102 protein-coding genes, 1 tRNA gene and 3 pseudogenes (1 of these 106 running past the window's edge) are annotated in these 115343 nt (G+C 68.0%); 57 read left to right on the forward strand and 49 right to left on the reverse strand.

Annotated elements, in window-relative coordinates; translation table 11 throughout:
• Nucleotides 1-183 precede the first annotated feature (183 nt).
• The 3 genes from Q0938_RS00005 to Q0938_RS00010 all read right to left on the reverse strand — a co-directional run bounded on the left by Q0938_RS00005 (nt 184) and on the right by Q0938_RS00010 (nt 4337).
• Nucleotides 184-2112, reverse strand: a complete 1929-nt coding sequence (locus Q0938_RS00005; protein ID WP_299357844.1) for an AMP-binding protein — start codon at nt 2110-2112, stop codon at nt 184-186.
• 578 nt (nt 2113-2690) lie between these two features.
• On the reverse strand, nt 2691-2870 hold the full coding sequence (locus Q0938_RS19340) for an HGGxSTG domain-containing protein (RefSeq protein WP_366942722.1): 180 nt from the start codon (nt 2868-2870) through the stop codon (nt 2691-2693).
• Nucleotides 2871-3182: 312 nt separating this feature from the next.
• The gene (locus Q0938_RS00010) at nt 3183-4337 is read right to left on the reverse strand and encodes a PHB depolymerase family esterase (protein ID WP_299357846.1); all 1155 of its coding nucleotides are present in this window, start codon (nt 4335-4337) and stop codon (nt 3183-3185) included.
• A 444-nt stretch (nt 4338-4781) separates the two neighbouring features.
• On the opposite strand from Q0938_RS00010, the gene Q0938_RS00015 reads away from it, so the two are divergent.
• Complete coding sequence (locus tag Q0938_RS00015) at nt 4782-5594, forward strand: DMT family transporter (RefSeq protein ID WP_299357849.1); 813 nt, start codon at nt 4782-4784, stop codon at nt 5592-5594.
• A gap of 4 nt (nt 5595-5598) precedes the next feature.
• Nucleotides 5599-5751: a hypothetical protein gene (locus Q0938_RS00020; protein WP_299357852.1), complete on the forward strand. Its 153-nt coding sequence runs from the start codon at nt 5599-5601 to the stop codon at nt 5749-5751.
• Here Q0938_RS00020 and mutS read toward each other — a convergent pair.
• A complete protein-coding gene (gene mutS / locus Q0938_RS00025) occupies nt 5712-8339 on the reverse strand; it encodes a DNA mismatch repair protein MutS (protein ID WP_299357855.1) in 2628 nt (875 codons plus the stop codon). The two genes, Q0938_RS00020 and mutS, sit on opposite strands and share 40 nt — an antisense overlap.
• 164 nt (nt 8340-8503) lie before the next feature.
• On the opposite strand from mutS, the gene Q0938_RS00030 reads away from it, so the two are divergent.
• Nucleotides 8504-9340 (forward strand): fumarylacetoacetate hydrolase family protein, encoded by an 837-nt coding sequence (locus tag Q0938_RS00030; RefSeq protein WP_299357857.1) that lies wholly within the window; start codon nt 8504-8506, stop codon nt 9338-9340.
• Between the two features lie 78 nt (nt 9341-9418).
• Nucleotides 9419-11710 (forward strand): NADP-dependent malic enzyme, encoded by a 2292-nt coding sequence (locus Q0938_RS00035; RefSeq protein ID WP_299357860.1) that lies wholly within the window; start codon nt 9419-9421, stop codon nt 11708-11710.
• A 22-nt stretch (nt 11711-11732) separates the two neighbouring features.
• Here the strand turns inward: Q0938_RS00035 and Q0938_RS00040 are convergent, their stop codons facing one another.
• Entirely contained in the window at nt 11733-12638 is a 906-nt protein-coding gene (locus Q0938_RS00040; protein ID WP_299357863.1) for a rhodanese-related sulfurtransferase, read from the reverse strand.
• Between the two features lie 83 nt (nt 12639-12721).
• Here Q0938_RS00040 and pncA point away from each other — a divergent pair, with 83 nt between their 5' ends.
• Together pncA and pncB are read left to right on the forward strand one after the other, a co-directional pair.
• Complete coding sequence (gene pncA / locus Q0938_RS00045) at nt 12722-13315, forward strand: bifunctional nicotinamidase/pyrazinamidase (protein WP_299357866.1); 594 nt, start codon at nt 12722-12724, stop codon at nt 13313-13315.
• 11 nt (nt 13316-13326) lie between these two features.
• The gene (gene pncB, locus Q0938_RS00050) at nt 13327-14634 is read left to right on the forward strand and encodes a nicotinate phosphoribosyltransferase (RefSeq protein WP_299358665.1); all 1308 of its coding nucleotides are present in this window, start codon (nt 13327-13329) and stop codon (nt 14632-14634) included.
• Between the two features lie 52 nt (nt 14635-14686).
• On the opposite strand, the gene Q0938_RS00055 is transcribed toward pncB, so the two are convergent.
• Nucleotides 14687-16393: an NAD+ synthase gene (locus tag Q0938_RS00055; protein WP_299357868.1), complete on the reverse strand. Its 1707-nt coding sequence runs from the start codon at nt 16391-16393 to the stop codon at nt 14687-14689.
• A gap of 217 nt (nt 16394-16610) precedes the next feature.
• Here Q0938_RS00055 and Q0938_RS00060 point away from each other — a divergent pair, with 217 nt between their 5' ends.
• From Q0938_RS00060 to uvrC, 8 genes and pseudogenes are all read left to right on the forward strand, one after another.
• Nucleotides 16611-18185: a 2-isopropylmalate synthase gene (locus Q0938_RS00060; RefSeq protein ID WP_299358667.1), complete on the forward strand. Its 1575-nt coding sequence runs from the start codon at nt 16611-16613 to the stop codon at nt 18183-18185.
• A gap of 224 nt (nt 18186-18409) precedes the next feature.
• Nucleotides 18410-19000 (forward strand): ubiquinol-cytochrome c reductase iron-sulfur subunit, encoded by a 591-nt coding sequence (petA, locus tag Q0938_RS00065; RefSeq protein ID WP_299358669.1) that lies wholly within the window; start codon nt 18410-18412, stop codon nt 18998-19000.
• Nucleotides 19001-19012: 12 nt separating this feature from the next.
• The gene (gene petB, locus Q0938_RS00070; protein ID WP_299357871.1) at nt 19013-20335 is read left to right on the forward strand and encodes a cytochrome b; all 1323 of its coding nucleotides are present in this window, start codon (nt 19013-19015) and stop codon (nt 20333-20335) included.
• 1134 nt (nt 20336-21469) lie between these two features.
• Nucleotides 21470-22192, forward strand: a pseudogene (locus tag Q0938_RS00075) (cytochrome c1); the annotation flags it as partial.
• Between the two features lie 66 nt (nt 22193-22258).
• The gene (locus tag Q0938_RS00080) at nt 22259-23134 is read left to right on the forward strand and encodes a ribokinase (RefSeq protein WP_299357874.1); all 876 of its coding nucleotides are present in this window, start codon (nt 22259-22261) and stop codon (nt 23132-23134) included.
• A gap of 50 nt (nt 23135-23184) precedes the next feature.
• Nucleotides 23185-23991, forward strand: coding sequence for a S49 family peptidase (locus Q0938_RS00085; protein WP_299358671.1), 807 nt, complete (start codon nt 23185-23187; stop codon nt 23989-23991).
• Nucleotides 23992-24087: 96 nt separating this feature from the next.
• A complete protein-coding gene (locus tag Q0938_RS00090; RefSeq protein ID WP_299357877.1) occupies nt 24088-24873 on the forward strand; it encodes an SDR family oxidoreductase in 786 nt (261 codons plus the stop codon).
• A gap of 296 nt (nt 24874-25169) precedes the next feature.
• Nucleotides 25170-27062, forward strand: a complete 1893-nt coding sequence (uvrC, locus tag Q0938_RS00095) for an excinuclease ABC subunit UvrC (protein WP_299357880.1) — start codon at nt 25170-25172, stop codon at nt 27060-27062.
• Nucleotides 27063-27086: 24 nt separating this feature from the next.
• Here uvrC and radC read toward each other — a convergent pair whose 3' ends face one another.
• The 3 genes from radC to dnaK all read right to left on the reverse strand — a co-directional run bounded on the left by radC (nt 27087) and on the right by dnaK (nt 31098).
• On the reverse strand, nt 27087-27899 hold the full coding sequence (gene radC, locus Q0938_RS00100) for a DNA repair protein RadC (RefSeq protein WP_299357882.1): 813 nt from the start codon (nt 27897-27899) through the stop codon (nt 27087-27089).
• A gap of 58 nt (nt 27900-27957) precedes the next feature.
• Nucleotides 27958-29109 carry a molecular chaperone DnaJ gene (gene dnaJ, locus Q0938_RS00105; protein WP_299357885.1) on the reverse strand — a complete coding sequence of 384 codons (1152 nt, stop codon included), beginning with the start codon at nt 29107-29109 and terminating at the stop codon, nt 27958-27960.
• Between the two features lie 75 nt (nt 29110-29184).
• On the reverse strand, nt 29185-31098 hold the full coding sequence (dnaK, locus tag Q0938_RS00110) for a molecular chaperone DnaK (protein ID WP_299357887.1): 1914 nt from the start codon (nt 31096-31098) through the stop codon (nt 29185-29187).
• A 154-nt stretch (nt 31099-31252) separates the two neighbouring features.
• On the opposite strand from dnaK, the gene Q0938_RS00115 reads away from it, so the two are divergent.
• Nucleotides 31253-31933 (forward strand): alpha-ketoglutarate-dependent dioxygenase AlkB, encoded by a 681-nt coding sequence (locus tag Q0938_RS00115; RefSeq protein WP_299357889.1) that lies wholly within the window; start codon nt 31253-31255, stop codon nt 31931-31933.
• Here the strand turns inward: Q0938_RS00115 and Q0938_RS00120 are convergent.
• On the reverse strand, nt 31914-32732 hold the full coding sequence (locus Q0938_RS00120) for an ABC transporter (RefSeq protein ID WP_299357891.1): 819 nt from the start codon (nt 32730-32732) through the stop codon (nt 31914-31916). The two genes, Q0938_RS00115 and Q0938_RS00120, sit on opposite strands and share 20 nt — an antisense overlap.
• A 168-nt stretch (nt 32733-32900) precedes the next feature.
• Between Q0938_RS00120 and cysQ the strand changes: the two genes are divergently transcribed.
• From cysQ to Q0938_RS00155, 7 genes are all read left to right on the forward strand, one after another.
• Nucleotides 32901-33701, forward strand: coding sequence for a 3'(2'),5'-bisphosphate nucleotidase CysQ (gene cysQ, locus Q0938_RS00125; protein ID WP_299357892.1), 801 nt, complete (start codon nt 32901-32903; stop codon nt 33699-33701).
• Nucleotides 33701-34501 carry a manno-octulosonate cytidylyltransferase gene (locus Q0938_RS00130; protein ID WP_299357893.1) on the forward strand — a complete coding sequence of 267 codons (801 nt, stop codon included), beginning with the start codon at nt 33701-33703 and terminating at the stop codon, nt 34499-34501. Before cysQ ends, Q0938_RS00130 begins: the two co-directional genes overlap by 1 nt.
• On the forward strand, nt 34498-35730 hold the full coding sequence (locus tag Q0938_RS00135) for a glycosyltransferase family 2 protein (protein WP_299357894.1): 1233 nt from the start codon (nt 34498-34500) through the stop codon (nt 35728-35730). The genes Q0938_RS00130 and Q0938_RS00135 overlap by 4 nt, the downstream gene beginning before the upstream one ends.
• Nucleotides 35731-35851: 121 nt before the next feature.
• The gene (gene galU, locus Q0938_RS00140; RefSeq protein ID WP_299357896.1) at nt 35852-36742 is read left to right on the forward strand and encodes a UTP--glucose-1-phosphate uridylyltransferase GalU; all 891 of its coding nucleotides are present in this window, start codon (nt 35852-35854) and stop codon (nt 36740-36742) included.
• Between the two features lie 5 nt (nt 36743-36747).
• Nucleotides 36748-37761, forward strand: coding sequence for a UDP-glucose 4-epimerase GalE (gene galE / locus Q0938_RS00145; protein WP_299357897.1), 1014 nt, complete (start codon nt 36748-36750; stop codon nt 37759-37761).
• Nucleotides 37721-38998, forward strand: a complete 1278-nt coding sequence (locus tag Q0938_RS00150) for a glycosyltransferase family 1 protein (RefSeq protein WP_299357898.1) — start codon at nt 37721-37723, stop codon at nt 38996-38998. The genes galE and Q0938_RS00150 overlap by 41 nt, the downstream gene beginning before the upstream one ends.
• Before the next feature lie 19 nt (nt 38999-39017).
• Nucleotides 39018-39140 carry a hypothetical protein gene (locus tag Q0938_RS00155; protein ID WP_299357899.1) on the forward strand — a complete coding sequence of 41 codons (123 nt, stop codon included), beginning with the start codon at nt 39018-39020 and terminating at the stop codon, nt 39138-39140.
• A gap of 22 nt (nt 39141-39162) precedes the next feature.
• Here Q0938_RS00155 and Q0938_RS00160 read toward each other — a convergent pair whose 3' ends face one another.
• The 11 genes from Q0938_RS00160 to Q0938_RS00210 all read right to left on the reverse strand — a co-directional run bounded on the left by Q0938_RS00160 (nt 39163) and on the right by Q0938_RS00210 (nt 53159).
• On the reverse strand, nt 39163-40107 hold the full coding sequence (locus Q0938_RS00160) for a DMT family transporter (RefSeq protein WP_299357900.1): 945 nt from the start codon (nt 40105-40107) through the stop codon (nt 39163-39165).
• The gene (gene queG, locus Q0938_RS00165) at nt 40104-41171 is read right to left on the reverse strand and encodes a tRNA epoxyqueuosine(34) reductase QueG (RefSeq protein WP_299357902.1); all 1068 of its coding nucleotides are present in this window, start codon (nt 41169-41171) and stop codon (nt 40104-40106) included. Before queG ends, Q0938_RS00160 begins: the two co-directional genes overlap by 4 nt.
• Nucleotides 41152-41838 carry a glutathione S-transferase family protein gene (locus Q0938_RS00170; protein ID WP_299357904.1) on the reverse strand — a complete coding sequence of 229 codons (687 nt, stop codon included), beginning with the start codon at nt 41836-41838 and terminating at the stop codon, nt 41152-41154. The genes queG and Q0938_RS00170 overlap by 20 nt, the downstream gene beginning before the upstream one ends.
• Nucleotides 41839-41964: 126 nt before the next feature.
• Nucleotides 41965-42561: a monofunctional biosynthetic peptidoglycan transglycosylase gene (gene mtgA / locus Q0938_RS00175; protein ID WP_299358673.1), complete on the reverse strand. Its 597-nt coding sequence runs from the start codon at nt 42559-42561 to the stop codon at nt 41965-41967.
• A 271-nt stretch (nt 42562-42832) separates the two neighbouring features.
• Nucleotides 42833-43495: a DUF1269 domain-containing protein gene (locus tag Q0938_RS00180; RefSeq protein WP_299357906.1), complete on the reverse strand. Its 663-nt coding sequence runs from the start codon at nt 43493-43495 to the stop codon at nt 42833-42835.
• A gap of 258 nt (nt 43496-43753) precedes the next feature.
• Nucleotides 43754-48301, reverse strand: coding sequence for a glutamate synthase large subunit (gene gltB, locus Q0938_RS00185; RefSeq protein ID WP_299357908.1), 4548 nt, complete (start codon nt 48299-48301; stop codon nt 43754-43756).
• Nucleotides 48301-48735, reverse strand: coding sequence for a GFA family protein (locus Q0938_RS00190; protein ID WP_299357910.1), 435 nt, complete (start codon nt 48733-48735; stop codon nt 48301-48303). The genes gltB and Q0938_RS00190 overlap by 1 nt, the downstream gene beginning before the upstream one ends.
• Nucleotides 48725-49444 carry a hypothetical protein gene (locus tag Q0938_RS00195; RefSeq protein WP_299357912.1) on the reverse strand — a complete coding sequence of 240 codons (720 nt, stop codon included), beginning with the start codon at nt 49442-49444 and terminating at the stop codon, nt 48725-48727. The genes Q0938_RS00190 and Q0938_RS00195 overlap by 11 nt, the downstream gene beginning before the upstream one ends.
• A gap of 175 nt (nt 49445-49619) precedes the next feature.
• On the reverse strand, nt 49620-51221 hold the full coding sequence (locus Q0938_RS00200; protein WP_299357914.1) for an NAD(P)-dependent oxidoreductase: 1602 nt from the start codon (nt 51219-51221) through the stop codon (nt 49620-49622).
• A gap of 139 nt (nt 51222-51360) precedes the next feature.
• Nucleotides 51361-52164, reverse strand: a complete 804-nt coding sequence (locus tag Q0938_RS00205) for an undecaprenyl-diphosphate phosphatase (protein ID WP_299357916.1) — start codon at nt 52162-52164, stop codon at nt 51361-51363.
• Complete coding sequence (locus Q0938_RS00210; protein ID WP_299357918.1) at nt 52164-53159, reverse strand: complex I NDUFA9 subunit family protein; 996 nt, start codon at nt 53157-53159, stop codon at nt 52164-52166. The genes Q0938_RS00205 and Q0938_RS00210 overlap by 1 nt, the downstream gene beginning before the upstream one ends.
• Before the next feature lie 180 nt (nt 53160-53339).
• Here Q0938_RS00210 and Q0938_RS00215 point away from each other — a divergent pair.
• Nucleotides 53340-53424: transfer RNA gene (locus Q0938_RS00215), tRNA-Leu, on the forward strand.
• A gap of 326 nt (nt 53425-53750) precedes the next feature.
• Here Q0938_RS00215 and Q0938_RS00220 read toward each other — a convergent pair.
• A complete protein-coding gene (locus Q0938_RS00220) occupies nt 53751-54788 on the reverse strand; it encodes a LacI family DNA-binding transcriptional regulator (protein WP_299357920.1) in 1038 nt (345 codons plus the stop codon).
• Nucleotides 54789-54905: 117 nt separating this feature from the next.
• Between Q0938_RS00220 and Q0938_RS00225 the strand changes: the two genes are divergently transcribed.
• The 7 genes and pseudogenes from Q0938_RS00225 to Q0938_RS00255 all read left to right on the forward strand — a co-directional run bounded on the left by Q0938_RS00225 (nt 54906) and on the right by Q0938_RS00255 (nt 61277).
• The gene (locus tag Q0938_RS00225; protein ID WP_299357922.1) at nt 54906-55100 is read left to right on the forward strand and encodes a hypothetical protein; all 195 of its coding nucleotides are present in this window, start codon (nt 54906-54908) and stop codon (nt 55098-55100) included.
• Between the two features lie 24 nt (nt 55101-55124).
• Entirely contained in the window at nt 55125-56279 is a 1155-nt protein-coding gene (locus tag Q0938_RS00230; RefSeq protein ID WP_299357924.1) for a TRAP transporter substrate-binding protein, read from the forward strand.
• Between the two features lie 90 nt (nt 56280-56369).
• Nucleotides 56370-56876 (forward strand): TRAP transporter small permease, encoded by a 507-nt coding sequence (locus tag Q0938_RS00235; RefSeq protein ID WP_299357926.1) that lies wholly within the window; start codon nt 56370-56372, stop codon nt 56874-56876.
• Between the two features lie 9 nt (nt 56877-56885).
• Nucleotides 56886-58216: pseudogene (locus Q0938_RS00240) on the forward strand (TRAP transporter large permease).
• A 9-nt stretch (nt 58217-58225) separates the two neighbouring features.
• A complete protein-coding gene (hisD, locus tag Q0938_RS00245) occupies nt 58226-59542 on the forward strand; it encodes a histidinol dehydrogenase (protein ID WP_299357928.1) in 1317 nt (438 codons plus the stop codon).
• On the forward strand, nt 59539-60276 hold the full coding sequence (locus Q0938_RS00250) for an SDR family oxidoreductase (protein ID WP_299357930.1): 738 nt from the start codon (nt 59539-59541) through the stop codon (nt 60274-60276). Before hisD ends, Q0938_RS00250 begins: the two co-directional genes overlap by 4 nt.
• The gene (locus Q0938_RS00255) at nt 60273-61277 is read left to right on the forward strand and encodes an alcohol dehydrogenase catalytic domain-containing protein (protein WP_299357932.1); all 1005 of its coding nucleotides are present in this window, start codon (nt 60273-60275) and stop codon (nt 61275-61277) included. Before Q0938_RS00250 ends, Q0938_RS00255 begins: the two co-directional genes overlap by 4 nt.
• Here Q0938_RS00255 and Q0938_RS00260 read toward each other — a convergent pair.
• On the reverse strand, nt 61264-61965 hold the full coding sequence (locus Q0938_RS00260; protein WP_299357933.1) for a GntR family transcriptional regulator: 702 nt from the start codon (nt 61963-61965) through the stop codon (nt 61264-61266). The genes Q0938_RS00255 and Q0938_RS00260 overlap by 14 nt on opposite strands.
• A 146-nt stretch (nt 61966-62111) precedes the next feature.
• Between Q0938_RS00260 and Q0938_RS00265 the strand changes: the two genes are divergently transcribed.
• From Q0938_RS00265 to Q0938_RS00295, 7 genes are all read left to right on the forward strand, one after another.
• Entirely contained in the window at nt 62112-62399 is a 288-nt protein-coding gene (locus Q0938_RS00265; protein ID WP_299357935.1) for a UxaA family hydrolase, read from the forward strand.
• A gap of 3 nt (nt 62400-62402) precedes the next feature.
• Nucleotides 62403-63584, forward strand: a complete 1182-nt coding sequence (locus Q0938_RS00270; protein WP_299357937.1) for a UxaA family hydrolase — start codon at nt 62403-62405, stop codon at nt 63582-63584.
• Between the two features lie 157 nt (nt 63585-63741).
• Nucleotides 63742-64644 (forward strand): tripartite tricarboxylate transporter substrate binding protein, encoded by a 903-nt coding sequence (locus tag Q0938_RS00275; RefSeq protein ID WP_299357939.1) that lies wholly within the window; start codon nt 63742-63744, stop codon nt 64642-64644.
• Nucleotides 64645-64719: 75 nt separating this feature from the next.
• Nucleotides 64720-66711 carry a tripartite tricarboxylate transporter permease gene (locus tag Q0938_RS00280; protein WP_299357941.1) on the forward strand — a complete coding sequence of 664 codons (1992 nt, stop codon included), beginning with the start codon at nt 64720-64722 and terminating at the stop codon, nt 66709-66711.
• A 22-nt stretch (nt 66712-66733) separates the two neighbouring features.
• Nucleotides 66734-67666: a hydroxyacid dehydrogenase gene (locus Q0938_RS00285; protein WP_299357943.1), complete on the forward strand. Its 933-nt coding sequence runs from the start codon at nt 66734-66736 to the stop codon at nt 67664-67666.
• A 3-nt stretch (nt 67667-67669) separates the two neighbouring features.
• The gene (locus Q0938_RS00290) at nt 67670-68752 is read left to right on the forward strand and encodes an Ldh family oxidoreductase (protein ID WP_299357945.1); all 1083 of its coding nucleotides are present in this window, start codon (nt 67670-67672) and stop codon (nt 68750-68752) included.
• A 72-nt stretch (nt 68753-68824) separates the two neighbouring features.
• Nucleotides 68825-69811 carry a putative sulfate exporter family transporter gene (locus Q0938_RS00295; protein WP_299358675.1) on the forward strand — a complete coding sequence of 329 codons (987 nt, stop codon included), beginning with the start codon at nt 68825-68827 and terminating at the stop codon, nt 69809-69811.
• A 255-nt stretch (nt 69812-70066) separates the two neighbouring features.
• On the opposite strand, the gene Q0938_RS00300 is transcribed toward Q0938_RS00295, so the two are convergent.
• The 3 genes from Q0938_RS00300 to Q0938_RS00310 all read right to left on the reverse strand — a co-directional run bounded on the left by Q0938_RS00300 (nt 70067) and on the right by Q0938_RS00310 (nt 73443).
• Nucleotides 70067-70717 carry a hypothetical protein gene (locus Q0938_RS00300; protein ID WP_299357947.1) on the reverse strand — a complete coding sequence of 217 codons (651 nt, stop codon included), beginning with the start codon at nt 70715-70717 and terminating at the stop codon, nt 70067-70069.
• A gap of 420 nt (nt 70718-71137) precedes the next feature.
• Nucleotides 71138-72277, reverse strand: coding sequence for a CaiB/BaiF CoA-transferase family protein (locus tag Q0938_RS00305; protein ID WP_299357949.1), 1140 nt, complete (start codon nt 72275-72277; stop codon nt 71138-71140).
• Nucleotides 72277-73443 (reverse strand): acyl-CoA dehydrogenase family protein, encoded by a 1167-nt coding sequence (locus Q0938_RS00310; protein ID WP_299358677.1) that lies wholly within the window; start codon nt 73441-73443, stop codon nt 72277-72279. Before Q0938_RS00310 ends, Q0938_RS00305 begins: the two co-directional genes overlap by 1 nt.
• 281 nt (nt 73444-73724) lie before the next feature.
• On the opposite strand from Q0938_RS00310, the gene Q0938_RS00315 reads away from it, so the two are divergent.
• From Q0938_RS00315 to Q0938_RS00340, 6 genes are all read left to right on the forward strand, one after another.
• Nucleotides 73725-74876: a thiolase domain-containing protein gene (locus Q0938_RS00315; protein ID WP_299357951.1), complete on the forward strand. Its 1152-nt coding sequence runs from the start codon at nt 73725-73727 to the stop codon at nt 74874-74876.
• Nucleotides 74873-76396, forward strand: a complete 1524-nt coding sequence (locus Q0938_RS00320) for an AMP-binding protein (protein WP_299357953.1) — start codon at nt 74873-74875, stop codon at nt 76394-76396. Before Q0938_RS00315 ends, Q0938_RS00320 begins: the two co-directional genes overlap by 4 nt.
• A gap of 386 nt (nt 76397-76782) precedes the next feature.
• Entirely contained in the window at nt 76783-78165 is a 1383-nt protein-coding gene (locus Q0938_RS00325; RefSeq protein WP_299357955.1) for a GntP family permease, read from the forward strand.
• A 3-nt stretch (nt 78166-78168) separates the two neighbouring features.
• Entirely contained in the window at nt 78169-80103 is a 1935-nt protein-coding gene (locus Q0938_RS00330) for an acyl CoA:acetate/3-ketoacid CoA transferase (protein ID WP_299357957.1), read from the forward strand.
• Between the two features lie 126 nt (nt 80104-80229).
• Entirely contained in the window at nt 80230-80937 is a 708-nt protein-coding gene (locus tag Q0938_RS00335) for a tryptophan-rich sensory protein (RefSeq protein ID WP_299357959.1), read from the forward strand.
• On the forward strand, nt 80934-81479 hold the full coding sequence (locus Q0938_RS00340; protein WP_299357961.1) for a glutathione peroxidase: 546 nt from the start codon (nt 80934-80936) through the stop codon (nt 81477-81479). The genes Q0938_RS00335 and Q0938_RS00340 overlap by 4 nt, the downstream gene beginning before the upstream one ends.
• Nucleotides 81480-81498: 19 nt before the next feature.
• Here Q0938_RS00340 and Q0938_RS00345 read toward each other — a convergent pair whose 3' ends face one another.
• The gene (locus Q0938_RS00345; RefSeq protein ID WP_299357963.1) at nt 81499-82194 is read right to left on the reverse strand and encodes an SDR family NAD(P)-dependent oxidoreductase; all 696 of its coding nucleotides are present in this window, start codon (nt 82192-82194) and stop codon (nt 81499-81501) included.
• 224 nt (nt 82195-82418) lie between these two features.
• A complete protein-coding gene (wrbA, locus tag Q0938_RS00350) occupies nt 82419-83018 on the reverse strand; it encodes an NAD(P)H:quinone oxidoreductase (RefSeq protein ID WP_299357965.1) in 600 nt (199 codons plus the stop codon).
• A 190-nt stretch (nt 83019-83208) separates the two neighbouring features.
• Between wrbA and aroQ the strand changes: the two genes are divergently transcribed.
• Complete coding sequence (gene aroQ / locus Q0938_RS00355) at nt 83209-83652, forward strand: type II 3-dehydroquinate dehydratase (protein WP_299357967.1); 444 nt, start codon at nt 83209-83211, stop codon at nt 83650-83652.
• On the opposite strand, the gene rlmN is transcribed toward aroQ, so the two are convergent.
• Nucleotides 83649-84887 (reverse strand): 23S rRNA (adenine(2503)-C(2))-methyltransferase RlmN, encoded by a 1239-nt coding sequence (rlmN, locus tag Q0938_RS00360; protein ID WP_299358679.1) that lies wholly within the window; start codon nt 84885-84887, stop codon nt 83649-83651. The genes aroQ and rlmN overlap by 4 nt on opposite strands.
• 135 nt (nt 84888-85022) lie before the next feature.
• Nucleotides 85023-85541 carry an invasion associated locus B family protein gene (locus Q0938_RS00365; RefSeq protein WP_299357969.1) on the reverse strand — a complete coding sequence of 173 codons (519 nt, stop codon included), beginning with the start codon at nt 85539-85541 and terminating at the stop codon, nt 85023-85025.
• 142 nt (nt 85542-85683) lie between these two features.
• On the opposite strand from Q0938_RS00365, the gene Q0938_RS00370 reads away from it, so the two are divergent.
• Nucleotides 85684-86682, forward strand: a complete 999-nt coding sequence (locus Q0938_RS00370) for an asparaginase (RefSeq protein WP_299357971.1) — start codon at nt 85684-85686, stop codon at nt 86680-86682.
• A 27-nt stretch (nt 86683-86709) separates the two neighbouring features.
• Here Q0938_RS00370 and Q0938_RS00375 read toward each other — a convergent pair whose 3' ends face one another.
• The 6 genes from Q0938_RS00375 to Q0938_RS00400 form a co-directional block, all read right to left on the reverse strand.
• Nucleotides 86710-87468, reverse strand: coding sequence for a TSUP family transporter (locus Q0938_RS00375; protein ID WP_299357973.1), 759 nt, complete (start codon nt 87466-87468; stop codon nt 86710-86712).
• Nucleotides 87469-87490: 22 nt separating this feature from the next.
• Nucleotides 87491-87808: a heat shock protein HspQ gene (gene hspQ / locus Q0938_RS00380; protein WP_299357974.1), complete on the reverse strand. Its 318-nt coding sequence runs from the start codon at nt 87806-87808 to the stop codon at nt 87491-87493.
• Between the two features lie 95 nt (nt 87809-87903).
• Entirely contained in the window at nt 87904-88371 is a 468-nt protein-coding gene (locus Q0938_RS00385) for a CreA family protein (RefSeq protein WP_299357976.1), read from the reverse strand.
• 83 nt (nt 88372-88454) lie between these two features.
• A complete protein-coding gene (locus Q0938_RS00390) occupies nt 88455-89183 on the reverse strand; it encodes a metallophosphoesterase (protein WP_299357978.1) in 729 nt (242 codons plus the stop codon).
• Nucleotides 89184-89256: 73 nt separating this feature from the next.
• A complete protein-coding gene (gene serA, locus Q0938_RS00395) occupies nt 89257-90849 on the reverse strand; it encodes a phosphoglycerate dehydrogenase (RefSeq protein WP_299357980.1) in 1593 nt (530 codons plus the stop codon).
• A gap of 96 nt (nt 90850-90945) precedes the next feature.
• Complete coding sequence (locus tag Q0938_RS00400) at nt 90946-92094, reverse strand: phosphoserine transaminase (protein ID WP_299357983.1); 1149 nt, start codon at nt 92092-92094, stop codon at nt 90946-90948.
• 133 nt (nt 92095-92227) lie between these two features.
• On the opposite strand from Q0938_RS00400, the gene serB reads away from it, so the two are divergent.
• Nucleotides 92228-93106, forward strand: a complete 879-nt coding sequence (serB, locus tag Q0938_RS00405; RefSeq protein ID WP_299357985.1) for a phosphoserine phosphatase SerB — start codon at nt 92228-92230, stop codon at nt 93104-93106.
• 20 nt (nt 93107-93126) lie between these two features.
• Here serB and Q0938_RS00410 read toward each other — a convergent pair whose 3' ends face one another.
• From Q0938_RS00410 to Q0938_RS00420, 3 genes are all read right to left on the reverse strand, one after another.
• Nucleotides 93127-94161, reverse strand: a complete 1035-nt coding sequence (locus tag Q0938_RS00410; protein ID WP_299357987.1) for a nitronate monooxygenase — start codon at nt 94159-94161, stop codon at nt 93127-93129.
• A gap of 127 nt (nt 94162-94288) precedes the next feature.
• Entirely contained in the window at nt 94289-94780 is a 492-nt protein-coding gene (locus Q0938_RS00415) for an ATP-binding protein (RefSeq protein WP_299357989.1), read from the reverse strand.
• Entirely contained in the window at nt 94777-95229 is a 453-nt protein-coding gene (locus tag Q0938_RS00420; protein WP_366942716.1) for an STAS domain-containing protein, read from the reverse strand. Before Q0938_RS00420 ends, Q0938_RS00415 begins: the two co-directional genes overlap by 4 nt.
• Nucleotides 95230-95324: 95 nt before the next feature.
• Between Q0938_RS00420 and Q0938_RS00425 the strand changes: the two genes are divergently transcribed.
• Entirely contained in the window at nt 95325-96491 is a 1167-nt protein-coding gene (locus Q0938_RS00425) for an acetyl-CoA C-acyltransferase (RefSeq protein ID WP_299357992.1), read from the forward strand.
• 73 nt (nt 96492-96564) lie between these two features.
• A pseudogene (locus tag Q0938_RS00430) lies at nt 96565-96873 on the forward strand (peptidase); the annotation flags it as partial.
• Between the two features lie 63 nt (nt 96874-96936).
• On the opposite strand, the gene Q0938_RS00435 reads toward Q0938_RS00430, so the two are convergent.
• A complete protein-coding gene (locus Q0938_RS00435; RefSeq protein ID WP_299357994.1) occupies nt 96937-98409 on the reverse strand; it encodes an NAD-dependent succinate-semialdehyde dehydrogenase in 1473 nt (490 codons plus the stop codon).
• A 185-nt stretch (nt 98410-98594) separates the two neighbouring features.
• Here Q0938_RS00435 and Q0938_RS00440 point away from each other — a divergent pair, with 185 nt between their 5' ends.
• The gene (locus Q0938_RS00440; protein WP_299357996.1) at nt 98595-99260 is read left to right on the forward strand and encodes a DUF1236 domain-containing protein; all 666 of its coding nucleotides are present in this window, start codon (nt 98595-98597) and stop codon (nt 99258-99260) included.
• A gap of 102 nt (nt 99261-99362) precedes the next feature.
• On the opposite strand, the gene Q0938_RS00445 is transcribed toward Q0938_RS00440, so the two are convergent.
• Together Q0938_RS00445 and Q0938_RS00450 are read right to left on the reverse strand one after the other, a co-directional pair.
• On the reverse strand, nt 99363-99896 hold the full coding sequence (locus Q0938_RS00445; protein ID WP_299357998.1) for a dihydrofolate reductase family protein: 534 nt from the start codon (nt 99894-99896) through the stop codon (nt 99363-99365).
• A 98-nt stretch (nt 99897-99994) separates the two neighbouring features.
• The gene (locus tag Q0938_RS00450) at nt 99995-100972 is read right to left on the reverse strand and encodes a P1 family peptidase (RefSeq protein ID WP_299358000.1); all 978 of its coding nucleotides are present in this window, start codon (nt 100970-100972) and stop codon (nt 99995-99997) included.
• A 194-nt stretch (nt 100973-101166) separates the two neighbouring features.
• Here Q0938_RS00450 and Q0938_RS00455 point away from each other — a divergent pair, with 194 nt between their 5' ends.
• The 3 genes from Q0938_RS00455 (at nt 101167) to Q0938_RS00465 (ending at nt 103734) form a co-directional block, all read left to right on the forward strand.
• A complete protein-coding gene (locus Q0938_RS00455) occupies nt 101167-102048 on the forward strand; it encodes a manganese catalase family protein (protein WP_299358002.1) in 882 nt (293 codons plus the stop codon).
• Between the two features lie 148 nt (nt 102049-102196).
• On the forward strand, nt 102197-102862 hold the full coding sequence (msrA, locus tag Q0938_RS00460) for a peptide-methionine (S)-S-oxide reductase MsrA (protein ID WP_299358004.1): 666 nt from the start codon (nt 102197-102199) through the stop codon (nt 102860-102862).
• On the forward strand, nt 102862-103734 hold the full coding sequence (locus tag Q0938_RS00465; RefSeq protein ID WP_299358006.1) for a 50S ribosomal protein L11 methyltransferase: 873 nt from the start codon (nt 102862-102864) through the stop codon (nt 103732-103734). The genes msrA and Q0938_RS00465 overlap by 1 nt, the downstream gene beginning before the upstream one ends.
• Before the next feature lie 55 nt (nt 103735-103789).
• Here the strand turns inward: Q0938_RS00465 and Q0938_RS00470 are convergent, their stop codons facing one another.
• The 3 genes from Q0938_RS00470 to ubiA all read right to left on the reverse strand — a co-directional run bounded on the left by Q0938_RS00470 (nt 103790) and on the right by ubiA (nt 107372).
• Nucleotides 103790-104119, reverse strand: a complete 330-nt coding sequence (locus tag Q0938_RS00470; protein WP_299358008.1) for a hypothetical protein — start codon at nt 104117-104119, stop codon at nt 103790-103792.
• Nucleotides 104120-104131: 12 nt separating this feature from the next.
• Nucleotides 104132-106336, reverse strand: a complete 2205-nt coding sequence (locus Q0938_RS00475; RefSeq protein ID WP_299358010.1) for an OmpA family protein — start codon at nt 106334-106336, stop codon at nt 104132-104134.
• A gap of 61 nt (nt 106337-106397) precedes the next feature.
• On the reverse strand, nt 106398-107372 hold the full coding sequence (gene ubiA / locus Q0938_RS00480; protein ID WP_299358012.1) for a 4-hydroxybenzoate octaprenyltransferase: 975 nt from the start codon (nt 107370-107372) through the stop codon (nt 106398-106400).
• 14 nt (nt 107373-107386) lie between these two features.
• Here ubiA and Q0938_RS00485 point away from each other — a divergent pair, with 14 nt between their 5' ends.
• Nucleotides 107387-108148, forward strand: coding sequence for a 16S rRNA (uracil(1498)-N(3))-methyltransferase (locus Q0938_RS00485; RefSeq protein ID WP_299358015.1), 762 nt, complete (start codon nt 107387-107389; stop codon nt 108146-108148).
• A 137-nt stretch (nt 108149-108285) separates the two neighbouring features.
• Nucleotides 108286-108480 (forward strand): DUF1127 domain-containing protein, encoded by a 195-nt coding sequence (locus Q0938_RS00490; RefSeq protein ID WP_299358017.1) that lies wholly within the window; start codon nt 108286-108288, stop codon nt 108478-108480.
• A 93-nt stretch (nt 108481-108573) separates the two neighbouring features.
• Here the strand turns inward: Q0938_RS00490 and Q0938_RS00495 are convergent, their stop codons facing one another.
• The gene (locus tag Q0938_RS00495; RefSeq protein WP_299358019.1) at nt 108574-109758 is read right to left on the reverse strand and encodes an amino acid aminotransferase; all 1185 of its coding nucleotides are present in this window, start codon (nt 109756-109758) and stop codon (nt 108574-108576) included.
• Entirely contained in the window at nt 109758-110609 is an 852-nt protein-coding gene (sseA, locus tag Q0938_RS00500) for a 3-mercaptopyruvate sulfurtransferase (RefSeq protein ID WP_299358022.1), read from the reverse strand. Before sseA ends, Q0938_RS00495 begins: the two co-directional genes overlap by 1 nt.
• Before the next feature lie 104 nt (nt 110610-110713).
• Here sseA and Q0938_RS00505 point away from each other — a divergent pair, with 104 nt between their 5' ends.
• Nucleotides 110714-111130, forward strand: a complete 417-nt coding sequence (locus Q0938_RS00505) for a DUF1810 domain-containing protein (protein WP_299358023.1) — start codon at nt 110714-110716, stop codon at nt 111128-111130.
• Between the two features lie 62 nt (nt 111131-111192).
• Here the strand turns inward: Q0938_RS00505 and smpB are convergent, their stop codons facing one another.
• Nucleotides 111193-111663, reverse strand: a complete 471-nt coding sequence (smpB, locus tag Q0938_RS00510) for an SsrA-binding protein SmpB (protein ID WP_299358681.1) — start codon at nt 111661-111663, stop codon at nt 111193-111195.
• A gap of 139 nt (nt 111664-111802) precedes the next feature.
• Here smpB and Q0938_RS00515 point away from each other — a divergent pair, with 139 nt between their 5' ends.
• Nucleotides 111803-113608, forward strand: coding sequence for a thiamine pyrophosphate-binding protein (locus Q0938_RS00515; protein ID WP_299358026.1), 1806 nt, complete (start codon nt 111803-111805; stop codon nt 113606-113608).
• A 5-nt stretch (nt 113609-113613) separates the two neighbouring features.
• Nucleotides 113614-114735, forward strand: a complete 1122-nt coding sequence (locus Q0938_RS00520) for a pyridoxal phosphate-dependent aminotransferase (RefSeq protein ID WP_299358029.1) — start codon at nt 113614-113616, stop codon at nt 114733-114735.
• A 61-nt stretch (nt 114736-114796) separates the two neighbouring features.
• Here Q0938_RS00520 and dapA read toward each other — a convergent pair whose 3' ends face one another.
• Nucleotides 114797-115343 carry the 3' portion of a 4-hydroxy-tetrahydrodipicolinate synthase gene (gene dapA, locus Q0938_RS00525; RefSeq protein WP_299358032.1) on the reverse strand. 329 nt of this gene lie beyond the right edge of the window, so the window shows 547 of its 876 coding nt (coding positions 330-876); its start codon lies off the right edge, out of view — the gene reads right to left on this strand; its stop codon occupies nt 114797-114799.

Raw genomic sequence — 115343 nt, forward strand, 5'->3', positions numbered from 1 at the left:
CGCCAGATCCGGGTGATCTCCGTATGGGTCGCCCGATCGATCGAGTTCATCGCCTCGGGCCTGTCGAAGGTGATCTGCAGGATGCCGCCATCGAGCATCTCGAGCTTCAGCTTGGTATAGTGGCGATGCCAGTCGGTCATGGGTCTACTTTCGCGTTGATGGGTGCGTCTTGTGTCGACGCGATCAGGGCAGCGGTTTCGAGGCGGTGGCAGCCGCGCGAACGCTTTCCAGTGAGTCCGGGTTTTCGAGGGTCGTGAGGTCACCAAGCGGGTGGCCAAGCACCACGTCCCGCGCGAGGCGGCGCAGGATCTTGCCATTCCGGGTGCGCGGCAGATCGGTCACGATGAACACCCTGCTCGGTCGCAACCCCGCGCCGAGCTTGCGCCCGACGTGCTCGCGGATCGCATCGGCCAGTGCGCCATGGTTGACGACGTCAGGTTTCGCGACGATCAGCAGCACCACGGCCTGGCCGCTCTTGGCATCGGGCACCCCGATCGCCGCGGCGCTGACCACGCGGCCGTCCGCCAGTGCGGCTTCCTCGATCTCCGACGGGCCGACGCGGCGTCCCGAGATCTTCAGCACGTCATCGCTGCGGCCGCGCAGCTCCCACAACCCGTTCTCATGTCGCACGACGAGGTCACCGTGGCTCCAGAGACCCGGTCGCTGCGACCAGTAGCTGTCGATGAACCGGTCCGGATCCTGCCACAGCCCTCTCGTCAACCCCACCATCGGCCGCCGCAGCACCAGCTCGCCGACTTCCCCCGTCGCGGTCTCGTTGCCGTCGTGCACGGCGGCGGCGGCCACGTCCGTGACAATGGAGTTGAAGCCGATGGGATAGATCGGGCGCACTACGATGTTCGAGAGGATGCCACCCGAGACCTCCGTGCCGCCGGTCAGATTGATGATCGGCGTGCGCCCTTGGCCGATCTGGCTGAACGCCCACAGGAAGGTGGGTTCGTCGATCACCTCGCCTGCGGTGATGATGGTGCGGAAGTGGCCGCCAAGCTCCGCCGGCAGTTCCGGCGACGCCGCTCTCATGACGCGCAGCATGGTGGGGGCTGTGCCGAAATGGCTCACGTCGGTTGCCCTCGCTACGCGCAGAAGTTCGAGCGAGTCTGGCGAGGTGGGGCCGCCGTTGTAGAGGACCAGCGATCCGCCGAGCATCAGCGGCGCACAGATCTGCCACGGGCCGACCATCCACCCCATGTCGCTGTACCACATCAGGCGGTCGCCGGGACGAAAGTCGAACTGGTAGGCGGTGTCGTGCGCCACCCGGAACGGAAAGCCGCCGTGGATATGGACCGTACCTTTCGGCTTGCCGGTGGTCCCCGAGGTGAACATGATCATCCAGGGCGTGTTCGGATCCAGGGCGGGCGCCTCGACGACGCGATCGGCGGCAACGCTCGCCCAGTCGCGCGCCCCTTTCGCTGCGCCCTCGCCAAGGCTGCGAATCACCGCGACCGTTTCAAGCCCGGGACAGGCCGCCGCCGCGGCGGCGAGGGTGCTGGCTGTGCGGATGGTCTTGCCGCCGCGGACCCATCCATCGCAGCTGACCAGAACCTTCGCACCGGCCGCATTGATCCGCGTCGCGATCGCCTCCGGCCCGAACGCGGAATAGAGCGGAACGATGATGGCGCCCATGCGCGCGGTGGCGACCGTCACGAACACGGCCTCTGCGATGTTGGGCAGCAGCATCGCCACCCGGTCGCCCGCGCCTACGCCAAGGGACGCCAACCTCGACATCGCGGCATCCACCTCGCCACCAAGCTGGGCGCGGGTGATGTCGCGGCGGGCACCGGATTTCGACATCTCGATCACCGCGATGGCGTCGTCCTCTGCCCCCTCGGGCGCGAGCAGTGTGTCGGTGAAGTTGAGCGCGCCTCCTTCGAACCAGCGCGCCCATTCAACGCCGCCCTTCAGGTCCATCACCTGCCGGAACGGGCGGCGGAAGCGCAGACCGAGATCCGCGACCACGTCCCGCCAGTAGCCTTCCATGTCGGCCAAGGCAAACTCGCGAAGGTCGTCGAAGTCCCTTCTGCCAGAGCGCCGCATCAGCCGAGTGAGCGCCGCGCTGTCGATACGTGCGGCATCAGGGTTCCAGACGGGCGTCATCGAGCGACCCTCCCGCGAGCGGATCGGCGATTCACAGCCGCGGGGTGGTAGCCGGCGACATGACTCCACGCCGAGCGGATGTGCGGTTTAGCGGCGACGGTCAGTGAGGTTGGCAATCTGCGGGCGGATGTAATCGGCGTCAGCATGCTGGGAACATCCCGTGCCTCGATCAGTTGCCCCGCCTCTGCAGTCAGGATCATTCGGGCGACTCCCATGGCGTTCTGGGCGAGACCGGCAAGCGCAGAAGGATGGCACGCGCCGTGTTGACCTTGAGCGTGTCGCTGCGGCCGCCGGATTGCAACAACAAGGTGCGGCGTTTCGATTCGGGCGCGGGAGAAAGAAAGCGACGACCCGCTGCTCACCGCGCAACGCGCCACCGTCGCCCCGTCTGGGGCGCAGTTGGATGCATCCGCCAACTGGAAACGAGGCGGATGATGGCGTCGTCGCTGGGGAGATCGGCCGCGCCTGTCGCGGCGCCAACTTTCAGTTCCATCAGTTAATCGCCCGCAAAGCGTCAAAGGTCCTCTCGTCTACCGGTGTTCATTGGTCTCGCGCTTATGGCCGGTTCTGCGGCCGCATCATGTTCCCGATCCGTGATCCGCGCGCCGAGCCGCCCAGCGCTTGCGCTGCGCCTCGGCGATGCGCGCCTTCCCCTCGGTCGACGTAGGCCCGGTCGACAACCCTCCATGCATGCGACAGCGCTGCTTGCCGAGTTCGCTTTTGAGTTGGCACTTCGTACCCCTGCGGGTCGCCAACACCGCGCGCGCCGCGATCGTGCTGCCGAGCAAACCCCGAAATCCGGCATGGGCCCGCCTCCGGGGGCAACCGATCTCTCGTGGGCAGGATTACACGTCGGCCGGACACGCCAGCGGCGCAGAACTGGCGAGCGCCAGAGGAGTGCGCGATCCACGATGTCTCGCGTCTTGCGCCTGACCCTGCTCGCGCCCGACACCGTCGCGGCTCCCGGACGGCACGCAAGGGTTGGAAGTGACACTCGCAAGCCGGCTCCGGCCTTTTCCGGAGGAATGGTGAGGCAGCGTGCCGGTTGATGCGGGCTGATGTGAGAAATACTACCCGTCGACCATAGCCTTGATCATAGCAGCGACAGCACGCATCTGGACCCCCTCGCGGGTTCGCCATCCGTTGCCGCTGTAGCCCCAGAAGTCCCAGCACGCCCTCGGGTTGCCCGCTGCAGCCGTGGCCTGCGGGTAGAGGACGACGGTGCGGTTTGCGGCTGCCCAGCGATTGTACCCGGCGTCCCGCACAAAATCGTCATGGATCCGGTCCTCCCCTTGGGCGTCCGCATTCTGACGACAACCATGGAAGGCGACGTGAAGCCGGCACACCTCTGATCGGCACGCGTCCGGCACGTATAGGTACCCGACATTGCTCAGCCCGGCCGTTCGGCTGGAATGAAAGAATGCGGTCTGATCGAAGGCTCGCAAGCTGCCAGCCGCGTGCGGGTCAACCGCCCCCTCCAGGGAGTCCTCAGAGTACAGATGGCGCAGCAGCAGTTCCGCCGCGTCGTACCCGCATTCGATCACGAAAGGCAGCGCATGCGCGGCACAGTCGGGTGGCGCGAACCGGCTCTCGCCCGAGAAGCTGTCCACCGGCATACCATGGTTGGCGGGGCGATCCGGATCCCCACGCTCCACGCGCAGGTCTTCTCCGTCGACGCCAAGGAGGCTGTAGAGATCGGCCAGGCTGTCGGCCACAGCGGCGGGGACCACCTCATCAAGCTCGCCCCGGAACAGCCACACTCGATCGTCGGCCAGGTTGGCGGGGTCATCAATCCCACCCGCCCGGTAGGCGGCATCGATCAGCTGCCGCGCGTCCTGTGCCGCTGGAGGCCGGGGGCGAAGACCCCAGAACCGATTTCCGAAGGAGTGTGTACAGGCGACTACGGCCGCAGAGCTGCGATCCAGCTTGGTAAAAGGCCAGAACGGATTCCGGATGATGTCCACGCACGCGTAGGGTCCGCCAGCCAGGACCGCCGCGCCCGCCACGGTTTCAGAGAAGGCAACGTGGAACTGGTGGGCGAAGAACCCGCCGGACGAAAGACCGGACACCGTCACCGAACCAGCGTCGAGGTTCAGATCGGTCGGCAACTGCTGTGACACTGAAACGGGCGGCGGATCCGGGATGTCGTCGTGGTGAGATCCGCTGGGGCCCGCGCCAACCAGCAGGGCTGCCAGGATTGCCGGAAGCAGACTGACCTGGCGCATTTCGCCTCACGCGCTGCACTACATCCTTCAGCCTACACGGCCGCAGCCGAAGTCGACAGTGTGCGCGAGCGGTGGGTCACGCCGGTGCCGATCTTGCGCATGGTGCCTCTGTCGACGCCAAGCCGGCCGAGAGAGAGTTTGGCCGCGTCTCGAGCTATCAACTCGTCGGGGATGAGGGAGCCATTGCTGATGAGGAAACGACGCAAGGTTCGCTCTGCCGGAAGGCCGATGCGGGGAGTCCGTAATGCAAAGCTTGTGGGCTTCATTGTTTGCCTCGCCCCGGATACCTGACGGACCGATGGCTCGAATCTTCGTGGGGTCGCCGCGTCTCCTCCGCGCATCTTCAGTTGGGAGGTGGCTTGTAGATGCAGTGGGGCGCAGGGGCTCTGATCGGGCTCGCGCCCTGACAAGTGGGCACGCTCATCCAGCTAAAGGAAATTGCGGATGCACACCCCTGCGCCCTTGGCGGTTCTCGGCCTTGTTGCCCTCGCCACAACGGCGATCGTCTGCGGCGATACCGCCGGCAAGCTGCTGACGGAGGCAGGGGTGCGGCCGCTGTTCGTGGCATGGTCGCGTTTCGCCCTGGCCGCGCTGCTGCTCGCCTGGTCACTGGGGTTGAGGCGCTCCAACCTGCGCGACCTGCTTGACTGGCGGCTGATCCTGCGCGCGGCATTCATCGTCGGCGGCATCGGCTCGATCATGACCGCGCTCAGCACCGAACGCATCGCAAACGTCTTCGGCGCATTCTTCATCGGCCCGGTCGTGGCCTATGCGCTGTCGGCCCTGCTGCTGCGTGAACGGGTGTCCTGGGCACGCACGGCCATGCTGGCGCTGGGATTTGCAGGCGTGCTGCTGGTGGTCGGCCGCAGCCAAGGCCACGTCCTCTCTCCGTGCATCTGCCCGAGCACCGCGGCACATTCCGCCGCCCACGCCGCGCGATGGCCGCGGGGATCGGCTGGAAAGCGGCCCAGCGCGACCGCGAGACCGAAGAAACCGCGCCGGGGCAGGCCATCCGCACGGCTGACGACCAGCGCCGCGATCATGGGCCGGCCTGCGACGACATCCTCGCGCATGGTCTGCTCCAGCGCAGCAGCAGCATGGGAATCGCGGCATCGATGGTGCACCAGATCCGCCTGTTCAACGGCGGCAGGGCGTTCGAGGTCGACGCGCTGGTCCGTGACTGGGTGCCGCGCGGGCGGGGCGCAGTTCCTTCGGCGAGATCGACCTTCCGCGCACCTACGAGGCGCTCAGGATTAGCGGGATGATCTCGTCCGCCAAGGGGTGGCCGCCGCTCGGCGACGACCAGCGGCGCGCCGACCTGGCCCGGATCGAGGCGTTGCACGGCATCAGCTTCCGGCCGCTTGACCGTCCGGGTCAGCTGCCGGCCGACGCGGCCAGTCCGGCGAGTTCATAGACCAGCTCCAGCGCCTCGCGCGGGCTCAGATCGTCCGGACGGACCCCGCCCAGGCGCGCCTCGACCGCGGAAGGCCCGGGCGCGGCCGGGGTCGGGGCGGCGCGGAACAGGGGCAGGTCGTCGATCAGCGCCGCCGGGCGGGCGCCGCCCTCGCGTGCCCCGGCCTCCAGCGCATTCAGGATGTCCCGGGCGCGGTCCACCACCGACGGGGGCAGCCCGGCCAGCCGGGCGACCTGCACCCCATAGCTGCGATCGGCGGCGCCCTTTCGCACCTCGTGCAGGAAAATGACCTCGCCATTCCATTCGCGCACCGCCACCGTGGCGTTGTCGACCCCGTCCAGCTTGGCGGCGAGTTGCGTCAGCTCGTGGTAATGCGTGGCGAACAGGGCACGGCAGCGGTTCCGGGCGTGCAGATGTTCCAGCACCGCCCAGGCGATCGACAGCCCGTCCCAGGTCGCGGTGCCCCGGCCGATCTCGTCCAGGATCACCAGGGCCCCAGGGTCGGCCTGGTTCAGGATGGCGGCGGTTTCCACCATTTCCACCATGAAGGTCGATCGGCCGCGGGCCAGATCGTCGGCCGCGCCGACCCGGCTGAACAGCTGGGTGACCAGCCCGACCTGGGCCCGGGTGGCGGGCACGAAGGCGCCCGCCTGAGCCAGCACCGCGATCAGGGCGTTCTGACGCAGGAACGTGGACTTGCCGGCCATGTTCGGCCCGGTCAGCAGCCAGATCGCGGGGGTCGGCCCTTCCGTCAGCGGGCAGTCATTGGCGACGAACGGTTCCCCCTTGCGCTTCAGGGCCCGCTCCACGACGGGGTGGCGCCCTCCCTCGACGACGAAGGCATGGCTGTCCTCCACCACCGGCCGGGACCAGCCCTCGGCCGCGGCCAGATCGGCCAAGGCAGCGGCGACGTCGATCTCGGCCAATGCACGGGTCGCGGCACCGATCAGCGCCGCCGCGTCCAGGACGGCCCGGGTCAGCCGCCCGAAGATCTCTCGCTCGATTTCCAGCGCCCGGTCCCGGGCGTTCAGGATGCGGGTTTCCAGCTCGGACAGCGCCACGGTCGTGAAGCGGATGCAGTTTGCCGTGGTCTGCCGGTGGATGAAGCTTTCCGACAGCGGCGGGCGCAGCATCCTTTCGGCGTGCGTCGTCGTGGTCTCGATAAAATAGCCCAGCACGTTGTTGTGCTTGATCTTCAGGCCCGGCACGCCCGCCAGTTCGGCATAATCCGCCTGCATGCCGGCGATCACGCCCCGGCCCTCGTCGCGCAGCGTGCGGGTGGCATCCAGGTCGGGATCGTGGCCGGCCGCCACGAACCCGCCGTCGCGGGCCAGCAAGGGCGGTTCGGCCACCAGTGCGGCATCGAGCAGATCCACCAGATCGTCATGGCCGGTCAGATCCCGTGCGGCGTCGGCCAGCAGGCCATCGCCACCGTTCAGCAGCACGGCGATCTGCGCCGCCGCGCCCAGCCCGGCCCGGATCGCCCCCAGGTCGCGCGGTCCGCCCCGATCCAGGCCCAGCCGCGACAAGGCGCGATCCATGTCGGGGACCCGCGCCAGCGTGTCGCGCAGATCGGCGCGCAGCCGGGCTTCCTCGACCAGATGCGCCACTGCAGCCTGGCGGCGGTGGATGTCGCCCAGATCGCGGCTCGGGGCGCTGATCCGCCGTTCCAGCAGCCGGGCACCCGGCGCCGTGACGGTCCGGTCGATCGCGGCCAGCAGCGAACCTTCGCGGCCCCCCGACAGCGCCTGCGTCAGCTCCAGGTTTCGCCGCGTTGCGGCGTCGATCGACATGACGCCCGACCCGCTTTCCCGGACCGGTGGCGCAAGCCGCGGCATTCGCCCGCGCTGGGTGAGATCCAGATAATCGGCGATCGCCCCCATCGCCGCCAGTTCGGCGCGCGTGAAGCTGCCATATCCGTCCAGCGTCTCGACCCCGTAGAGCGTACAGAGCCGCCGCACCCCGGCCTGTGAATCGAAGCTGCCGGCGGGCAGTTCGGTCAGCGCCACCCCGGAATCCTGCGCCAGATCGTCCAGCCGCATGCCCTCGGCCACCAGCAATTCGCGCGGGGCGTGACGCGCCAGTTCGGGACCGAGCCGCGCCAGCGGGCAGGGCATCACCCGCAATGCGCCGGTCGAGATGTCCACCCATGCCAGCGCGCTGTCGTCGCGCACCGTTGCAAAGGCCGCTAGGAAGTTGTGCCGCCGCGCCTCGAGCAGCGACTCCTCGGTCAGGGTGCCGGGGGTGACCAGCCGGACCACGTCACGAGCCACGACCGATCTCGCCCCGCGCTTCTTCGCTTCGGCGGGGTCTTCCATCTGTTCGGCGATGGCAACGCGAAAGCCCTTGCGGATCAGGGTCAGCAGGTAGGATTCGGCGGCATGGACCGGCACCCCGCACATCGGGATCGGCGCGCCCAGATGCGTGCCGCGCTTGGTCAGCGCGATGTCCAGCGCCGTCGCGGCCGCCACCGCGTCGTCGAAGAACATCTCGTAGAAATCCCCCATTCGATAGAACAGCAGCGCGCCGGGGTTGGCGTCGCGGATCGCGAGATACTGTTCCATCATCGGCGTGGGTTTGTCGGTCATCGGTGGGCCCATGGCAGCGGCGGGCCCGTTCTAGGCTGCGCGCCGGCGGATGCAAACCGCGCGATCGTCCGGCCCGCATCGCACGCGACCGCCTGCAGGTGGCGATGGACAGACCGCGGCCGCGCTGTCACCTTTGACGCACACAGGACGACAGGGAGGGTGCGATGAGACTGTTGTGGGCCGGGGTGCTGGCACTGCTGACCGCGACGCCGGCGCTGGCCGAGTGCCCGCCGGCCGAAACGATGGCCGCGGCCGCGGAAGGCTGGCTGGCGGGCGAACGGCTGCCGGATCCCGCCGTCTCCTCCATTCAGGATGCCGCCTGCGCCTACAACTCCTACCGCGCCGCGTTGCAGGCGGAACTGGGCGAGCCGGTCGGCTACAAGGTCGGCTTCACGTCCAAGCCGGCGCAGGAACGGTTCGGCGTCACCGCGCCGGTGGCAGGCGCGCTGTTTGCCGACATGATCCTGCAGGACGGGGCTGAGGTGTCGCTGCAGGGCAGCCGTTCGCCGTTCTACGAGGCGGACCTGGTCGTCACCGTGGCGGATGAGGCGATCAACGCCGCCCAGACCCGCGAGGATGTGGCCAGGTCATTGTCCGATGTCCGCCCCTTCATCGAACTGCCGGACATGGCGCTGGCCGAAGGTGTCGCCCCGACCGGGCCGATCATGGCGGCCTATGGCGTGATCCCGTGGCGGGGCGTGATGGGGCAGGGCATCGCGCTGTCGGACCTGTCGGATCCGGTCAGAAATCTGGCCGAGCTGACGGTGGAGCTGAGGGCCGACGGGCAGAGCGTCGCCGAAGGCAGGGGCGACATGCTGCTGGGTCATCCGCTCGACGTCGTGCTGTTCCTGACCCGCCAGGGCACCACGCTGGAACCCGGCCAGGTGATCTCGTTGGGGTCGCTGTCGCCCCTGGTCGAGGCGACGCCGGGGATCGCCCTGTCGGCCGACTACAGCATCGACGGCAAGCCGATGACGGTGTCGGCGACGCTGACCGACTGACATGGCCGAGGCGAGGGGCAGACCAGATCGCCCCTGAGCCACGGCGGCGAGAGCGCTAGAACGGGGGGAAAGATGACGATGACCGACAATACCGGGCCGCGCAGGTCGCGCATCACCGCGGAAGAGGCGCTGGCCTATCACCTGGAGCCGCGGCCGGGAAAGTTCGACGTCGTGCCTTCCACCCCCATGGCGACGCAGCGGGATCTGAGCCTCGCCTATTCCCCCGGCGTCGCAGTCCCCGTCGAGGCGATCGCCGCCAACCCGGAAACCGCCTATGACTACACGACCAAGGGCAATCTGGTCGCGGTGATCACCAACGGCACCTCGATCCTCGGGCTCGGCAACCTGGGGGCGCTGGCGTCCAAGCCGGTGATGGAGGGCAAGGCGGTGCTGTTCAAGCGCTTTGCCGACGTGAACGCCATCGACATCGAACTGGATACCGAGGACCCGGACGAGATCATCAACGCCGTGCGCCTGATGGGGCCGACCTTTGGCGGCATCAACCTGGAGGACATCAAGGCGCCGGAATGCTTCATCATCGAGAGCCGGCTGAAGGAGATGATGGACATTCCGGTGTTCCATGACGACCAGCACGGCACCGCGGTGATCTGCGCGGCGGGGCTGATCAACGCGCTGGAACTGTCGGGCAAGCGGATCGAGGACGTCAGGATCGTCCTGAACGGCGCCGGCGCGGCGGGCATCGCCTGCCTGGAACTGATCAAGGCGATGGGCGCGCGGCCTGACAACTGCATCATGGCCGACACCAAGGGCGTGGTCTATCAGGGCCGGACCGAGGGCATGAACCAATGGAAATCCGCCCATGCGGTGGTCACCGACGCCCGCACGCTCGAGGATGCGATGCGGGACGCGGACGTGTTCCTGGGCGTCAGCGCCAAGGGCGCGGTGACCCCGGCCATGGTCCAGAGCATGGCCGACAACCCGGTGATCTTCGCCATGGCCAACCCCGACCCCGAGATCACCCCCGAGGAAGCGCACGCGATCCGCCCCGACGCGATCATCGCCACCGGGCGGTCGGACTATCCCAACCAGGTCAACAACGTTCTGGGCTTTCCCTATCTGTTCCGCGGCGCGCTGGACATCCACGCCCGTGCCATCAACGACGAGATGAAGATCGCCTGCGCCCGCGCCCTCGCCCAGCTGGCGCGCGAGGATGTGCCCGACGAGGTCGCCATCGCCTATGGCCGCAAGCTGACATTCGGGCGGGACTACATCATCCCGACGCCGTTCGATCCGCGGCTGATCTACGTGGTGCCACCCGCGGTGGCGCAGGCCGGCATGGACACCGGTGTGGCCCGCCGGCCGATCATCGACATGGATGAATACGTGCAGGCGCTGAAGGCGCGGATGGACCCGACGGCGGCGATCCTGCAGGGCATCCACGCCCGGGCGCGCCGGACCCATGCGCGGATGATCTTTGCCGAGGGCGACGATCCGCGCGTCCTGCGCGCGGCGGTCGCCTGGGTCCGCGGCGGCATGGGCGAGGCGCTGGTGGTCGGACGCGAAACCGACGTGCGCGACAAGCTGGAGACCGCGGGACTGACCGACGCCGTCCGCGAGATCACCGTGGTGAATGCCGGGAACACGGATCATCTCGAGGCCTATCACGACTTTCTCTACAAGCGGCTGCAGCGCCGCGGCGTGGACCGCGAGGATGCCCACAAGCTGGCCAACCGGGATCGCCACGTCTTTGCCGCGCTGATGCTGGCGCATGGGCATGGCGACGGTCTGATCACCGGGGCGACCCGGAAGAGCGCCCATGTCCTGGCCCAGATCGGACAGGTGTTCGACGTCCGGCCGCAGGACGGGGTGGTGGGGATCAGCGCCGTGCTGCACCGGGGCAGGGTGGTGCTGATCGGCGACACGCTGGTCCATGAATGGCCCGAAGCCGAGGACCTGGCCGACATCGCCGAACGCGGCGCCTATGTCGCCCGCGGACTGGGGCTGGAGCCGCGCGTCGCGTTCCTGTCCTTCTCGAACTTCGGCTATCCGGTGAGCGAGCGGGCGATCAAGATGGCCGAGGCGCCCAAGGTTCTGGACCGGCGCGGCGTCGACTTCGAATACGAGGGCGAGATGACCGTCGACGTGGCGCTGAACGCCGAACAGGCGGCGAAATACCCGTTTTCGCGCCTGTCCGCGCCGGCCAACGTGCTGGTCGTGCCGGCCCGGCATTCGGCCAGCATCTCGGTCAAGCTGATGCAGGAAATGGCCGGCGCGACCGTGATCGGGCCGATCCTGATCGGGGTGCCCAGGCCGATCCAGCTGTGCAGCACGAATTCGACGGTCAGCGATATCCTGAACATGGCCGCCATCGCGGCCGGCGGGTTGGGGGGCGTGACCATCTCGCGGTGAGCGCGGCCAGCGGGGGCGCAACCTACGGCGCCGGCTCGGCTGCGCCGGTGAAAAGCTCGCCGCGCAGGACCTGCCGCTGCCGCTCGCGGAATCTCTCGCGATCCGCCTCTGAATATTCTCCGGCGCAAAGATGGCAGCGTACCCCGGCCTCGTACTCGGCCCGGCGGGTGTCCTCGGGGGCAAGCGGGCGACGACAGGCGTGGCACAGGACGTGGTGACCCGGAACCATCCCGTGGGTCAGGCTGACCCGCTGGTCGAAGACGAAGCACGCGCCATCCCAGCGGCTGTCGTCGGCGGGCACCTGTTCCAGATAGGACAGGATCCCGCCCTGCAGGTGGAAGACCTCCGGCACGCCCTCGCTCAGCAGGAAGCTGGTGGTTTTCTCGCACCGGATCCCGCCGGTGCAGAACATCGCGATGCGCTTGTTGCCGAAGCGATGCGCGTTGGCGCGCCACCATGCCGGAAAGTCGCGAAAGCTGCGGGTGCCCGGATCGACCGCACCGCGGAACGTGCCGATCGCCACCTCGTAGTCGTTGCGCGTGTCGATCACCGCCACGTCGGGCCGGTCGATCAGCGCGTTCCAGTCGGCGGCAGCGACATAATGTCCCACATCGGCGGTGGGGTCGACTTGCGGCACGCCCATGCTGACGATCTCGCGCTTGATCCGCACCTTCATCCGGCCGAACGGCATGTCCGCCGCGCGGCTCTCATGCCACGTCAGATCGGCACATCCGGGCAGTCGCCGGACATGGTCCAGCACCGCATCGACGCCCGCGCGCGACCCGGCGATGGTGCCGTTGATCCCTTCGGTCGCCAGCAGCAACGTACCGCGCACGCCCGCCGTCTCGCAGGTAGCCAGCAGCGGATCACGCAGGGCGCCGGGGTCCGGGAACGGAGCGAACTTGTACAGCGCGGCGACGGTCAGCATGGCGGCGGCGATACAGGCGACGGCGCATTGACGCAACCGCGGGCTCTATCTAGCCTTGCCCCCCTTACCGGACGGAGGGCGGAATGCGTGCACTGATCGTCGTCGACATGCAGGTGGATTTCTGCCCGGGCGGGGCGCTGGCCGTTGCCGGCGGGGACGAGATCGTGCCCGCGATCAACGATCTGATGCCGGATCACGACGTGGTGGTTCTGACCCAGGACTGGCACCCGCAGGATCATTCCAGCTTCGCCGCAAACCGCCCCGACGCCCAGCCGTTCGAACTCGTGCAGATGGATTACGGCCCGCAGGTGCTGTGGCCCGCTCACTGCGTGATCGGAACGCCCGGCGCGGGTTTCCATCCCGCGCTCGCCACCGACGTGGCCGATCTGGTGATCCGTAAGGGCTTCAGGCCGAACATCGACAGCTATTCCGCATTTTTCGAGAACGATCACGTCACACCGACCGGACTGGCCGGCTATCTGCGGGATCGTGCGGTGGACGAGCTCAGCTTCGTCGGGCTGGCCCAGGATTTCTGCGTGGCATGGTCCGCCATGGACGCGGCCCGGCTGGGCTTTCGCGCCACCGTCATCGAGGACGCCACCCGGGCCATCGATCTGGACGGCTCGCTGGCGCAGGCCCGCGATGACATGCGCGCGGCCGGGGTCCGGCTGGCATGATGGTCCCGGCCCTGGATATCGCGACGCGCGTCTACAACCACAACTGGAAGATCGATCCGATCGTCAGGTCGCTGATCGACAACGACTTCTACAAGCTGCTGATGTGCCAGACGGTGTTCCGTCGCCGTCCCGATGTGAACGTGACCTTCAGCCTGATCAACCGGTCGCGCCGGATCCGCCTGGCGGAGCTCATCGACGAGGGCGAGCTGCGCGAGCAGCTGGATCACGTCCGCAGCCTGTCCCTGGCCCGGGGCGAGTCCACCTGGCTGCGCGGGAACACCTTCTACGGCAAGCGACAGATGTTCCGCCCCGACTTCATGGAGTTTTTGGAAAACCTGCGCCTGCCGCCCTACCAGCTGGACAAGGTGGACGGGCAGTACGAGCTGACCTTCGAGGGCCGCTGGCCCGAGGTCATGCTGTGGGAGATCCCTGCACTGGCGATCATCATGGAACTGCGGTCGCGGGCGGTGCTTAAGGACATGGGTCGGTTCGAGCTGCAGGTGCTGTACGCCCGGGCGATGACGCGGGTCTGGGAAAAGATCGAAACCCTGCGCGCGCTGGGTCCGGGTTTGCGGATCGCCGATTTCGGCACCCGCCGCCGCCACAGCTTCCTGTGGCAGGACTGGTGCGTGCAGGCGATGATCGAGGGGCTGGGCGAGGGCGCCCATCAGGGGCGATTCACCGGGACATCCAACTGCCTGATCGCCATGCGCCGCGACATCGAGGCGATCGGGACGAACGCCCATGAACTGCCGATGGTCTATGCCGCGCTGGCGGACAGCGACGAAGAGCTGCGGCAGGCGCCCTACAGGGTGCTGGCCGACTGGCACGAGGAACACGAGGGCAACCTGCGGATCATCCTGCCGGACACCTATGGATCGCGCCAGTTCCTTGACCACGCACCCGACTGGCTGGCCGGCTGGACCGGCATCCGCGTCGATTCCGGCGATCCGGTCGCGGTGGCCGAATACGCCATCGACTGGTGGAAAAGCCGCGGCGAGGATCCGACCCAAAAGCTGATCATCTTTTCCGACGGGCTGGACGTCGAAAAGATCGCTATGCTGTTCCAGCGCTTCCGGGGTCGGGTCAAGGTCAGCTTCGGCTGGGGCACCCTGCTGACCAACGATTTCCGCGGCCTGGTTCCGGGCGACGGGCTGGACCCGTTCAGCCTGGTCTGCAAGGCGGTCGCCGCCAATGGCGAGCCCACCGTCAAGCTGTCGGACAATCCCGAGAAGGCGACCGGTCCCGCCGCGCTGATCGAACACTACAAGCGCGTGTTCGACGTGGGCGCCCAGCAGCGCGAGGCCGTTCTGGTTTGATCGCGAGTTGCGCGCCTGACGGGCTTAACGCGTTGGCCTGGCTGGCGGCCCGTCACGGGTCCGGCGGGCGGCTTTCGGGCAGGCTGTCAGCCGCCTGCCGGCCCCCTTCGTCGCGCCACTTGTTGACCAGCGGATAGCGGCGGTCCAGCCAGAAGCTGCGGGGGGACAGGCGCGGGCCGGGGGCCGCCTGATACCGCTTCCACTCGCTGGCATAGAGCAGCTTTTCGATCTGCTTGACTGTCGCACGCTCGAAGCCCTGCGCCACCAGATCGGCCACCGATCCGTCGGCTTCGACCAGCCCGGTCAGGATGGCGTCCAGCACCGGATAAGGGGGCAGCGAATCCTCGTCCTTCTGGTCGGGGCGCAGCTCGGCCGAGGGTGGCTTGTCGATGATCGCGGGGGGGATCACCTCGCCCGCCGCGGCCTTCATCCACGGCCGGTGGGTGGCATTTCTCCAGCGGCAGGTCTCGAACACGCGGGTCTTGTAGAGGTCCTTCAGCGGATTGTACCCGCCGGCCATGTCGCCATAGATCGTGGCATATCCCACGGCGACCTCGGACTTGTTGCCGGTGGACAGCAGCAGCTCGCCGAACTTGTTCGATATCGCCATCAGCAGCAGGCCGCGCAGGCGGGACTGGATGTTTTCCTCGGTCGTGTCCGGCGCCGTCCCTGCCATGATCCCGGCCAGCGCCTCGGTCACCCCGGCGCGGGGGCCTTCGATGGGGATGGTCTCCAGGCGGATGCCAAGACGTTCCGCCAGGTCGGCCGCGTCGTCCAGCGAGTGCCGGCTGGAAAAGGCCGAGGGCAGGCGCACGCCGCGGACGTTTTCGGGGCCGAGCGTGTCGGCGGCGATGGCGGCGACCAGCGCGCTGTCGATCCCGCCCGACAGGCCCAGAACCACCTTGCCGAACCCGGACTTGCGCATGTAGTCGCCCAGTCCGACGCACATGGCCCGGTAATCCTGTTCCCACTCGTCAGGCTGCGGCACCAACGCGCCCGGCTCGGCCCGCCACCCGTCGGGGCCGCGGACAAAGTCGATGTGAACGATGGCCGGATCGAACGGCGGCAGCTGCACGATCTTGTGCCCGCCCGGGTTCAGCACGAAGCTGGCGCCGTCATAGACCTGATCGTCCTGGCCGCCGACCAGGTTCACATAGACCAGCGGCAGCTCGGTTTCGATCACGCGGGCGACCATGTGGCCCATGCGCAGGTCCAGCTTGCCGCGGTGATAGGGGCTGCCATTCGGCACGATCAGGATCTCGGCACCGGTCTCGGCCAGCGTCTCGGCCACGGCAGGCCACCACGCATCCTCGCAGATCGGACTGCCGATGCGCACGCCGTCGACCACGAACGGGCCGCTGATCGGACCCGGATCGAACAGGCGCAGCTCGTCGAACAGCTGCTTGTGGGGCAGTTCGTGCTTGAAAATATGGGCAATGATGCGGCCACCCTGCAGGATCAGATAGGCGTTGTGCAGCTTGTCGCCGTCGGCCCAGGGGGCGCCGATCGCCAGCGCCGGCCCGTTCGCGCAGTCTGCGGCGAGGCGTTCGATGGTCGCGCGGCAATCCCGCAGGAAGGCGGGTTTCAGCACCAGATCCTGGGTCTGGTACCCGGTCAGGAACATCTCGGGCAGCGCGACCAGGTTGGCGCCCGCCGCGCGCGCCTGCCCCCAGGCTTGCCGTGCCTGTGCGGCGTTGCCGTCCAGGTCGCCGACGGTGGCGTCCAGCTGGGCAAGGGTCAGGCGAAAGCGATCGGTCATGGTCCGGTCTTCCTGGCGGGGGGCGCGGCGACGATAGGCGAGCGCAGGAACGAGGAAAAGCGGGGTCTGCCTGCGCCGCCGGCAAGCAACGGCGTCGGTACCGCCAGTTCGTTTCCGGTTGCCGGTGTTCCCCTTTGCCCCACCGGCAGCTTCGGCTACATCTGGTGGCGGAAGAAGAACGACAATGGAACGGGCAATGAAAGCGGCAATTGTGACGATGGCCCTGCTGGCCGGCCTGGCCGGCCCCGCGTCCGCCCAGCCGGTGGTCAAGCAGCAATATGACGATGGCGGCGTCTACGAAGGCACCTTCCGCAATGGCCGCCAGCACGGGCGCGGGTCCTATACGCTGCCCTCCGGCTATCGCTACGAAGGTGACTGGGTCGAAGGCGAGATCGCCGGCCAGGGCAAGGCCACCTATCCCAACGGCTCCGTCTACGAAGGCCAGTTCGCACAGGGCAAGCCGAACGGCCGCGGCACGATCACCTATGCCGACGGCGGGACCTACGAAGGCGACTGGGTGGACGGGCAGATCACCGGACAGGGCATCGCCCGCTATGCCAACGGCTCGGTCTATGAGGGCGGCTTCGTGCAGGCGCTGCATGACGGGCAGGGCACGCTGACCCAGCCGGACGGCTATCGCTATGAGGGTGACTGGAAACAGGGGATCAAGGAAGGCACGGGCCGCATCACCTATCCCGACGGGTCGGTCTACGAAGGCGGGATGCTGGCCGGCATGCGCGCCGGGCGGGGCAAGCTGACGATGCCGGACGGGCTGGTTTATGACGGCGTCTGGGCCGCCGGCCGCATGAACGGCCGGGGCAAGCTGGTGCAGCCATCCGGCGACAGCTACGACGGCCAGATGAAGGACGACAAGCGCGAGGGCGAGGGCACCGCCACCTACGCCAACGGCGACGTCTACACGGGCGGATTCCGCGACGACAAGCGCCACGGCACCGGAACCTTCACCGGCACCGACGGCTATGTCTACACGGGCGACTGGGTCGAGGGCCGCATGGAAGGCCGGGGCCGGATCACCTTCCCGGACGGCTCGGTCTACGAAGGCGCCCTGAAGGACGACCAGCCGGAAGGCCAGGGCACCATCACCTATCCCGACGGGGCAAGTTACACCGGCGACTGGGTTGCCGGGGTGATCGAGGGGCAGGGGACCGCGACCTACGCGAACGGGATGGTCTACGAAGGCGGGTTCCGCCAGGCCCAGAACCACGGACAGGGCCGGATGACCTATCCCGACGGCTATGTCTACGAGGGCGACTGGCAGGACGGCCAGCGCCACGGCCAGGGAACCGCGACCTATCCGGACGGAACCACCTATTCCGGCGATTTCGTGGCCGGCGCGCGCGAGGGCCAGGGGATTCTGACGACCCCCGACGGGTTCCGCTACGAGGGCGGCTGGCGCGGCGGCGAGATCGACGGCGAGGGCGTGGCGACCTACGCGAATGGCGACGTCTATACGGGCACCTTCGAGGCCGGCAAGCGGCAGGGCGCGGGCGTGATGCGCTATGCCTCCGGCCAGGTCGCCCAGGGCGAGTGGGAGGAGGACCAGCTGTCCCGGCCCGAGCCCGCCCTGGCCGACAGCCCTGCCGCAGGTGACGCCGCAAGCGACGGGCCGGCCGCCCCGGCCGGATCTGCCGACAGCCCGACCGTGACGCCCGTCCCCGTCGAGGATCCTGCGCCCCCCGAGGGTGCCGACCGCACGTCAGATGTCGTGCCGACGCCCCCAGTGGCCGCCCCGACACCCCCCACCGACGCGCCGCCGGCGACCACCGAATGAGCGTCGGACGTGGTGACTGCCGTCCGCCTTGCCTTCGCCCCGGCACCCGGCGGAGGCTCGCGGCACAAATCTCACACCTGCGGCCAAATGCATCCGCGCGATGCCGGCTGGCCGCTGGACTGACGGATTTTTGACCGTTAGAAGCGCTCACGCGAGGGCTGCATCCGCCGGCCCCACGACATACCGCACCGGCCCGTTTTCAGGCCAGGAATTGGAGAATGACCGTGTCCCACGCTGATGATCCTGCAGGTGACCACGGCGCCACCCGGAGAGATTTCCTCTATTACGCGACTGCCGGCGCAGGTGCCGTCGCGACCGGGGCTGCCGCCTGGACCCTCATCAACCAGATGAACCCCTCGGCCGATGTTCAGGCCCTGTCCTCGATCATGGTCGACGTCAGCGGGGTGGAACCGGGGACTCAGCTGACCGTCAAGTGGCTGGGCAAGCCGGTCTTCTTCCGCCGCCGCACCCCCGAGGAGATCGAGGCCGGCCGCGCGGTCGAGGTCAGCGAGCTGATGGACCCGCTCGCGCGGAACCCCAATCTCGACGACACCGATCCCGCCACCGACGAAAACCGCACCATGGACGAGGCCGGCGAATGGCTGGTCCAGATCGGCGTCTGCACCCACCTGGGATGCGTGCCGATCGTCAATGCCGGCGATTACGCGCTGGAGGGCGGCGTGGGCGGGTGGTTCTGCCCCTGCCACGGCAGCCACTATGACACCTCCGGCCGCATCCGCCGGGGCCCGGCGCCGGAAAACTTGCATATCCCCGTCGCGACATTCGTCGACGAAACCACCATCCAGCTGGGCTGAGGAGACGCGAGCATGGCCGGTATCCCGACCGATCACTACGAACCCAAGACCAGGGCCGAACGCTGGATCCATCGCCGCCTGCCGGTCGTGGAACTGATCGTCGACTTCGTCACGCTGCCGACGCCCAAGAACCTCAACTGGATGTGGATCTGGGGCATCGTGCTGACCTTCTGCCTGGTGCTGCAGATCGTCACCGGCATCGTGCTGGCCATGCATTACACGGCCCATGTCGACCTGGCCTTCCGGTCGGTCGAGCACATCATGCGGAACGTGAACGGCGGCTACATGCTGCGCTATCTGCACGCGAACGGCGCCTCGCTGTTCTTCCTGGCCGTCTACCTGCACATCTTCCGCAACCTCTACTACGGCAGCTACAAGCCGCCGCGCGAGGTCACCTACATCATCGGGATGCTGATCTACATCCTGATGATGGCGACGGCGTTCATGGGCTATGTCCTGCCGTGGGGCCAGATGTCGTTCTGGGGCGCGACGGTGATCACGGGTCTGTTCGGCGCGATCCCGGGCGTGGGCCCCGCCATCCAGGAATGGCTGCTGGGCGGCCCGGCCGTCGACAACGCCACGCTGAACCGCTTCTTCTCGCTGCACTACCTGCTGCCGTTCGTGATCCTAGCGCTGGTGATCGTGCATTTCTGGGCGTTCCACACGACCGGCAACAACAACCCGACCGGGATCGAGGTGCGCCGCACCTCGCGCGAAGAGGCCGACCGCGACACCGTGCCGTTCTGGCCGTATTTCGTGATCAAGGACCTGCTGGCGCTTGTCGTGCTGCTGGTGGTGTTCTTTGCCGTCGTGGGCTTCATGCCCAACTACCTGGGCCACCCGGACAACTATATCGAGGCGAACCCGCTGGTTACGCCGGCGCATATCGTGCCCGAATGGTACTTCCTGCCCTTCTACGCCATCCTGCGGGCCTTCACCGCCGACGTGTGGGTGGTGATCGCGGTGGACTGGCTGTCCTTCGGGATCATCGACGCCAAGTTCTTCGGCGTCCTGGCGATGTTCGGGGCGATCATCGTGATGGCGCTGGCGCCGTGGCTGGATACCAGCCGGGTCCGCTCGGGCCGCTACCGGCCGCAGTTCAAGTGGTGGTTCTGGCTGCTCGCCATCGACTTCGTCGTGCTGACCTGGGTCGGCGCCCAACCGGCCGAAGGGATCTATCCCTACATCGCGCTGGCCGGCTCTGCCTACTGGTTCCTCTACTTCCTCGTGATCTTGCCGCTTCTGGGGCTGATCGAACGGCCGGAGCCGATGCCCACCACCATCGAGCAGGACTTCAACGCCCATTACGGGCCTACTGCCCACCCGGCCGAGTAAGGAGACGCGCAGATGACCTTCAGAACCGTTACGCTGACGGCTGTCGCGGCGTTGTCGCTCGGCATGGCCGAGGCGCAGGAGACGCGGACCATCACCGTGCCCCTGGGTGATCCGGGAACGGCCGCACCCGAGCAGACAGGTCCCGGGACGGTGGTGACCCGGACCCCGGAAGGCGAGACGACCGTCGAATCGGTGGGAACCGACCAGGCGGGTTCCGGTGACGCGGGCCAGGCCGCCGCGCAGGCGCCGGGCGACCCTCAGCCGGCGCGGCAGACGACGTTCGAGACCACCGACAGCGATGCGTCGGGGGCCGTCGTCACCAGCGAGGGTGCCGGCAACGTGGTGGCCGGCACGTCCGACACCCCGGCCGAAGCGGATGTGACCGCCACCGGCGTGCCCGCGGTCGAGGCCGACGAGCTCGACGAAGACGCGGTCGATCAGGGCGGGGCCGATGCGATCGATCCCGAACCGACGCCGCGTCCGACCGCAGAGGGGGAAACCCCGGCACCGGCCGCCCCCGCCGACGAGGCGCAGGCGGATGCGCAGACCGGAACCGCCGCCCCCGAGGGCGCCCCGGCTGAGCCGGCCCCGACCGACACGGCCGGCGAACCGCCCGCCGCGCCGCAGGAGGGCCTGCCGGATACGGCCACCGAGGAGACGGTCACGTCGCCGGTGCCTGCGGCCGAGGGTGCGGCGCAATCCGCGGTGCCCGACGCCCTTGAATCGGATGCGGAGGCCGAGCCGGCGGACCAGCCGGCCGAAGCCGATGCCGATACCGAGGCCGATACGGAGGCCGAGCCGGCTGCCGACGCTGACGCCGATCAGGTCGAGGCGGCGGACGGCGACGCGGTCGCGTCGGAGGGCATCGAGGGCGAGGCGCCGGCCGACGAGGCCCCGGCCGCCATCCAGAACCCCGAAACCACCGTCGACGGCGCCGAGGGCGCGGACACCGCGGTGACGACGTCCACCGTCGAGGCCGAGACCGCCGACGCCGACGCCGACGCCGAGGGCGAAGCCGCGGACGCTCCGCCAGCCGAGGACGAACCGGCGGACGCCCAGGAAGCCGCCGCGGACCCGCAGGGCGAGAACGCCGAAGCCGCCGAGGAGGCACCCTCCGCATCCCACTCGCAGGAGATCGAGGACGTCGCCTTTTCCTTCGAGGGGCCGTTCGGAACCTACGACCAGTTCCAGCTGCAGCGCGGGCTGCAGGTCTATACCGAGGTGTGTTCCGGCTGCCACGGCATGAAGCAGGTTCCCCTGCGCACCCTGTCGTCCGAGTCGGGCCCCGGGCTGCCCGAGGACCAGGTGCGGGCCTATGCCGCCGAGATGTTCATCATGGACGAGGAGACCGGCGAGGAGCGGCCGCGCCTGCCGACCGACTCGTTCCCGACGGTCGTAGGGGACGGCATGGGTCCGGACCTGTCGCTGATGGCCAAGGCCCGGGCAGGATTCCACGGACCTTATGGCACCGGCCTCAGCCAGCTGTTCAACGGGATCGGCGGGCCTGAATACATCTACTCCGTGCTGGCCGGCTATACCGGCGAGACGAAGGAGGAGGCGGGCACGACCTACTACGAGAACCACGCCTTCCCTGGCGGGTGGATCGCGATGGCGCCGCCCCTGTTCGACGATGGCGTCACCTTCGAGGACGGCTCGCCCACCGACGTGCAGAGCCAGGCAAAGGACATCGCCGCGTTCCTGATGTGGACGGCCGAGCCCAAGATGATGGAGCGCAAGCAGGTCGGGCTGGTTTCGGTGCTGTTCCTGATCGTGCTTTCGGTGCTGCTGTACCTGACCAACAAGCGCCTGTGGTGGCCGCTGAAGCATGGCCGCGACCGGCTGAACGACGGCCGCTGAGCCCCACCAGATCCGACGACCTCGAACGCGCCCCACCGGGCGCGTTCGTTCATGGGGGCGGGCCGCATGACGATCTACAATCTCGGCTCGATCAACATCGACCAGGTCTATCGGGTGGCGACGCTGCCGCGGCCCGGGGAAACCGTCGCGGCCCGCCAGCACAGCACCGGTCTGGGCGGCAAGGGCGCGAACCAGTCGATCGCCGGGGCGCGGGCCGGCCGGCAGGTGCGGCACCTGGGCGCAATCGGCCGGGACCACGACTGGGCGCTGGAACGGCTGCGCGGCTGCGGCGTGGATGTGCGCGGCATAGCGCGGCTTGCGGACAGCGCCACCGGGCACGCGATCATCCTGGTCGAGGACAGCGGCGAGAACGCGATCGTCATCCATCCCGGTGCCAACCACGCCGTGCCGCTGGATCTTGTCACCGCGCATCTGGCGGGGATCGGCCCGGGCGACACGCTGCTGCTGCAGAACGAGACGGTGCATCAGGTCCCGGCGGCCGAGCTGGCGCGTGCTGCCGGGGCAAGGGTGATCTATTCGGCGGCGCCCTTTGACGTGGCGGCGATACGATGCGTGCTGCCGCATGTCTCGATCCTGGCCGTGAATGCAGGCGAGGCCGCCGCTGCCGAGGCCGAACTGGGCAGCAGCCTGCCGATCGAAGGCATGCTAGTGACGCGCGGCGCGGCGGGCGCGGAATATCGCGACCTGCATACGGGGAGGGTGACTTGGCAGCCGGCTTTCGAGGTGACGCCGGTGGACACCACCGGGGCCGGCGACTGCTTCGCCGGCTGGTTCGCCGCCGGCCTGGACGCCGGCCTGCCGCTGGCCGAGACGCTGCGCCGGGCGGCCGCGGCGGCGGCCCTGCAGGTGACCCGGCCCGGGGCAGCCGACGCCATGCCCCACGCAGCCGAGGTCCGCGATTTCCTGATCGCCGCGCCCTGACCGCTGCCTTGTCGCTTGTGGCGGGCCGGCAGTCTGCCTATCTGCAGTCCATGCGGTTCTTCCCCTTCTTCAACCCGGCCCCCGTGGTGGCGGTGATCCGGCTGCACGGCACGATCGGGGCGGCAACGCGCGGGGCGGGGCTGTCCGACGCGGCCCTGGCGCCGCTGCTGTCGCGCGCGTTCCGCAAGGGGCGGCCGCGCGCCGTGGCGTTGTCCTTGAACTCCCCCGGCGGATCGCCGGTCCAGTCGTCGCTGATCGCGGCGCGGATCCGGCGCCTGGCCGAGCGGCACGAGTTGCCCGTCCACGCCTTCGTCGAGGATGTCGCCGCCTCGGGCGGGTACTGGCTGGCCACCGCCGCGGACGACATCTGGGTCGACGACAGTTCGCTGGTGGGGTCGATCGGGGTGATCGCGGCGAGCTTTGGCTTCTCCGAACTGATTGGGCGGCACGGCATCGAACGGCGCGTCCATACCGCGGGGCGCAGCAAGTCGATGCTGGACCCGTTCCGACCGGAAACGCCCGAGGACGTGGCGCGCCTGAGCCGGCTGATGGAGCCGATGCACGATGCCTTCAAGGCGCAGGTCAGCACGCGGCGGGGCGACCGGCTTGACCGAAACCAGGATCTGTTCACGGGCGAGATCTGGACTGGCCGGCAGGCGGTCGATATCGGGCTGGCCGACGGCATCGCCCATATGGAGCCGAAGCTGCGCTCGCTGTACGGCGACAAGGTTCGGCTGCGGCCGTATGGCGTCCGCCGGCCGTTCCTGCGGCGTCTCGGCCTGTCGGCCGCGGACGTGGTGGATGCTTTCGCCGATCGCGCGATCTGGCCACCGGCCGGGGCGGCGCGGCCATGGTGAAGTTCGTGTTCCTGTGCCTGTTGCTGCTGGTCGCCATTGCGCTGGCCGGCGGTCCGGCGGTGCGCCGGGGCATGATGCGGATCCTGGGGCTGCGGCGTGGCCGTTGAAGGCCCCGCCCTGATCACCGGCGCAGGGGTGCGCCTGGGGGCGGCCGTGGCGCTTGAACTGGCCGGTCGCGGGCACGATGTGGCGATCCACTATCATCGCTCGTCCGCCGCGGCCGAGACGACGGCGGCGCAGGCCCGCGCCCTCGGCGTGCGGGCGGTCACCCTGTCGGCCGATCTGCTCGACCTCGATCAGGTCGAGGCGCTGGTGGGGCGGGCGACCGAGCAGCTGGGACCGCTGGCGATCCTGGTCAACAACGCGTCGATCTTCGAACGCGACACGGTGCACAACGCCACCCGCGACAGCTGGGATCGGCACATCGGCTCGAACCTACGCGCGCCGTTCATGCTGACCCAGCGCTTTGCGGCGGAGTTGCCGCCGCAATCGCCGTCCGACGGGGCCGAGACCGAGGCGCAGGCCCTGGTGGTCAATATGGTGGATCAGCGGGTGTTGAAGCCCACGCCCGAATACATGACCTATTCGCTCGCCAAGGCAGGTCTCTGGGCACTGACCCGCACCCTGGCGCAGGCACTCGCCCCCCGGGTGCGGGTGAATGCGATTGCCCCCGGACCCACGCTGCGGGGGGCTCGGCAGAGCGACGAACACTTCGCCCGGCAGCGCGCCTCGACCATTCTCGAACGGGGGGCCAACCCCGAGGACGTCACCGCGGCACTCGCCTTTTTGTTGAATAGCCCTGCGGTGACCGGGCAGCTGATATGCGTTGATGGCGGGCAGCATCTGGGGTGGCGCACCCCCGATATCATCGATTCCCACTGATCCGCCGCGGCGCCACTGCCCCAGGTTGTCCACCTTTGCAAGGACCAATCAACCAAGATGCCGATTCCCGTCCAAAAATCAGCAACTTCGCGTGCGGTCAAAAAGAAACGTTCAAATACAGCCGCTTGCGCTACTGCCGCTTTTTTGGGCAATACTGGCAACCCCCCGAAATTCCTAGCCCATCGGGGTATCGGCCAAGGCTGGTCCACAAGCTTATCCACAGTTTCCGTGGACAGGAATCCGCTTGTGCTTTCCGCCCCGGTCGCGGCTGAACCGGGAATCGGCATGGTATCGCTATGATTGAATCGGAGCACGAGCACGTCACAGGGGAAACGTCAGCCGCACCGCTGACCGGGCATCGCCTGATCGCCGATAATTGCCGCCGGCTGGACGGCAGTCCGGGGGTCTACCGGATGCTGGATGCACAGGGGGCGGTGCTGTACGTGGGCAAGGCCCGCAACCTGCGGGCCCGCGTGTCCAGTTACGCGCGGCCGTCCGGCCATTCGGCCCGCATCGCGCGGATGATCCGCGACACCGCCAGCATGATGTTCCTGACGACGCGCACGGAAACCGAGGCGCTGCTGCTGGAACAGAACCTCATCAAGCAGCTGAAGCCGCGCTACAACGTGCTGCTGCGCGACGACAAGTCGTTCCCCAACATCCTGGTGGCCAAGTCGCACCCCTTTGCCCAGATCAAGAAGCACCGCGGCGCCAAGTCCGAACCGGGCGACTATTACGGCCCGTTCGCCAGCGCGGGCGCCGTGAACCGGACACTGAACCAGCTGCAACGGGTGTTCCTGCTGCGGTCCTGCACCGACGCGACCTTTTCATCCCGCACCCGGCCCTGCCTGCTGCACCAGATCAAGCGCTGCAGCGCGCCGTGCGTGGGCCGGATCGAGCTGTCCGACTATCGGGCGCTGGTCGCCGATGCCGAACGGTTCCTGCAGGGAAAGTCCACCGCCGTGCAGGCGACGCTCGCCGCCGAGATGGCCGAGGCGGCCGCAGCGATGGAATACGAGCGCGCCGCCGCCCTGCGCGACCGGATCAAGGCGCTGACCTCCGTGCAGTCGGTGCAGGCCATCAACCCCAAGGGCGTGGCCGAGGCGGACGTGATCGCGCTGCACATGGAGGGGGGGCAGGCCTGCGTTCAGGTCTTCTTTATCCGTGGCAACCAGAGCTGGGGCAACCGCGACTTCTACCCCCGCCTGAACGGCGCCGAGTCCCCCGACGAGGTGATGGAGGCGTTCCTGGGCCAGTTCTATGACGGCAAGGTGCCGCCCCGCCTGATCCTGCTGAGCCACGGGTTCGAGGAAACCGACCTGATGACCCAGCTGCTGTCCGACCGGGCCGGGCGGCGCGTCGTGCTGGGGGTGCCGCGGCGCGGTGAAAAGGCCGATCTGGTCGAGAATGCGCTGCGCAATGCCCGCGAAAGCCTCGCCCGCCGGCTGGCCGAAAGCGCGGCCCAGCACAAGCTGCTGGAGGGGCTGGCCGACGCCTTCGACCTGCCGGTCGTGCCGCGCCGGATCGAGATCTACGACAACAGCCACATCCAGGGCAGCGCCGCCGTGGGCGGGATGGTCGTCGCGGGGCCCGAGGGCTGGATCAAGAACCAGTACCGCAAGTTCAACATCAAGGGCACCGAGATCACGCCGGGGGACGACCTGGGGATGATGCGTGAGGTGCTGACCCGCCGCTTTGCCCGGCTGCTGAAGGACAACCCCGATCGCGCGACCGAGGCATGGCCGGACCTGCTGCTGATCGACGGCGGACCGACCCAGGTGGCGGCGGTCAGCGGCATCCTCGCCGATCTCGGCGTGCAGGACGTGCCGATCATCGGCGTGGCCAAGGGGCAGGATCGGGATCACGGCAAGGAGGAATTCCACCGTCCGGGCATGCGCCCCTTTGCGCTGCCGATGAACCATCCCGTGCTGTATTTCATCCAGCGCCTGCGGGACGAGGCGCATCGCTGGGCGATCGGCACCCATCGGGCGCGGCGCAGCAAGCAGGCGATGGCCAATCCGCTGGACGAGATCGCCGGGATCGGCGCTGCCCGCAAGCGTGCGCTGCTGTCGCATTTCGGCAGCGCCAAGGCAGTGGCCCGGGCGGGACTGACGGATCTGCAGGCGGTCGAGGGGATCTCGGCGGCCATGGCGCGCACCATCCACGACCATTTCCACGGACAGGGCTGACGCTGCGGTGCCGCGCCCGCGGGGTTACAGCAGCCCCTGCGCGCGAAAGCTCAGCTCGCGGTCCTTGCCGATGATCAGATGATCGTGGACCACGATGCTCATCGTTTCGGCGGCTTGCACGATCCGACGGGTCATCACGATGTCGGGCTCGCTGGGAGTCGGGTCGCCCGAGGGATGGTTGTGCACCAGGATCAGGGCCGATGCATTCACCTCCAGCGCCCGGCGCACGATCTCCCGGGGATAGACGGGCACGTGATCGACCGTTCCCCTCGCCTGTTCCTCGTCCGCGATCAGGACGTTCTTGCGATCGAGATAGAGCACGCGGAACTGCTCGACGTGGCCATGCGCCATGGCGGTGTGGCAGTAGTCGATGAGGGCGTCCCAGCTGGTGAGCACCGGACGCCGGATCACGCGTGACCGGGCCAGCCGCCGGGCGGCCGCGGCGACGATCTTCAGCTCGGTGACGACGGCCGGGCCGACGCCCTCGATCTCGGCCAGACGGGCGGGCTCTGCTGACAGCACCCGGTTGAAATCGCCGAACCGGTCCAGCAGCCGCCGCGCCAGCGGCTTCATGTCCTGGCGTGGGACGGCGCGGAACAGCACCAGTTCCAGCAGCTCGTAATCCGGCATGGCCGCGCCGCCGTCCTGCAGGAACCGCTCCCGCAGCCGGGCACGGTGGTCGGCAATATAGCTAGGGGGTTTGCCACTCCGACCCGCCCGGCCACCCTCCGGTCCCCCCGCCGTGGGGGAGGGTGGCCGAAACCGGGCGTCGTCCTCGGCCGGAGAGAACCCGAAGAGCGACGCGGACGCTTCCTGGAAGTCGCGGGTGCGGGGCATGCCGGCAAGCTGCCAGCAACGGGTTAACGGCAGGTTAAGCCGGCGCCCGCTCCCCGTCTCAGGCGCTCAGGCCTTCCCAGAAGTTCTTCAGCTTGCCGAAGAAATTGCTGGTTTGCGGATGGTTGTCGGCGCCGATGCCGTCGAATTCCCGCAGCAGTTCCTTTTGCCGCGCGGTCAGGTTGACCGGCGTTTCCACCGTCAGTTCGATCAGCATGTCGCCGGGCTCGCCCTGCATGCCCGGCCCGTGCCGCAGCGGCGGCATGCCCTTGCCCCGCAGCCGCATCTGCTGCCCGGTCTGGCTGCCGGGGGCGATCCGGACCCGCGACCGGCCACCCTCGATCGTGGGCACCTCCACCTCGCCGCCCAGGGCGGCGGTGGTCATGCTGACCGGCACGTGACAGGCCAGCATCCGGCCATCGCGCATGAAGATCGGATGCTCCTTGACCTCGATGAAGATATAAAGGTCGCCCGGCGGTCCCTTGCGCAGCCCGGCATCGCCTTCGCCGGCCAGCCGGATGCGGGTGCCGGTCTCGACCCCTGCCGGGATGTTCACGGACAACGACCGCTGCGTTTCGGTCCGCCCGGCCCCGCCACAGGCGGTGCACGGGTTCTTGACGATCTGGCCGTGGCCGCTGCAGGTCGGGCAGGTCCGTTCGACGGTGAAGAACCCTTGGCTGGCACGGACCTTGCCCATGCCGGCACAGGTGGGGCAGGTGGCCGGCTCGACCGCTCCCTCGGCGCCGGTGCCGTTGCAGGCGTCGCAGGCGACAGAACCGGGAACGGTGATCGTCTTCTGCAGCCCCTTAAAGGCTTCTTCCAGCGAAACCTGCAGGTTGTAGCGCAGGTCCTGGCCGCGGGCCGCGCGGCCGCGCCCGCCGGCGCCGCGTCCGGCCATCATGTCGCCGAACAGGTCCTCGAACACGTCGGAAAACGCGGCGCCGAAATCCGGGCCACCGCGACTCTGCCCGAACCCGCCCATGCCGCCTTCGAATGCCGCGTGGCCGAACCGGTCATAGGCGGCGCGGCGCTGCGGGTCCTTCAGGCTGTCATAGGCCTCGTTCACTTCCTTGAACCGCATTTCCGACTGGTTGCAGTCTGGATTGCGGTCCGGATGAAGTTCCTTGGCCTTGCTGCGATAGGCCTTTTTGATTTCTTCTGCCGACGCGCCACGCGCCACGCCCAGAACCTCGTAGAAGTCGCGCTTTGCCATGGTTGTCCTGGTAAATAGCTGATCAAGAAAACACCGGCCCGCAGACTCGCGGGCCGGTGCAGGTACGACAGATGATTACTTGCGCTTTTCGTCGCCGAGATCCTCGAAATCCGCATCGACGATGTCGTCGTCGACACCCCGCGGCGAATCGTCGGATGCGTCGTCGGCCGAGCCGGTTTCCTGGCCCGCCTTGTAGATCGCCTCGCCCAGCTTCATCGACGCGTCGACAAGGTTCTGGATGCCGCCCTTGATCTTGCCGACATCGTCGGACTTGATCGCCTCTTCCAGCGCGTTGACCGCCAGTTCGATCGCCTCGACGGTCGAGCCGTCGACCTTGTCGCCATGCTCGTCCAGCGACTTGCGGGTCGAATGGATCAGGCCTTCGGCCTGGTTCTTCGACTCGACCAGCTCGCGGCGGCCCTTGTCAGCCTCGGCATTCGCCTCGGCATCCTTGACCATCTTCTCGATCTCTTCGTCCGACAGACCGCCCGACGCCTGGATGGTGATCTTCTGTTCCTTGCCGGTGCCCTTGTCCCGGGCGCTGACCGACACGATGCCGTTGGCGTCGATGTCGAACGTCACCTCGATCTGCGGCATGCCGCGGGGCGCCGGCGGAATGTCCTCCAGGTTGAACTGGCCGAGCAGCTTGTTGTCGGCCGCCATCTCGCGCTCACCCTGGAAGACCCGGATGGTCACCGCGTTCTGGTTGTCGTCGGCGGTCGAGAACACCTGGCTCTTCTTGGTCGGGATGGTGGTGTTGCGGTCGATCAGGCGGGTGAACACGCCACCCAGCGTCTCGATGCCCAGCGACAGCGGCGTGACGTCCAGCAGAACCACATCCTTGACGTCACCCTGCAGAACACCGGCCTGGATCGCCGCGCCCAGCGCCACGACCTCGTCGGGGTTGACCCCCTTGTGCGGCTCCTTGCCGAAGAAGTTGGTCACCTCCTCGATCACCTTGGGCATGCGGGTCATCCCGCCGACCAGGACGACCTCGTCGATCTCGCTCTTGTTCAGGCCGGCATCCTTCAGCGCCTCCTGCAGCGGCTTCACGGTGCGCTTGATCAGGTCGCCGACCAGGCTTTCCAGCTTGGCGCGGGTCAGCTTGGTGACCAGGTGCAGCGGGGTGCCCGAGTTCTTGTCCATCGAGATGAACGGCTGGTTGATCTCGGTCTGGCTGGAGGAGGACAGTTCGATCTTGGCCTTCTCGGCGGCTTCCTTCAGCCGCTGCAACGCCATCTTGTCCTTGCTCAGGTCGACGCCGTGCTCTTTCTTGAACTCGTCCGCGAGGTAGTTGACGATCTTCATGTCGAAGTCTTCGCCGCCCAGGAACGTGTCGCCGTTCGTGGACTTCACCTCGAACAGGCCGTCGTCGATTTCCAGGATGGTGATGTCGAAGGTCCCGCCGCCGAGGTCATAGACCGCGATCGTCTTGGTTTCCTTCTTGTCCAGACCATAGGCCAGGGCTGCGGCCGTCGGCTCGTTGATGATGCGCAGGACCTCGAGCCCCGCGATCTTGCCGGCGTCCTTGGTGGCCTGACGCTGGGCGTCGTTGAAATAGGCCGGCACGGTGATGACCGCCTGCTCGACCTTTTCGCCCAGGTAGGATTCGGCGGTTTCCTTCATCTTCTGCAGGATCATCGCGCTGACCTGCGCCGGCGAATAGCGCTCGCCCCGAACCTCGACCCAGGCGTCGCCGTTGCCCCCGTCGACGATCTTGTAGGGAACGAGCTTCTTGTCCTTCTCGACCTCGGCATCGCCCACGCGGCGCCCGATCAGGCGCTTGACGGCGAACACGGTGTTTTCCGGGTTGGTCACGGCCTGACGCTTGGCCGACTGCCCGACCAGCCGCTCACTTTCCGTGAAGCCGACGATCGAGGGCGTCGTGCGCCCGCCTTCCGAGTTTTCGATGACCTTGGGCTGGCTGCCGTCCATGATGGCGACAACGCTGTTGGTGGTCCCGAGGTCGATGCCGATGACTTTGGCCATGCGTTTACCTTTCTTGCGGCGATGGTGCGGGTGCGGGTCCGAACTGCGGCCCCCGCAACCCTATCCCGTGGATTGGATGGCCGGGGTATCCGGCCGGCTTCGCTGGCTATATAGGAACCGCATTTTCGCCCTGCAAGCGTTGCGGATCAGCCATATGCCCGTTGCCGACCACCCGTTTCCCACCCGCCTGATCCGCGGCGCCGCGCTGTTCGCGGGGCTGCTGCGACCGGCCGACCAGGCGGCGCTGATGGACGACGTGCAGGCGATCTGGGCGGCCGCGGCGCCGCAGCGCCCGGTGACCCGCTGGGGCAAGCCGATGTCGGTCGCGATGGCCTCGGCCGGGACACTGGGCTGGACGACGGACCGGCGCGGCTATCGCTATGAACCGCGGCAGCCGGACGGCCGCCCCTGGCCCCCGATCCCGGACCGGTTGCTGGCGCTGTGGGACAGTGTGACGCAGGGGGCGCGGCGCCCGGACAGTTGCCTGGTCAACCTCTATCGTGGCGCGGCGCGGATGGGCCTGCATCAGGACCGCGACGAGGCCGACCTGACCCAGCCGGTGGTGTCGGTCAGCCTGGGCGACCGGGCCCTGTTCCGCATCGGCGGGACCGAGCGCGGCGGCAGCACGGAAAGCGTGTGGCTGCAGTCCGGCGACGTGCTGGTGCTGGACGGCGATGCCCGTCTGCGGTTCCACGGGATCGATCGCATCGATCCCGGCAGCTCGGACCTGGTTTCGGGTGGCGGGCGGGTCAACCTCACCCTGCGGGTCGCCGGTCCGCCCGACGCGGCTGCGTTCGACGCCCCTGCGCCAGGCGTCAGCGGGCCGACCAGCTGAGCGATTCCGCGTTGCGGGTGACGTATTCGGCCATCAGCCCGATCATCAGGCAGCCGAGCGTCGCATAGACCGGATAGGCCACCGACGAGTTGTGCGGCGTGTAGTTGATGAAGGCATAGCCGCGCGCCTGGTCGATCACGTGGAACAGCGGGTTCCAGTCGAACATGCTCAGCATCATCGGCGGCAGCGCGTTGGCCACGAACATCTTGCCCGACGCGACCATGTTGAGGCGCTGATACAGGCTGCTCAGGATCGAGATGCCGCTGGGCCACCACGGCCGCGCGGCGAGAAAGATCAGCCCGATCACGCAGCCCGATGCCCAGGCCAGCAGGAACATTCCGGCCAGACCGACCGGATCCTCGAACGAGACCGGCTGGAACAGCGTGTGATAGAACCCCAGCAGCACCAAGGACGCCAGGGTCTGCCGGTACAGCACCGCCAGCGCCGCGCCGCAGATCGTCACGGCCGTGTTCATCGGCCCGTGCTTCATCATGCCCGACACCGCCGACCCGGACCCCGACACCGCCCCGATCGCCGTGGTGTGGGTCATGAACAGGAAGATGCCGGTCATGATGAAGATGATGAAGTCGCCGCGCACCGGCGAGCGCTTGACGCCCATCAGCCAGTACATGGCAAAGAACCCCACCACCAGCACCATGGACTGCAGCACCGCCATCGCCAGCCCGATGACGGCGTTGCTGTGCGACTTTCGCAGGTTGTGGACGGTCTGGTGATAGATCAGCGCCAGCGTGGTGAAGGCCGCATCGAGCAGGTTGCGGTTGCGGCGCTGAACGAACATCCGTGCGGTCCCCTTCTCGCGAGGGCCCGGGCGGTGCGCTTCCGCGCCGCCGCGGCGGCCGACCGCTTGCCCCTGCCGCCAGCGGCGATCATAAGGAAGGGGGGTGACGCATTCAACGACGAGCCGGGCCGCAGGGATGCCGGCTGGCGGGGACCGAAAGGAAACTGCATGCAATTTGACGATTTGATTGTTCAGATGCGCCGCCTGGCGCTGCAGGCCGGCGCGCGCATCATGGAGATCTATGACGGCCCCGACTTCGCGGTCGAGGTCAAGTCCGACCAGTCGCCGGTGACCGCGGCCGACACGGCTGCGGACGCGCTGATCTCGGCCGGGCTGCGCGCGGCGTTTCCGGACATCCCGCTGGTCACCGAGGAACAGACGGCGACCCACGGGCAGCGCCTGTCCAGCTTCCTGATCGTCGATCCGCTGGACGGCACCAAGGAATTCGTCCAGCGCCGCGGCGATTTCACCGTCAACATCGCCTATGTCCGCGACGGCGTGCCGGTGCGCGGTGTCGTCTATGCGCCCGCCAGGGGGCGCCTGTTCTACACGCTTGCCGACGGCCGTTCGGTCGAGGAGATCGGGCCGTTCGGGGACCGCCCGCGCGACATCCGGCCGATCGGCGTCAATCCGATGCCGGACAATCGCGGGCTGATGGTGGTCGCCTCCAAGTCGCATCGCGACCAGGCGACGGACGACTATATCGCAACCTACATGGTCCGCGACATGACCAGCGCCGGTTCGTCGCTGAAGTTCTGTCTGGTCGCCACGGGCGAGGCCGACCTGTATCCGCGGCTGGGCCGCACCATGGAATGGGATACCGCCGCCGGCGACGCGGTGCTGCGCGGCGCGGGCGGCGAAACCGTGCGGTTCGACGATCACGCGCCGCTGACCTATGGCAAGCCCGGCTTCGAGAACCCGTTCTTCATCGCCCATGCGCCTGGCGTGCTGTTGAAGCCGCAGATCTGATGTCCGTCGTCATCGTGATCCCCGCCCGCCACGCGTCGACCCGCTATCCGGGCAAGCCGCTGGTCGGACTGACCGGCGCATCCGGCGAGAGCCGCAGCCTGATCCGGCGCAGCTGGGACGCGGCCCGGACGGTCCGGGGCGCGGACCGGGTGATCGTCGCGACCGACGACGACCGGATCGCGGATCACGCCCGCGATTTCGGCGCCGAGGTCGCGATGACCTCGACGAGCTGCCGGAACGGGACCGAGCGCTGCGCCGAGGCGGTGACGAATCTGGGGCTGAATCCCGAGATCGTCGTCAACCTGCAGGGTGACGCGCCGCTGACCCCATCGTGGTTCATCGAGGATCTTGTCGCGGCGCTGCGCGACCACCCGTCCGCACAGATGGCGACGCCGGTGCTGAACTGCACCGGCGCAATGCGCGCCGACCTGCTGGACGATCGTGCCCATGGACGGGTCGGCGGCACCACCGCGGTGTTCGGGCAGGGCGGCCTCGCGCTCTATTTCTCCAAGGAAGTGATCCCGTTTGTTCCCGGCGAGATCGCCCCGGATGCACCCAGCCCGGTCTTCCACCATGTCGGGGTCTATGCCTATCGCCCCGGGGCGCTGTCCGCCTATCCGACTTGGCCGGAAGGCCCGTTGGAGCGGTTGGAGGGGCTTGAGCAACTGCGCTTCCTTGAACAGGGCCGCCCCGTCCTGTGCGTCCAGGTCGAGGCGCGGGGGCGGGCGTTCTGGGAACTGAACAACCCCGAGGACGTGCCGCGGATCGAGGAGATGATGCGGCAGATGGGGCTGGATTGACCCCCAGCGCCGCGGTCGGGCCGACCGGCCCGGCGGTCAGCGTGGTCGTGGTGTCGCGGTACCGTCCCGCGGCACTGGCCCGGTGCGTTCACGCCCTGACGCTGCAGGACCATCCCTGCTTCGAACTGGTGGTGGTGGCCGATCCGGCTGCGGCCAGGCCGCGGCCCGACCTGCCGATTCGGCGAGTGGTCTTTGACCGCGCCAACATCTCGGCCGCGCGCAATGCAGGGATCCGGGCGGCCGCGGGCGAGATCATCGCCTTTCTCGACGACGATGCGGTGGCCGAGCCGACCTGGCTGTCGCGGCTGGCCGCGCCGTTCTCGAACCAAGCGGTGCTGGCCGCCACCGGGGTCACCCGCGGTCGCGACGGGGTGCGCTGGCAGGTCCGGGCGGAACGGATCGGGCCGGACAGCCTGGCGCGGTCCATCCCGGTTCAGGGCGGCGCTGTCCGGCTGCTCTGCCCGCAGGACGGGCAGCCGGTCAGCACTTTGGGGACCAACTGCGCCTTTCGCCGTGCGGCGCTGGTCGAGATCGGCGGTTTCGATCCGGCATTCGCCTATCATCTGGACGAAAGCGACCTGAACATGCGGATGGCTTCGCGCTGGCCGGACGCTCCGACCGCGATCGTGCCCGGGGCCGAGGTGGCGCATGGCTGGGCCGGCAGCGAGCACCGCAGCGCCGCCGGGGTGCCCCGCGACCTGACCGTCATCGGGCGCTCCACCGGGATCTTCTGCACGCGCCACGGCGGCGACCCCGCTTTCGCCACCGGCCACCAGCGCCGGCGCCTGCTGCGGCTGATGCTGGCGGGCCGGCTGGACCCCGGCCAGGTCCGGCCGCTGATGCAAGGCTTCCGCACAGGATTGCAGCACGCCCCGGCGGCCCCCGCCCCGGTCTGGGCGGCCGGTGACGCCGCACCCGCCTTTGCCCCGCTGCCCGGAACCGGGCCACGGCCGGCCCGGTTCATTGCGGGATGGCACTGGCAGGCGGCGCGGCTCAGGGCCGATGCGGCCCGGGCGGCGGCCGCCGGGCAGATCGTCACCCTGCTGCTTCTGACCCCGACGCTGCTGCCGCACAGGGTGCGGTTTGCTCCGGAAGGGTTCTGGGAACAGCGCGGCGGACTGTGGGGTCCCTCGGACCCGGGTGATTCGCCATTCACGCCCTGGCGCCTGCAGGACCGCATCTCGCATGAGGCGAAACGGGTGATGCAAACGCGCCTGACCGGACCTTGACCTGTCGGAATGGGCAGGTTCCCGCCCCGCGAGAGCGCCCGTGCTTGATCAGCCAATCTCGCTTGAGGTAAGCGCAACCTGCGCGGGGGTCCTTTCCGCAGTTCGCACGGAGTTTGTTTTCATGGTTCAAAAGGTCACCAAAGCCGTATTTCCGGTTGCCGGTCTGGGTACCCGCTTTCTGCCCGCCACCAAGTCGATTCCCAAGGAAATGATGACCTTGGTCGATCGTCCGCTGATCCAGTACGCGATCGACGAGGCGCGCGCCGCGGGCATTGAGGAGTTCATTTTCGTCACATCGCGCGGCAAGGGCGCGCTGGAGGACTATTTCGATCACGCGCACGAACTGGAAAACACCCTGCGCAAGGCCGGCAAGGACGACCTGCTGGAACTGCTGCGCCAGACCAACATGGAATCCGGTGCGATCGCCTATATCCGCCAGCACAAGGCCATGGGGCTCGGCCACGCGGTCTGGTGCGCCCGCCGGCTGATCGGCGACGAACCCTTCGCGGTGGTGCTGACCGACGACGTGGTGCTGGGCGAGCCGCCCTGCCTGCAGCAGATGATCGAGGCGCATGCCGAGACCGGCGGCAGCATGGTCGCCGCGATGGAGGTGCCCGCCGACAAGACGAGCGCCTACGGCATCATCGACGTGGCCGAGGACATGGGGGCGATCGTCAAGGTCGCCGGCATGGTCGAGAAGCCCAAGCAGAACCCGCCGTCGAACCTCGCCGTCATCGGCCGCTACATCCTGGCGCCCACGGTTCTGAACAACCTCAACAAGCTCAAGCAGGGCGCCGGTGGCGAGATCCAGCTGACCGACGCCATCGCCGACGAGATCAGGGAGGGGCGCGAGGTGTTCGGCCTGCGGTTCCGCGGACAGCGCTATGATTGCGGGTCCAAGGCCGGCTTCCTGCAGGCGACCGTCGCGTTCGGGCTGAACCGCGAGGACCTCAAGGACGAGTTCGCCGACTATCTGCACGACATGCTCGCCATGCAGAAGGCCGCCGAGTAGGCGGCATGGCGGACAGGATCCTGGTGACCGGCGGCGCCGGCTATATCGGCTCGCACGCATGCAAGGCGCTCGCGGCCGCGGGCTACGTGCCGGTCACCTTCGACAACCTGTCCACCGGCTGGCGCGCGGCGGTGAAGTTCGGCCCGTTCGAGCAGGGTGACCTGATGGACCGGGCGCGGCTGGATCAGGTGTTCGCCGAGCACCGCCCGGTGGCCGTCATGCATTTCGCCGCCCTCAGCCAAGTCGGCGAGGCGATGCGCGAACCCGGCAAGTACTGGCGCGGCAATGTCTGCGCCTCGCTGAACCTGATCGAGGCGGCGGTGGACGCGGGCTGCCTGGACTTCGTGTTCAGTTCGACCTGCGCCACCTATGGCGATCACGACGGCGTGGTGCTGGACGAGAACACGCCGCAGACGCCGCTGAATTCCTACGGCGCCAGCAAGCGGGCGATAGAGGACATGCTGCGGGATTTCGGCGCCGCCCATGGATTGCGCAGCGTGATCTTCCGCTACTTCAACGTGGCGGGCGCCGATCCGGACGCCGAGGTCGGTGAGGCCCATCAGCCCGAGACGCATCTGATCCCGCTGATCCTGGATGCGGTCGATGGCCGCCGTCCGGCGCTGACCATCAACGGGACCGACTATCCCACCGCGGACGGCACCTGCATCCGCGACTTCGTCCACGTCATGGATCTGGTCGATGCCCATCTGCTGGGGCTGGAATGGCTGCGCGCCAACCGCGCCCCCGACGGTGCGCCGCGGACCGGGGGCGCCGAGGTGTTCTGCCTGGGAACCGGGTCGGGTTTCTCGGTGCGCGAGGTGATCGACCACGCGAAACGGGCCACCAACCGGCCGGTCCCGGTCATCGAAGGGCCGCGCCGCGACGGCGACGCCGTGTCGCTCGTGTCCGGGAGCCGCCGGGCCGGCATGGAACTGGGCTGGCGGGCCGACCGGTCGACCCTGCCGCAGATGATCGGTGATGCCTGGCGCTGGCATCAGTCCGGCGGGTATGACCGCTGATCCGGCCTTCGTGCTGGATGTCACACGGCTGATCTCACGCCTCGGGCAGGGGCCGCTGACCGGCATCGACCGGGTCGAGGCCGCGTGGCTCGCGCATCTGCAGGACCGGCCCCATCATCTGGTTGCGCGGCTTGGGCCGGCGCAGATGCTGCTTGGCCCCGATGCCGGTGCCGATCTGCTGCGCTGGACGGCCGGGGACAAGGGGGCCGTTCCGGCCGCATCCCTGCTGGACCGCATCCTGGGCCAGACCGCCCTGCGGCCACGCGCCAAGCGGGCGATGGCGCGCCGCGCGGTGGCCCGCGTTCCGCTGTCCGGACGGGGCATCGCCCGGCGCCTGCACCGGATCATGCCCGGCCGCCCGGTCTATCTGAATGTCGGGCACAGCAATCTGGGCGCGCCCTGGCTGGACAGCCTAGGCCACGCGGCGCTGCGGATCGTGCTGATCCACGACACCATCCCGCTGGACCACCCCGACCTGACCCGGCCCGGACAGGATGCGATCTTCCGCGATCGCCTGACCGCGGCCCTGTCCCACGCGGATATAGTCGTGGCAATCAGCGCGGCGACCCGGGACGATCTGCTGCGCTGGCGTGACCGGCTGGGCATCCGCAGTCCGGCGCCGATCGTGGTCGCCCCGATCGGCACGACCCGACACCCGGCCGTGCCAGCCGATCTGCCGCCCGATCTGGAACTGACCCGACCGTTCCTGGTGGTGCTTGGCACGATCGAGCCGCGCAAGAACCACGCGCTGCTGCTGGATGCCTGGCAGCTTCTGGCGCAGCACCACGTCGCGGCCGGAAACCGTGCCGCCGACCTGCCGCAGCTGCTCATCGTCGGGCGGCGCGGATGGGAAAACGCGGCGACCTTCGCCCGGCTGGATGCGCTGCCGCCGGGCGGGCCGGTCCGCGAGCTGCCGAGCCTGCCGGACGGCGCCGTGGCCGCACTGTTGGACCGCGCCCATGCGCTGCTGCTGCCAAGTCTCAGCGAGGGCTTCGGCCTGCCGCTGACCGAGGCCGCTTGCCGCGGCACCCCGATCCTGTGCACGCCGCTGCCCACCGCCCGCGCCCTGCTGGGCGACTATCCGATCTACCTGCCCGCGGACGACCCCCGCCCCTGGACCGACGCGATCGCCCGGATCACGAAAGCTCCGCGGCGGCCCCGCACGCCGCTTGTCGTGCCGGGCTGGGCGGCGCATTTCCGTCGCGTCGAGGATGCTGCTATGCAGGCGTTCACCTAGACGGGGAACCGAACCGCACGTGCCGACAGGGTGGACAAGATACAGGCCCCGGATTCGGCTGCGGGCCATGCGTCTGCGCAAGGCGGCGCGCGGCGCCTATCTGCGCGACTACGTGGCCTTCGGCTTTGCCGACCGGCCCTGACCGGAGGCCCGGTCCGCGTCCGTCACCCCTGCGGAGTCATGACCTTGCGGGCCCGTGACCGGGCCAGGCCAAGTCGCTGCTCCCGCCAGATGATCGCCACGCCGGCGGCGATGATCACCGCCGCGCCACCCAGCATCACGCCGGTCGCGACCTCGCCGAAGACGAACCACCCGATCGCCAGCGCCAGGATCATGGACACATAGTCGAACGGCGCCACCACCGACGCATCCGCATAGCGATAGGCCGAGGTCAGCAGGATCTGCGCCAGCCCGCCCAGCAACCCCGCCGTGACCAGCAGCGCCGCGGTGCCGGGGTCGAGCAACACCCAGCCGAACGGCAGCGTGACCAGCGACAGCACGGTGGAGGTGACGGAAAACCAGAACACGATGGCGGCTGTCCGTTCCTCGGCGACCATCTTGCGGATGAAGATCTGCGCCAGCCCGCCGAACGCCGCGCCGACCAGCGTCACCACCGCGCCCAGCGTTTCCGCCGTGGACACCCCGTCCGCGGTCGCGCCCAGCCGTGGCGACAGCACGATCAGCACGCCCGCCATCCCCAGCGCGACCATGCCCAGGCGAAAGGCGCGGACCTGTTCGCCCAGGAACATCGCCGCAAAGATCACCGTCAGCAGCGGCATCGCATAGCCCAGTGCCGTCGCCTCGGGAAACGGCAGCAGCCCCAGACCCGCAAAGCTGCACCCCATCGCCAGGGTGCCGACAATGCCGCGATAGGCGTGGTTCATCGGCCGCGACGTGCGCAGCCCGGTGGCCAGTTCGCCCCGCCAGACCAGCCAGCCGAGGATCACCGGAATGGCGAACAGCGACCGGAAGAACACCTGCTCGCCCGCCGGCACCTGGTCCGAGGTCGCCTTCAGCAGCGACGCCATTGCCGTGAAGACCGTGACGCTGCCGATCTTCAGCAGGATCCCCCGCATCGGGCTGGGCGCCGGCACCACGACCGCGCTCATGCCAGCCGCCCCGCCCCCCAGCGGGCCGCGTCGGCCACCGCCGGGTCGGGATCGTCCGCCAGCGCCTGCGCCACGACCCGCAGCCGCGGCAGACCGCTGTTGCCGATCGCATAGAGCACGTTGCGCACCATCCGGTCGCGCCCGATCCGCTTGATCGGGCTGCCCGAGAACCGCGTCCGGAACCCGGCATCGTCCAGCCTCGCCAGCTCGTCCAGCGGCGGCGCCCGGTGCGGCCCGTGATAGCGCATCTCGCGCGCGCCGGCCGCGAACTTGTTCCACGGACAGACCGCCAGGCAGTCGTCGCAGCCATAGATCCGGTTGCCCAGCAGCGGCCGCAACTCGTGATCGACCGGGCCCCGATGCTCGATCGTCAGATAGGAAATGCAGCGCCGGGCATCCAGCTGGAACGGGGCCGGAAAGGCGCGGGTCGGGCAGATGTCCAGACAGGCGGTGCAGCTGCCGCAATGGTCGGTCTCCGGCGCATCCACCGGCAGCGGCAGGGTGGTGAAGATCGCGCCCAGGAAGAACCAGTTGCCCAGGTCGCGCGACAGCAGGTTGGTGTGCTTGCCCTGCCAGCCCAGCCCGGCCGCCTGCGCCAGCGGCTTTTCCATCACCGGGGCGGTATCGACGAACACCTTGATCTCGCCGCCCGCCTCCGCGATCAGCCAGCGCCCCAGCCGCTTCAGCCGCGCCTTGACGATATCGTGGTAGTCCTTGCCCTGCGCATAGACGCTGACCGCGCCGCGGTCGGGCCGTTCCAGGTCCTCGCGCGGATCATGGCCGGGCGTGTAGGTTTCGGCCAGCATCACCACAGCGCGGGCGTCGGGCCACAGCGCCGCCGGGTCGCCGCGCCAGCCCATCCGTTCCGCCATCCAGCCCATCTGCCCGTGCCGGTCCGCGCCGACATAGGCGGCCAGCCGCCCGGCCGCCTGCGGGATCGCGTCGGGGGTCGTGATCCGGGCGGCCAAAAATCCCTCGGCCAGCGCCTGCGCGACCAGCGCCGATTTCAGCGCCGCGGCGTCGGGACCACCGGCCGGGCGCGGATCAGAAGTCGAGCTGGGCATAATGCGCGGCCGGCGGAATGCCCGGCACCTGGTCGGCCAGCACGCTGCGGAACGCCGGGCGCGACTTGACCGTCGCATACCAGTCGCTCAGCGTGGTCGAGCGGTCCCAGTCCACGTCCGAGATGTAGTCGAGACAGGACAGATGGGCGGCGGCGGTGAAATCGGCCAGGCTCAGCGTGTTGCCGGCCAGCCACTTGCGCGATTCAAGCAGCCCGCTCAGGTAGTCCATGTGGTCGCGGACCGCGCGCAGCCCGGCCTTGACCAGCCGCGAATCCGGATAGCCGGCCTTCATCAGCTTCTTCCACACCCGCTCCGACAGGATCGGGGCGGTGACCTCGTGATAGAACTTGTCGTCGAACCACGCGCACAGCCGGCGCACCTCATAGCGTTCCAGCGGGGTCGTCGGCAGCAGCGGCGGGGTCGGCACGGTTTCGTCCAGATATTCGCAGATCGCCTGGCTTTCGGCCATCAGCCGGCCGTCCATGCGCAGCACCGGGATCTTGCCGGCCGGGTTGCGCCGGGCGACCTCGGACCCCGGCTCCCAGTAGCGTTCCTCGACCAGTTCGACCTCGATCCGCTTCTCGCCCAGCACCAGCCGCACCTTGCGGCAGAACGGGGACAGGGCGATGTGGTAAAGACGCGGGGTCTGGGTGGCGTGCGGGGTCATGGGTCCGTGGGTCTGGGAATGGGGGTCAGGTGAAAACCTGCGGCGGTGATACGCGCCGCGCCGCCGCCTTTCAACCGCAGGGGGCCACCCGGGACGCGACCGGAGGGCAGCCTCGACCGCGCCGGGTCAGCGCGGCGTCTGGAAACAGGCGGCCCGGCCGTCCCGGTCGATGGTCGCGGCGCCGTCGGCAATGGCGCGCGCCCGCGCCGATCCCGGCTGCGGGCGGCGCTGCTTCGGGGCCGGCAACACCGCCGCCAGCGCCGCCGCCTGGGCGGGGGTGATCCGGTCGGGCGTGGTGCCGAACAGCTCGCGCGCCGCCGCGTCGATGCCGAAGATCCCCGGCCCGAACTCGGCCACGTTCAGATAGACCTCCAGGATGCGCCGCTTGGACCAGACCGCCTCGATCATCGGCGTGTAGACGGTTTCCAGCAGCTTGCGGATCCAGCTGCGGCCCTGCCACAGATAGACGTTCTTGGCGGTCTGCTGGGTCAGGGTCGAGGCGCCGCGCGACGACCCCGACGCGATCACCCGGCGGATCTCGGCCATGTCGAACCCCCAGTGCCGGCAGAAATTCGCGTCCTCGGCCGCCACGACCGAGCGGGCGACGACCGGGGCGATCGCGTCCATGCGGACCCAGCTGCGCGACACCCGCCCGGATTCGGCCATGATCGTCCAGGTGGTGGGCGGGTTGACCATCCAGTACAGCACGACCAGCGCCGCCATCAGCGCCAGCACCCGCAGCCCGAACCAGCGCAGCGCTCGCCGCACCGGCCGCAGCAGTCGCCAGGCCCGCCGGCGCAGGCGCCAGCGCCGCGCCGGGCGTGGCCGCTCGACGGGCGCGTCGACCGGCGGGGCAGGGGGGATGGCGTGGCGCGGCATGCAGGCGTCCTGTCACGCCCCCGCGCCGCTGGTCAAGAAACGCGCCCTGCCGCCCGCCTCGCGCCCGGTCCGGCGCGGCGCGGCGGCCACAGGGACCAGACTTTGCGAAGGGTGGTTACAGGCGGGGCGGCGCGGTGGGCTCGGCCGGGGTGTCGTCGTCGTCGCCCGCCGCATGCGGGGGCTGCGGGTGCGTGGTCCGGTGGGCGGTGGCCCCTGCGTCGGCCGTCGTCCGCGTCCCCGTCGCCTGTCCGGCTGCGGGAACCGACGACGCGGCCAGCGGCGCCGCGGCCGCGCCGGCCAGGGCGCTGCGCAGCCGCGCCTCGTCGTCGTTGCTCAGCGAGGTCTGGATCAGCCGTGCCCGGCTGCCATACTGCTCGACCCGCGGCAGCAGCTTGTCCAGGTTCAGCTTGCGCGACAGGATGAACACCGCGCCGCTGCCGACCGGCACGGTCTTGCCGATCTCGCGGATGAAATCGTCCGGGATGCCGTAATCCGTGGCGCTGCCGGCCAGCGCGCCGGCGCCCGCCCCGATTGCCGCGCCCAGCAGCGGGTTCAGGAACAGCAGCCCGATCAGCCCGCCCCAGAAGGTGCCGCCGATCGCCCCCGCGGCGGTCAGGTTCGTGGCCTGGTGCAGCTGGTATTCGCCCCCGCTCGGGCGGGTGACGACAACCGCATCCTCCAGCTCGACCAGATACTCGCCCTGCGCCTTGATCAGTTCCTGGCGCATCGAAAAGGCATCGGCCTCGTCGTCGAAGGCAATGACGATCAGATCGGACATGAGTGTGGTTCCCCGGTGTGAGTCAGCGTTCCACAGGAAACCCCCGCGCGGTGCGCCGGTTCCGGACCCGTGCCATGACGGGGCGGCATGGCACCGGGGCGCCCGGACACGGACGTCACGACTGGGGCGGGCGTGACGTTCGCGTCATGCAGGGCGGCAGGGGGGACCCCGCCGCCCTATGCGCCCGCCCGATCCGCACGACCCACCCGCTCGACCAGCGCGGCCCCGCCCGACCGGGCCCACCCGGCCGGGTCTGCCTCACTCGGCCGGAACCGCGGCCAGATCGCCGGTCTCTTCCAGCGGGTGGGACAGATGCGGCAGCATCTCGCGCGGGCAGACCTGCAGGAAATGGCCGCGCTCGCTGTCCCAGTCCTGCAGGATCGCGGCGGCGCGCGCGCTGCCGGTTTCCGCGGCGTGGCGCGCGATCAGGGTTTTCAGCTCGTCCTCCCAGTGGCTCTGCGTGACCGGGCAGGTGACCAGCGTCTCCATGTTCATGTAGCGGTGCGCCTGCCCGTCCGGGTCGTACAGATAGGCCATGCCGCCGGTCATCCCGGCCCCGAAATTGGCGCCGATCCGTCCCAGGATCACCGCGACCCCGCCGGTCATGTATTCGCAGCCATTGGTGCCGCAGCCCTCGATCACCACCTTCGCGCCGCTGTTGCGGACCCCAAAGCGCTCGCCGGCGCGGCCGGCCGCGAACAGGTAGCCGTCGGTCGCACCATACAGCACCGTGTTGCCGATGATGACGTTGTCGGCGGCGACCAGCGGGCTGGCCATCGGCGGGCGCACGACGATGATGCCGCCCGACAGGCCCTTGCCCACATAGTCGTTGGCGTCGCCGGTCACCTCGATCTTCAGCCCCGGCGCGGCAAAGGCGCCCAGCGACTGCCCGGCGCTGCCGGTCAGGCGCAGCGTCAGGTGGTCGGGCTGCAGGCCGTTCCGCATGCCGTATTTCTGCACGATCATCGAACTGGTGCGCGTGCCGATGGTCCGGTGGGTGTTGCGGACCGCATAGGACAGCTGCATCTTCTCGCCGTCCTCGAAGAACCGGGCCGCGTCCTTGACGATCTCGGCGTCCAGCGTGTCCAGCACCGCGTTGCGCGGCCGGGTCCGGTCATAGATGATCTTCTCGGCCCCATCGACGGTGATCAGCAGCGGGTTCAGGTCCAGGTCGTCCAGATGCGCGGCGCCGCGGCTGACCTGGGTCAGCAGGTCGGCCCGGCCGATGATCTCGTCCAGCGACCGCGCCCCGATCGAGGCGAGGATCTCCCGCACCTCCTGCGCGTAAAAGGTGATCAGGTTGACCACCTTGTCGGCGCTGCCGGTGAACATCGCCCGCAGCTTCTCGTCCTGGGTGCAGACGCCCACCGGGCAGGTGTTCGACTGGCACTGGCGGACCATGATGCAACCCATCGCGATCAGCGCCGCGGTGCCGATGCCGTATTCCTCGGCCCCCATCATCGCCGCCATGACGATGTCGCGCCCGGTGCGCAGCCCGCCATCGGTGCGCAGCGTCACCCGGTCGCGCAGCCGGTTCATCGCCAGCACCTGGTGCGCCTCGGTCAGGCCCATTTCCCACGGCAGACCGGCGAACTTGATCGACGTGGCGGGGCTGGCCCCGGTGCCGCCGTTGTGGCCGGAAATCAGGATGATGTCGGCCTTGGCCTTGGCGACGCCCGCGGCGATGGTGCCGACCCCGCGGCCGGCAACCAGCTTGACGGTGATCCGGGCCCGCGGGTTGATCTGCTTGAGATCGTAGATCAGCTGCGCCAAGTCCTCGATCGAATAGATGTCGTGGTGCGGCGGTGGCGAGATCAGCGTCACCCCCGGGGTCGAGTGGCGCAGCCGCGCGATCAGCTTCGTCACCTTCATGCCGGGCAGCTGTCCGCCCTCGCCGGGCTTGGCGCCCTGGGCGACCTTGATCTCCAGCTCCTCGCAGGCGTTCAGGTATTCGGCGGTGACGCCGAACCGGCCCGAGGCCACCTGCTTGATCTTGGCGCTGGGATTGTCGCCGTTCGGCAGCGCCCGGTGATGGGCCGGGTCCTCGCCACCCTCGCCGCTGTCGGATTTCGCGCCGATCCGGTTCATCGCGATGTTCAGCGTCATGTGCGCCTCGGGCGACAGCGCGCCCAGGCTCATCCCCGGCGTGACAAAGCGCTTGCGGATCGCGGTGATGCTTTCCACCTCCTCGATCGGCACCGGACGGCCCAGCGGCTTGATGTCCAGCAGGTCGCGGATATGGATCGGCGGGTTGGCCCGCATCGCCGCGGAAAACTGCTTCCACACCTCGTAGCTGGCCTTTTCGCAAGCCAGCTGCAGCAGCCGCATCGTGCCGGCCTCCCAGGCGTGCTTCTCGCCGGTGCGCCGGGCCTTGTAGAACCCGCCGATCGGCACCAGGTCGACATGCTCGCCGTGCCAGCCCTTGTGGTGGATGTCCTCCAGCTTGGCCTGCAGCCCGTGCAGCCCGATCCCGGAAATCCGGCTCTGCATGCCCGGGAAATACTCGGCCACCATCGCCCGGCTCAGCCCCACCGCCTCGAAGTTCAGCCCGCCCCGATAGGACGACAGGACCGAGATCCCCATCTTGGCCATGATCTTCAGCAGACCGGCGTCCACCGCGTCGCGATAGCGGTTCATCGCGTCGATCAGGTTGCCGGCCATCAGCCCGCGCTCGATCCGGTCGGCGATCGTGTCCTGGGCCAGATACGGGTTCACCGTGGTCGCGCCGCAGCCGATCAGCACCGCAAAGTAATGCGGGTCGATGCATTCCGCCGACCGCACGTTCAGCGAACAGAAGGTCCGCAGCCCCTTGCGGGTCAGCCAGGAATGCACCGCGCTGGTCGCCAGGATCATCGGCAGGCCGATCCGCGTCTCGTCCTGGCGCTCGTCGGTCAGCACCAGCTGCCCGGCGCCGGACCGCACCGCGTCCTCGGCCTCGGCCCGGATCCGGGCCAGCGCCTCGCCCATCGCCTCGGGCCCGGCGCCGTCGGCAAAGCTGCAGTCGATCCAGGTCACCGCGTCGCCGAACATCCGCACCACCTCGGCCAGCTCGCCATTGGCCAGGAACGGGGCCTCCAGCAGGGTGATCTCGGTGTGCTTGGAACTCTCGTCCAGCACGTTCTTCAGGTTGCCGAACCGGGTCTTCAGGCTCATCACCCGGGTCTCGCGCAGCGAATCGATCGGCGGGTTGGTGACCTGGGAAAAGTTCTGGCGGAAGAAATGGCTCAGCGGCCGGTACTGCCCCGACAGCACCGCCGGCGGCGTGTCGTCGCCCATCGACGCCAGGGTTTCCTTGCCGTCCTCGGCCATCGGCGCCAGCACCGTCTCGATCTCCTCGACGGTATAGCCGGCGGCGATCTGGCGGCGGCGCAGCGCCTCGCCGGTATAGGTGGCGGGCTCGGGCAGGTGGGCCAGCATGGCGCTGGGCTGCACGACCTTCTCGACCCAGTCGCCGAACGGCTGCGACGCGGCCAGCAGGTCCTTGATCTCCCGGTCGTGGTAAAGCCGCCCGTCTTCCATGTCGACGGCGATCATCTGCCCCGGTCCCAGCGCGCCCTTTTCCCGGACCGCGGCCTCGTCCACCGGCACCATCCCGACCTCTGACCCCGCGACCAGCAGCCCGTCGCCGGTCACCACATAGCGCATCGGCCGCAGCCCGTTGCGGTCCAGCCCGCCGCAGACCCAGCGCCCGTCGGTCATCGCCAGCGCCGCCGGCCCGTCCCACGGCTCCATGATGGAATTGCAGTAGGCGTACATGTCCGACCACGCCTTGGGCAGGTCGGTGGTGGCCTTGGACCAGGCCTCGGGCACCATGATCGTCTTGGTCATCGGCGCGTTGCGCCCCGACCGGACCATCACCTCGAACACCGCGTCCAGCGCCGCGCTGTCGGACGACCCGCCCGGCACGATCGGCTTGATGTCCTCGGCCATCTCGCCAAAGCTCGCCGACGCCATCCGGATCTCGTGGCTCTTCAGCCAGTTGATGTTGCCGCGCAGGGTGTTGATCTCGCCGTTATGGGCCAGCATCCGGAACGGCTGGGCCAGCCACCATTGCGGGAAGGTGTTGGTCGAATAGCGCTGGTGATAGATCGCGAAGGCGCTCTCGAACCGCTCGTCCTGCAGGTCGGGATAGAACTCGGCCACCTGCTCGGCCAGCATCATCCCCTTGTAGATGATCGACCGGCAGGACAGCGACGCGAAATACAGCCCCTGCAGCTGCGCCGCCGCGGCGGCCCGCTCGATCCGCCGGCGGATGATGTACAGCTCGCGCTCGAAGGTCTCGGGGTCGATGTCCTTGTCGCAGCGGATCAGGATCTGCTCGATCTCGGGGCGGGTGGCGTTGGCCTTCTCGCCCAGCACCGCGACATTCACCGGGACATGCCGCCAGCCATAGATGTAATGGCCCATCCGCAGCACCTCGGTCTCGACGATGGTGCGGCACTGTTCCTGGGCGCCGAAATCGGTGCGGGGCAGGAACACCTGGCCCACCGCGAACAGCTTGTCGGGATCGGCCTCGTGGCCGGTGCGGCGCACCTGGTCGTGAAAGAACGCCAGCGGGATCTGCACGTGGATGCCGGCGCCGTCGCCGGTCTTGCCGTCCGCATCGACGGCGCCGCGGTGCCAGACCGCCTTCAGCGCCTCGATGCCGTGCTCGACGACCTTGCGCGACGGCGTCCCCTTGATGCTGACCACCAGCCCCACCCCGCACGAGGCGTGCTCGTCCTCGTCGCGGTACAGCGAATGTTCGGCCATCCACGCACGCCGCGCGGTTTCCTGTTCCTGCCAGTCGGTCGGAATGCGGGACATCATGCGCCCTCCTGATGGGGGTTGTCGGTTTCATAGGCTTCCCGGGTGATCCGGGGATGGTCGCCGGCCAGGCCGGCCCAGCGCTGGGCGCAGTCGGCATAGACTTCGCGGATCAGCGGGAACGCCGCCGCGATCTCGAACAGGCCGGGCGACAGCTCATAGGGGCCGCCATCGTCGCGCAGCCACAGGTTCGACCCGCAGCGCGGGCAGAAGGCGCGCTCGGCAAAATCTGTGGCGCGATAGCGGGCGACGTCGCCCGCCACCGCCACCGCGTCGGCCGGGGCCTCGAACCCGGCCATGATCCCGCCGCCTGCGCGCCGGCACAGGCTGCAATGGCAGGCGCTGATCGCCGGGTTCCAGGCCTGCAGGGTGATCGTCACCGCCCCGCACAGGCAGCGCCCGGTGGCCGGGGCGGGTGTCGCCTCAGCCGCCATGACGCCCCCCGGCCCGGATCATCTGCATCTCGCAGTCGTATTCCGGGGTGGTCGATCCGAACCCGGGCTCGCCCGGGCGGATGAAGCGGACTGGGGAATCGTTGGTTTCCCGCGCCTCGCCGGTCCAGTCGGACGCGGTCTCGATGCCGCCATAGAACCGGCCATGGGCGCGGCTGACGAATTGCTGGCCGCGCCGCTCGATCAGCAGGTTGCCGTCGGCGTCGAAGCTGCGCAGCGCAAAGCGCGTGACCTCCAGCGTCTCGCCGCCCAGCTCGACCGTCTCGCCGGTCAACTCGTCGCGCCCGACATGGTGCAGCCGCTCGCCGTCATCCGAGACGGTCCAGAAATCGAAATCGTCGGCGCCGGATTCCAGCAGCGTCGACAGGCTGGCCTCGTCGGCGCCGCCCTCCTCCAGCCGGTCGGTCAGCCCGCTCAGCAGGTCGATGCTTTCCATCCAGCGGGTCTCGGCGTCGATCCGCGACCGGTAGGTGGCGCCCTCGGGGCCGTAATACTCGACCCACTGGTCGCCCGGCGCGTCGGCGTCGCAGCGGTAATGCTGCGACACGCTGCAGCTGCGGTTCTGCACCGTCAGCTCCAGCCGGCAGCCCGCCGGCGCGGCAAAGGTCGCCGCCGCGGCCGGCGCGCCGGCCAGCAGGGAAACCCCCAGCAGACCGGTCCCCAGCAGCGCCGCCAGCGCGTGTGCCCGCACCGGCCCCGCGCCGCTGCGGCTGCCGCAACCGGGACAGCAAGGCTGACCTGTCGCCGTCCCGCCCCCCACGCTTGGTGTTGCGCAACGTACGCGAGAACGCTGCATGAAAGCTGCATGAACCATGCGTGAACATCGCATCAGCGTACGCTCCTCGATCGGCGGCCCATCCGCCGCCTCACTCGGCGGCAACGCGGGCCGGCTGGCTCAGCCAGTCGGCGATGCTGTCGGCCGCCTCGCGCCCGTCGCGGATCGCCCAGACCACCAGGCTCGCGCCCCGCACGATGTCGCCCACGGCATAGACCCCGTCCAGGCTGGTGCGGTGGGTGCGGTGGTCGCAGCGGATCGTGCCCCAGCGCGTGACCTCCAGCCCGTCGACCCCCCACAGCCGCGGCAGGTCCTCGGGCTCGAAGCCCAGCGCCTTGATCACCAGGTCGGCGGGCTCGTCGTGGACCGCACCCTCGATCAGCTCGGGCGTCTGGCGTCCCGACACGTCCGGGGCGCCCAGCCGCATCCGCTGCACCTTCAGCCCCAGCGGCGATCCGGTTCCGGCGCCCTTGCCGGTGCCGACCGGCCCGGTGGACCGGTCGGTGTCGGTGACCAGATGCGGCGGCGACAGGGTGGGGTTGTCGCCGATCCCGTCGCCGTCCAAATCACCGCCGGCATTCTCGACCGTGCCCTCGTCCTGCTCGGCCGCGGGGCCGGTGACATGGCCGCTGAACGCCGCCGGCGCCGACAGCCACACGAACTCCACGCCCTCTTCCTCGGCGTTGTGGACCTCGCGCTGGCTGCCCGGCATGTTCGCCTTGTCGCGCCGATACAGGCACTTGACCGATGTCGCGCCCTGCCGGATGGCGGTGCGGACACAGTCCATGGCGGTGTCGCCGCCGCCGATCACCACGACCCGTTTGCCGTCCGCGTTCAGTTCGCCATCGGCGAAATCCGGCACCTCGTCGCCCAGGTCGACCCGGTTCGAGGCGGTCAGATAGTCCAGCGCCGCGACGACGCCGCGGGCCGGCGGGTTGTCGATGTCGAGGTCGCGGGTCTTGTAGACGCCGGTCGCGATCAGCACCGCGTCATGGGTGCCGCGGATCGCGTCGAAGCTGACCGACTGCCCCACATCTGCGTTCAGCACGAAGGTGACGCCGCCCTCCTCCAGCCAGTCTGTGCGGCGCGCGACGACCGGCTTTTCCAGCTTGAAGCCGGGAATGCCGTAGATCATCAGCCCGCCGGGACGGTCGTGGCGGTCATAGACGGTGACCTGGAATCCCATCCGCCGCAGCCGCTCGGCCGCCGCCAGCCCCCCCGGCCCGGCACCGATGATGCCCACGGATTCGGGGCGTTCGGCGGTCGGCCGGATCGGCTCGACCCAGCCGCGTTCCCAGGCGGTGTCGTTGATGTATTTCTCGATCGCGCCGATGGTGACGGTGCCGTGGCCCGACTGCTCGATCACGCAGTTGCCTTCGCACAGCCGGTCCTGCGGGCAGATCCGGCCGCAGATCTCGGGCAGGGTGTTGGTTTCCTGGCTGCGCAGATGCGCCTCGTGCAGCCGCCCCTCGGCGGTCAGCCGCAGCCAGTCGGGGATGTTGTTGTGCAGCGGGCAATGCGACTGGCAATAGGGCACGCCGCACTGCGAACAGCGGCTGGCCTGCTCGGCCGCCTTGGCGTCGGCGTATTCGCGATAGATCTCGTGAAAATCCCTAGCCCGCTCATCCGCCGCCCGCTTCTCGGGCATCTCGCGCCCGAGCGACACGAATTTGAGCATATCCAGCCTGGCCATCCGACACCCCCGTGCGAGTCGCCTCCTAATAAATCAGGGGCTTGCGCAACAAAAGGCAGTATTGCTGACCTAAGCGCATCTTTATTGTCGCAGAAAGCTATAGTCCTGCAAAGAAGCGATTTAATTAGGTCAGTACTATTTACCTGATCGCGATCAGAGCCAGCAGGACCATCGATCCCACGCCGATCCGCCACCAGGCAAACAGCCCGTATCCGCGGACTGACACGTAGCCCAGCAGCCACCTGACGACGAGCAGCGCGGCGGCAAAGGCGAAGACAAAGCCGATCGCCACGTTGCCCAGGGAAGCGGCATCCAGGACTGCGCGGTTCTTGTAGAAGTCATACGCAAAGGCCCCGATCATCGTCGGCATCGACAGGAAAAAGCTGAACTCTGCCGCCGCCCGCTTGGTGGCCCCCATCAGCAGCGCGCCGACGATCGTCGCCCCCGACCGCGACACGCCGGGAACCATCGCGAAGCACTGCACGACACCGATGCCGAGCGCGCGCGACAGGGGAATGTCCTCTGCCTCGGCAAAGCGGGGGGCGGTCGCCAGGCGATCCGCAAACAGCAGGATGATCCCGCCCAGAATCAGCATTGCCGCGATCAGCATCGGTGTCTCGAACAGCACCTCCTTGATGATCCGGTGCGCGAGCATGCCCACGACGACCGCCGGCAGGAAGGCCAGCAGAACCGCGAACACGAACCGTCGCGCCCGTGGGTCCTGGGGCGCCGAGGAAAAAATCTGCCACAGCCGTCCCGAATAGACCGCCAGGATCGCCGAGATCGCGCCCAGCTGGATCATCACCGCAAAGGCGCGCCCGGGAGAGTCGAAGCCCAGGAAATGCGCCGCCAGCAGGACATGGCCGGTCGAGGACACCGGGATGAACTCGGTCAACCCCTCGAGCACGCCGAGAAGCGCCGCAGAAATGATGTCCTGTGCCATCAGCGCTGGCGCAGGGACTTTGCCGAAGCCTTCATCTCTTCGTACTGGCCCGACGGCCGGAAGCGCCACAGATAGTCGGGAATCACGGCGCCCGGGGCAACCGGGGTGATGCCCAACTCCTCGAAACCCTTCACCTCGCCCGCATCGCGCCTGACGACGTTGTCGGTGCGCAGGGTACGGGCCTGATCGCGGGTGATCACCCGGTTGGTCACCAGTCCGCCGCTGACCCATTGCACGGCGTCGAATACGCCGCCCATCAGGCTGCCGACGAATCCGGGCAGGCCGATGATGGCCCGGCGCCGGCCGGTGACGTCCACCACCTGGCGGGTGATCTCGCGCATCGTCATCACGTCGGGGCCACCCAGTTCGTAGATGCCGCCGGGCGCGGCGCCGCTGGCGCACGTCGCTGCGGCGCGTGCCACGTCCTCGACAAACACCGGCTGTATGCGGCTGCCCGCCCCGGGCACGAACATGATCGGCCCCAGCCGGGTCATCGCGCCCAGCTTGTTGTAGAGCCCGTCACCGGGTCCGAACATCACCGAGGGGCGCAGGATCGCGGCATCGGGCCGGTGGGCGAGGACCTGGGCCTCGCCGCGCCCCTTGGACGCGAGATAGCGGCTGGGGCTGTCAGGGTCGGCGCCTATCGCCGAGATATGGACCATCTGCGCCATCCCGGTCTGCGCCGAGATGCGGGCGATCCGGCCCGCGGCCTCGTCGTGGATCGCGGCAAAGGTGTTGCGGCCCTCATGCACCAGGATGCCGACGCAGTTGATGACGGCATCCGCATCGCTCATCGCCGCGGTGACGGACAGATCGTCGCGCACGTTGCAGGGAACCGGCTCGACCTGGCCGACGGCGCCATAGGTGCGCACGACCAGCGCCTGGTTGGGGCGGCGGACGGCGACGCGCACCCGCCAGCCGTCAGCGGCCATGACGCGGGCGATCTGGCGTCCCAGAAACCCCGAGCCGCCATAGATGGTGACCAGCTTTCCCATGCACCATTCCTTGCGCTGTCGCGTGGTATTCCCGTTCGCTGATAGCGAAGCAGGGGCCCGGCATCAAGCGGCGGCAAGGGGGGGGCCGCTGGCCGGTGGCGGCGGTTCGGTCTGCAGATTCTTGTCGTGGGCCGTTGACAGCCCCGGGGCCCGGCTCTAAATCCCGCCCTCACGCAACCTGCCCAGGTGGCGGAACTGGTAGACGCGCACGGTTCAGGTCCGTGTGCCGCAAGGCGTGGAGGTTCGAGTCCTCTCCTGGGCACCAATGTTGCGATGAACGACGCCGGATTTCAGCGAAATGCTGGTCCGGCGTTTTTTCATTTGTTCTCCTGTCTGCACCGGGTGTGAGCTTGAAGATGCTGAGCGGGGCTGCTGCTGTTGCGAAGCAGTCAGGCGTCATTGCATCCGGACCTCACTGCGGCTGCTGCGCGACTGGCCAAATTCGCCAGTCATCCGGCTCTTTCTTTGGACATGAGTCGGTTCGTGCCCTCTGCAGGCCGCATGCTTCGGCCCTACTCCGCTCGGCGCACGTCCGGCAGCATATTGTGCTTCGCGGGAGGAGCCCGGAACCGGATCCGGGTTTCGAGGTCCTTATTCCCGGGGTCGCATGTACCCCAGAGACTGTCGCTCCAGGAACTGCGTCGGAAGTGTCATAGACTTGGGGCGAGTTCCCTCGTTGATCCAGCGGAGAAGGCACTCGCCGGCGGCAGCGCCCATGCGACGATGCGGCACCCGTACGGTCGTCAGTTGCGGAAACACTGCCCGGGCGAGTTCGATGTCGTCAAACCCGGTGATGGACAACTCCTCGGGGACAGCAATGCTGAGTTCGTGAGCAGCCATGAGCGCGCCGGCCGCAAGTACGTCGTTGCCGCAGATGATCGCAGTGGGCCGACTTGACGATTGCAGCAATCGCCTTGCGGCACGTTCTCCATGGTTCAGCGAATAACGACATTCGATCAGCCATGAGGGCCGCATCTCCAGATCTGCCTCGCGCAGGGCGGCGGCTACACCGTCCACCCGCGCCGTCGCGCGATCATTGTTCTGCATCAGGCCCGAAATCATCGCGATCCGACGATGACCTCTTTCCATGACGCGAACCGCCACGTCTGCTGCCGCACCTGCATTGTCGAAGCCGATCATCAGGCGCTCGGTGTCGGAGGGGATCGACCACAGGATAGCGAAGGGAACACCGCGCGCCTCGAGAAGCTTGTACGCACTTGGCGCCCGCCCCGTCCCGATCAGCACGACGCCATCAACCCCCCGGGCGAGCAGGTTCCTGATCTGGCCTTCCTCCTCGTCCGGAGAATAGCGGGAGGTCGCTACCAGAAGCGTCACGTTATGTGCGGCGAGTGTCTCCTGAAGGGCCTGAAGCGCAGTCGCGAAGATGGCGTTGTCCATCGTCGGGATGATCGCGCCGATCGTGTTCGTGCGGTTGGACGCCAGCGCCTGGCCCCCGAAGTTCGGCGTATAGCCTAACTTCAGCACGGCCTTCTCGACCTCGAGCCGGGTGGCTTCGCGTACCCGGTGCGGTGTGTTCAAGCTGCGGGACACCGTCGCCGTGGACACGCGAGCCATGCGCGCGACGTCTTCGATCGTCGGTGGACGACCCTTGAGGCTAAAGTTGTTCATCTGCGGGTGTGCTCTTCCGAGACCAAGTAGACCCGTGTATGAAATGTAAGCGCTTGCATGACAACATGTAAGCGCTTACATTGCCTCAATCAGCGTGATTCGGGGGGAGTAGTGACGATGAGAGTGTTCGGATGGGCGGCGTTCGGCGCCTCTGGCCTGCTGGTACTCGCCTTCGCTGCCAACCTCGTGCTGGTGAAAAGCGCAATGGCGCCGCTTTTCGGCAATGTGGCCGAGATGCTCGTCCTCTTTGCGGCGTCGGCCCTGTTCGGGGCGGGAACCCTGATTGAAGAGGCGCGAGCCGAACCTGACTAAGATTTCAACGGGAGGAGGGGAGATATGGACAACGAAAACGAGACCACCTGGAAGGCCAATGCATCAAGGCGCAACTTCCTCAGGCTGGCCAGTGCAGGGGGGTTCACCGCCGCCGTCCTGGCATCCGCTGCAGGCACAATCTGGTCCAGCGAAGCTGCGGCGCAGATGGTCAACGAGGAGCGGGAGCGGGAGCGGGCGGCCGAGCACGTCATGACGCTTGCGACCGCCTACGTGATCACCGCGGACCGCAGCTATCCGATCATGCAGCTGGATCTCAAGGAAAACATCCAGAACGCGACGAATGGCAAGGTTTACGTCAAGCTTGCCCCGGCGGGGCAGTTGGGCGCGGCAAACGAACTTGTGCAGAAGGTGCAGTCCGGGACGATCCAGGCGGCGCAGCACTCCATCGCCAATTTCGCGCCCTTCGCGCCAGTCGTTGACCTGATCAACCTGCCTTACCTCTGCGGGTCGAACCAGCGCTTCGTCAATCTCACCTACTCGCAATTGTGGAAGGATCGGGTGCACCCGCAGGTTGAGGCCCGCGGGTTCAAGCCGCTTTTCTACGTCGTGATCGACCCTCGGGTGGTCGCGTTGCGCAAAGGTGGGATGCAGCCCGTGATCCTCCCTGCCGATCTGAGGGGCGTGAAGTTCCGGGTTCCCGGCTCCGAGATGCTGCAAACCTACTATCGGCTCGTCGGGGCCAACCCCACGCCGATTGCCTGGGGCGAGACCCCGTCCGCGATCCAGCAGGGCGTCGCCGACGCGCTGGATCCGGCCGTGGGTGCGCTTTACGTGTTCGGCTTCAAAGACATGCTGAGCCATGTGACCTTCACGCAGGCGGTTCCGGATGCGCAGGTCTATTCCTGCAATCTGGAATGGTATCAGGGACTGCCAGACGACATTCGCGTTGGCATCGATTTTGCAGCCGAGATCACGGCGGCGCAAAACCTGGCCAAGGTTCCTGCGGCGCGGGCTTTTGCCATGGCCGAACTCGCGAAGGCCGGGGTCGAGTTCCATACCCTCAGCGACGACCAGCTTGCCCAGTGGATAGAGGCAGGCGGGTATCAACGCAGCGAATGGGACGCCTTCAAGACCGAGCTTGCCGGCTCGATGGCCGATTTCGATGCGTTGGCCGAAGCGGCCGGAACCGATGTGCGTCCGTATGTGAACGACGCGTGACCGTCTGACCGGCTGTGGGAACACCGCAGCCGGTATCCGCCCCGAATGTAAATCAAGGGAATGCCGGTCGCAGGCCGGCAACGGAGCGCCATGTTCAAATCCTTGGACCGCAATGCCGAACGCTGGGCACTATTGATCCTCTACCTGATGCTGGTTGCGACCATGACCATCGAGGTGATCCGCCGCGAGGTCTTCGCCTATTCTTCGATCTGGGGTGAAGAGGTCGTTCGATACTGCTTCATCTATCTTTGCTGGATCGGGGCGGCAGCTGCGGTGCGTGAGCGCGCCCATATCCGGATCGATGTGATCCTGAATTACCTGTCACCACGCGGAAAGGCGCTGATCTACATCTTTGGCGATGTCGTGACCATTGCGCTTGCCTGCCTGGCGCTGTGGCTGGCGTTCGAGACCGTCCAGCTTTCCTGGAAATTCGGATCCGTGAGTCACGGGCTGCGCGTGTCGATGGTGTGGTTCCTCATGGCCGTGCCGATTGGCTTCTCGCTGATGATTTTCCGTCTCCTGCAATCCCTCGTCCGGGACATCAGCGACATGCGCGCTGGCCGTCCCGTCTACGAGGGTGAGCGTCTGTTCGAGTGAGGTCCCGACATGCTTTGGCAACATATGGAACAGGGCGCGGTCGCGCTGGACTGGACGTTCTATCTTCCGGTCGTGGTGTTCCTGCTGATGGTCGCACTTGCGGTGCCTGTCTGGGTCGCAATCGGCAGCGCGTCCGTGCTGCTGCTGGTCACCTCGCAGGCGCTGCCGCTGTCGCTTGTGGGAGAGGGGCTCTTCTCCGGCATCGATCACTTTGCGCTGACCGCGATCCCGCTCTTCATCCTGACGGGGGACGTGCTGGTCCGAACCGGTCTCAGCCGAAAGTTCCTGGACGTTGCCGAGGCACTGACCAACTGGACGCGGGGCGGCTTTGGCTCGGCCACGGTTCTGGTGTGCGGGATGTTCTCGGCGATCTCGGGATCCGATGCGGCGGGGGCGGCAGCCGTCGGCCGCATGACCATCGGCCGGCTGGTTGAAAGCGGCTATCCCCGGCCCTACGCCTGTGCACTGGTGGCCGCCGGTGCCTGCACCGGGATCCTGAACCGCCGTCGATCGCCTACATCGTTATCGGGCTCGTGCTGGGTATTTCCGCATCGACCCTGTTCCAGGCCGCGCTCATTCCCGGTCTGATCATCCTGACGTCGATCCTGGTAACCAACACGATCATCAACCGGCGACATGCCTACGAGCAGGGCAACGTGCTGAGCTTTGGCGAGTGGCTGGCCAATCTGGGCAGGACGCTGGCACGGGGCTGGTACGCGTTCATCGTACCCGGCGTCATCTTCTGGGGCATCTTCAGCGGCCAGTTGACGCCAACCGAGGCAGGGGCGACCGCGGTCAGCATCACCATCCTGATGGGCTTCATCATGGGGACACTGCGCCTGTCGGACTTTCCCTCGATGATGGTCAGTTCGGCCAAGGTGAACGGTGTCATCGTCCCGATCATCGCGATGTCACTGCCACTCGCGCAGGCGTTGTCGGCCATGGGTGTACCGCAGGGGTTCGTCTATACCATGACGACGCTCAGCAGCGAGCCATGGGTGCTGATCCTGTCGATGATCGCCATCCTGATCGCCGCGGGATGCGTGATGGAGACGACCCCGAACATCGTTATCCTGGCGCCGCTGCTCAAGCCGTTGGCCGACAGCATCGGAATGAACGAGATCCAGTTCTGCGTGATGATGATCACCGCACTTGGGGTCGGGTTCATCACGCCACCGCTCGGTTTGAACCTGTTTGTCGTCAGCGGGCTGACCGGCGAATCCATTCTGAAGATCTCGGCGCGGGCCGTTCCATTCGTCCTGACCATGCTGATCGTCGTGTTGCTGATCGGCTATGTGCCGGCGGTCTCGACGCTGATGCTTCCTGAAAACCTGAAGTGAGAGGGTAAAATGTCCGTAACCTACCTGAAGAAGGCAGACCGCGTTTCCACTTCGGATGCAGGCGAGACCCGGGATGTCGTGCAGAAGATTCTTTCCGAAATCGAAGCGGGGGGTGAAGAGGCCGCGCGCAAGTACGCCGAAAAATTTGATCGCTACGACGGCAACATCGTTCTGAGCCGTGACGAGATCGAGGCAGCGGCGTCCAAGCTGAGCCAGAGGCTAAAAGACGATATCCGGTTCGCGCATGACAATGTCCGCCGGTTTGCCGAGGCGCAGAAAGAAACCATTCGCGATTTCCAGATGGAGATTCGGCCGGGTCTCATCCTTGGGCAAAAGGCTATTCCGTGCGAGGCGGCCGGTTGCTACGCGCCGGGTGGTCGCTACAGCCACGTGGCCTCGGCGCTGATGACGGTGACGACCGCCAAGGTTGCGGGCTGCGGACATATATCGGTCTGCTCTCCGCCGCGACCGGGTGTGGGTCTGAACCCCGCCATCATCTACACCGCCGATCTTTGCGGGGCAGATCAGATTCTCGCACTGGGCGGCGTCCAGGGCATCGCTGCGATGGCGTTCGGGTTGTTCGGTCTGCCCAAGGCGGACATCCTGGTGGGCCCAGGCAACCAGTTCGTCGCCGAAGCCAAGCGCCTGCTGTTCGGCCGGGTCGGCATCGACATGTTCGCAGGTCCGACCGACAGCCTGATCCTTGCCGACAAGACCGCCGATCCAGAGATCGTCGCGTGGGATCTGGTCGGGCAGGCCGAGCATGGCTACAACTCGCCGGTCTGGCTGGTGACGGACAGCCGGGATCTCGCGGAAAAGGTCATGGCCCGCGTGCCCGAACTGATCGCGACGCTGCCTGAGGTTAACGCCAAGAACGCGGCCGATGCGTGGCGCGACTATGCCGAGGTGATCCTCTGTGACACGCGGGACGAGATGGCCGCGACCTCGGACAGCTACGCGCCCGAGCACCTGACGGTGCAAGCCGAGGATCTGGATTGGTGGCTCGACCGCCTGGCATGCTATGGCAGTCTGTTTCTGGGTGAAGAAACGACGGTCGCGTTCGGGGACAAGGCTTCGGGTACCAATCACGTCCTCCCGACCTCGGGCGCCGCGCGCTATACGGGCGGTCTGTCCGTGCACAAATACATGAAGCTGGTGACGTGGCAGCGGGCCACCCGCGAGGGCGCGAAGCCCATTGCCGAGGCGACAGCGCGGATCTCGCGCCTTGAAGGGATGGAGGGACATGCGCGCACCGCGGACGTCCGCTTGGCAAAGTATTTCCCCAACCAAACATTCCAGCTCGACGCGAGCGAGGCACCTGCATGAATGTCAGCTTGAGCGTCGAAGGCGGCGTCGCCTGCGTGACCGGCGCCTCGTCCGGGCTGGGCAGGACGATTGCGGAGGCCCTGGTCGCTGGCGGTGCACGGGTGATTTCGGTGGCGCGGCGCAAGGCCGACTGGTGTGACGGAGAAAGGGCGGTCGCGATCAGCGCGGACCTTTCGGACCTTGAAGGGATGGCGTCGACTGCCGCCGACGTCGCAGAGGTGTTTGGCCCGCCCGACATTCTGGTCAATGCCGCCGGGCTCAACACGCGCCAGCCAGCAGATGAGGTGACGCTGGATGGCTGGGCGACGACGCTGGACCTCAATTTGTCAGCGCCGTTCTTCCTGGCTCAGGCTCTTGTGCCCGGCATGCGGGAAAAACGGTGGGGCAGGATCCTGAACTTCGCGTCCCTCCAGAGCCAGCGTGCCTTCCCCGGCGGCATCGCATACGGCGCCTCGAAAGGCGGGATCGTGCAATTGACACGCGCCATGGCCGAGGCGTGGTCACGCGACGGCATCATGGTGAATGCGCTGGCGCCGGGATTCTTTCCCACCGAGCTGACGGGTCCCGTTTTCGAGGATCCGCAACTCGCCGAGCGCCATGCCGCGCAGACCTGCGTCGGCCGCAATGGTCGGCTGCAGGACATCGTGGGCCCGGCACTGTTCCTGTGCTCCGGCGCCTCGGATTACGTCACCGGGCAGACGCTCTATGTCGACGGAGGTTTTACCGCGAAATGAAGGCGCTCGTGTATACCGGTGTCAGGGAAGTCGAGTTGCGCGACGTGCCGGACCCCGCCCCGATGCATGACGAGGTGCTGGTGCGCGTCGAGGCAGTTGGAATATGCGGATCGGACATGCATGCCTGGAGCGGGCACGATGACCGCCGCCCGGCGCCGCTGGTACTCGGCCACGAGGCCGCCGGAACGGTCGTGGGCGGCCCGATGGCGGGACGGCGAGTGACCATCAATCCGCTGGTCACATGTGGCAGGTGTGCCGCCTGCATTTCCGGCAGAGACAATCTCTGTACAACCCGTCAGATCATCTCGATGCCCCCGCGGGAAGGTGCCTTTGCAGAGTTGCTGGCCATTCCTGAACGCAATCTCGTCACTGTACCTGATGACGTGTCCATGACCGTCGCATCGCTGGCGGAGCCACTGGCATGCGGCTGGCACGCGGTGCGGCTTGCCGAGAGGGTACTCGACATGCCGCTGGCGTCGGCACGGTGTCTGGTGATTGGCGGTGGCGCCATCGGTCTGGGCGCCGCATTGGTTCTGCAGTCATTCGGTGCGGCAGAGATCTGGCTGTCCGAGCCGTCGGAAGAACGGCGCAGAATTGCCGGCTCGCAAGGATGTATCCAGACCTTCGACCCGTCATCCCAGGCTGCGCCGTCGGACATCGACCTCGTCATCGACGGCGTGGGTTTCGGTGCTACGCGAAGCGCCGGAAGCGCGGCTCTTCGGCCGGGGGGCGTGTATATGCACATTGGACTGGGTGACGCCGGGCCGGGGTTGGACATCCGCCGAACCACCTTGCAGGAACTCGCCTTCATCGGCACCTATACCTATACCGCGCAAGACTTCCGCGAGACTGCGCAGGCCATTTTCGACGGACGTCTGGGCCGGCTGGATTGGGCCGAAGTTCTCCCGCTAGCCGATGGTGTGGGGGCGTTCCGGCGGATCGCAGACGGGAAAGTGGCGGCGCCCAAGGTGACACTGGTGCCTCTGGCTAGTCCAGCGTGACCATGTAGGCCAGCGTGTCGGTCCGGTAGAGGCTGCGACGTCGTTCGATTGCCCTGCCAAGAACGTCATAGGCAAGGCGTTCCACCTTCAGAAGTGGCGTCGCCTCGGCGACATCAAGTTCGTTTGCCTCTTCGCGACTCGCCGGAACCGCCACGATCGACTCCTCGGCGCGAAGCACGATGCAGCCATAGGCTTGCTGATAGACGACGTAGAGGGCGCTTGGCAGAGGCGCGCGCCGCTCGATCCCGGAGAACAGATCCGCCGGCACGACGGCGCTTTCGATCGCGCTGGGAACCCCGTTGAGGCTGCGCACACGACTGATCTCGATGACCATGTCAGGTCCGCCGTGCAGGTCCCGGCTCTCCACCTCGTTGGCTGCACGCCTGGTGACATGTTCGCTGATCAGTTCGGGCCGGACGATGGCTCCGTCGCGTTCGCGCAGCCGGAAGAAATTGAACAGCGAACTTTCCGGCGTCCGCGCCGTCACAAAGGTCCCGCGCCCCTGCTCTCGCCGGACGATACCGTGATGCTCCAGCATCATCAGTGCCTTGCGGGCGGTCCCCTGCGATACGCCGATCTCGGCGGCCAGCTGGGTTTCGCTGGGCAGCATGCCCCCAGGCAGCAACTCGCCGGACGCGATTCGCGCCACGACCGTGTCGATCACCGTCTGATAGAGCGGATGTGCCATCGGCCACGCTACTCCTTGTACTGCAAACCTGCCTATCACGGCATCAAGTGTTCCATCAATAGAGTTATAAATACTCTTGTATAAGACTTCATGAAGCGCTATGCCTTGTCGCGAAGATTCACAACTGCCAGCGAAAGGAGGAACCCTTGAGCATTCCGCAACTTCTGGTCCACGATCCCGAGGACAATGTCGGCGTCGTCGTCGTGGAAAATCTCGGCGCCGGAACCGACATGCTATGTGTCGTCACCTCCGACAATTCGGATTTCCGGCTGACCGCAAAGGCCGACATTCCGATCGGCCACAAGGTGGCGCTGAAGCCGCTGAAGGCCGGCGACACGGTCATCAAGTATGGCGAGGACATCGGCAAGATGGTGGGCGACGCCGAGGTCGGCGGCCATGTCCACACCCACAACTGCAAAACCAAAAGGTGGTAAGACATGGCTCTTGATTTCAGCAATGTGACGGTGAAGGCGTGGCGCCGCGAGAACGGCCGCGTGGGCGTGCGCAACCACATCCTGATCCTGCCCGTCGACGACATCTCCAACGCCGCCTGCGAGGCGGTGGCGAACAACGTCAAGGGAACGCTGGCCCTGCCGCACGCCTATGGCCGACTGCAGTTCGGCGAAGACCTGGACCTGCATTTCCGGACCATCATCGGCACTGGCGCGAACCCCAACGTTGCCGCCGTCGTCGTGATCGGGATCGAGCCGGAATGGACCAAGGTCATCGTCGATGGCATTGCCAAGACCGGCAAGCCCGTCACCGGATTTTCCATCGAGCAGAAGGGGGATTTCGAGACCATCCGCCAAGCAAGCTGGAAGGCCAAGGAATACGTCCATTGGGCCACCGAGCTGCAGAAGGAGGACTGCCCCATCTCTGACCTGTGGGTCTCGACGAAATGTGGCGAGAGCGACACGACCACAGGCCTGTCCTCGTGCCCGACGGTCGGCAACATGTATGACAAGCTGCTGCCGCACGGTCTCTATGGCTGTTTCGGTGAAACCTCCGAGATCACGGGCGCCGAGCATATCTGCGAAAAGCGGGCGGCTAACCCCGAAGCTGCGGCCAAGTTCAAGAAGATCTGGCAGGCTTACCAGGACGACGTGATCGAGGCGTACAAGACGTCGGACCTGTCGGACAGCCAGCCGACGAAAGGCAACATCCTTGGCGGGCTGACCACCATCGAGGAAAAGGCGTTGGGCAACCTTGAGAAGATCGGCAAGACCTCGTCCTACATCGACGCGATCGGGCCGGCCGAAACGCCGGAAAAAGGTCCCGGCCTCTACTTCATGGACAGCTCGTCCGCTGCTGCCGAATGCGTCACGCTGATGGCCGCGGGGGGCTATGTCATCCACACCTTCCCGACGGGGCAGGGCAACGTGGTCGGAAACCCGATCGTTCCCGTGATCAAGATCTCGGGCAATCCGCGTACGCTGCGCACCATGTCGGAACATATCGATGTGGATGTCACGGGGGTCCTGACGCGCGAGAAGACCATCGACGAGGCCGGCGATGCGCTGATCGAGATGATCATTCGCACCGCGAACGGTCGCGCAACCGCGGCCGAGGCCCTGGGCCACCGTGAGTTCTCGATGACCAAACTCTATCGCAGCGCCTGAAGCAGCCATGCCCACCCCGTTCCGGAGGAGGACGGGGTGGGCAACGACGCCGCGGCCGGCTGCAGCCGGTCGGAAAACATACCCTGGGAGGTACTAAATGATGCTTGGATCAACGAAAATCCGCCAGATTCTCCGTGCAGCCACGGCAGCGCTGACGATGTCCGCTTCTGCCGCGCTTGCGTATCCGGATGGACCGGTCAACTACATCATCCCGTTCAATGCGGGAGGGGAAAGCGACATCACGGCCCGGTATCAGCAGCCATATTTCAAGGAGCTGACCGGACAGGACATGATCGTCCAGTACCTGCCGGGTGCAGGCGGTGCGCAGGCCTGGTCGGGACTGAACGGCTACCCTGGCGATGGCATGACCATCATGGGAACGAACCTGCCTCATATCATCCTTCAGCCAATGCTGCAGGATCCCGGGTACAAGACCGAAGACATCACCAATGTCTACATGTTCCACTTCACCCCCGACGCCCTGCTGGTACGCAGCGAAAGCCCGTTCCAGACGGTGCAGGACGTGATCGACGCGGCGACACAAGATCCGGGCTCGGTCACCGCGGGGGGAACCGGCACGAATTCGGCCAACCACGTCGCCAACCAGGTCTTCATGAACGAGACGGGCGCGACGACGACCTACATCCCCTACAGCGGCACGGCGGCGACGGAATCCGGCCTGCTCGGCGGCGAGGTGGATGTGCTTTGGGGCTACACGACCGTCGCTGCGCGCCAGGCCGACACGGTCCGGATGCTGGCGGTCGCGACCGAAGAAAGACATCCGCTGTTCCCCGACGTGCCGACGTTCAAGGAACTCGGGATCGAGATGGTGGGCGGCGCCTATCGCGGGATCGCCGTGCCGTCGTCGACGCCCGAGGATGTCCGTCAGCAGCTGTCGGACGTGATTGGCAAGATCAATGCCGACCCGGAGTTCCGCAAGCGCATGGAGGCCGACGGTTACGCGCTGATCGACGTGCCCTACGACCAGATGGACGATTTCATGGCCGAGCGTGGGGCAGCCTATGAAAAGGTGGCCGAGCAGTTGAAGACCCAGAACTGACCCGAATAGGCCGCGCGGCGGGCATCAGCCCGCTGCGTTCGACCGCGACATTTCTCGTGCATTCGGGGGACTTTGATGGCTGATCCGCTCAGCATCCTGCTTACGGCATTGAGCCCGACCAATATCGGGCTCGCGCTCGCCGGCGTGGTGGCCGGTACGGTGATCGGTGCGTTGCCGGGCCTTTCCGCGACGATGGCGATTGCCGTACTGGTGCCGTTCACCTTCGTGATGGATCCGGCCTCTGGCCTGATCATGCTGGGCGCGATCTATACCGGGGCGATCTACGGCGGCGCGTTTGCCGCGATACTCGTCAACACGCCCGGCACGCCGTCATCGATTGCAACGACCTTCGACGGCTATCCGATGGCGCGACGAGGTGACGGCGATCTGGCGGTCACGCTGGCCACCATCGCCAGCGTGGTGGGCGGGCTGATCGGTGTCTTTCTGCTGATGACCCTGTCCCCACGATTGGCAAAGCTCGCGCTTGCCTTTCAGTCGACCGAGTATTTCTGGCTGGCGATCCTTGGGCTGACGCTCATTGCCACGCTGTCGCAGGGGAACGTCCTGAAAGGGATGATCGGCGGCATGTTCGGACTGTTCCTGTCGATGATCGGCGTGGCCGTGATCGGCGGCGACGTCCGCTTCACTGCGGGACTGCCGTCGATGCTGGGCGGCATCGACATCGTCGCGGCGCTGATTGGCCTGTACTGCATCCCTGTCCTCATTGGCATGGTCGCGGGCCCGGGACAGCATCTCGAGCCCGCACCGTCCCGCGGTTTCCGATTCTTTGAAGCGCTGGGAATTGCCCTGCGCGACTGGCTGAACCTGCTGCGGTCGTCGCTCATCGGCACGCTTGTCGGCATCTTGCCAGGGGCAGGTGGATCGATCGCATCGCTGATCGCCTATGCAGAGGCGCGCCGCGCGTCACCTAGGTCCGACGAGTTCGGCAAGGGCGAACCCGGCGGTATCCTGGCCACCGAAAGCGCCAACAACGCGACGGTCGGAGGCGGGTTCATTCCGACGCTCGTGCTCGGGATCCCCGGCACGCCGCCAGACGCCGTGATCATGGGGGCCCTGATGGTGCAGGGCATCCGGACAGGTCCTGCCCTTTTCCAGTCCGGCGACGGCGTCGTCTACATTTTCATGGTCGGCCTTCTGATCGCCACGCTCCTGATGCTGCCGACGGGACTCATCGTCGGGCGCTATGCCTTCCGGTTCATAGCGAACGTGCCAAAGGCGATGCTGGTGCCGCTGATCGCCTACATGACGATCGTCGGCAGCTTCGCCATCCATTCCAATCCGCATGACGTGCTGGTCATGGTTCTGATGGGCATTGTCGGATGGGTGGCCGCCCGCGCCGGCTATGGCGCCTCGCCGATCGTTCTGGGACTCGTGCTCGGCCAGATCGCCGAACAGGGGTTCATGCGCGCATGGATGATCGGTGGCGCGCGGGGTGATTTCATGGGCCAGTTGCTGCTGAACCGGCCGATCAGCTGGGGGATCGTTGGACTGATCGTCCTGACGTTGTCCCTGCCGCTGCTGCGGTTGCGAACCGCACGTCGCCTTGCTGCTCAGTCATACACCGGAACAGAAACTCGCACCGCACCACCTGACCGCGAGGTGGATACCGCCGGATTGATCGGAGCGGTTGTTTTTCTCGGGCTGGGGCTGTGGATCGTCCTTCAGGCCCAGGGCCTGAGCACGCTTGCAGCGGCATTCCCGTTTGCGGTGGGTGGCGCGATGATCCTGCTGTCGGGTCTCCAGATCGTCCGCTCGCTAAGTGGTGGCGCAACAGAGTCGATGGAGGGCGGAAGCGACGACGGGACCGGACGCGGACTCGTGCTGGCGCTGACGATGCTCGGCTGGGCGGTGATCTTCCCGCATCTGGGCATGTTCACGACCTCACTGGCGGCTTGCGTGATCCTCATGCTGACGGGCCAGTTCGGACCCCTCTCGCGTCGCCATCTCGTGATCTATCTCTTCAGCGTCGTGGTGCTGGTAAGCGCCTTCTATCTGCTGATGGTGCAGGTTCTGAACATTCCCCTGCCTGTCGGCATGTTGCCCTGATCGTCTTGTCAAAAGGAATCCCATGGCACGTGTCGTGATCACCGAATTCATGGATGAAGCTGCCGTGGCGCGGCTTTCAGCGGCAGCCTCGACCCTCTACGAGCCGGATCTCGTTGATCGCCGTGAAGACCTGTTCGCGGCCGTCGCCGGCGCCGAGGTGCTTGTGGTTCGCAATCGCACGCAGGTCGACCGGTCGCTACTGGATGCGGGGACGGATCTGCGCGTCGTCGGGCGCCTGGGCGTGGGTCTGGACAATATCGATCTGGAAACATGCAAGGACCGCGGCGTGCAGGTCTGGCCGGCCACAGGCGCGAACGACCTGGCGGTCGCCGAATATGTCATCACGACGTCGATGATGCTTCTGCGTGGGGCCTATCTCAGCTCCCAGGACGTCGGCGCGGGCCGATGGCCGCGCCAGAGCCTGATCGGTCGCGAAGTGTCGGGCCGTGTGATGGGGCTCCTTGGGCTCGGGGCGATCGCGCGCAAGGTGGCTGTGCGGGCGGAGGCACTTGGCATGCGGGTGATCGCCCACGACCCCCATCTCGATCCCGGCGACCCGGCTTGGGAAACAGCGAGCAGCGTCTCGTTCAACGACCTGCTGGCGCAGTCCGACGCGCTCAGCCTGCATGTGCCGCTGACACCGCAGACACGGCACATCATCGACGGCTCGGCGCTGGGCCGGATGAAAACATCGGCTGTGCTTGTGAACGCCGCCCGCGGCGGTGTGGTCGACGAGGAGGCGCTGGCGAGTGCCTTGGAAGGTCACCGACTGGGCGGGGCGGCGCTGGATGTGTTCGAAAGCGAGCCGCTGACCGCCAAGGGAGGCGCGCGCTTCACCGGAATTTCCAACGTCATCCTGACCCCGCATATCGCCGGCGTTACGGAGGAATCGAATGTCCGGGTCAGCAGCATGATCGCCGACAAGATCCTGGACTACCTGAACGAGAGGGCCTGACCCATGCCACATCTGACTTTGGCCCAGGCGCACCAGCTGGTGAGCGAAACGATGATCCGGTGCGGCACCTCGCCCCAGAATGCCGAAGCCGTTGCCCGCGCGCTCGTCGCTGCCGAGGAGGTGGGGCAGGCCGGCCACGGGCTGCGCCGGGTGCCGTCCTACGCGGCCCAGGCATTCAGCGGAAAAGTAGATGGGCAGGCAACGCCTACCAGCACGCAGGGCCGTCCGGGTGTGCTGACCGTGGATGCACGCAACGGATTTGCCTATCCGGCCGTGGATCTCGCGGTGGACTGGTTGGCGACCGCTGCCCCGAGGCAGGGTATCGCTGCCGCCGGGATCATCCGGTCGCATCATTGCGGGGTCGCGGGCGTGACTGTGGAACGACTGGCCGATGTCGGTCTGGTCGCGCTAATGTTTGCAAATACGCCTGCAGCGATGGCGCCTTGGGGGGGGCGGACGCCGCTCTTCGGCACCAATCCGATCGCGTTCGCCGCGCCGCGACCGAAAGGCCGACCTCCCGTCGTAATCGACGTGTCACTGTCCAAGGTCGCGCGCGGCAAGATCATGGCGGCGGGACAGCGGGGCCAGTCCATCCCGGAAGGTTGGGCCCTGGACGCCGAGGGGCAGCCCACGACCGACCCGCAAGCCGCACTGGAAGGAACCATGATCCCGATGGGGGATGCCAAGGGCACCGCCCTCGCATTGATGGTGGAGCTGTTGGCCGCCGGCTTGGTAGGGGCCCATTTCGGATATGAGGCCTCGTCGTTCTTCAGTGCCGATGGGCCTGCGCCTGGGGTCGGCCAGCTGCTACTCGCCATTGATCCCGGCGGCTTTGCCGGCCTGGATGCCAATCGGATCGACGATATGGCCGCAGCCGCCGAGCACCGGGGGGAGCAGCATAGCCACACCAGCGGCCCGTCGAGCCGCATAGATGATCTGGCAAACATGGTGGAGCAAGAGCCAGGGGCACGGTTGCCGGGTGCTCGCCGCGCGGAACTGAAGCGCAAAGCGGCCGAGCAGGGAATCCTGGTCGACGAAGCGTTGCTTCGCGAGATCGATACCCTCGGCCGGAATGCGTCGGCTTAGAAGATGAAATTACCAACTGGAACCGCTGCACGTCCCTCGCTCCGCTGGCCAGGCTCGTTCGATCCGGGCAGGCTGAGGCGCCTGTTTCCGGGAATTGCCGTGTCCGTCCTTGTCGCGATGACCGCGCAGTTCCTGTCGGAACATTACGGCGCTCCGGCCATGCTGATGGCTCTCCTGCTTGGACTGGCGCTGAATTTCCTGGCCGAGGACGGCACGCGGACGCAGGCGGGCGTCGAGTACTCCGCCAAGACCATATTGCGTCTGGGCGTCGCGCTGCTGGGCGCCCGGATTTCCGTACAGATGCTGGCGGATCTCGGGGCGGACATGATCGCGCTCGTCGTCGCGGGGGTCGCCGCGACGATCCTGTTCGCCCTCGTGGCGGCGCGGTTTTTCGGCCGGGGCTGGCGGCTGGCGCTCCTGACGGGCGGGTCGGTCGCCATCTGTGGTGCATCCGCTGCGATGGCGATCGCGGCGGTGCTGCCCAAGACCGACAAGTCCGAACGGAATCTCGCCTTCACGGTGCTGTCGGTGACCCTGCTCTCGACCGTCGCAATGATCCTCTACCCGCCACTGTCCTCGTTCTTCGGCTTCACGCCGCTGGAGTCCGGCGTCTTCCTCGGTGGTACGATTCACGACGTCGCACAGGTGGTCGGTGCGGGCTTTTCCATCAGCCCCGAAGTGGGCGAGACAGCGACCCTGGTCAAACTGATCCGGGTGTCGATGCTGGCTCCGGTGGTGCTGATCTTCTCGTTGGCGATCCGCAGCAGTGGACTTGCGGACACCGTTGCGGGTGGCAAACGGCCGCCCTTGCTGCCCGGGTTTGTGCTTGGATTCCTGCTCCTGGCGACCTTGAATTCATTGGGTCTGATCCCAACCCCGATCGCCCATCTTGCTGAGGCCATGAGTCGGTGGGCATTGCTGATCGCAATCGCCGCGGTTGGCGTGAAGACATCACTGGTTCGGATGCTCGACGTCGGAGGCACGGCGATAGCGCTGATCGTCGTGGAAACGATCATGTTGGCGGGTTTCATACTGACGGGCGTCCATCTGATGAAGTAGGGCGGCCCGCCATCTCGCAGTTGCTGAACCAGCGCCTCGTTTGGTCCCTCGGCCATGACGAGGGTCCCTGGGTTTGTTTTCCGCCTGCAAACTATGGATCGCCCGAGCTCGACATGTCCGGCTGTATTGCGGTGGTCAGGGCCGGTGCGTAGCGATCTGGGTCTGGTCGTCCAAGGCCGAGTGCGGACGTTCAGTGTTATGGCCGGCCGCACTACAGCCGGCTCGCGGATCGGCTGTCAGGCACCAACCCGACTTTCAGGGTGCCTGAAGCCGATCATCGGGTCTCACGAGGGCCCGGTGGGCCGTCAACGCGAGAAAGGCGGCGAGGAAAGCCGCTCCGGTCGTCTCGAAGAACTCTTCCGCCAATCCCTGACCCTCGAAACTCGGTGGCGCCACATCCAGCGTCGTGGAGGCCGCCATGCATACCAGCGTCAGCGCAAAAAGCGGCCACGGAACGTCCCGCCAGACGGCCGCGGTTTTCAGCATCAGCCATCCGACCAGAACGACGTGGATCAGCAACGATTTCTTCTCGGACAGGCCAAGGTAGAATCCCTTTTCGTGCAGCAGGTAAAGGTCGTCGAGGCAGGCCAGCGCCGCATAGGCTCCGCCAAGGACAAGCAAACCGCGCAGATGGCGGGTCTGCGGCGGCAACGCCGTCGCGGAAAAGATCCCGATGGTCGCGCCGGCAGCGAAGAGCAGAACGGCCACGTAGCCATACGCCCCGGTATAGGCGGGCAGGCCGGCGATGGACACGACGTCCCGCATCAGGAAGCCCGGGTCGATGCCGCCTGCCATATAGATGATGAACGCGAGCACAAGGTTTGCCAAGATCACGACGAGAGATGCACGCATCTCAGGTGTCAGTTCGATCGTCGGACGGCCGGACGTCAATGACGTTTCGGTCATGAAATTGCACCTTTGAAAATGAATAATGTCACCTCTCTGCAGAACAACAGCCAGACCCGTCAAACAGAGTAAGAGTTAACAGCGCGTGTTTTTAATCGAGTGGTTAACGATTTCGCTCATTCGCCGCCCAGCACTGCTCTATCCCGTGCATTCCACCTCGTTTCGGGGGTCGCCCGGCCAGTCGAATTGTGAAAACTATGGGCCAGAATCTCCGTCGCAATGCGCATCGTGGACGGCATCGCGCCGGAAGTGGAGCTTCCGCGTGACGCGAACCCTTGTGGACGGCCCGGAGACTGGACCCCCCGGATCACCGAAGATCCATTGCAGCGCATCGCTGTCCGCCAAGCGGCGCATCGGGCGCGCGCTCACCCAAGCGGCTTCACGCGGCGTGCGGCAGACGATCGGGAGGGGCAAGCTCATTCATCCGCCATCGCCCTCTGGCGCGCCAGCGGTGACGGGTACGACACCCGGCTTACCTAACCCGGGAACTGCGCCATAGCTGCGGGTTTCGCCGGCAAAGACTGCGGCGGGTGCAGGATAGCTGACCGCGCCGTTCGGCGTGTCCACCGAGATACGGCGCAGATGCGGGTGGTGCGAGAGCCTTTCCATGTCGCTGACCGAGGCCAGGGCCACGTCCGCCTGCAGCAACGCCGCGGTGGCCGCCTCGGCGGTCAGTCGGGCAAACCCCTCCGCCACGATGGCGTCGGTCTCGGACCGGTTCCGGACCCGCGCCACGTTGGTGGCAAAGCGCGGGTCGGTCCCCAGTTCCGGCCGTTCCAGAAAGATCTCGGCCAGCTTTCGCCATTCCCGGTCGCTCTGCACCGAGATCAGGATCAGCGCGTCGTCGCGGGTCGTGAAGACGCCGTAGGGCGCGATCGAGGGATGGGCCATGCCGAGCCGTTTCGGCGACTTTCCCCCCTCGTGGTTGAGCAGCGGCACGGTGAGCCAGTCCGCCATCACATCGAACATCGAGACCGAGATGTTGGCGCCCGCGCCGGTGATGCCGCGCCGGATCAGCGCCTCGAGGATGGCGGCATGGGCGGTGGCCCCCGTGGCGATGTCGACGATCGAGATGCCGACCCGCGCCGGCTCGTCCGGCCCCCCGGTGATAGAGCAGAGGCCCGATTCCGCCTGGATCAGCAGGTCATACGCCTTGCGATCGGCCATCGGCCCGTCCTCGCCATAGCCGGTGATCGAACAGGTGACGAGCCGCGGCCATTGCTCGGAAAGCCGGTCGAAGCCGAAGCCCAGCTTGGCCAGCGCGCCGCGCTTGAGGTTCTGGACCAGCACATCCGCGCCATCGAGCAGCCGGGCGAGTTCCGCCTTGCCCTCGGCCGACGCCAGATCCAGCATCAGGGATTCCTTGCCGCGGTTGAGCCAGACGAAATAGCTGGACTGCCCCCGGGCGACATCGTCATAGCCGCGGGCGAAATCCCCCTCCGGCCGCTCGATCTTGATCACCCGGGCGCCCGCATCGGCAAGGCGAGAGGTGGTGAAGGGGGCGGCCACGGCCTGCTCGATCGCGACGACCGTGATCCCCTCAAGCGGCAGCGCGGCCATCAGTAGCTCTTCGGCATGCCAAGGACGTGCTGCCCGACATACCCCAGGATCATGTTGGTCGAGATCGGCGCGACCTGGTACAGCCGGGTCTCGCGGAACTTGCGCTCCACGTCGTATTCGTTGGCAAAGCCGAAACCGCCGTGGAACTGGATGCAGGCATTCGCCGCTTCCCAGCTCGCCTTGGCCGCAAGGTATTTTGCCATGTTCGCCTCGGCACCGCAGGCCAGGTCGGCGTCGTACAGCTCGCAGGCCCTGAACCGCATCAGGTTGGCGGCCTCGATCTCGATGAACGCCTCGGCGATGGGAAATTGCACGCCCTGGTTCTGGCCGATCGGGCGGCCAAACACGACACGCTCGTTGACATACTTCACCACCCGGTCGGTGAACCAGTAGCCGTCGCCGATGCATTCCGCCGCGATCAGCACGCGCTCGGCGTTCAGGCCCGACAGCAGGTGCTTGAAGCCCTGGCCCTCGGTGCCGATCAGGTTCGCGGCGGGGATTTCCAGATTGTCGAAGAACAGCTCGTTGGTCTCGTGATTGACCATGTTGCTGATCGGCTTGACGGTCAGCCCGCCGCTCGCCTGCGCCGCCTTCACGTCGACCATGAAGATCGACATGCCCTCGCTGGGCTTCGCGACCTGGTCGATCGGCGTGGTGCGGGCCAGCAGGATCATCAGGTCGGAATGCTGGACGCGGCTGATCCAGACCTTCTGGCCGTTCACGACGTAGCGGTCGCCCGTCCTGACCGCGGTGGTCTTGATCTTGGTGGTGTCCGATCCCGTGGTCGGTTCGGTGACGCCCATGGACTGCAGGCGCAGCTCGCCGGTGGCGATCCGCGGAAGGTATTTCTCCTTCTGCTCGGTCGAGCCGTGCTTGATCAGGGTGTTGATGACATACATCTGGCCGTGGCAGGCGCCCGAGTTGCCGCCCGACCGGTTGATCTCCTCCATGATCACCGACGCGCCGGCCAGGCCCAGGCCGGAGCCGCCATATTGCTCCGGGATCAGCGCCGCCATCCAGCCCGCATTGGTCAGCGCGTCGACGAATGCCTCGGGATAGCCGCGCTCCTCATCGATCCTGCGGTGATACTCGTCGGGATACTCCGCGCAGAGCGACCGAACGGCGTCGCGAATGTCCTGGTAGTCATCGGTGCGGTTCTGATACATGGCCATGGTTTGTCGTAGGTCCTTGGTTGGTGTCGCTGTCGGTCGGCCGCCCGGTAATCGGCGCTGCCTCGCCGGTCCGCAAGCGACGTTGCCCCGGCGGAACGGCGATCCCTCGGAAAGCGCCGGTGACGACCATGTGCCAAACGCGGCCATTGCTCCGAACGCTACTTCATCGATTGCGCGACGCCAATGCACCAGCGACGGATGAACCGGCGCGGTCCGAGACTTGCGCTGCCGCGAACGGTCCGTGACAAACGATGTAAGGCACAGGAGGGCAGGTCGTGGTCAGCATCATCGGCACCGGACACAGCAGGTTCGGGCGTCTGCCCGAGACGCTCGAGGAGCTGATCGTCTCGGTTTCTCGCGAGGCGATCGAGGATTTCGGTCTGGTCCCGGCCGAGATCGGGGGCATCTGGCTGGGGCACTTCAATGCCGGCCTGGTCGAGGACGGCTTTGCGTCGTCGCTGCCGATGGGCGCGCATCCGGATCTGCGCTGGACGCCCGCGACGCGGGTGGAAAACGCCTGCGCCTCGGGCTCGGGGGCGATCCGCGCGGCCATGGACGCGATCGAATCGGGGCGGATCAGGGCCGCGCTGGTGATCGGGGCCGAAAAGATGACGCATCGCCCCACGGCCGAGGTCGCCGACTGCCTCGGCCGCGCCGCCTATCAGCCCGAGGAGGCGGGCCAGAGCTTTCCGGCGCTGTTCGCCCGCTTTGCCCGCGCCTATGCCGACCGGTTCGGCGATCCCACCGAGGCGCTGGCGTCGATCGCGTCGAAGAACCATGAGAACGCCCTCCGCAACCCGCTGGCGCAGATGCACAAGCCGCTAACGGTCGAGTTCTGCCGCAGCGTGTCGGACAGGAACCCGATGGTCGCGGCGCCGCTGAAGGTCAGCGACTGCTCGCTGGTGTCGGACGGGGCGGCGGCACTGGTGCTGGTCGCGGACGATCTGGCCGCCGGGCGCGACGCGGCGCGGATCAGGGCGATGGCGCAGGTCAGCGACATCATGCCCATGTCGCAGCGGGATCTGACCGAGATGGAGGGCCCCCGCCGCGCCATCGGCGCGGCGCTGGACGAGGCAGGCTGCGGGTTGGACGGCCTGGATTTTGCCGAGGTGCACGACTGCTTCACCATCGCCGAACTGATGCTGTACGAGGCGATGGGACTGGCCGAACCGGGGCAGGGCGCGCGCTGTCTGCAGGACGGGACGGTGCTGCGCGGTGGGGCGCTGCCGGTGAACCTGTCCGGCGGGCTGAAGGCCAAGGGGCATCCGGTCGGGGCCACCGGCGTGTCGATGCATGTTCTGGCGGCGCGGCAGGTGACGGGCCGCGCGGGCGACATGCAGCTGGACGGCGCCCGCCGCGGGCTGGTGTTCAACATGGGCGGGGCCGCCGTCGCCAATTATGCCAGTGTCGTGGAGGCCGCGGCATGAACATGGCCGAATGGCTGGATCGAACCTCGCGCCACCGGGGGGACGCGCCGGCGCTGTTTCTGGGGCCGACGCTGGTCGCGGATTACCGGGGCTTTCGGGATCGTGCGTCGGCGCTGGCCCGTGCCCTGACCGACCGCGGCATCCGGCCGGGCGACCGCGTCGCCATCTTCATGAAGAACTGCCCCGACTACCTGATCGTGCTGTACGGCATCTGGTACGCGGGGGCGGTCGCCGTGCCCATCAATGCCAAGCTGCACGGCAAGGAGGCCGCTTGGATCATCGGGGACAGCGGCGCCGGACTGGCCTTTGTGACCCCCGACGCCTGGCAGGGTCTCGTGGACGCCACGCCGATCCGGGTGATCGACACGACGACGGATGAGTTCGCCGACATGATCCGCGGCGACGGCGACGGCGATGCGCCGGTGTCGCGTGGGCCCGACGGTCTGGCATGGCTGTTCTATACCTCGGGGACCACCGGGCGGCCCAAGGGGGTGCAGATCACCCACGGCATGCTGGCCACCATGTCGCTGTGCTATCAGGTCGACGTCGACCCTGTCGCGCCCGCCGACGCGGCGTTCTATGCCGCCCCGATGAGCCATGGTGCGGGGCTGTATGCCCCGATCCACGTCCGCATGGGCGCGCGGCATGTCTGCCCGGTGTCGGCCGGCTTCGACGCGGCCGAGGTGCTGGACGCGGCCGCGGCGCAGGGCCCGCTGTCGATGTTCATGGCTCCCACCATGGTCCGGCGCCTGACAGACGAGGCGCGGCGCAAGGGGTCGCGCGGCGACGGAATCCGGACCATCGTCTATGGCGGCGGGCCGATGTACCGCGCCGATATCGAGGAGGCGGTGGCCCTGTTCGGGCCGCGCTTCGTCCAGATCTACGGCCAAGGCGAATGCCCGATGGGGATCTCGGTCCTGTCCCGGGACGAGGTGGCCGATCGCGCCCATCCGCGCTGGCGCGACCGGCTGGGGTCGGTCGGGCGCGCCCAGTCCGCGGTTCAGGTCGCCATCGGCGACGCCGATGGACGGCCCGTCCCGACTGGCGCGATGGGCGAGATCATGGTTCGCGGCGGGCCGGTCATGCCCGGCTACTGGCAGGATCCGCAGGCCACCGCGCGGACGTTGCGGGACGGCTGGCTGATGACCGGCGATGTCGGCCGCCTGGACGAGGACGGCTACCTGACCCTGCAGGACCGGTCCAAGGACGTGATCATTTCCGGCGGCACCAACATCTATCCGCGCGAGATCGAGGACGTGCTGCTGACCCACCCCGAGGTGCATGAATGCGCGATCGTCGGGCGCCCGTCGGCGGAATGGGGCGAGGATGTCGTGGCCTTCGTGGTGCGCCACCCGGGAAGTACCGTGGATGACCATGCGCTGGACGAATTGTGCCTGGCCCAGATTGCCCGGTTCAAGCGTCCCAAGCAGTACCGCTACCTGCAGGAACTGCCCAAGAACAACTATGGCAAGGTGCTCAAGACCGAACTGCGCCAGATGCTCGGGACGGAAGACACATGACGGATATGCTGGGAAAGTCGGCGGTGGCAAGGTGAACTGCATTTGCCTGGGATGAACTGAACTCCCGATCATCGACCGTGGCCCACGGCGGTGACCGCGCCGCGGGCCCCGTCGAGCTTCTGCCCAAGAACAGCCGTCGCGCCGCACCTCGGATCCGGCCGCGATCGGCGAGTTGGCCCAGTGGCTGCGCGGCGCGCTCGCCCACGACCTCACCGGCGCAGCCATCCCGGCTTATAGGGGCTGGACCGCACAGTGAGGGGGCGCGCGGCGGCTGCGCCGCGACAGATTATTGCGCAGGACGCTCAAAATCCGATGGTGTGTTGCGGCGGCATTGCCCGCAGGTTATCCGTCTGCTCCAACAATGACACCGGCAAAGGGGGACTGCCTTGGGACTGATCGGGATCGTTCTGTCACTGCTGCTGCTGATGTATCTCGCGTATCGCGGGATCAACGTGCTGATTCTGGCGCCCCTGCTGGCGATGCTGGCCGTGCTGATGTCGGGGGGGCTGCCGATCCTCGCGACCTATACGCAGGTGTTCATGAAGTCGCTGGGCGGCTACGTGATCACCTATTTTCCGCTGTTCCTGCTGGGTGCGATCTTCGGCAAGGTCATGGCGGACAGCGGCGCCGCGCGCACGATTGCCGAGCGGATCGTCGAAAGCGTCGGCGCCCACAGGGCGATCCTTGCCGTCGTGCTGGCCTGCGGGGTGCTGACCTATGGGGGGGTGTCGCTGTTCGTGGTGGCCTTTGCCATCTATCCGATCGCCAACTCGCTGTTCCGCCGCGCTGACGTCCCCAAGCGCCTGCTGCCGGCGGCCATCGCGCTGGGGTCGTTCACCTTCACCATGACGGCGTTCCCCGGGACTCCCGCCATCCAGAACGCGATCCCGATGCCGTTCTTCGGCACCAACGTCTTTGCCGCCCCGCTGCTCGGCACGCTGGCCGGCCTGATCATGCTGGGCGGGGGCGTCCTGTGGCTGAACCGGCGGTCCGCCGCGGCCCATGCCCGATCCGAAGGCTACGGCCAGCATGCACGGACGGCCGCGGACAGCAGCCTGCCCGAGGATGCCGACCTGCCGTCATTCCCGGTGGCCGTGCTGCCGGTGGTCTCGGTCATCGTGCTGAACGCGGTCTTCACCTACCTGGTGTTCCCGAACATGGATGCCTCGTATTTGGCCGGGGACCAGTATGGGGCAACCACCCTCAGCGCCGTGGCCGGCATCTGGGCGATCATCCTGTCGCTGCTGGTGTCCATCCTGCTGGCCCTGGGCCTGAACTGGCCGCGTTTCGCCGACGTGAAGGAAAGCGTGAACGCCGGCACGATGGGATCACTGCTGCCGATCTTCAACACCGCCTCCGAGGTGGGCTACGGCGCCGTCATCGCCTCGCTGCCCGCGTTCGCGATCATCCGCGATGCGGTGCTCGGGCTGTTTCCCACGAATCCCCTGGCGTCGCTGGCGGTCGCCGTGAACGTGCTGGCCGGCATCACCGGCTCGGCCTCGGGCGGCATGTCCATCGCGCTGAACGCGCTGGGGGAACAGTTCGCCGAGATGGCCCGCGATCAGGACATCTCGATGGAACTGATGCACCGTGTCACGGCGCTGGCCTCGGGCGGTTTCGACGCGTTGCCGCACAACGGTGCGGTCATCACCCTTCTGGCGATCACCGGCCTGACCCACAAGAAAAGCTATGCCGACATCTTCATGGTGGCGGTGGCGATCCCGGTGCTGGCCACGATCGCGGTGATCGTGCTGGGCACGATGCTCTGATCCATGCCGAACAAGATCGTCTCACTGTCGGATGCGGCCGCCCTCGTGCATTCCGGCGACACCGTCACCACGTCGGGCTTTGTCGGCGCGGGGGTGCCCGACGCGCTGCTCAAGGCGCTGGGTGACCGCTTTGCCGAGGAGGGCGAGCCGCGCGACCTGACCCTGCTGTTCGCGGCGGGGCAGGGCGACGGCAAGGGCCGCGGGCTGGACCGGTTGTCGGCACCCGGCCAGGTGCGGCGCATCGTCGGCGGCCACTGGGGCCTGATCCCGCAGCTGGGCGCCCGCGCGCTAAAGGGCGAGATCGAGGGGTGGAACTTTCCCCAGGGCGTGATCTCGCATCTCTACCGCGACATCGCCGCCGGCAAGCCGGGGACCATCACCCATGTGGGGCTGGAAACCTTTGTCGATCCGCGCAACGGCGGCGGCCGGATCAGCGCGGCGGCGCAGGACGAACTCATCGAACTGATGACGATCGGCGGGGTGGAGCGGCTGTTCTACCACGCCATGCCCATCCATGTGGCGCTGCTGCGCGGATCGACCGCCGACGAGCGCGGCAACATCACCATGGAACGCGAGGCGCTGATCCTGGACAACCTGGCCCAGGCCATGGCGGCGCATAACTCCGGCGGCGTGGTGATCGTTCAGGTGTCCGACGTCGCGGCCGGGGGCAGCCTGTGTCCCCGGGACGTGGTGATCCCGGCCGCGCTGGTCGACGCCGTGGTGGTCGCGCCGCCCGAACTGCATCCCCAGACCTATGCCACCCAGTACAACCGCCACTTCACCGGCCGCTACAAGGCCCCTGCCGACACCGGGGCGCCGCTGCCGCTGACCGACCGCAAGGTGATCGCCCGCCGCGCCGCCTTCGAACTGCCCGTGGGGGGAGTGGTGAATCTCGGCATCGGGATGCCCGAAGGCGTGGCCGCGGTCGCGGCAGAAGAGGGCCTGTTGTCCCACGTTACCCTGACGGCCGAGCCCGGGGTGATCGGCGGGCAGCCGGCCTCGGGGCTGGATTTCGGGGCGGCGGTGAACACCGACGCGATCATCGCCCAGAACCAGCAATTCGATTTCTACGATGGCGGGGGGCTGGGGCTCGCCTGCCTCGGCATGGCCGAGGTCGACCGCGACGGCAGCGTCAATGTTAGCCGGTTCGGCCCCAAGCTCGCCGGGGCCGGCGGGTTCATCAACATCAGCCAGAACGCCCGGCACCTGGTGTTCACCGGCACCTTCACCACCGGCGGGCTGTCGGTCGAACCCGGCGACGGACAACTGCGCATCCTGTCCGAGGGTCGGGGCCGCAAGTTTGCCGCCACGGTCGAGCAGGTGACGTTTTCCGGTCCCCGGGCCCGGCGGCTGCGGCAGCCGGTGCTGTATGTGACCGAACGCTGCGTGTTCCGGCTGGAGCCCGAGGGCTTGCGGCTGATCGAGGTCGCGCCGGGCATCGACATCGAGCGCGACGTGCTGGCGCTGATGGGATTCAAGCCGCTGGTCGACGAGGTCGGGACGATGGACCCGCGCATCTTCACCGACGCGCCGATGGGTCTGCGTGACGATCTGCTGACCTTAGGGCTGGACCGGCGCATCGTCTGGGACGCCAGCAAGGAAATCCTGTTCGTCAACCTGGCGCGCCTGACCGTGCGCCGGCAGTCCGACATCGATGCGATCCGCGACCGCATCGCGGCCGTGGTGTCGCCGCTTGGCCGGCGAGTGGACGTGGTCGTCAACTATGACCAGACCCGGATCGAACAGGCGATGGAACACGACTGGGCGGCGCTGGTCGACGATCTGGAACAGACCTTCTACGCAAGGGTGTCGCGCTATTCGACCTCGGCCTTTCTGCGGCGGCGGATCGGCCACACGCTGGAACGGCGCCGGCTGGCGACTATCCACGACAGCGAGGCCGCCGCCGAGGCGGCGTTGCACGGCGGAAAAGGCGGCTGAGCGGTCCCGGCACATGTCGCATCCTCCGGACCAGGGCGCGGGTCTTGCCAACGCTCGGAAACCTCCGCGTGATCAAAGCGGAATGACATGCTTTACGGGCAGGCTGTCCAGCACATAGGTTGATCCATGCACCGTCTCCTCGCCGTCGTGACATTGCTCCTTGCTGTCGGTTTCGCGGTGTCGCCCCTGTTCAGCGACGGCTTCAATGGATTCGAGCCGTCGCAATTTCCGGTCGAGCAGGATTTCTGGCCGGTGCAGCCGGCGGGGTGGGCGTTTTCCATCTGGGGGGTGATCTTCCTGTGGCTGATCGCCGGCGCCGGTTTCGGCCTGTGGCGCCGGGCAGAGGCGCCGGACTGGCAGGCGATGCGCTGGCCGCTGGCGGTCAGCCTGTTCGTGGGCATGTTCTGGATCGCGGTGGCGAACGCCGCACCTGTGATCGCGACCGTCATGATCGTGGTGATGTGGATCACCGCGGTGGCCGCATTCCTGCGGGCCGGTCGCCGCGATCCGCTGTGGCAGGTGGCGCCGGTGGGGCTGTACGCGGGATGGCTGACAGCGGCGACGGGTGTGGCCATCGGTGTGGTGGCTGGCGGGTATGGCTGGCTGTCGGCGCAGGCGGCGGCGCTGCTGTGCCTGACCGGCGTTCTGGCCGTTGCGGTGGGGGTCCAGACCGCCCGGCGCGACAGCTGGGCCTATCCGCTGGCGGTCGGCTGGGCCTTGCTGGGCGTCGTGGCCGCCAACCTGCCGTCGCGCAACCTGCCGGTCATCGCGCTCGCGCTCGCCGGCATCCTGCTGCTGGGTTACCGCCACTTCACGCGAAAGGACATGCCATGAACCGCCGACAGACCTTGGGTTCGATTGCGGCGCTGCTGCTTGCCGGTCCCGCCCTGGCCACCGTTGCCGCCGAACCTGCGCCGGGCTTTCGCTTTCCGTCGATCGACGGCGGGACGCTGGATACCGCGGAATGGCGCGGCCGACCCGTGCTGGTCGTCAACACCGCGTCGCTCTGCGGCTTTACCCCGCAGCTCGAAGGGCTGCAGAAGCTGCACGAGGACTATGAATCGCGTGGGCTGGTGGTGCTGGCGACGCCGTCCAACGACTTCAACCAGGAACTGGATGATGCCCGCAAGGTGAAGGAGTTCTGCACCCTGCAATACGGGATCACCCTGCCGATGACCGACATCATCCATGTGAAATCGGGTGATGTGCACCCGTTCTATCGATGGCTGCAGGACACCGTCGGCCATGTGCCCGGCTGGAATTTCAACAAGGTGCTGCTGGGCCCGGACGGGCAGGTCGTCGGGACATGGGGGTCGACGACCGCGCCGGGATCGGACGCGCTGCGCCGGGCGTTCGAGCCGCTGCTGCCCGGGTGATGCGGCGGCTGCCCGGATCTCACCAGGGTACGGGCGCACCCTTCCAGTCGAAAAACCCGCCGCTGTCGGCCGGGGTCAGGCCGGCGATCACGTCCAGCAGGGCGGTCGCCGACGCGGCCGCGTCCATGGTCGGGTGCCGTCCGGCATAGTCGCGGGTCAGCGGCGTCGCTACGGTGCCGGGATGCAGCGCGACCACGATGGCCTGCGGATTGCGCCGCGCGATCTCGATCGCGGCGGTGCGGATGATCTGGTTCTGTGCGGCCTTGGCGGCGCGATAGCTGATCCACCCGCCCAGCCGATTGTCCCCGATCGACCCGACCCGCGCCGACAAGGACGCGAACACTGAACGCCCTGGTGCCAGCAGCGGGCTGAAGTCGCGCAGCAGCAGCGCCACCCCGGTCGCGTTCAACGCGAACTGCGCGGCCATGACTTTTGCGTCGATCGCCGCGATCGTCTTTTCGGGGCGGACGCCGCCGATCTCCAGCGCGCCGGTGGCGTTGAAGATCAGATCGAAGCGCTGATCGCGCAGACCGTTCGCCGCGGAGGCCACGCTGTCCTGGTCGGTCAGGTCCAGCCCGTCGCGGCGCGACAACCCCGTGGTCGTCCAGCCGCGGTCCTGCAGCGCGGCCTGCAGTGCCCGGCCGATACCACCGGTGTGGCCGATGATCAGGGTGCGCCGGGGGTCCTGGTCCGCTGTCGGGATAGGATCAGCCATGGATTCTTATCGCTCCGGCCGGCTGCCGGGCAAAGCGCTGATGCGCCCCCACGAGCGCTTCGCGGGCGGGGCAGGCATCAGGCGCCATGCAGCCGCGCCGACGCGCTTCACATCCGGTGCCTTCCGCGGGTTCGCCGTGGTCCCTGCCGACTGGTGGCGACGCGAAAGCAAGCGCTGGCGGCACTTACGGGTGCCGCCAGAAACGAATCGTGACTCCGCCCTGATCAGCCGAACAGCTTGGTCGCGACCTCGGCCACGCGGCGGCCCTGGTAGCGCGCGCCGTCCAGGTCCGCCTGGCTGGGCATCCGGCCACCGTCGCCGCCCGTGATGGTCGTGGCGCCATACGGCGCGCCACCCCTGACCTCGTCCACGCCCATCTGCCCCTGATAGCCGTAGTCGAGACCCACGATGGTCATGCCGAAATGCATCAGGTTGTGGATCATCGACATCACCGTCAGCTCGTTGCCGCCGTGCTGGGTCGCGGTCGAGGAAAAGGCGCCGCCGACCTTGCCGTTCAGCGCGCCATTGGCCCACAGCCCGCCGGCGGTGTCCCAGAACGCCGCCATCTGCGACGGCAGCCGGCCATAGCGGGTTCCGGCGCCCACGATGATCGCGTCATAGCTGGTCAGTTCGTCGACGGAAGCCACCGGCGCCTGCTGGTCCATCTTGTATCCGGCGTTCCGCGCCACCTCGTCCGGCACGGTCTCGGGCACCCGGCGGATGTCGACGGTGGCGCCGGTCCCCCGCGCGCCTTCGGCAACGGCCTGCGCCATGGCTTCGACATGGCCATAGGTCGAGTGATAGAGAACGAGAACTTTGGCCATGAGGGGACCCTTTCCGTGCTGGTGATCTGGACGATGTTTCACTCCAACAAATAGGCGGGGCGGGATGTTCCGGAAACTCCGTCAGACCGGATCAAGATGTTCGGATGATCCGAACGGATTTCCGTCAGTCTGCGGGTGGTGAAGCCGGCGAGCACACGGCATGATGCGGCGCGACACAACGGAGCCGCGCATGACCCGCCTGATCCACGTGCTGAACGGACCCAACCTGAACCTGCTGGGACAACGCCAGCCGGAGGTCTATGGCAACGAGACCCTGGCCGACGTGGAGCGGGCCTGCGCCGACTTGGCCCGTGACCTTGGCGTCGAAACCCGGTTCCTGCAGTCCAATCACGAGGGCCAGCTGGTCGACTGGATCCACGAGGCTCGTCTCGAAGCGGCAGGGATCGTCATCAATCCCGCCGCTTACACGCATACCTCTGTCGCCATACTGGACGCGCTGAACGCATTCGACGGACCGGTGATCGAGGTCCATATCTCGAATGTCCACCGGCGCGAGCCGTTCCGGCACAAATCCTACGTCAGCCGGCGGGCTGACGCGGTGATCGCCGGCTGTGGTACCGAAGGGTATCTGCTGGCGCTCCGGCGCATCGCCTCGCTGACCGCGGCGGGCTAGAGCCCGGCTTCGGCGGCCACCTGCGCCTGGGTCTTGCGGCCCCGTTCAGTGGCCGATTTCAACTGACCGCAGGCGGCCATGATGTCCTCGCCACGCGGGGTGCGGATGGGGCTGGCATAGCCGGCCTTGTAGATGATGTCGGCAAACCGCTCGATCCGGTCCCATGACGACCGCCGATACGGCGCGCCCGGCCATTCGTTGAACGGGATCAGGTTGATCTTGGCGGGAATGCCCTGGATCAGCCGGACAAGACGGCGCGCATCGTCGTCGCTGTCGTTCACCCCGTCCAGCATCACGTATTCGAAGGTGATCCGTTCGCTGTTCGACAGCCGGGGATACTCGCGCAGGCTGGCCAGCAGTTCCTCGATGTTCCAGCGCTTGTTGATCGGCACCAGCCGGTCGCGCACCGCGTCCGTGGTGGCGTGGAACGACACCGCCAGCAGGCAGCCGATTTCCTGCGCGGTGCGGGCGATTTCGGGCACGACGCCGCTGGTCGACAGGGTGATGCGGCGGCGCGACAGGCTCAGCCCCTCGCCGTCCATCACGACCTTCATCGCGTCCCGGACGTTGTCGAAATTGTAGAGCGGCTCGCCCATGCCCATAAGCACCAGGTTGCTGACCAGCCGCGTCTCGTCCCGCGGCGCGCCGGGCTGCGGCCATTCCCCCAGATCGTCGCGGGCCACCATGAGCTGGCCGACGATCTCGCCGGCGGTCAGGTTGCGGACGAGCTTCTGCGTGCCGGTGTGGCAGAACGAACAGGTCAGCGTGCAGCCGACCTGCGAACTGACGCACAGCGTGCCGCGGCTGTCTTCGGGAATATAGACGGTCTCGACCTCGTGCCCGCCCGCGATGCGCAGCAGGTACTTGCGGGTGCCGTCATCGCTGATCTGGCGGGTGACCACCTCGGGCAACGCGATCTCGAACCGCTCGGCCAGCAGCGCCCGGTAGTCCTTGCCGAGATTCGTCATCCCGGCAAAATCACGCACCCCCCAGTGATAGATCCACTGCCAGATCTGCCCGACCCGCATCCTGGCCTGACGGTCCGGGGTCCCGGCCGCGATCAGCGCATCGCGCAGCTGGTCCCGGGTCAGTCCCACCAGGTTGATGCGCCCGGTCTGGACGGGGCGACGGGGAATCGTGTGCAGGTCCTGAACCACAGGCGCGGCAGGTGCAGGCGCCGGACGGCTGTCAGCCGACAGGGGCGCGGTGTCCGAAAGGGGCAGGGCGTCGGGCATGGTCATGCGTGGGTGTCCCGGAACGGCAGCCAGACAGGCCTGAAAGGATCGGCGGACCGGGGCGGCCCGCATGAATGGCGAAAGCCGCCCTTATATGGGGCGGCCTTGCGGGGATCAACAGGGCGGGCGGCCGGATTACTGGCAGCTGGCCTTGGCCATGTTGGTCATGGCGGTGACGCCGCTGAGCGAGAATGTGTCCGTCGTCGTGGTGCCGCGTGCAGAGCGTCCCACGACCGTGGCGGACGAACCTGCGCGCAGCGCGCCGATCAGCTTGGTGTCGTCGTCCGGCGATCCGGCCCAGGCGTTCTCGCCCTCGGTGAACAGCTTGAAGGTCTGGCCGCTCACATCCACGTCGACCGTGCTGTCGGGCGCGAAGGGATAGCCGCCCTGGAACGACACTTCGCCGTTCTGCCCCGGCCGATAGGCGACATACAGGCGGATGTCGCCACGCTTTACCTCGACTTCCTTGCCGTCCTGGGTGTTGCGGGTCGACTTGGGCGGCGACACCGCCCAGCATTCCTTGGGATCGTCCCCGGCGAATGCGGACCAGTCGCCCTCGCTGCCCAGCAGCCGGGATTCCTGCCCGATCGCCGGCGCCGCCAGCAAGGCCAGCAGGGCGGCCGTCGCCGCACTGCGGATCGTAAGTTTGGTCATGCTCGTGCCTCCTGCGTGTCCCCGTTCGGGGTTGTCTGGTCGTGACGTGTGGGCCACACGGTTCGCGGGCGAAGTTAGCGAGAATACCCGCCCGCGAAAACCCCGTGCACGGCCAATCGCGCGATTGTCAAAGGAGAATTCGATGCCTGCCCAGGACCTGATCGAGTTGTGGCGAGGTGATCTGCTGGAAAGCCTGCACCGCGGCCATGCCGTCATCTGGGACCGCGGTGGCCTCGTCGCCGCATGGGGTGCTCCGGGCGCGGTGATCTTTCCCCGATCGTCGTGCAAGATGATCCAGGCGCTGCCGCTGCTGGAAAGCGGGGCGGCGGACGCGGCGGGGCTGGGGCCGGAACAGCTGGCGCTCGCCTGCGCGTCGCACAGCGGCGGGGCCATGCATGTCGGGCGGGTGACGGCGTGGCTCGACCGGATCGGCCTGTCCGACGCGGACCTGCGCTGTGGTGCCCACATGCCGCAGGACCGGGCCGAAAATCGCCGGCTGACCTGCTCGGAGACCGCCCCCTGCCAGGCGCACAACAACTGTTCGGGAAAGCACGCGGGGTTCCTGACCCTGAACCGGCACCTGGGCGGCGACGCGGAGTATGTGCGGATCGATCATCCGGTCCAGCAGGCCGTGCGCCGCGCCTTCGAGGAGGTGACGGCCGAGACCTCGGCAGGTCACGGCATCGACGGCTGCTCGGCGCCGAACTTTGCCTGCACCGTCGCCGGGCTGGCCCGGGCGATGGCGGAATTTGCCGCGCCGGGGCCGGGCGTGCGCGGCGAGGCCATGCGACGGCTGGTGGCCGCGATGACGGCGCATCCGGCGCTGGTGGCGGGCGAGACCCGGGCCTGCACCGATCTGATGCGCGCCATGGGCGGCCGGGTGGCCGTCAAGACCGGGGCCGAGGCGGTGTTCGTCGCGATCGCGCCGGACCGCGGGCTTGGCGTCGCGCTGAAGATCGCCGATGGCAGCACCCGCGCGTCCGAGGCCGCGATCACCGCGTTGCTCGTTCATCTGGGCCTGCTGGATGCGGCGCATCCGGTGGTCGGACGACTGCTTACGGCACCGCTGCGCAACTGGCGCGGCATGGCGGTGGCGCAGCTGCGCACGGCTGACGGGTTTCCGGGCCCGCGCATGTGCTGAAACGCGAAACCGTCAGCGGGCCGGGCGCTATGCCATCTGCCACAGCAGCCGCAACGCCAGCGCGGTCGAGGTGACCACCAGCAGCGGCTTGATCAGCCGCGCGCCTTTCCGCACCGCGATCCGTGAGCCGAGCGCGGCACCCAGCATCTGCGCGGGACCCATGATCAGGCCCAGCAGCCACAGCGGCTGCCCGGTCACCGCAAAGGCCGCCAACCCGCCGACGTTGGATGCAAGATTCACCAGCTTGGTGTGGGCCGTGGCGCGCAGGACGCCGTACCCGGCCAGCATCACAAAGGACAGCATGTAGAACGCGCCCGCGCCGGGACCGATCAGCCCGTCGTAGAAGCCGATCGCCGGCACGACGGCCAGGGCGAACAGGGCCGGGGTCATCCGGCGGGCGCGATCGGTGTCGTCGAGGCCGGGGCGCAGCGCAAAGAACGCCGCGATGCCTAGCAGGATCACCGGCAGCACGATCCGCAGCGCCTCGGTCGGCAGGGCGGTGACCAGCACCGCTCCGGCAGCCCCGGCGCCGAACGCGATCAGCGCCAGCCACCCCTGCTGGCGCAGATCGACCAGTCCGCTGCGCGCATAGCTCGCGGCCGCCGTGGCGGCGCCGAAACTCGCCTGGACCTTGTTGGTGGCAAGCGCCTGTTCCGGTGTCGCCCCGGCCAGCATCAGCACCGGCACGGTGATCAGTCCGCCGCCGCCCGCGATGGAATCGACGAATCCGGCAGCCAGGGCCGCGGCGGCAAGCATCGCCACGACATCGGGCGCCAGCGCGATCATGTCGGCAGAATCAAAGGCCGGGTCAGTTCAGCCCGTGCAGCGCATAGCGGCCATCCTCGAAATCGCCGAACTGCTCGGTCAACTCGGGATGTTCCAGGGGCTCGCCCGATGGGTCGGGGACCAGGTTCTGCTCCGAGACATAGGCGACGTAATAAGTTGCCTCGGTTTCGGCATAGAGATGGTAGAACGGCTGATCCCGCGAGGGACGCACATCTTCGGGAATGGACTGGTACCATTCCTCGGTGTTGGCGAATTCCGGGTCGACGTCGAACACCACGCCCCGAAAGGGGTGCTTGCGATGCCGAACCACCTGTCCGATGTTGTATTTTGCCGTTCTCATCGTACCGGCCCCGTCATGTCGTGGATTCCGCGATCCTACTATCCGCGGGCCTTGATGTCCACCAGCGCGGCCCGCAGACAGGGTAAACCGGTTCGTCATGGGCGACCGCCCGCCGGCGCTGCCGCACCGATCGGGACGGCCGACATGGCCATCTTGGCAGAGCCCTGCGTGAACTCTCGGGAATGGACGAGATAGATCAGGACGGCGTTTTCCGCGTCCAGGATCCGCGTGACCTTCAGCGCCTTGAAGATCAGCGCCCGGCCTTCGGAAAACACCTCCTCGCCATCGGCGCCGCGGTCGATATCCCCCAGGGTGATCGGGCCGGTCTGGCTGCACTCGATGGCGCTGTTCGACGGATCCTCGAACCAGTTGCCCTGGCTGAGCCGGTCGAGCATCGAGCGCGAGAAATAGGCGACATGGCAGGTAACGCCCTGCACCTCGGGATCGGCGATGGATTCGATCACCACGTCGTTGCCGACCCAGTCGACCCCGATTCGTCCGATCTCTTCGGCCTGCGCCGCGACGGGGAAGAGCGCCAGCAGCGCGACCATCAGTCGTGTCATCTTCGGGTTCCTTTTCTCCGCTGGACAGGGGGATCTGTCGCGCCGGGCGGGCGACATGGACAAGGGTCCGGGCGCCGATCGGATCACGGTCCCGGCTGCAGCAGCCGGGGCCCCGAGTCCGTCAGCAGCCAGACCCCATCCGAATCCAGTCGAACCACGCTCAGCGGGCCGCCATGCGCTGCGCCCGTGTCAATGTTCAGACGGTTGCCGTGATGCTCCGGGGCGTCGACGGGGGTATGGCCGTGAACGACCAGCACGCCATGATCGCGGGCGTCGCCCAGGAAGGGCTTGCGCATCCACAGCAGATCATCCTCGGTCTGCGCGCCCAGGTCGATACCGGGCCGGATCCCCGCATGGACGAACAGCGCCAGCGGGGTCAGGTGCCAGGGGGGCAGTCCGTCCAGCCAGCGGGAGTGGTCGGCCGGGATCTTCTGCAGCGCCTCGGCATGGACCTCGGCCAGGGGACGACTCTCTCCCTCCGCGATGCCATAGGACAGCAGCGTGGCGCCGGCCCCGGCGTCGCGGCGGGGCCATGGGCCGGCGTCGGACGCCCGTGGATCGATCCAGCCGGGATCGCGGAGAAAGTTGGGCAGCGCCCGGTCGTGGTTGCCCTTGATAACCCGCCAGTCACGCCCGGCGGCCTGACCGTCCATCAGGAACCCGATCACCCCCGCGCTGTCCGGACCACGATCGATCAGGTCGCCGACATGCACCACCGGAGATGTCTCCCCGCCATCGGCAGCGACAAGGTCGTGTGCCGTCCGCAACAGCGCCAGATGCCCGTGAACGTCGCCGATCGCGTAGATGCGCATCGCAGCTGCCCTGAAGACTGGACCCCGGCCCGTGATCGGGCCGGGGTGAGGGTTGATCGGGTCGCGTCGCCGCTCACGCGTCGAAATGCAGCGCCCGGACCTGCTCGAACTTGCCGGTCTGCAGCAGCGCCTCGCGCACCTCGTTGCGCAGCGGCTCGTCAAGGTAGGTGATGGCGATCGCGTCGCCACCCCCGGCGGTGCGGCCCAGGGTAAAGTTCGCCATGTTGACGCCCATGTCGCCCAGCGTGGCACCGAGCGTGCCGATCACCCCCGGCACGTCGCGGTTGCGGGTGTACATCATGTGCTCGCCGATCTCGGCATCGACGTTGATGCCGCGGATCTGGATGAAGCGGGGCTTGCCGTCGCTGAACACGGTTCCCGCGATCGAGCGCTCGCGGTTGCCGGAGACCATCGTCACCTTGATGTAGCCGTCATACACGCCGGACTTGTCCTGGGTGGTCGTGGCGATCTGGATGCCGCGGTCCTTCGCGACGACCGGCGCCGACACCATGTTCACGTCGGGAATGGCGACCTTCATGACCCCCGCGATCACCGACGCGTTCAGGGCGTTCAGGTTCATTTCCGCGGCAACGCCGTCATACAGGATGTTGATCGCCTTGATCGGCTCGTCGGTCATCTGCCCGACAAAGCTGCCGAGATGGCCCGCGAGCTTGATCCACGGACCCATGAGCGCCGCTTCCTCGGCGGTGACCGAGGGCATGTTCAGCGCGTTCTGCACCGCCCCGGTCAGCAGATAGTCCGACATCTGCTCGGCCACCTGCAGGGCGACGTTCTCCTGCGCCTCGGCGGTGGACGCGCCGAGATGCGGCGTCACCACAACGTTGGGCAGGTTGAACAGCGGGCTTTCGGTCGCGGGTTCGGTGGCGAACACGTCCAGCGCCGCACCCGCGACGTGGCCCGACTTCAGCAGGTCGGCCAGTGCGGCCTCATCGATCAGGCCGCCGCGGGCGGCGTTGATGATGCGCACGCCCTTCTTGGTCTTGGCCAGGTTCTCGGCCGAGAGGATGTTGCGGGTCTTGTCGGTCAGCGGCACGTGAAGGGTGATGAAGTCCGCGCGCTTCAGCAACTCGTCCATCTCGACCTTAGTCACGCCCATCTCGCGGGCCCGGTCCTCGGACAGGAACGGGTCATAGGCCAGGACCTTCATCTTCAGCCCCAGCGCCCGGTCGGCCACGATGCTGCCGATATTACCGGCGCCGATCAGGCCCAGCGTCTTGTTGAAGACCTCGGTCCCCATGAAGCGGTTCTTTTCCCACTTGCCCGCATGGGTCGAGGCGCTGGCCTCGGGCAGCTGCCGGGCCACCGCAAACATCAGGGCGATGGCGTGCTCGGCGGTGGTCACGCTGTTGCCGAACGGCGTGTTCATGACGATCACGCCCTTTTTAGACGCCGCGGGGATGTCGACATTGTCGACCCCGATCCCGGCGCGGGCGATCACCTTCAGCCGCGTCGCCTTGTCCAGCAGCTTGTCGGTGACCTTGGTGGCCGACCGGATCGCCAGCCCGTCATAGTCGCCGATGATCTCGGCCAGCCTGTCCTTGTCCTTGCCCAGATCGGGCATGTAGTCGACGTCGACGCCGCGATCGCGAAAGATCTGGACGGCGGTTTCGCTCAGCGCGTCGGAAACCAGAACCTTGGGTGCCATGTGCTTGCTCCTTGCGGCAGGGCGCATCCGGCGCTCGCCTGCCTTGTCGTCTGTTTGGAAGTGTCGTGGGGAACGGGGGCGGGCCGTTGCGGCCCGTCACCCCTGCGCGGCGAGTTCCGCGGTGAACGCCCATTCGATCCACGGCATCAGCGCCGCGACGTCCGCCGTCTCGACCGTCGATCCGCACCAGATCCGCAGCCCGGGCGGCGCGTCGCGATAGGCGCCGATATCCAGCCCCACGCCTTCCTTTTCCAGCCGCTTGGCGACCGCCTTGGCGAAGGCGGCGCCGTCCCTGATCCGGTCGTCCGTGAACTGCAGGCAGACCGAGGTGGTGGACGCCGTCGCGGGGTCCTGCGCGAGGTTCGCGATCCACGGACGGTCGGCGCAGAAATCCCACACGACCCGGGCGTTCGCGTCGGCACGCGCGATCAGCCCGCGCAGCCCGCCCACGGATTTCGCCCAGTCCAGCGCGACAAGGTAGTCCTCGACGCACAGCATCGACGGGGTGTTGATCGTCTCGCCCCTGAAGATGCCCTCGATCAGCTTGCCGCCCTTGGTCAGGCGGAAGATCTTGGGCAGCGGACGGTCGGGGGTGAAGCTTTCCAGCCGTTCGACCGCGCGCGGGGACAGGATCAGCACGCCGTGCGCGCCCTCGCCACCCAGAACCTTCTGCCAGCTGAAGGTCACCACATCCAGCTTGTCCCAGGGGAGGTCCATGGCGAACGCCGCGCTGGTGGCGTCGCAGATGGTCAGCCCCTCGCGGTCGGCCGGGATCGCATCGCCGTTCGGCACCCGCACGCCGCTGGTGGTGCCGTTCCAGGTGAACACGACGTCGCGGTCGAAATCGACCTGCGCGAAGTCCACGATCTGGCCGTAATCGGCCTTGCGCACCGTCGCATCCAGCTTCAGCTGCTTGACCGCGTCGGTGACCCAGCCCTCGCCGAACGATTCCCACGCCAGCATCTCGACCGGGCGCGCCCCGAGCATGGTCCACATCGCCATCTCGACGGCGCCGGTGTCTGACCCGGGCACGATGCCGATGCGGTAATCGGCCGGAACCTCCAGCACCTCGCGCGTCAGGTCGATCGCCTGCGCCAGCTTGGCCTTGCCGATGGCGGCGCGGTGCGACCGGCCCAAGGGGGCGTCGGCGAGCATGTCGAGCGAGAAGGCGGGAATCTTGGCACAGGGGCCAGACGAGAAACGCGGATTGGCCGGCCGCGTTGCCGGGGTCGTCGTGTCGAGCATGGTTAGCCTTCCAGCTAAAAAGCCCCTCGTTGGGGAGGGGTGTCCCGCTGCCGGACATACGCGCCGCGAGCGACTGGCGCAAGGCGGGAAATCCGCCTAGTCGGGGTCCCGTGCCGTCAGACGGAGGATCAGGATGTACACGGTCGTCATGCTTGCCGCCCCCCACCGGGCCGACCTGACCGACGCGGCGGTGACCACGCTCAAGTCGCGCTGGGATGGCGGGCACGCGCTGTGGCTGTCCTATGGTGTCGCGGCCGAGTTTCCGGTGGCCGACATGCCGTCCGATTTCGATGCGATCTCGGCCGACTGGCGGGCCGCCGGGCGTGACCTGGCGATCGTGCCCGTAGCCGGCCGGCGCAAGGCGCTGCTGCTGGCGGACATGGATTCGACCATGATCGAACAGGAATGCCTGGACGAACTGGCCGCGGTGGCCGGGTTCGGCGACCGGGTCGCGGCGATCACTGCCCGCGCGATGAACGGCGAACTGGATTTCGAGACGTCGCTGGTCGAGCGGGTCGCCCTGCTCGAGGGCCTCCCCGAGACGGTCATCGGGGACGTGCTGACCAGCCGGATCACGCTGGCCCCCGGCGGTCGCACCCTCGTCGCGACGATGCGGGCGCAGGGGGCGTGGTCGGTTCTGGTGTCCGGCGGATTCACAGATTTCACCGGTCCCGTCGCCCAGCGGATCGGCTTCGACGAACAGCGGGCAAATGTGCTGATCGGCCAGGACGGGCGGCTGACGGGCCGGGTCGGTCTGCCGATCCTCGGCCGCGAGGCCAAGGTGCAGGCGCTGGACGAGGTGACGGCCGCCCGCGGCCTGACCGCCGCGGACGTGATCGCGGTGGGCGACGGCGCGAACGATCTGGGCATGCTGCATCGTGCCGGGCTGGGGGTGGCACTGCACGCCAAGCCCGTCGTCGCGGCACAGGCACCGGTGCGGATCGACCACGGCGACCTGACCGCGCTTCTCTATCTGCAGGGTTATGGCGACGACGAGTTCGTGCGGGTCTGACCTGTCGCGACGACCCGCTGTCAGCGCGTCGGGGGTCGGGGCGTCAGGGCCGCGACGGTGTCTGCCGCCGGCCTGGCCACCGCCTGCGCGGCACCGGTCCCCGCCCACTGTGCGCCGTACCCCGTCTCGCCGGCCGCCAGCGCCGCCGCGTTCAGCGCCTTGGCCGCGTCATACGCCACCGGATAGTCGGGTGCGGCCGCGTCGTCGATCGCGGTGAGCAGGTTCGAGATCGAGCGTGCCGGCCGGCCCGAGATGGCCCGCGTCATCGTCGTTTCGCCGCGCGACAGGGCAGCGCGATGCGCGGCCGTGGTCGCCGCCTCGGGGGCCCGCAGGAAGGCCGTGCCGCACTGCACGGCGACGGCGCCCGCGGCCAGCGCGTCCCGTGTGTCAGTGGCCCGCATGATCGCGCCCGCGGCGACCACCGGGATCGGCAGGCCGCGCAGCGACGCCAACAGGTCCGGCAGCGCCAGCCGCGCGTCGGCCCCAGCGGGGTCGAACAGGCCGCGATGGCCGCCCGCCTCCCACCCCTGGGCGATCACCAGGTCGAGGCCGGCCGCCACGATCGCTTGCGCCTCTGCCGCCGACGTTACGGTCGCACCCAATACCGCCCCGGCGTCCCGCAACGCCTGCAGCCGCGCCGCGTCGGGAAGGCCGAAATGAAAGCTGACGAGGGCGGGCCGGGCGGCGCACAGCACCCGCAGCATCGCATCGTCGGTCAGAAAGCTCGGATAGATCTCCGTCAGGCGAGGCGGCGGCGATGCCCCGTATGCGGCAAAGCGGGGCGCCAGCATGTTCAGCCAGGATGCCTCAACCCCCGGATCACGGTGGGCGGGCGCGTGGCAGAACAGGTTCACGCCAAAGGGCCTGTCAGTCAGCCCGCGTGTCTGCCCGATTGCTGCCGCGGCCTCTGTCGCGTTCATGGCGCCCAGGCCGAGCGACCCGAGCCCGCCTGCGTTGCTGACCGCGGCGGCGAGAGCGGGCGTGGACACACCCGCCATAGGCGCCTGGATCACCGGCCGGTCCAGCGTGATCGATGCGAGTCGAATGGGGGACATCTGCCTGGTTCCGATCATGTGGCTGCGACCCGCGGCACCCAAGCCGATCGGACCGGCGGCGCGGATGGTCAGCCTAGGAGCCGGGTGGCGGGGCAGCAAGGGCCGGGTATGTTCCGGCCCGCCGGGTTCACGCCTCGTGCTCGGTCGTGGGGATGTTGAAGGCCAGCAGGTTGCGCTGGTCCTCGCGGAAATAGGCGAGCGACTGGGTCAGCCCGTGGATGATCAGCCACCCGAACCCGCCTTCGGGCAGCGGCTGGTCAGGGGCACGGACCGGCGGAGCTTTCCCGATCAGCAAGGGCGGCGGCAGCCGCACCCCGTCGTCGGTAATTGCGCAGGCCACGCCGTTGCGGTGACAGGCTGCGGACAGGTGGATGCGTCGCGGCTCGGGCATCTGGTCGGTCGGCGGGCCGCCATGCAGGACGATGTTGTTCATCACCTCGGCCAGCACCAGTTCCAGCCGGCCCAGCACGTCGGGATGGACATGCGGGGCCAGCCGGGCGTTCAGGTCGGTCAGGGTATCGCGCACCGCCATCTGCTCGGCGGGAAGGATGCGGTTGAACAGCGGCAGCACCGGATCGGGCTGCCTGACCCGCCCCGAGACGAGCGGCGGCTGGGTCATCCCGCCCCGCCCCCGGCCGCACGGGAGGCAGGCTCTGCCACATCCGTGGGTCGCGCACCTGTCGCCGGGGCTTGCGATCCCTGCGGGCGCGATCTTCCGCCGACAGGGGCCGGGGCGGATGTGGCGGTCGCGTCGTCCGCGGCGGCGTCGCGGATGGTGAACACGCTGTCCATGCGGGTCAGCCGAAATACGCGCAGGACGTTGGGTGTCAGCCCTGAAAGCTGCATCTGCTGGCCGTCCGGCAGGGTCTTGTGCAGCGCGATCAATGCGCCGAGGCCCGAGCTGTCCATGAACGCCACCCGCGTCATGTCGACCAGGATCACCGGCGCTGCCTTGGCCGCAACCTCGCGCATGCGATCCTTGAACGGCAGCGCCATGGCGGCGTCCAGTCGCGGTTCCTCGATCCGGACCGTGGTGCAGTCGGTCCCCCAGTCGATGGTCAGGTTCATCGGCGTCCCCGTCAGCCAGATCCGGTCTTGCACCGGCCTAGCCGAAAATCGTTACCATAGGCTGAACACCCGCCGACCCCTAGAGGAGCCTCGCGATGACCGAAGTCTACATCCGTTCCGCCGTTCGCACCCCGATGGGCGGGCTGCAGGGCGCGCTGGCGGGCTGCACCGCAGCAGAGCTGGGCAGCGCGGCGATCGCGGCCGCCGTTGGGCAGGCGGGGATTGCCGGGGATACCGTGGCTCAGGTGCTGATGGGCTGCGTGCTGCCCGCAGGGCAGGGCCAGGCCCCCGCCCGACAGGCGGCGCTGGGCGCTGGTCTGCCGGACACGGTGCCCTGCGTGACGCTGAACAAGATGTGCGGGTCGGGGATGCAGGCGCTGATGATGGCGGCGGATGCGATCCGGGCGGGGTCGGCCGACATCATCGTGGCGGGCGGGATGGAAAGCATGACGAACGCCCCGTACCTGCTGCCGAAGATGCGCAGCGGCGCGCGGCTGGGCCATGGGCAGGTCCTTGACCACATGTTCCTCGACGGGCTGGAGGACGCCTATGACAAGGGGCGGCTGATGGGCACCTTTGCCGAGGATTGCGCCGGCACGTTCGGGTTCACCCGCGCGGCACAGGATGACTATGCCCTGCGCTCGCTAGCCCGGGCGCAGCAGGCGATCGCCGAGGGATGGTTCGCCGACGAGATCGTGCCCGTCACCGTGCCGGGCCGCGGCGGCAGCAGCGTGGTCGACACGGACGAGCAGCCGGGCAATGCGCGGCCCGACAAGATACCGCAGCTGAAACCGGCGTTCCGCCGCGACGGCACCGTGACGGCGGCCAATTCTTCATCGATCTCGGACGGGGCCGCGGCGCTGGTCGTCGGCACCGAGGGGGGTGCCGGGGCGCTGGCGCGGATCGTCGGCTATGCCGGCCACGCCCAGGCTCCGGCCGATTTCCCGACCGCCCCGGTTCCTGCGGCCGAAAAGCTGCTGGCGCGGATCGGCTGGCAGGCGTCCGACGTCGATCTGTGGGAAGTGAACGAGGCGTTTGCCGTCGTGCCGATGGCGTTCATGCAGCGCATGGGCCTCTCTGCCGACATCGTGAACATCCATGGCGGGGCCTGCGCCCTGGGACATCCGATCGGTGCCTCGGGCGCCCGGATCGTCGTCACGCTGCTCAACGCACTGCAAAGACGGGGCTTGCGCCGCGGCGTGGCCGCGATCTGCATCGGCGGCGGCGAGGGAACCGCCATCGCCGTCGAGCGACTGGACTGAGGTCGCAAGAACCTACGCATCCTTACGTCGCCCGAATCACTGGCGCTGCCTAGCCCGCCGCACCGGCAACGACACGTTGTTGGGCGGGGCTGGCAACGACCAGCTTGTCGGGGGTCCGGGCTACGACGTGATGCGCGGCGACGCCGGCGCGGACATGTTCGTGTTTCGCACCGACGAAGGCGGCCGTGTCCTGGATTTCCAGGACGACGTCGACAGCGTCGAGCTGCGCCGGGGACCGGGCTACGAGACGGCGACCGCCGCGTCGGTTCTGGCGGATGCCGAGAACACGGCCGGCGGCGCCCGGTTCAGCTTTGGCAGCACCGTCATCCTGATCACCGGCGCGACCATCGCGTCGCTGCACGACGACCTGATCCTGGCGTAAGCGGTCGTCAGGCGAGGATCGGATGGCCGGCGGGTGCCGGCCGTCCGTCCGGAGCCGTGCCGGTCAGATCGACAGGCAGACGTATTTCAGTTCCAGGTAGTCGTCGATCCCGTGCCGCGACCCTTCGCGTCCCAGGCCGGACTGCTTGACGCCCCCGAAGGGTGCCACCTCGGTCGAGATGATGCCGGTGTTCACGCCCACGATGCCGTATTCCAGCGCCTCCTGCACCCGGGTGATGCGGCCGATGTCGCGGGCATAGAAATACGACGCCAGGCCGAAGATCGTGGCGTTGGCCTTTTCGATCACCTCTTCCTCACTGTCGAACCGGAACAGCGGGGCGAGCGGGCCAAAGGTCTCCTCGCGCGCCACCTTCATGTCGTCGCGCACCCCGGTCACCACGGTCGGCTTGAAGAACAGCCCCTCCAGCCGCTCGCCCCCCGTGACGACAGAGCCGCCGCCCTGCAGCACGTCGGCGATATGTTCCTCGACCTTGTCGACCGCGTCCTGGTTGATCAGGGGACCGGTGGTCACCCCCTCGTTCAACCCGTCGCCGACCTGCAGCTTGTCCACCGCCGCCGCCAGCCGCTTCGCGAACTCGTCATAGACGCCCGCCTGCACATAGATCCGGTTGGCGCAGACGCAGGTCTGGCCGTTGTTGCGGAACTTGCTGGCCATCGCGCCCTCGACCGCCGCATCCAGATCGGCATCGTCGAAGACGATGAAGGGCGCGTTGCCGCCCAGTTCCATCGAGCATTTCATCACCTGGTCCGCCGCCTGGCGCAGCAGGATGCGACCGACCTCGGTCGAGCCGGTGAAGGTCAGCTTGCGGACCTTGGGGTTCTGGCAGAATTCCTTGCCGATGTCGGACGACCGGCTGGATGTGACGACGCTGAAGATGCCCCTGGGCAGTCCGGCCCGTTCGCCCAGCACCGCCATCGCCAGGGCGGACAGCGGCGTTTCCGCCGCCGGGCGCGCGACCATGCCGCAGCCCACCGCGAGGGCCGGTCCGACCTTGCGGGCGATCATGGCGTTGGGAAAGTTCCAGGGCGTGATCGAGGCGCAGACCCCGATCGGCTGGCGCAGCACGGTCAGGCGCTTGTCCGGCTGGTGGCCGGGAATGGTCTCGCCATAGACGCGCTTGGCCTCTTCCCCGAACCATTCGATGAAGCTGGCGCCATAGGCGATCTCGCCCTTGGCCTCGGGCAGGGGCTTGCCCATTTCCGCGGTCAGGATGCGGGCCAGATCGTCCTGGTTCTCCATCATCAGGTCGAACCACCTGCGCAGGATCTGGGCGCGGTCCTTGGCGGTGCGGGCGGCCCAGTCCTTCATCGCCTCGGCCGCGGCATCGATCGCGCGGGCGACCTCGGCCCGGCCCAGATCGGCGATCTTGGCGATGACATCGCCGCGGGCAGGGTTGCGGACGTCGAACGTCGCGCCGTCATCGGCATCGATCCATTCGCCAGCGACATAGGCACGGGTCTCCAGCAGGGACGGATCGCGCAGGAGGGTCTGCAGATCGGTTGAATGGGCGGTCATGGCTGTTCTCCGGATTGCAGGATCGGCCAAGCTGACCACCAGCGAAGCGGCTTGTCCAGCAATCGGTCCCACGGTCCCGTTTGCGGCCGTTCACTCCATTTGTACGTATTTGTGACCGAACCGCCCGCGTGCAATCGGGTTGTTGCAGCAGAGCCGCCGAGCGGCCAGACATGAGGAAGATAGCTATGCGCAAACTGCTTGCGACAACTGTTCTTGCAACCACCGTCATCGCCGGCGCCGCCTCGGCCCAGACGATGGCGACCGCGGCGACCGACCTGAACATCCGGTCGGGTCCGGGTGCGATGCACGAGGTCACCGGCGTGATCACCAGCGGCGACGAGGTTTCGGTCACCGGCTGCATCGAATCGGCCAACTGGTGCGAGATCACCTATGGGGACAAGGCCGGCTGGGCCTATGGCGACTATCTGACCACCAAGGTGGGTGACGAGATCCAGCCGCTGTACCCGAACCGCCAGACCATCGGCGTAACGGTTATCGAGCCGCCGCCTGAATCCGAGGTCAAGCAGGCCACGGACACGGCCGTGGGCGGTGCCACCGGTGCCGCCATGGGCGCGCTGATCGGCGGTCCGGTCGGGGCCGTGGTGGGCGCCGCGATCGGCGGCGCCGCGGGTTCGGTGGCCGAGCCCGCCCCCGAGGTGCAGACCTACATCACCGAGAACCCGCAGGATCCCGTCTATCTGGAAGGCGAGGTCGTCATCGGCGCGGGCGTCCCGGACACCGTCACGCTCTACGACATCCCGGATCAGCCCGACTACAAATACGTGACGATCAACGGCCAGCCGGTTCTGGTGAACCCGGCCGATCGCAAGATCGTCTACATCTACCGCTGAGCCAGTCTCGGTTGATCTGAAGGGGCGGGGCAGGAGTGTCCTGCCCCGTTCGCGTTCTCGACCTTGCAGCAGCAGCGTCGCAACGCCCGCCCCGGGGCCGCACTATGAGGCCGGAACGTAGGACAGCCTGATCACCGCGTCGCCGATCCGGTCGGTGGCGACAAGCCGCAGCGGCGGACGGGGGCCCGCGAAGAACGGCTTGCCGCGGCCCAGCACGACCGGGTGGAAATAGAGCCGATAGACGTCGATCAGACCGAGGTCCGACAGGCTGCCCGCCAAGGCTGGTCCGGCCACGTCGATCTCGCCGTCCAGGCACGACTTGAGGCCCCGAATCTCTGCCTCGATGTCGTCCGAGACGAGCGTGGCGTTTGGGCCGACCGACCGCAGGGATCGGGATACGACCCATTTCGGCTGCCGCCGCCACGCCGTCGCGAAGTCGCGCTCCTCTGCGGTCCACTCCGGATGATCCTCGTCCCAGTAGCGCATCACCTCATAGATGCGGCGACCGTAGATGCTGCCGGTCAGGCCGCGCACCTGCTCGATCCAGTGACGGAACAGCACCGGATCCGGCGCGAACCTTTCATGATCGACATAGCCGTCCAGCGAGAGGTTCATCCCGAATACGAACGTCGCCATGGTGCGAATGCTCCATCCTCGTGCCCCAGCATATCGCGCGGTATGGCCGGGCGGAAGTTCGGCTGGCGTCACGCCCCGTCCGCGCTTCGGGCCGGGACTCAGCGGCCCTGCGGGTTGGCCCAGCAGGGCTGCAGATCGCCTGCTGCCGGCGTGGCCGCGTGCACCGCGCGCGCAACCGAACGCGCCAGCACGCACGCGGCGGCGTGGCCCAGAAGGAAGCCGTCCGCCGGCGCCCCGGCGCCGGTCGAAACGGCAAAGACCAGGTCCCCGTCGAACGGCGTGTGGGACGGCACGATCGCGCGGGCCAGACCGTCATGCGCGGCGGTGGCCAGCCGCGTCAGCGCGGCCTTGTCCAGCGCGGCGTCGGTGGCGATGATGGCGATCGTCGTGGCCTCGCCCTGCCGTTTTTCCGGACGCGGTTCGTGATCCGGGTGAAACGGACCGTTCAGGCCGAGGCCGCCGAACTCGGCCTGCAGTTCCCATGGCGCCGCCCAGAACTGGCCGGACGGCGCGGTCACGGATCCCAACGCGTTCACAGCCACCAGCGCCCCCACCACGGCACCGCTGTCCAGCACCGCCGAGGCCGAGCCCAGGCCGCCTTTCCAGCGCGCGGTCATCGCGCCGGTTCCCGCGCCGACGCTGCCCAGGGCGAAGCGCTCGGCTGCCGCGGCAAGCGCTTGCCGCCCCAGCGCCGGATAGGGATTGTCGTCCCAGTCCTTGGTCCCGCCATTCAGCAGGTCGAACAGGATTGCCCCCGGCACGATCGGGACCCGCGCCGGTCCGACCGCAAAGCCGCGTCCGGCGGCGCGCAGCCCGGCCATGACCCCGTCACAGGCCGCCAGGCCGAATGCCGATCCGCCGGACAGGACCAGCGCATCGACCGCCTGCACCAGCTTGTCGGGACCCAGCAGGTCGGTCTCGCGGGTGCCCGGGGCGCCGCCCATGATGTGCACGCCGGCCGCGAAGGGCGCGTCGCCGGTCAACACCGTGACGCCCGATTTCAGCACCGGATCACTGGCGTGGCCGACTCGCAAGCCGTGCACGTCGGTGATCCGGTTCAGTGGCCCCGGCCGCATCGCGCCCTCCCATGATCCGCCGCCCGGCTGTGCGGTTCGCCCGTTGGCACCGCCCGGCGCCAGCGTCCCTGGCAGCGGAAGGAACCGGTTAATCAATGTCAAGCGCGTGAACCCGGGCCCGCTTCCGGGATTGCCCCTGTGCCCGCAGCGCAACGGCTGCGGTTGCACGGGATCAGACGAAAAGGAGTTCTGCCATGTTCTTCCGAACCAAGCACCTTCAGATCGACGCCAAGCCCGAGCGTCCCGATCCGCTGTTCGCCAAGATGCTGCAGGAGCCGCTGGGCGGCCAGTGGGGCGAGATCAGCGTGATGATGACCTATCTGTTCCAGGGCTGGAACTGCCGCGGTCCTGCCAAGTACAAGGACATGATCATGGACATCGGGACCGAGGAAATCGCCCATGTCGAGATGCTGGCCACCATGATCGCGCGCCTGCTGGAAACCTCGCCGGTCGAGGCGCAGGAGGATGCCGCCAAGAACAGCATGGTGGGCGCGGTGATGGGCGGGGCCCGGATCGAGGACGTGATCATGGCCGGGATGAACCCGCAGCACGCGATCGTGTCGGGGTCGGGCGCGATGCCCGCCGACAGCGTCGGTTTTCCCTGGGTGGCGAAATACACCATCGCCAGCGGCAACCTGCTCGCCGACTTCCGTTTCAACGTCACGGCCGAAAGCCAGGGCCGCCTGCAGGTCGCGCGGCTCTACAACCTGACGGACGATCCGGGCGTGAAGAAGATGCTGTCCTTCATGCTGGCCCGCGACACGATGCACCAGAACCAGTGGCTCGCCGCGATCGACGAGCTGCAGGCCGACGGCCTGGAAGAAACCCCGGCCCCCTCGAACTTTCCGCAGACGCTGGAGGATCAGCGGGTCAGCTATCAGTTCTGGAACTGCTCGGAGGGGACGGAAAGCGGCGAAGGCCGCTGGGCCGCAGGGCCCACGCCGGACGGCAAGGGGCAGTTCGAGTACCTGGGCAAACCCGAACCCATGTCGGACGATGTCGGCACCCTGGGTCCGGTCGACCCCAACCTCTACGGCACGCCCAAGCAGCCGGTGCCGAAAACGGCATCGGAGTAGCCGCGGGCGGTCGGCGCAGAACGCGGGAACATGGCGTGGTGACCGCCGAAACCCTGCGCGCCGAAATGCGTTATAGGTAATCTGACTGCCCGTCCGAGATGATCTCGGGCGGGCCGTTGGACCTGACCCTATCCGCCGAGGAACCCCGATGACCGCACCGATGCATGCAATCTTCAACCGCCCGCTTGGCGCCGCCGTTCCCGAGGGCCACGAGGAGGTGGTGCTGGGCATGGGCTGCTACTGGGGGGTCGAGCGGCTGTTCTGGCAGCAGGAGGGCGTCTGGCTGACCGAAGTGGGGTTTGCCGGCGGGACCCAGCCGGAACCCACCTACAAGCAGGTCTGCGCCGGCGGCACCGGTCATGCCGAGGTGGTGCGAGTGGTCTTCGACCCCGCCCGCCTGAGCTTTGACCATATCCTGAAACTGTTCTGGGAAAACCACGATCCGACTCAGGGCGATCGCCAGGGCAACGACGTGGGCGACCAGTACCGCTCGGCGATCTATGCCGCCACGGAAAGCCAGCTGATCGATGCCGAGCGCAGCCGCGTCGACTACAACAACCGGCTTGCGGTGGCGGGCTATCCCGAGATCACCACGGAAATCGCCCGGCTCGACAAGTTCTGGCCGGCGCCCGAACTGGATCACCAGCAGTACCTGCACAAGGTCCCGAACGGCTATTGCGCGATGAAGGGCACGGGTGTGCAGGCGTCGATGCCGTCGGCGATGGAGAATGCCCGCGATCCCGACTTTGACGGCAACCCCGAGCCGTCCCCGTCCTCCGGCCCCGGCTCCGCGGTCGCGTCCAGGCTGCGCTGATGCCGACCTGGACGGCGTTGAGCCAGTGCGCCGGCCGTGCGGCGGCGGAAACGCTGGCCGAGGCCTGTGAGGAACTGACGCCCGAGCCGGTCGGCACGGGCGTCTTCGAGATCGAGGACGGATCCGACCGCTGGGAGGTCGGCGTCTATTTCACCGATCCGCCGGACGAGATCGCGCTGGACCTGATGGCTGCGGCGCACGGGGCCAAGCCCTTTGCCGTGTCCGAACTGCCAGAGGTCGACTGGGTCGCCCATGTGCGGCGCGAGCTGTCCCCGGTCACGGCGGGGCGGTTCTTCGTGCATGGCAGCCATGATGCAGACAAGGTGCCGGAGGGCGCCGAGGGTCTGTGCATCGAGGCCGCGATGGCGTTCGGCACCGGGCACCACGCCACCACGCAGGGCTGCCTGCTGGCCTTCGAGCGGTTGCTGGAGGCCGGCGAACGGCCGCGGCGGGTGGCCGATATCGGCTGCGGCACCGCGGTTCTCGCCATGGCGGCGGCGCGGGCGCTGCGCGGGATCGTGGTGGCCAGCGACATCGACCCGGTGGCGGTCGAGACGGCGCAGGCGAACGTCATCGCGAACGGGCTGGTCGGCCGGGTCGAATGCGTGCAGGCCGAGGGCTTCCGCCACCCGCTGCTGGACGACGCGGCGCCCTATGATCTGGTGTTCGCCAACATCCTCAAGCAACCGCTGATCGATTTGGTCCCGGAAATGGCGCGGCATCTGGCGCCGGGCGGTCGGGCGATCCTGTCGGGGATCCTGGCCGATCAGGCTGACGAGGTGATCGCCGCCTATGCGGCGCAGGGGATTGGGCTGGAACGGCGCGACGACATCGGCGAATGGGCAACGCTGGTGGTCAGGCGCGCGGCCTGACCGGCGCCGATGCGCTGATGCGGCCACCGGTTGCGGCGTCGGGCAGCGGGTTGGTTCAGCTGCGATTCAGGCGCCGTTCGATGTAGTCGCGCAGTTCCTCGACCTCGACATGGGCTTCCCGCAAGTCATTGATCGCTACCTGCCGTTCGGCATCGGCAGCGGCCAACCGGGTCGCCATCTCTGCGTCACGCCGTTCCAGCCTGGTCAGGGCTGCATCCCGCGCCTGTTCGGCGTCGTGCAGCTGCTGCGCCATCCGGTCCAGTTCCTCCAGCTCGGCCCGGCTGACCCGGCTCAACCTGTGGATCAGCCAGCTTGCGAACCAGCCCAGGATGAAGGCCGTGAACAGGGCCACGGCCGTGGCGATGATGAACTGGTTGCGATCCATGCCCTTCCGTTCTCAGTTGCTTGGCGGGTCCGGCGCCGGCATGTCCGCCGCTGGCGCGTCCTCGTCCGACAGCGGCGGCTCAGGCTCGCCGGACACTCCATCGGCGGGAATGCTCTCCTGTCCCTCCCGGTCCGAACCTGCATCCGGGACCGCCTCCACGGCAAGCCCGCCTTCGGCCGCATCCCGACCGCTCTCGGCGGCACCCGGAGCCGACGTTCCGGCGCCTGCGACCCCGTCCGGCGTGCCATCCGAGCCGTCGCCGGGGAGCATCGGGCCCTGCACCGGGGCGGGTTCCTCCACCGCGGCCTCGGTCACGCCTTGCACCACTTCCGGTGGCGGCGGGGGCTCGTCCAGCAGCACCGCATCGGACAACAGCGTGAACTCGATCCGGCGGTTCGCCTCGCGGCCCGCCTCGGTCTCGTTGCTGTCGACGGGGCGGCTTTCCCCGTAGCCGCGCACCGTCATGTTGCCGGTGGGGATGCCAGCCTCGGTCATCGCGGACAGCACCGCCTGCGCGCGGGACCGCGACAGTTCGGCGTTGAAGTTCTCCGACCCCTGCGAGTCCGTATGGCCACCAATCTCGATGCGGAACGGCGCGCAGCCCTGCGCGGCCTCGGCCAGTTGCTGCAGCGTGCTGTCGGGATCGCCCGCGATCTGCGCGCCGTTGGGATCGAACCCGATCTCGGACTGGACCATGATGCGGTTCAGCGCGTCCACGCATTCCTGTCCGGTCGGCAGGTCCAGCAGCGGGTCCAGCCGCTCGTCATAGCGGATCGCCAGCTCGTAGCGGGCACCGGCGCCAAGACGGTTCGACAGCCGCGCGACGGCGGCATCGCTGGCGGTCCGGACGCCGGACGATCCGGTCAGCCGGATCAGGTCGGGGGTCACTCTGACGGTGCCGCTGCGCAGGTCGCTCATGGCCTCGATCGCGGCGATGACGCGCACGGTCCAGCCGCCGGGCGCATCGGGATCGACCCGCAGGCTGCTGTCGACCTGGCCGAAGCGGGTGGCGGCCAGGCTTTCCACCGCCTCGCGCATCCGTTCGTCGGTGATCCGTCCGCGCAGGGTGACGCCGTCCTCGGTCACGGTGGCGGTGAATTCGGCGGGCTCGCCGTCCTCGGCCAGCTGCTCGTCGCGGGTGGCGACCAGCGAGAACACCGGGGGCAGGGCGGCATCCAGCGCCCCGACGGCGCGGTCGAACTGATCCGCCGGCACGCTGGCCGGCGCGGCGAGTGCCACATCCGCGTTCGAATAGGTCAGGGTTCCCGCATCCATTTCGGCGAGAGCTTCGATGCCGGGAACGACGGCATCGGCCCAGGTCGGGGTCGGCACGCCCAGCCCCAGCGTGCAATCCGGATCGCCGGTCACCCCGGCGGCGCGCGCCGCGTCCAGGATGCGCGTCCGCGCGCGGTCCGTATCGGCGGCACAGGCGTCGAAACGCAGCCCGGCCCCATCCTTGACCATCCGCAGGGTAAAGGGCGAGATCACCGGCCGGGGTGCCGAGATGTTCAGCACCAGCCCGACATCGTCGGGCTTGTCACGTCGCAACGCGGATTCCAGTCGCGCCTTTTCGGCGGGGCCATCGGTGATCGCCGTGACCGAGACCTGGCCCGGCGCGACCGACACCTTGGCGCGCCCCGCCGCCTGAATCGCGGTCAGCCCGAAGCGCAGGGCCGAGTCCCACCCGGTTGGCGCGGCGTGATCGGCCGTTTCCAGCAGGTCGGCCACCCGTCCACCGCCGATCGCGTCATTCAGCGTGCCGGTCATCCCGTCCCGGTCGGTCACCGCCGGAACCAGGCCGATGATCGACACACCCGCGTCGTTGCGCAGCAGCTCGACCTTGAACTCCGGCGGCTGGATCGGCTCGGGCGGGGCCACCGCGATCGCGTCGATCACACGGCGGGCGTCGACCACGGTGCCGGCCCGGGTGATGGCGCGAAACCGCTGCACCTCGTCAGGCGCGGTGCCCGACAGCGCCACCTGCAGCCCGTCGGTGGTGACCGTCGCCCAGTCGTACCCGCCGCTGTCCAGCGCCCGGGCGACCTGATCATGCGACATCCGCTCGATCAGGTCCGCGGCGTGGACAGCACCGAACCATGCGCCGGTGCCGGCCAGCCCGAGAACGGTCAGCCGCAGGACCGCGGCGCGCAGGGGCCGGCGCCGGCGGCGCGGCGGGGCAGCCGGAAGAGGTGGTAAGGGCGACAGGCGATCGGCCACTGGCAGGCGGTTCCGATGTTGCAGGACGGGCTTATCTAGGCCCCGGCCGGGCCACGCGCAATTACAGCAGTCCGGCGATGGCAAGAAACAGCGCAACGATGAGGCCGGCGTCGCGATTGCTGCGGAACAGATGCAGCAGCCCGGCCGTGTCCTGCGGGTCGAACCGGCGCAGCTGCCACGCCAGATGCAGGGCGAACCCCGCCACCGCCCCGGTGACCGCCAGCCGGGCCAGCAGACCGTCGGGCCTGGCTGTCGCAACCGCCGCCGCCAGCAGCATCACCGACGCGGCCGCAAAGCCCGCCAGCCAGCGCGGGCTGTCCTCGCCGAACAGGCGCGCCGTCGACTTGACCCCGATCAGGGCGTCGTCCTCGGTATCCTGGTGGGCATAGATGGTGTCGTAGAACAGCGTCCAGCAGATCCCGGCGACATAGGCCAGGATCGCGGCCGGATGCAGCCGGCCGCCATGTGCGGCAAAGGCCAGCAGCGCCCCCCAGTTGAAGGCCAGCCCCAGGAACACCTGCGGCCACCAGGTGAACCGCTTCGCAAAGGGATAGATCGCCACCAGCCCGAGCGAGGCGACGCCCAGCAGCACCGCGGCCCAGTTCATGGTCAGCAGCATCGCCAGTCCCAGCATGCTCTGCGCCACCAGCCACAGCACCGCCCCGACCAGCGTCACCTGACCAGACGGCAGCGGCCGCGACCGGGTCCGCGCCACCTCGGCGTCGAATTCGCGATCGGTGATGTCGTTCCAGGTGCAGCCGGCGCCGCGCATCGCGACCGCGCCGACGCCGCAGGCGAGCGCAATCCCCAGGTCGATCCAGCGGGGCCGGTCGGCGATCATCGCCAGCCCGATCCCCCACCAGCAGGGCAACAGCAGAAGCCAGGTGCCGATAGGCCGGTCCGCCCGGCTCAGCCGCAGGAACGGCCGCCAGCCGGCGGGGGCCAGGCGATCGACCCAGTTGCCTGCGGCATCGGAGACGGGGACGTCCGCAACGGCGACGTCGGAAACCGATGGCCTTTCGACGGGCGCTTGCATAGCTTTCCGCCAGCATGGGAAAAATCAGGCTGTTCCTTACCCACCCGCTGGCTGCAGGACAACCCGTTCCACTGGATGCGGGGCAGGGGCATTACCTGTCGGGTGTCATGCGCCAGGGGCCGGGGGACGAGATCGCGGTCTTTAACGGCCGCGACGGCGAATGGCGGGCGCGGATCGTGACGGCCGGCAAGCGCGGCGGCGAGGTCGAGCCGCTGCAGCAGTCGGCGCCGCAGCAGGACCCGCCCGACCTGTGGCTGGTCTTCGCGCCGATCAAGAAGGCGCGGACCGACTTCATCGTGGAAAAGACCGCCGAACTCGGCGCGGCGCGGATCCTGCCGGTGCAGACCGATCACACCAATGCCGAACGGATCCGCCAGGACCGGCTGCAGGCCCATGCGGTCGAGGCGGCGGAACAATGCGGCGGCACGTTCGTGCCCCCTGTCGACGAGCTGCGGCCGCTGTCGCGGCTGCTGGACACCTGGAACAGCGACCGCCGGATCCTGTGGGCGGACGAGGCGCTGGTCGGACCCGCGCAGACCCTGGCGGCGCTGTCACCGGGCCCCTGGGCCGTGCTGATCGGGCCCGAGGGGGGCTGGTCCATGGCAGAACGGGACCGGCTGTCGGCGCTGCCCTACATCACCCGGATCAGCCTCGGCCCCCGCGTTCTGCGCGCCGATACGGCGGCGGTGGCGGCGCTGACCCTTTGGCAGTCCGCCTTGGGGGATTGGCGAGCGGCCCCCGGGACCGCGGCCGCGACAGCCATGCCGATTGGTTAACCATACCGCTCACCCATGCTTTGGGTGCATGGCAGCGTTCCGGTTCGGCGGCTGGCCCGGCCGACGGTTCGGCCTATGTAGAAGCTGTTAAACGAACGATCCGGCACGGCCGGGTCACATCAATCAGCAGGTATGTCATGTCGGCGATCGACACTCTTCGCGCCCCCGTCGGGGCGTTCTCAGGCGTTGGCCTGAATCTTGCGGCCATGGTGGCAAGCTGGCGCGACGTGCGCCGGACCCGTGCGGCGCTGAACCGCCTCTCGGATCGCGAGCTCAAGGATATCGGGCTGACCCGCGGCGATATCGACCAGGTCGCCCGGCGCGGCCGCTGAGGCGCCTTTCCGTGCAAGGCAACAAAGGCCGGGACAGCGTCCCGGCCTTTGGCATGTCAGCTTCGCGACCGGCGCTGCGGTCGGCCCGCGTCGTCAGATCCCGACCTCGACGATCGCCCGGGCCAGCACCGGCACCGTCTGCCGGTTCAGCCCCGCGATGTTCAGCCGGGAATCGCCGACCATGTAGACCGCGAACTCGTCCTTGAGCCGCGCCACCTGCTCGGGCGTCGCCCCCAGGCGCGAGAACATGCCGCGGTGGCGAGCGATGAAGTCGAAGCGGTCGGTTCCGGTCAGGTCGCGCAGTTCCTGGGCCAGCTGCTCGCGCAGTCCCAGCATCGTCTGCCGCACCTCTTCCAGCTCGGCGACCCAGTCGGCCCGCAGGGCCGCGTCGTCCAGAATCGTCTGCACGACCCGGGCCCCGTGATCCGGCGGGAAGCTGTAGTTCTGGCGGTTCAGGAAGTTCATCGTGCCCTGCGCCAGATCACGGCTGGCGGGATCGCCGACGCGGGCCAGCAGCACGCCGGTTCGTTCCCGGTAGATGCCGAAATTCTTGGAACAGGACGCGGCGATCAGCACCTCGGGGGCGCGGCTGGCGATCAGCCGGGTGCCGGCGGCGTCCGGTTCCAGGCCATCACCGAAGCCCTGATAGGCCAGATCGATCAGCGGCACCGCACCGGTCCGGTCCAGCAGGTCCGCGATCTCGGACCACTGGTCCGTCGTCAGGTTGGCCCCGGTCGGGTTGTGACAGCAGCCGTGCAGCAGGACCAGATCGCCGGCTTGCGCGCGGCCCAGGTCCGCCATCATGCCGTCGAAATCCACGCCGCGGGTCGCATCGTCGAAATAGCGGTATTCGGCGAACGGCAGGCCCATGAACTTCAGGATCGAGAGGTGGTTCGGCCAGGTGGGGTCCGAGACATGCACGGTCAGGTCGGGGTTGCCCAGCCGGGCCAGTTCCAGCGCCTGGCGCACGGCGCCGGTCCCGCCGACGGTGGCCAGCGCGGCCGTCCGCTCGGGCTGCTGATCGTCGGCCAGTACCAGCCGCGACATCGCCTGCAGATAGGCGGGCTCGCCCGCCAGCCCGGTGTAGGTCTTGGTGGTCTCCGCCTCCCAGATCTGCCGCTCGGCCTGCCGGACGGCGCGCATCACCGGGGTGACGCCGGTCGGATCGCGATAGACGCCCACCCCCAGGTCGATCTTGCCCTGCCGGGTGTCGCCCTTGTACTCGCCCAGCAGGGCCAGGATCTTGTCGGGGGCTTGGGCCTTGAGATTGGCGAACATCAGGCGTCTCCGGTTGCGATCTTCAGGTCGGGAAAGCTGCCCCACTCGGTCCAGCTGCCGTCGTACAGCGACCAGTCGCGATGCCCGATCCGTTCCAGCGCCAGCGCCAGGACCGCCGCGGTCACGCCCGACCCGCAGGTGGTGATGGCCGGGCGGGACAGATCGACGCCCGCCTCTTCGAAGATCGCGCGCAGCGCGTCGGGGGACTTCATGGTGCCGTCGTCGTTCAGCAGGGTGGTGAAAGGCACGTTGCGGGCACCCGGGATATGGCCGCGGCGCAGGCCGGGACGCGGTTCCTCGACCTCGCCGCGGAACCGTTCGGGGGACCTCGCGTCGATGATCGCGTGATCGCCCAGCTTGGAGGCCGCGGCGACCTGGGTCACGTCGCGCACCAGCCCGGCCTGCCGCTGCACGGTCATGTGGCGTTCGCGGGTGATCGGGGGCATATCCTCGACGGGCCGGCCCTCGGCCAGCCATTTCGCGAAACCGCCGTCCAGCACCGCCACGTCGGTCTTGCCCATCAGGCGGAAGGTCCACCACACCCGGGCGGCGCTGCGCACGTCGGAATGGTCGTAGACGACCACCTGGTGCCCGTCCCCGATCCCCGCCTTGCGCATCCGGCTGGTGAACAGTTCCGGCGGCGGCGCCATGTGGGGCAGTTCGCTGGTCTGGTCGCAGATCGCGTCGATGTCGAAAAACCGGGCGCCAGGGATGTGGGCGGCCTCGTACTCCGCACGCGCGTCGCGGCCTGTCCCGCTCATGTGCAGGGATGCGTCGATGATCCGCAGGTCGGGATCGTTCAGATGCGCCATCAACCAGTCGGTCGACACCAACGTTTTCGGATCGTCCATCCCACTCCTCCTTGGCGCAACAGGCCGCGCATTCTTAGCCGCGGCCAACCTGCAGGACAACCACGCGCTTGACGCGTCGGGGGGCAGGGATGCATCGAGGCGGGATGGACGATCTGCAACGCTTTCATGACGCGCAGGCCCGCGATCAGGCCCCCGCGGTGGCCGAGCTGCGCGCCGGGCGAAAGACCAGCCACTGGATGTGGTACATCTTTCCCCAGCTCGGCGCGCTGGGGTATTCGCCCCGCGCCAAGTATTACGGTATCCGCGACCTGGCCGAGGCGCGGGCCTACCTGGCCGACCCGATCCTGGCCGCAAACCTGAACCAGGCGGCCGAGGCCATGCTGGCGAACGCGGGCACCCCGGCGGAGGCGGTGCTGGGTCAGGTGGATGCGCGCAAGCTGCAGTCCTGCGCCACGCTGTTTCGCGCGGCCGGCGGCGGCCCGGTGTTCCAGCAGCTGCTGGATGCGTTCTTCGGCGGCCAACCGGACCCCGCCACGCTGACGGCGCTGAACAAGACCTGACCGGTCGGGCGTTCCGTGAAGGTGGCCGCCGGGACGCGGATCCGGCACGCTGCCGGATCGGCTCAGCCCTGTTTCAGCAGCCGCTGCTTCTGCCGGCCCCAGTCGCGCTTGGCCGCGGTGTCGCGCTTGTCGTGGATCTTCTTGCCCTTGGCGATGCCCAGCTTCAGCTTCACGATGCCGCGGTGGTTGAAATACATGACCAGCGGCACCAGCGTCATGCCCTCCCGTCCCACCGCCTGCCACAGTCGCGACAGTTCCTTGCCCTTGACCAGCAGCTTGCGGCGGCGCCGTTCCTCGTGCCCGAACACGCCCGCCTGCTTGTAGGCGGAGATATAGCCGTTGATCAGCCACAGTTCGCCTTCCTCGACCGAGGCGTAGCTTTCTGCGATGTTGCACTGGCCGGTGCGCAGGGCCTTGACCTCGGATCCGCTCAGGACGATCCCGACCTCGAGATCGCTTTCGATGAAATAATCGAACCGGGCGCGGCGATTTTCCGCGATCACCCGGTAGTTCGGATCTGACTTGCCCTGGATCATGACCCGTCAAGTAGGGGTCGCGCGCACGGGTGTAAAGCGGCGGCGGTCACGCCCGCCGGATCGGCCGGGGGGCTTGCCCCGCCCGGCCGCAGGCGCCACTCTCCGGCCCGAAATCGGACCTGATGGGGGACAAGGAATGCGGCACGGCGGACGGATACTGGCAGACGCGCTGGCAGCCCACGGGGTCGAGCGGGTGTTCTCGGTCCCCGGGGAAAGCTTTCTGGCGGCGCTGGACGGGCTGTACGACCGGGGCATTCCCAACGTCGTCTGCCGGCAGGAAGGCGGCGCCACGATGATGGCCGAGGCACACGGCAAGCTGACCGGCCGGCCCGGCATCTGCTTCGTCACTCGCGGTCCCGGTGCCACCAACGCCAGTTCCGGCGTCCATGTGGCCCAGCAGGATTCGACGCCCCTGATCCTGTTCGTCGGCCAGATCGCGCGGTCCGACCGCGACCGCGATGCCTTTCAGGAGGTGAATTACCGGCAGATGTTCGGCGGTCTGGCGAAATGGGTCGCCGAGATCGACCAGACCGACCGGATCCCGGAATACGTCGCCCGCGCCTTCGACCTGGCCCAGTCGGGCCGCCCCGGCCCGGTGGTGCTGGCCCTGCCCGAGGACATGCTGTCGGCCGAATGCGAGACGCCGGACCTGACGCCCGCGCCCCGTCCCGTCGCCGGGGTGTCCGAGACGCAGCTGCAGGCGATCACCTCGGCCCTGGCGGCGGCGGAACGGCCGCTGGTCATCCCCGGCGGGTCGCTGTGGTCGCAGGAGGATGCCGACCGGCTGGCCCGCTTTGCGGAATCCTGGGGCCTGCCGGTCGCGGTGCCGTTCCGCCGCCAGGACTACATGGACAACCGTCTGCCGAACTATGCGGGCGACCTGGGGGTCGGCATGAACACCAAGCTGGGCGAGGTGCTGCGCGCGGCGGACTGCATCTTGTCGCTGGGGTCGCGCCTGGGCGACACGCTGACCGCCGGCTACACGCTGATGAACCCCGCCGACCAGGGCCGGCGGATCATCCACGTCTATCCCGACCCCGACGAGATCGGGCATCTTTGGCGCGCCGACCCGGGCATCCCCGCCTGCCCGCGCAGCGTGCTGGCCGCGTTGGCCGATGCGGCGGCGCCGCGTCGCTGGGACGAGTGGACGGCCGAACTGCGTGATCACTACGAAACCTGGCAGACGCCGCGGGACACGCCCGGCGCGGTGCGGATGGAACGGGTGGTCCGCTGGCTGTCGGACAACCTGCCCGAAGACGCGATCATCACCAACGGGGCCGGCAACTATGCGGCCTTCGTCCATCGTTATTTCCGCTTCAAGCAGGCCCGCACCCAAATGGCGCCGACCTCGGGGTCGATGGGGTACGGGCTGCCGGCCGCCATCGCCGCCAAGCTGCAGCATCCCGATCGCACCGTCGTCTGCATGGCCGGCGACGGCGATCTGCAGATGACGATGAACGAACTGTCCACGGCCAGACAGCACGATGCGCCCGTGATCGTCATCGTGGCGAACAACGGCCGCTATGGCACCATCCGGATGCACCAGGAGAAACACTATCCCGGCCGGGTGTCCGGCACTGACCTGGCCAATCCCGATTTCGCCGCGCTGGCCCGCGCCTTTGGCGGCCATGGCGAGCTGGTCACCGACGATGACGAATTCGGCGCCGCATTCGCCCGCGCCCAGGCGGCGGGGACGCTGGCGATCATCGAACTGCGGCTCGACCCCGAGGCGCTGACCACCGCCGCCACGCTGGCCGAGACGCGGGCGGCGGGCGAGGCGGCGGCGGCCGAACGGGCCCGGCAGGCGCAGCAGGCCTCCGGGCCGGACAGCGGGGCAGACGCGACAAGCTCGACGGCACTGGTGCTGCGCGACCCCCAGCCCGACCAGCAACCCCGGCCCGGGCTGCTGGGGCGGCTGATGCGCAGCCTGTCGGGGCGCTGACCGGAATGGCCCGCGCCGCGCATTCGCCGCGACTTGCTCCGATCCCGGCCAGCCTGCCGGACGCCGTGCCCTTTGTCGGACCGGAGACGCTGGAACGGCTGCGCGGCGCGCCGTTCCGCGCCCGTCTGGGCGCCAACGAGAACGGCTTCGGCCCGTCGCACGCGGCGCTGGCCGCGATGGCGGCGGCATTGCCGGGGATCTGGAAGTACGGCGACCCCACCAGCCACGACCTGCGCGCCGCGCTGGCCCTGCATCACGGGGTCACGCCCGAGCATGTCGTGGTGGGCGAGGGGATCGACGCGCTGCTGGGACTGGCGGTGCGGCTGTTCGTGGGACCGGGCGATCCGGTCGTGACCTCGGATGGCGGCTATCCCACCTTCGTCTACCATGTCGCGGGCTTTGGCGGGGTGCTGCACAAGGTGCCCTATCGCGATGATCGCCAGGACCCCGAGGCGCTGATCGCGACGGTCGCCCGGACCGGCGCGCGGCTGGTCTATCTGTGCAACCCCGACAACCCGATGGGCGGCTGGCTGGAACCGGGGCGGATCGACACGGCGCTGGCCGGCCTGCCGGACGATTGCCTGCTGCTGCTGGACGAGGCCTATGGCGAATTCGCCCCGGCGCTGCCCCGGATCGACCCCGACGACCCCCGCGTTTTGCGCCTGCGCACGTTTTCCAAGGCCTACGGGATGGCCGGCGCCCGCATCGGCTATGCGCTGGGGACGCCGTCGGTGATCCGCGCCTTCGACCGGGTCCGCAACCATTTCGGCGTGAATGCCATTGCCCAGGCCGGGGCGCTGGCGGCGCTGCAGGATGGGGATTGGCTAGACCGCACGATCGGACAGGTGGCGGCAGCCCGCGACCGGATCGCGGCCATCGCCCGCGACAACGGGCTGACGCCTCTGCCGTCGGCCACCAATTTCGTGGCGATCGACTGCGGCGCGGACGGGGCGCTGGCCCGTGCCGTGCTGAGCCGGCTCGATGCGGACGGGATCTTCGTGCGGATGCCGTGGGTCGCCCCGCAGGACCGCTGCATCCGGGTCAGCTGCGGACCCGAAGCGGAGCTGGACGCTCTGGCCGACGCGTTGCCGCGGGCGCTGGCGGCCGCCCGGACCGACATCGCCTGACCCCGGGTCGCCTGATCACCAGAGAGCTGGCCAGACCGCCCGGTCCAGGACACCGCGCGGTTCAGGTCAGCTTGGCATGCTCCAGCGCGGCATCGATGCGGGCGCGGGTCTCGGCCGTCAGCGGGGTCAGCGGCAGCCGGACACGGTCGCTGCACATGCCCAGTCGCGACAGCGCGTATTTCGCGCCTGCAACCCCGGGCTCCAGGAAGATCGCGATGTGCAGCGGCATCAGCAGGTCCTGCAGCCGCAGCGCCTCGGCATAGTCGCCGCGCAGGCAGGCATCCTGCATCTGCGCGCACAGCTTCGGCGCGACGTTGCCGGTCACCGAGATGCAGCCGACCCCGCCCTGGGCGTTGAACCCGTGCGCGGTCGCATCCTCGCCCGACAGCTGGATGAAGTCCGTGCCGCAGGTAATCCGCTGGCAGCTGACCCGTTCCAGCCGGCCGGTCGCATCCTTGACCCCGACGATCCGCGGCAGCCGGGCCAGCTCGCCCATCGTCTCGGGCAGCATGTCCACCACCGACCGGCCGGGGATGTTGTAGATGATGATCGGCAGGTCCGACGCGTCGTGGACGGCGGTGAAATGCGCGATCAGCCCGGCCTGCGTC

This window comes from uncultured Paracoccus sp. (assembly GCF_947496875.1).
Classification (GTDB): domain Bacteria; phylum Pseudomonadota; class Alphaproteobacteria; order Rhodobacterales; family Rhodobacteraceae; genus Paracoccus.

Coding starts and splice junctions, on each gene's coding strand:
- Q0938_RS00005 (WP_299357844.1), bottom strand. CDS start 2,112: ATGACGCCCGTCTGGAACCCTGATGCCGCACGTATCGACAGCGCGGCG.
- Q0938_RS00010 (WP_299357846.1), bottom strand. CDS start 4,337: ATGCGCCAGGTCAGTCTGCTTCCGGCAATCCTGGCAGCCCTGCTGGTT.
- Q0938_RS00015 (WP_299357849.1), top strand. CDS start 4,782: ATGCACACCCCTGCGCCCTTGGCGGTTCTCGGCCTTGTTGCCCTCGCC.
- Q0938_RS00020 (WP_299357852.1), top strand. CDS start 5,599: ATGATCTCGTCCGCCAAGGGGTGGCCGCCGCTCGGCGACGACCAGCGG.
- mutS (WP_299357855.1), bottom strand. CDS start 8,339: ATGACCGACAAACCCACGCCGATGATGGAACAGTATCTCGCGATCCGC.
- Q0938_RS00030 (WP_299357857.1), top strand. CDS start 8,504: ATGAGACTGTTGTGGGCCGGGGTGCTGGCACTGCTGACCGCGACGCCG.
- Q0938_RS00035 (WP_299357860.1), top strand. CDS start 9,419: ATGACCGACAATACCGGGCCGCGCAGGTCGCGCATCACCGCGGAAGAG.
- Q0938_RS00040 (WP_299357863.1), bottom strand. CDS start 12,638: ATGCTGACCGTCGCCGCGCTGTACAAGTTCGCTCCGTTCCCGGACCCC.
- pncA (WP_299357866.1), top strand. CDS start 12,722: ATGCGTGCACTGATCGTCGTCGACATGCAGGTGGATTTCTGCCCGGGC.
- Q0938_RS00055 (WP_299357868.1), bottom strand. CDS start 16,393: ATGACCGATCGCTTTCGCCTGACCCTTGCCCAGCTGGACGCCACCGTC.
- Q0938_RS00060 (WP_299358667.1), top strand. CDS start 16,611: ATGGCCCTGCTGGCCGGCCTGGCCGGCCCCGCGTCCGCCCAGCCGGTG.
- petB (WP_299357871.1), top strand. CDS start 19,013: ATGGCCGGTATCCCGACCGATCACTACGAACCCAAGACCAGGGCCGAA.
- Q0938_RS00080 (WP_299357874.1), top strand. CDS start 22,259: ATGACGATCTACAATCTCGGCTCGATCAACATCGACCAGGTCTATCGG.
- Q0938_RS00085 (WP_299358671.1), top strand. CDS start 23,185: ATGCGGTTCTTCCCCTTCTTCAACCCGGCCCCCGTGGTGGCGGTGATC.
- uvrC (WP_299357880.1), top strand. CDS start 25,170: ATGATTGAATCGGAGCACGAGCACGTCACAGGGGAAACGTCAGCCGCA.
- radC (WP_299357882.1), bottom strand. CDS start 27,899: ATGCCCCGCACCCGCGACTTCCAGGAAGCGTCCGCGTCGCTCTTCGGG.
- dnaJ (WP_299357885.1), bottom strand. CDS start 29,109: ATGGCAAAGCGCGACTTCTACGAGGTTCTGGGCGTGGCGCGTGGCGCG.
- dnaK (WP_299357887.1), bottom strand. CDS start 31,098: ATGGCCAAAGTCATCGGCATCGACCTCGGGACCACCAACAGCGTTGTC.
- Q0938_RS00115 (WP_299357889.1), top strand. CDS start 31,253: ATGCCCGTTGCCGACCACCCGTTTCCCACCCGCCTGATCCGCGGCGCC.
- Q0938_RS00120 (WP_299357891.1), bottom strand. CDS start 32,732: ATGTTCGTTCAGCGCCGCAACCGCAACCTGCTCGATGCGGCCTTCACC.
- cysQ (WP_299357892.1), top strand. CDS start 32,901: ATGCAATTTGACGATTTGATTGTTCAGATGCGCCGCCTGGCGCTGCAG.
- Q0938_RS00130 (WP_299357893.1), top strand. CDS start 33,701: ATGTCCGTCGTCATCGTGATCCCCGCCCGCCACGCGTCGACCCGCTAT.
- galU (WP_299357896.1), top strand. CDS start 35,852: ATGGTTCAAAAGGTCACCAAAGCCGTATTTCCGGTTGCCGGTCTGGGT.
- galE (WP_299357897.1), top strand. CDS start 36,748: ATGGCGGACAGGATCCTGGTGACCGGCGGCGCCGGCTATATCGGCTCG.
- Q0938_RS00150 (WP_299357898.1), top strand. CDS start 37,721: ATGCCTGGCGCTGGCATCAGTCCGGCGGGTATGACCGCTGATCCGGCC.
- Q0938_RS00160 (WP_299357900.1), bottom strand. CDS start 40,107: ATGAGCGCGGTCGTGGTGCCGGCGCCCAGCCCGATGCGGGGGATCCTG.
- queG (WP_299357902.1), bottom strand. CDS start 41,171: ATGCCCAGCTCGACTTCTGATCCGCGCCCGGCCGGTGGTCCCGACGCC.
- Q0938_RS00170 (WP_299357904.1), bottom strand. CDS start 41,838: ATGACCCCGCACGCCACCCAGACCCCGCGTCTTTACCACATCGCCCTG.
- mtgA (WP_299358673.1), bottom strand. CDS start 42,561: ATGGCGGCGCTGGTCGTGCTGTACTGGATGGTCAACCCGCCCACCACC.
- Q0938_RS00180 (WP_299357906.1), bottom strand. CDS start 43,495: ATGTCCGATCTGATCGTCATTGCCTTCGACGACGAGGCCGATGCCTTT.
- gltB (WP_299357908.1), bottom strand. CDS start 48,301: ATGTCCCGCATTCCGACCGACTGGCAGGAACAGGAAACCGCGCGGCGT.
- Q0938_RS00190 (WP_299357910.1), bottom strand. CDS start 48,735: ATGGCGGCTGAGGCGACACCCGCCCCGGCCACCGGGCGCTGCCTGTGC.
- Q0938_RS00200 (WP_299357914.1), bottom strand. CDS start 51,221: ATGGCCAGGCTGGATATGCTCAAATTCGTGTCGCTCGGGCGCGAGATG.
- Q0938_RS00205 (WP_299357916.1), bottom strand. CDS start 52,164: ATGGCACAGGACATCATTTCTGCGGCGCTTCTCGGCGTGCTCGAGGGG.
- Q0938_RS00210 (WP_299357918.1), bottom strand. CDS start 53,159: ATGGGAAAGCTGGTCACCATCTATGGCGGCTCGGGGTTTCTGGGACGC.
- Q0938_RS00220 (WP_299357920.1), bottom strand. CDS start 54,788: ATGAACAACTTTAGCCTCAAGGGTCGTCCACCGACGATCGAAGACGTC.
- Q0938_RS00225 (WP_299357922.1), top strand. CDS start 54,906: ATGAGAGTGTTCGGATGGGCGGCGTTCGGCGCCTCTGGCCTGCTGGTA.
- Q0938_RS00230 (WP_299357924.1), top strand. CDS start 55,125: ATGGACAACGAAAACGAGACCACCTGGAAGGCCAATGCATCAAGGCGC.
- Q0938_RS00235 (WP_299357926.1), top strand. CDS start 56,370: ATGTTCAAATCCTTGGACCGCAATGCCGAACGCTGGGCACTATTGATC.
- hisD (WP_299357928.1), top strand. CDS start 58,226: ATGTCCGTAACCTACCTGAAGAAGGCAGACCGCGTTTCCACTTCGGAT.
- Q0938_RS00250 (WP_299357930.1), top strand. CDS start 59,539: ATGAATGTCAGCTTGAGCGTCGAAGGCGGCGTCGCCTGCGTGACCGGC.
- Q0938_RS00255 (WP_299357932.1), top strand. CDS start 60,273: ATGAAGGCGCTCGTGTATACCGGTGTCAGGGAAGTCGAGTTGCGCGAC.
- Q0938_RS00260 (WP_299357933.1), bottom strand. CDS start 61,965: ATGGCACATCCGCTCTATCAGACGGTGATCGACACGGTCGTGGCGCGA.
- Q0938_RS00270 (WP_299357937.1), top strand. CDS start 62,403: ATGGCTCTTGATTTCAGCAATGTGACGGTGAAGGCGTGGCGCCGCGAG.
- Q0938_RS00275 (WP_299357939.1), top strand. CDS start 63,742: ATGTCCGCTTCTGCCGCGCTTGCGTATCCGGATGGACCGGTCAACTAC.
- Q0938_RS00280 (WP_299357941.1), top strand. CDS start 64,720: ATGGCTGATCCGCTCAGCATCCTGCTTACGGCATTGAGCCCGACCAAT.
- Q0938_RS00285 (WP_299357943.1), top strand. CDS start 66,734: ATGGCACGTGTCGTGATCACCGAATTCATGGATGAAGCTGCCGTGGCG.
- Q0938_RS00290 (WP_299357945.1), top strand. CDS start 67,670: ATGCCACATCTGACTTTGGCCCAGGCGCACCAGCTGGTGAGCGAAACG.
- Q0938_RS00300 (WP_299357947.1), bottom strand. CDS start 70,717: ATGACCGAAACGTCATTGACGTCCGGCCGTCCGACGATCGAACTGACA.
- Q0938_RS00305 (WP_299357949.1), bottom strand. CDS start 72,277: ATGGCCGCGCTGCCGCTTGAGGGGATCACGGTCGTCGCGATCGAGCAG.
- Q0938_RS00310 (WP_299358677.1), bottom strand. CDS start 73,443: ATGTATCAGAACCGCACCGATGACTACCAGGACATTCGCGACGCCGTT.
- Q0938_RS00320 (WP_299357953.1), top strand. CDS start 74,873: ATGAACATGGCCGAATGGCTGGATCGAACCTCGCGCCACCGGGGGGAC.
- Q0938_RS00330 (WP_299357957.1), top strand. CDS start 78,169: ATGCCGAACAAGATCGTCTCACTGTCGGATGCGGCCGCCCTCGTGCAT.
- Q0938_RS00335 (WP_299357959.1), top strand. CDS start 80,230: ATGCACCGTCTCCTCGCCGTCGTGACATTGCTCCTTGCTGTCGGTTTC.
- Q0938_RS00340 (WP_299357961.1), top strand. CDS start 80,934: ATGAACCGCCGACAGACCTTGGGTTCGATTGCGGCGCTGCTGCTTGCC.
- Q0938_RS00345 (WP_299357963.1), bottom strand. CDS start 82,194: ATGGCTGATCCTATCCCGACAGCGGACCAGGACCCCCGGCGCACCCTG.
- wrbA (WP_299357965.1), bottom strand. CDS start 83,018: ATGGCCAAAGTTCTCGTTCTCTATCACTCGACCTATGGCCATGTCGAA.
- aroQ (WP_299357967.1), top strand. CDS start 83,209: ATGACCCGCCTGATCCACGTGCTGAACGGACCCAACCTGAACCTGCTG.
- rlmN (WP_299358679.1), bottom strand. CDS start 84,887: ATGCCCGACGCCCTGCCCCTTTCGGACACCGCGCCCCTGTCGGCTGAC.
- Q0938_RS00365 (WP_299357969.1), bottom strand. CDS start 85,541: ATGACCAAACTTACGATCCGCAGTGCGGCGACGGCCGCCCTGCTGGCC.
- Q0938_RS00370 (WP_299357971.1), top strand. CDS start 85,684: ATGCCTGCCCAGGACCTGATCGAGTTGTGGCGAGGTGATCTGCTGGAA.
- Q0938_RS00375 (WP_299357973.1), bottom strand. CDS start 87,468: ATGATCGCGCTGGCGCCCGATGTCGTGGCGATGCTTGCCGCCGCGGCC.
- hspQ (WP_299357974.1), bottom strand. CDS start 87,808: ATGAGAACGGCAAAATACAACATCGGACAGGTGGTTCGGCATCGCAAG.
- Q0938_RS00385 (WP_299357976.1), bottom strand. CDS start 88,371: ATGACACGACTGATGGTCGCGCTGCTGGCGCTCTTCCCCGTCGCGGCG.
- Q0938_RS00390 (WP_299357978.1), bottom strand. CDS start 89,183: ATGCGCATCTACGCGATCGGCGACGTTCACGGGCATCTGGCGCTGTTG.
- serA (WP_299357980.1), bottom strand. CDS start 90,849: ATGGCACCCAAGGTTCTGGTTTCCGACGCGCTGAGCGAAACCGCCGTC.
- Q0938_RS00400 (WP_299357983.1), bottom strand. CDS start 92,094: ATGCTCGACACGACGACCCCGGCAACGCGGCCGGCCAATCCGCGTTTC.
- serB (WP_299357985.1), top strand. CDS start 92,228: ATGTACACGGTCGTCATGCTTGCCGCCCCCCACCGGGCCGACCTGACC.
- Q0938_RS00410 (WP_299357987.1), bottom strand. CDS start 94,161: ATGTCCCCCATTCGACTCGCATCGATCACGCTGGACCGGCCGGTGATC.
- Q0938_RS00415 (WP_299357989.1), bottom strand. CDS start 94,780: ATGACCCAGCCGCCGCTCGTCTCGGGGCGGGTCAGGCAGCCCGATCCG.
- Q0938_RS00420 (WP_366942716.1), bottom strand. CDS start 95,229: ATGAACCTGACCATCGACTGGGGGACCGACTGCACCACGGTCCGGATC.
- Q0938_RS00425 (WP_299357992.1), top strand. CDS start 95,325: ATGACCGAAGTCTACATCCGTTCCGCCGTTCGCACCCCGATGGGCGGG.
- Q0938_RS00435 (WP_299357994.1), bottom strand. CDS start 98,409: ATGACCGCCCATTCAACCGATCTGCAGACCCTCCTGCGCGATCCGTCC.
- Q0938_RS00440 (WP_299357996.1), top strand. CDS start 98,595: ATGCGCAAACTGCTTGCGACAACTGTTCTTGCAACCACCGTCATCGCC.
- Q0938_RS00445 (WP_299357998.1), bottom strand. CDS start 99,896: ATGGCGACGTTCGTATTCGGGATGAACCTCTCGCTGGACGGCTATGTC.
- Q0938_RS00450 (WP_299358000.1), bottom strand. CDS start 100,972: ATGCGGCCGGGGCCACTGAACCGGATCACCGACGTGCACGGCTTGCGA.
- Q0938_RS00455 (WP_299358002.1), top strand. CDS start 101,167: ATGTTCTTCCGAACCAAGCACCTTCAGATCGACGCCAAGCCCGAGCGT.
- msrA (WP_299358004.1), top strand. CDS start 102,197: ATGACCGCACCGATGCATGCAATCTTCAACCGCCCGCTTGGCGCCGCC.
- Q0938_RS00465 (WP_299358006.1), top strand. CDS start 102,862: ATGCCGACCTGGACGGCGTTGAGCCAGTGCGCCGGCCGTGCGGCGGCG.
- Q0938_RS00470 (WP_299358008.1), bottom strand. CDS start 104,119: ATGGATCGCAACCAGTTCATCATCGCCACGGCCGTGGCCCTGTTCACG.
- ubiA (WP_299358012.1), bottom strand. CDS start 107,372: ATGCAAGCGCCCGTCGAAAGGCCATCGGTTTCCGACGTCGCCGTTGCG.
- Q0938_RS00485 (WP_299358015.1), top strand. CDS start 107,387: ATGGGAAAAATCAGGCTGTTCCTTACCCACCCGCTGGCTGCAGGACAA.
- Q0938_RS00490 (WP_299358017.1), top strand. CDS start 108,286: ATGTCGGCGATCGACACTCTTCGCGCCCCCGTCGGGGCGTTCTCAGGC.
- Q0938_RS00495 (WP_299358019.1), bottom strand. CDS start 109,758: ATGTTCGCCAATCTCAAGGCCCAAGCCCCCGACAAGATCCTGGCCCTG.
- sseA (WP_299358022.1), bottom strand. CDS start 110,609: ATGGACGATCCGAAAACGTTGGTGTCGACCGACTGGTTGATGGCGCAT.
- Q0938_RS00505 (WP_299358023.1), top strand. CDS start 110,714: ATGGACGATCTGCAACGCTTTCATGACGCGCAGGCCCGCGATCAGGCC.
- Q0938_RS00515 (WP_299358026.1), top strand. CDS start 111,803: ATGCGGCACGGCGGACGGATACTGGCAGACGCGCTGGCAGCCCACGGG.
- Q0938_RS00520 (WP_299358029.1), top strand. CDS start 113,614: ATGGCCCGCGCCGCGCATTCGCCGCGACTTGCTCCGATCCCGGCCAGC.